Source organism: Nocardiopsis rhodophaea (assembly GCF_039530945.1).
Taxonomy (GTDB): Bacteria; Actinomycetota; Actinomycetes; order Streptosporangiales; family Streptosporangiaceae; genus Nocardiopsis_C; species Nocardiopsis_C rhodophaea.
The window spans coordinates 1-111,108 of the sequence record NZ_BAAAPC010000020.1; the positions used below are offsets into that span (position 1 = coordinate 1).

Below are 111,108 nucleotides of genomic sequence, written 5' to 3' on the forward strand. Positions count from 1 at the left end.
GGGTTTGATCGTTGGCGTCTCGACAGCGCACATGATCGTCCCAAGGCCGCTCTGTTGTCTGGGGAACGAGGAAACCCGTGGCCGGAACGGTGTTCGAGCCACGGGCTGAGGTTAAACAACAAGCTAGTCCACGGGAAGCCGCATGCTCGGCGGCATCGTCGCGCCGATCGTCCAGTTCCCGGTGGTCACGTGCTCTACGAACGGGGTGTCGAACCGGTCCAGGGTCCAGGTGAGCCATTCGGTGAGGGGATCATCGCGGTGCGCGATCGGCTGCCGGTCGCGCAGCGCCAGGAACCGCTGGCGTCCGTTCGCGTGGACATCGAGCGACCACAGCACGCGCGCGTGCGGTACTCCGGCGACGTGCGCCGCCATGCCCCCGGAGTAGAACAGCTGCTCCCAGAGGACCAGGTCGGGCTGCCAGGAACGGGTGAACTCCACCAGGTCGTCGATGGTGGGGTCGTTGTTGATCAGGGCGAGCACCAACGAGGTCGCCACCGTCTCGAACCCGAGCACGTCCTCCCAGTTGAGCGGGCCCTCGAACTCCTGCGGCAGCCGGGGCGACTGCACGTCGGCCTTGCCGGTACGACTCATGATGTGGTCGCGGAGGTCGGCGATGGCGTGGTCCTGGCCGACCGACACCGGAGTCATTCCGGAGTGGATGATGGCCTCAGCGAGCGAGGGCTGGCTCGCCACCCGCACCTCGTGGCCCGCGGCGGTCAACGCCCAGGCCAGCGGGACCAGATTGAAGTAGTGCGATTTCATGGCGAATGACGTCAGAAGAACACGCATCGGATCGTTGCACTTCCTTACTGGTGAAGGCGGGCTGGCGGCTCAGGATGCGGACGCGGGGACTTCGAGCGGGCCGCGGTTCACGGGTCGGCGTCGGGGATAGACGATTGGGGCCGTGCGCCGGAGGTGGGGCATGAGCTCGGTCAGCGTCCGCAGGGCGCCCTCCGCCTGGAGCGTGGCCAGGGCGACGATGGGATCGTGGTGCGGCCCGCCGGGGAAGGCGATCGGGGCCGCGGCGTGCGCGCGAGTGATGTCGAAGCGGTCCGGTTCAGGGTGGCGGGCGGGATCACGGCCGATGGCGGCGGTCAGCACGGCCACGTGGGCGCCCTTGGGGAGCGTCTGCCCGGCCAGCTCGACCTCCTGCCGGGCGACCCGCGCTTCCACGTGCACGGGCGGGTCGTAGCGGAGGGACTCGCGGACCGCCGCGGCGGCGAGGCCGGGGGATTCCCGCAGCCGTTCCCACTGGTCGGGGTGATCGAGCAGAGCGAGGACGGCGTTGCCGATGAGGTGCGCGGTGGTGGTGACGCCCAGGGCCGAGATCAGCAGGCGCACTCTGGCCAGATCGTCGGAGTCGGCCGGGGCGCCGGTGCTCGGCGCGGGCCGACCGGTGAGCAGTTCGTCGAGGTCCGCGAGCGCGGCGTCGAGCATGCGCACCGTCTCCACCCGTTGGGCGGTCAGAAGGCTGTCGGGCAGGGCCGACAGCCGGGCGCAGCGTATGAATAGGCGGGCATCGACCACACCTGACTTTCTCCACCGTCCACAGCGCGAAAACCACAGCCGCGCACTGGCTGCTGCGAAAAGCGTACGAAGCCCTTCCTGCCAGCTCAACCCCTAAATCGCCTGGCGGCACCCCTGACCGGAGCGGATACGCGCGGTATTCAACTTCCGAGCGTGATCGGCGCCACAAAAATCGTACAGAATGTCCAAAATGATCACAATCGCACCATAAACGCGATCAGAACTTTGTTCGGTTTCGTCACGCCGCGCGGTGGCGTGATCGCATTGGCGTACGTTGATGTCAAGATACTCGCCCGTGACCACACCAACCCCTGAATAGGGTCCGCCCCCACCCCTAGATCCCGGTCAGACCCTGGCCTCGGCCCGATACCGCGACTACATTCGGCATCGTTGCGCCTTGTGCCCGGCCCGGTGCGGCTCCGGCCCGAAATCCCCGAGACCGCCCGCACAGGCGCGCAGCACCATCCCCATGTCCAGCTCGTTGTCTGCCGATGTCTGGTGGTCGAATTGTGAAGGGCAACATCCTCGCGGGAGGCTCGGGAACGCGGCTCCACCCCGTCACCCTGGGCGTCTCAAAGCAGCTGATCCCGGTCCACGACAAACCGATGATCTACTATCCGCTGTCCGTCCTGATGCTGGCCGACGTGCGGGACATCCTCGTCATCAGCACGCCCAACGATCTTCCGCAGTTCCGACGGCTCCTCGGCGACGGCGGTCATCTGGGGCTGAACATCGATTACGCCGAGCAGGCCCACCCCAATGGCATCCCCGAGGCCATTCACCATCGGCGACGACCACATCGGCGACGACACCGTGGCGCTGGCGCTCGGAGACAACATCTTCCACGGAAATTCCTTCTCTGATCTTCTCGAAGAAGAAGCACGGCTGACCGAGGGGTGAGTCCTCTTCGGCTTCCAGGTCAAGGACCCCACCCGCTACGGCGTGGGCGAGGCCGACAGCGGGGGCCGGCTCCTATCCATCGAGGAGAAGCCCGCCAACCCCCGCTCCAACCGGGCGATTACTGGGCTGTACTTCTACGACAACGACGTCGTTGACATCTCCAAGAACCTGCGGCCCTCCGCCCGCGGCAAGCTGGAGATCACCGACGTCAACCGCGTGTACATGGAGCGCGGCACCGCGCGGCTGGTGGACCTCGGGCGCGGGTTCGCCTGGCCGGACACCGGCACACACGAGTCCCTCATGGAGGCCGGCCAGTACGTGCGGGTCCTGGAGGAACGCCAGGGCGTCCAGATCGCCTGCGTCGAAGAGGTCGCCCTGCGCAAGGGCTACATCGATGCCGAGTCCTGCTACGACCTCGGAGCCGCCATCGGCAAGTCCGACTACGGCCAGTACGTCATGAACATCGCCGAGGAGTTCCGGCAGCGGCCGGTGGACCGGCGGACCGAGCTGACCCAGGCCTAACGGAACCCAGGCAGGAGCAAACCACACCATGCGCATCCTCGTGACCGGCGGGGCCGGGTTCATCGGCTCCAACTACGTTCGCCACCTGCTCGACGGCGACTACCCCGAGCAGGCCGGGGCCGACGTCACCGTGCTCGACAAGCTCACCTACGCCGGCAACCGGGAGAACCTGGCGCCCGTCGCTGACCGCCCGCGACTCACCTTCGTCCAGGGCGACATCGCCGACCGCGCGCTCGTCACCGACCTGATGGCCGGGACCGACCTGGTGCTGCACTTCGCGGCGGAATCCCACGTCGACCGATCGATCGAGGGGTCCGGCGAGTTCGTCACCACCAACGTGCTGGGGACGCACACGCTGCTGCAGGCCGCCCTCGACAGCGGCGTCGGCACCTTCGTGCACGTGTCCACCGACGAGGTGTACGGCTCGATCAGCGAGGGCTCCTGGCCGGAGACCTGCCCGTTGGAGCCGAACTCCCCCTACTCGGCGTCCAAGGCCTCCTCGGACCTGCTGGCCCGGTCCTTCCACCGCACCCACGGCATCGACGTCCGTATGACCCGGTGCTCCAACAACTACGGGCCCTACCAGCACCCCGAGAAGGTCATCCCTCGGTTCGTCAGCAACCTCATCGACGGCGAGCCCGTGCCGCTGTACGGCGAGGGGACCAACGTCCGCGACTGGCTGCACGTCGACGACCACTGCCGCGGCATCGCACTGGTCGCCGACAAGGGCCGCCCTGGCGAGGTGTACAACATCGGCGGCGGCACCGAGCTCAGCAACAAGGAGCTGACCGCGCGCCTGCTCGACGCCATGGGCACCGACTGGTCGATGGTGCGCCGCGTCCCCGACCGCAGGGGGCACGACCTGCGCTACTCCGTCGACATCTCCAAGATCTCCAGCGAGCTCGGCTACGCCCCCCAGGTCCCCTTCGACGAGGGGCTCGCCGCCACCGTCGCCTGGTACCGCGACCACCCTGAGTGGTGGCGCCCCCTGACCGCCCCGGCCGTCGCCGCCGGAGGCTGACCCGATCGCGCCCGCACCGCGCCCAACGTCAGGCACCGCGATCCGACCGTTCACGGCATAGGAAGAAGCCAACCAGCATGAAGTACAGCGAGCTCGCCGTTGAGGGAGCCTACGAGTTCACCCCCACCGCGTTCCCCGACGAGCGCGGCCTCTTCGTCTCGCCGTTCCAGGAGCCCACGTTCCTGGAGGCCGTCGGGCAGCCGTTCAACGTCGCCCAGACCAACCACAGCAAGTCCAAGCGCGGTGTCATCCGGGGGATCCACTACACGGCTGCGCCCGGCCAGACGAAGTACGTCTACTGCCCACGCGGCCGCGCGCTCGACATCGTCGTGGACATTCGCGTGGGCTCGCCGACGTTCGGCGCCTACGACATCGTCCAGGTCGACCCGGAGTCCTTCCGCGCCGTCTACTTCCCCATCGGGCTGGGGCACGCCTTCGTGGCGCTGGAGGACGACACGGTCATGTCCTACATGGTCTCCAGCAGCTACGACCCCAAGCGCGAACTCGCCGTGTACCCACTCGACACGGCCATCGGCATCCCGTGGCCCACCGACATCGACCCCATCATCTCGGAGCGCGACAGGGCCGCCCCCACCCTCGAACAAGCCAAGGAACAGGGGCTTCTGCCCACCTACGGCGCCTGAGCACGCACCCGCCCTGTCCGTCGTCGTTCGGGATCGGACCACACATATGAAGCAGGAATCCTCCTCCGCCAACGGCCACCACAGCGTCGTCATCGGGGCGACGGGCAACCTCGGCCGCCACATCTGCGCCGCGTTCACGGCCGCCGGCCACGATGTCGTCGGCGTGGCCCGGTCCGCCGTGGACGACATCGCCGCCTCCCGTATCGTTCCCCTCGACGTCGTCGCGAGCGACCCCGCCGAGATCCGCCGGGCGCTCGCCGCACATGACCCCGACGTGGTCGTCAACGTGAGCGGCGGCTGGGGCGCGACCGAACAGGAGATGCGCGACGCCCACATCACGCTCGTCGACAACCTGGTCACAGCGGTGGCCGGTCTCGAAGGACGCCCCCGTCTCGTGCACGTGGGCACGGTCCACGAGTATGGCCCCGTGCCCTCCGGCGTCTCCATCGATGAGAAGCGGCTGCCGGAACCCACCACGCTCTACGCGCGGACTAAGTTGGCCGGGTCACGCATCGTGCTCGATGCGACCGCGGCTGTGCAGATCGACGGGACCGTGCTGCGCGTCGTCAACGTGTGCGGGCCGGGCGCCCAGTCGGCCAGCTTCCTCGGTTCTCTGACCTCCCGGTTGTGCGGCACTGTCCCCGGCACACCCATCGAACTGACCATTGCCGACGCCCAGCGCGACTACGTGGACGTGCGCGACGTCGCCGACGCCGTCGTCCGTGCCGCCAGCGCCGACGCCATCGGCGAGGCGGTCAGCATGCGCACGTTGCTGACCACCCTGGTCGAAGCGGCCGGGTTGGACCCCCGGGGACATCGTCGAGATCCCGGCCGAGGTCACCAGCAAGGGCGGGGACTGGACCCGGGTCGACATCACCCGCGCCCGTGCTCTGCTGGGCTGGGCGCCCTCCACCTCATTGCGCACGTCCCTGGCGGACATGTGCGCGCGGATCCGTACCACGACAGGCACGTGACCGCTCCGGTCGCGTGCACCGCGCCCGGCCATCCGGTCGGCACGTTACCGGTGAGGACATATGACGATTCAGGGCCCGTCCGTGATCGGCACGGAGGCCGCCCCTGCCCATCCGGGCGCGCGCATGACGCGCTCGCTGCTGGACCCGCACGACTCCATCACCCCGCTGCCGCAGTTCCTGCGGTGGCTGGAGGAATACGGGCGGCAGGACGAAACCGAGGTCCGCCAGATGCGCCTGGACGAGCTCGACCAGTGGAACATCGACCCCGGCACCGGCAACGTCGGGCATGACAGCGGTCGGTTCTTCACGATCGAGGGGCTGCGGGCGCACCGACCCGGCGGTCCCGTGGAGCGGTGGACCCAGCCGATCATCCGGCAGCCGGAGATCGGGATCCTCGGCATCCTGGTCAAGGAGTTCGACGGGGTCCCGCACTGCCTGATGCAGGCCAAGGTGGAGCCGGGCAATTTCAACGGCGTCCAGCTCTCCCCGACAGTGCAGGCCACCCGCAGCAACTACACGCGGGTGCACAAGGGGCGTGCGGTGCCCTACCTGGAGTACTTCCGCGATGCCGGTCGCCACCGCGTGCTCGCCGACGTGCTGCAGTCGGAGCAGGGGACGTGGTTCTACCAGAAGCGCAACCGCAACATGGTCGTGGAGGTCACCGAGGACGTCGAGGTCCTCGACGAGTTCTGCTGGGTGTCGGCGGGCCAGCTGCACCTACTGCTGACCCACCCCGACCTGGTCAACATGGACAGCCGCACGGTCATGGGGTGCATGCCGATGCGGGCCGCCGACCCCGCCACGGGGGCACCGGATCCGCGGGCGGACGACGGCGGCCTGCGCGCGTCGGTCGCCCGGTCGACGGCGGAGGCCTCCGACGCGCGGTTCGCGCGGACGCTGCAGTGGATCACCGACGTCCGCACACACACCGACATGTGGGCCGACCTCATCCCGTTGAACCAGGTCACAGGGTGGGAACTGGCCGATGGCCTCGTCCGCCACACCGACGGGCTGTTCTTCGAGATCATCGGCGTCGGCATCACAACCGGCGGGCGGGAGGTCCGCCGGTGGACGCAGCCGCTGCTGTATCCGAAGGGCACCGGGCTGGCCGCGTTCTTCGTGCGGCGGGTCGAGGGCGTGCTGGAGGTGCTGGTGCACGCCCATGTCGAGCCCGGACTCATGGATGTTCTGGAGCTCGGTCCGACGGTGCAGTGCACCGTCGACAACCACGCCCATCTTCCGGAGGAGCGGCGCCCCCGTTTTCTGGACGCCGCGTTGAACGCCGATCCGGCCGCGATCCGCTTCGACACGCTGCTGTCGGAGGAGGGCGGCCGGTTCCACCACGCCCGCACCCGCTACCTGGTCGTGGAGACAACGGAGGACCGCACCGTGGACGCCGGGCCAGAGCACCGGTGGATGACCCTGCGTGAGATGTCGCTGCTGATGCGTCACAGCAACTACGTGAACGTGGAGGCGCGCACCCTCGTGGCGTGCCTGCACAGCCTGCTCAAAGGCAACGGGTAACACCGTCGCCCCCTCCGCTATCGGAACCGGGCGGAGGGGGCGACGGACACCAAGAAGAAGCGAGGCAGTGGGGATTCTCCGTCAGGCCACCTCGATCTTGGGGAGCGGGAACACCAGATTCCCGCCGTTGGCCAAGAAATCGCGCTCCCGCTCGATGAACCCGTTGCGATAGATCCACGGAAGCACCAGGAGCTGGTCAGGGCGACGGGACTTGGCCTCCTCCTCAGAAACGATGGGGATGCCCGTACCCGGGGTGAAACGACCGGACTTCTCCGGACTGACTTCACCGATGCACGGGAGGTCGTCCTCGGTGAGGCCGCAGTACTGCAGAATCACGTTTCCCTTGGTCGACGCACCATAGCCGAGGGTCAGCTTCCCGGCCTTACGCGAATCGTCGAGGAAGCGCAGCAGGCGGTCACGATATTCGGGGACGCGCTTAGCGAAGGCTTCGTAGGGAGCCAAGCTGTCCAGCCCGAGTCGGCTCTCGCGAGCACGCAGCCGGACGATGTTCTCCATGTCCACCCGGTGGCGCTCCGGACGCTTGGCCAGGATCACGCAGAGGCTGCCGCCGTACACGTCGTTGACCTCGGCACTGATGACGTCCAGTCCGACCCGTTCCGCCATCCATTCGATCTGCTGCAGCGCGTAGAACTCCAGGTGCTCGTGGCACACGATGTCATAACCGGTGGTCTCCAGCATCGACGGCATATAGCTCTGCTCAATCATCCACACCCCGTCGTCGTCGAGGATGTCGTGGACGTCCTGCATGAACTCCAACGGGCGCGGAAGGTCGTAGAACATCGCGATCGAGGTGACGATCTTCGCCTTCCGATCTCCGTACACGTCGGCGTAGGCCTTGCGGGAGAAGAAGTCAGTGATCAGATCTGAATTCTCCGGGTAGAGCTCGCGGAATTTTCCTCCGCTCGGGTCGATACCGACCAATGTGAGACCGATATCCGGATAGGCGTGCAGCAGCGTACCGTCATTGCTTCCGATATCCACCACGATATCGCCGCGCTCGAGGTCGACCCGGTCCGTAACCGCCGCGACCTTGCCCGCCAGGTGCTTGATCATGAATTCCCGGATACCGGAGCGATACCCGTACTGCTCCCCGTACATGCTTCCGAAGTCGGCGGTGTGCCGGAGCTGGACGAGGCCGCAGCCGCTCGGAGAACACTTGACGAGTTCGAGGGGGGACATGGGGACGCTCGCTTCCCTGCTGGTGGGAAAAACGCTGGTGACCGCCTGCGATCCGAGGTCCAGGACGGTGATCAGTTCACGATTGTCGCAGACACGGCAGCTGTCGATGATCATTCTTCCTCCAGGTCGTGTTCCACCACCGAGCAGACTCAGGGGCGCAAAACGAACATCACAGGAGCACCTAGAAACCTGATCGAATATCACTGGACGTCGGCGACCTGCGCCCACCCCGCACGCGCTCAGGAATCGAGCAGCGATTCAGTCGGTCTTGAGGACCGCTTGTCACGTTAGGCGCAGAGAAGTCCTGCGGCCCCGAAATTATCGGTGCCGGATTTCACGGACGGTGAGGTGGACTGTCAATGAGTGATTCTGCGCCGCTGAAGGTGGCCTACGGAGACGTCGAACCAACTCGGCGCCAGGGAGGGGAGATCCGCGTGCTTCTGACCCCCGCATCCGTGGGGGCGACCGCCGGATTCATGGGCGTGCTGACGATAGGCCCCGGAGAGTACGTCTCCGAGCATTACCACCCCTATTCCGACGAATTCCTCTTCGTCAGCGAGGGGGCGGTCGACGTCCGGCTCGACGGGGAGCATGTGCGCCTGGAAGCCGACGACGCCCTGATGGTGCGCCGCGGCACCCGGCACCGCCTGTCGTGTGGTGGTACTCAGGCGGCGAAGCTCGTCTTCCACCTCGGCCCGCTCGCACCGCGTCCGAACCTCGGCCACGTGGACACCGAACCACTTCCCCATCCTGAGGCACCGGTGCCGAAGGTCGGCGGTCAGGGCTGAACGTTCACATCACATCGCATCGCGCCACGGAACCGCGGAAGTGAGGTCAGATCATGGCAGCCACAACGAACAACGCCGTCGTCATCGACGCTCCCATGGATCTCGTCTGGGAGATGACGAACGATGTCGAGTCATGGCCCCATCTCTTCAGTGAATACGCCGAGGCCGAGGTCCTGGAGCGTCGCGGCCAGACTCTGCGCATCCGACTCACCCTCCATCCCGACCCTGACGGGACGGTGTGGAGCTGGGTCTCCGAACGGACCCCCGACAAGCGGACGCGAACAGTGCGCGCGCACCGTGTCGAGACCGGACCGTTCGAGTACATGAACATCGTCTGGACCTACCGCGAGGTCGCCGGTGGAGTCGAGATGCGGTGGATGCAGGACTTCGCCGTGAAGTCGACGTCGCGTGTGGACGAGGCCGCCATGACCGCACGACTGAACCGCGTCGGCCGCGAGCAGATGGACATCATCCGCTCGCACATCGAGCGCCGCGCCCGCGCGGCGGCCAACGCGGAGGAACGCTAGGTCGGCCAGGACGGATATGCGAGAAGCAGGAGACGGGCATTCGCCCGGATGAAAGGTGGAGATTGAATGACGAGCAGAATGCTGATGGTCAGCAGGATGGATCCCGGAAGTATGGAGACCGTGGCGCGGCTGTTCGCCGAACACGACAGGTCGAACCTTCCCGTCGATCTCGGCGTCACCAGCCGGACCCTGCTCCACTACCAGGGCATGACCATGCATCTCATCCAATCAGAGCAGGAAGTCTTCGATAACCTCTCCCGGCTGCATCAGGATCCCTCGTTCCAGGAGCTGAACCGAAAGCTCGCCCCCCACATGAAGCCGATCGTCAGCGACTGGCGGGGCATCCAGGACTCGCGCGCCGTCGAGTTCTATCACCGCAACTGGACGTGAGGGGCGAGTCGCGGGTGCGTGTGATGCCGGACGGTTCAGCTGACCGCCCAGATCAGGAAGGCCACCATTGATCGAGGCCCTGATTTCGATATCTTCGCTCGCCAGCGCGATGGCGGCGGGTGCACTCCTCGTCGGCCTGATCGTGATACTCCCGCTCCTGATGAGCCTGTCCTCAGAACGCTATCCGGGGACGAACGCCTTCGTCCTGCATCGCATGGACAAGCTCATGCCCACGTGCACGGGAATCGCGATTCTCAGCGGCGCCGCCCTCGCCCTCCTTCTGGACACCCCCCCCGTACAGGCCATGTACGGACTCGGCGCCGTCTCACTCGGCGGGGTGTTCGCCGTATCTCTCGGTGCGCTCGGCCCCCTGAACACCGCCATAGCCGCGATCGACACCCGTGCCCCGCGTCCCGACTGGGAGAGGATGCGGATGCGCTGGCGGACATGGCATTTCATCCGCGTGGGCTGCGGACAGGTCGGCGCGATCCTCTACGCCGTGGCACTGGGGATCTTCCTCTGACCGGATCCCGGTGAGCGCATGCCGCGGGACACAGCCCTCGCCTCACCCGTGCGGACGTGACCGGTGGGGGCTCGTCACCCACCGCATCGCCCAACCATGGCCATCGCGAACCACGACCGCCGCGGCGGCAGGTTCTTCGCCCTGCCGCCGCGATCGCGCCTAAGGGAGTCGGCTCTCCGCCCCAGCCGCGCAGAAGGCGACCGTGCGGCGGAGAGCCGCGTCCAGCGGTACTTGGGGCCGCCAGCCCGCAGCCGCTCTGAACGCCGCGGAGTCGATGGTGAGGCTCCGGAAGTCACCGCCATCCGCGTAGTCCGGCGGTTGGACATGGACGACGTCGACAGGGGGCTCGCCCGAGTACTCAGCGACCATCTCGGCGATCCGCGTGAACACGTCTTTCAACGCCGTGCTCCGGCCGGTACCGAGCAGCCAGTGGCGGCCGGAGAGCGCCCCTATGTGGTCGATACCGGTGGCGAACGCGCGGGCAGCGTCCTCGACGTAGAGCAGATCCCGGCGCACCGAGCCGTCGTGCCACAGCGGGAGCGCCTCGCCAGATAGCGCACGACGCACCATTGTGGACACCACGCCCTTGTCGCGGGCGGTGGAGTGGGGACCGTAGCCGAATACCGCGGGCAGGCGAAGGGAAGCGCCACGCACTACGCCGTCCGCGTCGGCCGCCAGCAGCAGCCGTTCCGCGGCCAGCTTCTGCCGGTCGTACTCCCCCTCCGGCCGGTCGGGCTCCGCGCCGTCGAGCACCTCCTTGCCCGCCCGACCGACCTGCGTCACCGCACCGGCGAACAGGACGCCAGGCGGCGGCCCCGCACCCGGCCGGGCGGCGACGGCGCGGATGAGGTCGCGCATGAGTCCGACGTTGACCCGTTCGGCGGCCGTGTCTCCATCACCGATCCGCCAGGTCGACGATCCGGCGATGTACGCGACCGTGTGGATGATGACGTCGGCGTCGGCGACGGCCGCCGCCATCGCGCCCGGCTCGGTCAGGTCGGCGGTCCGCACCTCGATCTCGGCCCGGGCGTCGGCCGGGACCGCGCTGGGCCGTCGCGCGACGGCCCGGATCCGGACGGGCCGCCGCGCGCACTCCCGCAGCACGGCGGACCCCAGAAACCCGGTCGCCCCGAGAAGGACCACGAGCGGATGCTTCACACCCATGGCGTCATCGCCGCCCCGTCGACGACCCATGGGTCCTCAGCGCGTCCGACCCCATCACGCGTCCTCCCCGTCCGCGCCGGACCCCGACGAAGAGGCCGGGGCCGGGGTACGCGCCCTCGATGTACTCGACCGAGCAGCCGGCCCGCGTGAAGGCCGCCTCGTAATCTTCCTGGCGGAACAGCGCCATCACGTGCTCGTAGGAGAAGTGCCGGACGCCCTTGCCGGGTTCGCCGATGACGCAGTGGACGTCCATCCGGGTCGTTCTGCCCTCGCGGACCGAGTGGGAGACGCGGGCGACCGTCGTGTCACCGACCGTGGTGAGACTGCTGCCGATGTGGTCCGGGGTGAAGTTCTCCTCGAACCACCAGGGCTCGACGACGATGACCCCGCCCGCCACGAGGTGGCGGGTGAACGAGGCCAGGGTCGCGTCCAGCTCGTCCCGGTCGGCCACGTTCCCCACGACGTTGAAAAGGGAGACGACGGCGTCGAACCGGCGCTCGAGCCGGAAGTCCCGCATGTCCGCCATGTGGACGGGGATCTCCGGTAGGTTCTTCCGGCATTCCGCCAGCATTCCCTCCGTGTAGTCGATCCCCTCCACGTGCGAGAACTCATTGGCCAGGTACCCGAGGTGCCCCCCAGTGCCGCAGCCGACGTCGAGGACGCTGTCCGCCCCGGGATTTCTCTTTCGTATGTGGTGAGCGACCGTCGAGGCTTCGAACCCGTAGTCCTTCCCCCCGCCCTTGTAGATGAGGTCGTAGATGTCCCCGTAGTCGTAGATCGCGCCGCCCGCGCCCACGTCACCGTTCCCTTCTGCTGTTCCGTCCACTATCCGAGAGCGGCATCCTCGAGATCGCCGACCAGCGCGGCGGGGGCGGGCCGGGTCAGCACCTCCACAGCGAGCCTTCCCGCGGCCGCACGATAGGAGGACGTGGTGATCACCGCCTCGACCGCTGCGCGCACCTCCTCGGTCGAATCGGTGAAGATGTCGACCTCCGCCCCGGCCCCGGCCCCAGCGATCCGCTCGGCGTTGTGGAAGGGCGGATCCCCCATCGATGTCGGCGGGCTGATGATCTGCGGGACGCCGTTGGCAACCGCGGTGCCCACCGTCCCCGAGCCGCCGTGGTTGATGATCAGGTCGCAGCTGGGAAGGAACAGCTCCAGCGGAAGGTTCTCCACGATCCGCACGTCGAGACCGACATCGCCGAGGGTTTCCGCCCCGCCCTGCGGAACCGGGGCGATGATCTCCACGTCACGGTTGGCCAGGAGGTCGATGAACCGACGGACCGGATCCAGGCTTCCCATCATCCAGAAGTACGCGCCGCCCACGGTCAGGGCCACCCGCGGTTTCCACGACCTCTGCCACATCCAGTCCTCCACCCGCCCGTTGCCGTTGTACGGCACGAACCGGGTGGGCAGGTAGCGGCGAGCCGACGGGAGCTCGTACTGGAGCGACGGCGGACACGGATCGATCGTGAACCTGCCTTCGGGCTCCACGCCATCGATCCCGTGCTTCCGGTAGATGTCGCCTAGGGTCTCCTTTTCCAGGTCCCGCCATCCGGCGATGCCGGCCGCGTAGTCCGGACCAGCGGACTGGTGACGGACGCTCGGTATACCAAGTACCTCGGCGGCCAGGTGCGCCGCGTAGCACTGCCAGTCGAAGACGATGAGATCGGGTTTCCAGTACCGGGCGAAGTCGATGAGATCCGGTGCCATACGCTCCGTCGCGTCGGCGAAGAGGGAGAACGCGATGCGGTTGTGATGGTTCTGCCCCTCCTGCGCCGGTCGGCGGGACGCGTTCCCGGAGGTCCCGGCTCCTCTGCCGTGTCGTTCCCAGGAGTCCTGCGACTCCTTGGCCTTTCCGCGAAGCTTCGGGTCGATCCGCATGTCGGACCCCACGACGACCGACGCCAGCCCCGACTCCCGCACGTAGCGGGTCAGGGCAGGCTGGTGCGCCACGCGAACCTCATGGCCCGCCCCACGCAGCGCCCATCCGAGGGGCACCAGCGGGAAGTAGTGGGAGGGCTGTAATACGGCACTGAACAATACGCGCATTCTCATCCTCTTGCCTTGTCGGGTTCGACGAAGCGGGCCACTAGTCGCCGTCCATGAACAGGGGGCGGTAGACGGGGTCGAAGTCCTCGAAGAGCTTCCACTTCTTTTCGGTCCGCATCCGGTTGACGAGGATGTTGTCCTCGCTCCAGAAATCGCCGTTGAGCGTGCGGGTGACCCACCTCGGGTGCATCCCCTGGGCGAACATGTCCTGTACGTAGTTCGTGATGAGGTAGTTGTTGTCGTAGAACGCGCGAATGAGGCGGTGGTAGGTCTCGAATCCCGTCTTGTAGAAGTCCTCGTAGTACTTGCGCGCGGAGGCTTCCTCCGCCTCCCCTTTCAAGCACTTCGAAGTCTGTTCCGCGGCACGGACGCCACCGATGAGGGCGAGGAAGACCCCCCCGGAGAAGATCGGGTCGGTGAAACAACCGGCGTCACCGACGATGAAGTAGCCGGGCCCCGTCAACCGGTCCGCGTAGTAGGCGTAGTCGGTCTCCCCTGTGAGTTCTCGGACGACCTCTGTGCCCGTCAGCCGCGCCCGGAGGCGGGGGATCCGGTTCACGTGTTCCGTGAACAGATCTTCGGGGTCGCTGTCCCGCAGCATATCCACCGGCGTGACGGCGCCGACGCTGATCACGTCCTTGCGTATGGGGATTCCCCAGACCCAACCATCCTTGTGGTTGCACAGCTGGATGTCGCCTTCGGCCGCCGGGTTGTGGCGCTCGTCCAGGCCGCCGAAGTGCTTGAACACGGCGGCCATCCGAAGTTCGTCCTTGACCTTGCGCAGCTTGAAGGCCCGGGCGAGAACCCCCGCGCGACCACTGGCGTCCGCGACGAACTCCGCGGAGACCTCGTGGTGCTCGCCGCCCTGCCTGTAGCGCACCCCCACGACGCGCTCACCGGCCATGAGCGGCGCAGAGACGTGGGCGTTCTCGATGACCTCGACGCCCGACTCCCGAGCGGCGTCGAGCAGGATCTTGTCGAAATCCGCTCGTTCGACGTGGTGAGTCCACTCCCGGTGGCCGTCGCCGATGTCGGAGAAGGCGATCCTCCGGAAGCTCCCGTCGTCCCCGGTGAGTTCCACGCCCCTTTTCACCGGGAAGCCCTCGGCCTTCATCCGATCCAACAGACCCAGGTGCTCCAGAGTGTCGGCGGTCGCTGTGAGAAGCGACTCCCCAATGTGGAATCGCGGGAACTTCGTCCGTTCCATGAGAAGGACACGGTGCCCGCGACGGCTGAGGGACATCGCATAGGAACTGCCGGCGGGACCGCCTCCGATCACCACAGCGTCGTATTTCTTCCAAAGGTGGGGGGTAGCGCTCATGGGAACTCCTGTCTCATGCGTCGATTCTTCGATCACCATCAAGAACGGAGGGCCGCGCGTGTCACGACGGCGTCGCGGTCACGACCCGGAACGGCAAGCTCGGCACACCATGGGTGCGCACGTCATCGAAACCCGCCGACGTCAGCATCCGCTCATACGTCGCCTCCGAGTGGACTTCGCCCGCGCTCGTCCACGCCAGCATCAGCACCGAGAAGAGGTGGGGCGCGGGGTCGTCCTTCGGTGACGTGTCGTTCGTGGTGAAGCCGACGAGGCCCAGCCGACCGTCGGGCTTGAGCACGGACCGCGCGCGCTGGAGCAGCTCGGTCGCCCGCTCTTCGGAGAAGTGGTGCAGCACGTTCGTGATCAGGACCAGGTCGTACGGGCCACCCAGGGGCACCTCGAACATGTCGCCCGCGATCACGTTCATCCGATCTGCGACCCCGAGGCGCCGCGCCTGCTCCTGAGCGAACGGCAGGACGTTCTCCCAGTCGAGCGCCCAGATCCCAGCCTGGGGGAACCGCTGGGCCACGGTGCATCCGTACACGCCGTGGCCGCAGGCCATGTCCAGGAGGTCGAGGGCGGGGCGGTCATCGGCCCACGCGGCGAGTGCGTCGGCCAGGACCCCTGCCGTGGGCCGCGCGACGACCGGAGCGTAGGCGGCGAAGTCCTCCCAGTAGGAGTATCCCGGCGTCTCGGCCTGTTCCTCCAGGACGGTTCCTCCCTTGCGTACGGCTTCCGGCAACCGCTTGAGCGCGTCCCACTCCCAGTCGCTGGCGAAGACGTGGATCATGTCTCCCACGTACGCGCCGCTCGACGGGACCAGGAGCTCATCGGCTCCCGGGGCGAGGCGGTACCGCCTGTCACGTGCCTCGACGACTTTGATGGCGGCCAACGCGTTGAGCAGGATGCGCAGGCCGCGAGGATCGGTCCCGGTGGCTGCGGCGACGGACTCGACACCGGTCGGCTCGACGAGGTGAGGGAACACCCCGAGTTCGACGCCGGCGCGGAGCAGGCTGGTGGTCTTGTACGCCCGCATCATGTCGAACAGTGATTCCCGGCTCAGCGCAGGGAGTCGTGTGGCTTCCATACCTCATCCGATCCGGTTCCAGGAGTGGGGTGGCACCGTCCCGACGACTCCTCCTAGACGACCCCGAGGAGCCGGGACTCATTGGTGGTCGGGATAGGGAGGAACGACCACATTCCTCGTTCCTCGTGCAGCGGGACAATCCTCGACCCGGCCACTGAAATGCCGCTCGAATCCGGCTAGTGGCGCGTCGGACGGATACGGATCCCCCGGACGTTCCGCAGGGTGGACCTGCACCTACGGGACACGGTCGTTCACATGGTTCGGGGTGGCCGCGTTTCCGCCCTGACGCGCCAGGCGTGCTCTCTACCGGAACATATGGCCGCGCGCGATCGGGCCGCCGTTGCGGGCCTCGGAGCGTCTGGCCTGGCGCAGGGCCAACGCCATGCGCACGAGGTACGTAGGACGTGGCGGGATCCAACCGAGCTGCTGCGCCATCCCGAGGTCGTCGCGGTTGGCCCAGTGTTCGATCATGGCTCCGTCGGCCATCCGCCACCAGTGGGTCTGTGTGACCGCACACCCCCGTCCCGTGGGTGGAAAGGCCGAGCGGACACGGCCCCGCGCGTCATAGTCGTAGAACGTGCCGACCTGGCGGCCGTGCAGCGTCGTGTGTGCGACGGTCAGGTCGCCGTCGACGACCACCGTGTGGACCTCCCAGTCGAGGTCCGCGAACACGTGGCGCAGCATCAGAGCCGTGGCGTGGAAGGCCGCCGGGCCCTTGCCGCGACAGGCGAGTGGTTCGTCCTTCGCCTCGTGGTTGGTCGCCTCGGGATGCACGTGTTCCTGGAACTCCGCGAGGTCTCCCTTGCGCATGGCCGCGAACTGCAGGCGGCAGATGTCTTTCGCCTCGATACCGGTCATCGTCACCACCCTTCCCCCGGGCCACCGACCACGCCGACCCGCCGGTGCGGCACACCGGATTCCGTGCACGACGTTCCGGCGCCGCACGCGGATTCGCGTCCGCCGCACCGCTGTCGGCCACTAACGTGGCGATGTACCCTTTTACTCACCAAAGTTTACTTCTTCCAATGGTTGTTATCTTCCTATTGGAAGTCAATAGCAAGAGATGCGAGCATGCCGCGAGAAGACGAGCCGATGAACCGGTGGGAACTCTCGGAGACCGAGGCCCGACGCCTCCGCGAGTTCGTTTCGGCCATGATGCTCAACGGCCACGTCACAGCCGAGATAGCAGGGCTGCGTCCCATCGATCTCTATGTCCTCAACTTGCTGGATCTCGACGGTCGCGCGACGCCGAGCGAGCTGGCCCGGCGCACGTCCCTAACCACCGGCGCCATCACCAAGCTGATCGACCGCCTCGCCCGCATCGGGCTCGTGGAGCGCACGCCCGACGAGGAGGATCGGCGCCGCGTGTGGCTGACCGTCTCCGACCAGGCGTCATCCCATGTCGGGAAGAAGGCGGACCTCTTCGCGCCCACGGCGAAGCGCATGGACGGCCTGATCTCCGGCTATCCCGAGGATCAACGGGCCGTCCTGCTGGACTTCCTCTGCCGTGCGACCACGGAACTCCGCAAGGCCACCGAGGAGCTCCAGCAGGCGCGGCCCCGCGGCGCCCGGCAGTGACTCGCCCGCACCGTCGGCATCCCTCCCACGTCCACCGGGCCCCATCCACGGTGGCCCGCGAGGCAGGGGCCGCGCGGGCCACGCCGGCATGCCCCGCCTCATGGCGAACCTCCGCCGAGCGCGAATCGCCGGGGCGGGACATGCCGTTTGTCCGCTCAACGATGTCCGAACCGGCTCCGGAACCGACTGTCGTCAGGCTGGTGCGCGGAAGATGTCGGCATGGTCGGCCACCCACTGTTCGAAGGTTCGTCCCGGCCGACCGGTGATCCGCTCGACCGAGTCATCGACCTCCGCGGGTGCGCCGACCAGCGAAGCGAGGGTGGTCATCAGCCAGTCGCAGATCACCGCGGGCACGCCGTGGCGCGCCAGCATGGTCTTCGCCTCGTCCTCACCGATCTCCTGGAACACGAGGTCTCGGCCGATCACGCGGCCGATCACCTCGACCTGTTCAGCCTGGGTCAGCGCCTCCGGCCCGCTGAGAGTGTACTCGCGGCCGACGTGGTCGTCCTCCAGCAGCGCCACCGCGGCGGCGTCCGCCACATCGGCTTCGTGGATCGAAGCGAGGCGGGACTCCGGGTAGACCCAGCGGACCACACCGAACTCCCGGATGGGGTAGGCCCACCAGTCCCGCGCGTTCATGGCGAACGGCCCCGGCTCCAGGAAGGTCCAGTCGACGCCGGACTCCCGCACCTGCTCCTTTACAGGGTTCCGCGCATCGCTGTCGGGAATCTCCCCACTATCGACGGCCGAGGTCAGGACCGCCATGCGGTCGAGCCCGGCCTCCTTGACCGCGGTCATGACGTTGTGCACCGTCCCGGCGTCGGAGAACAGGTACATGCGGTCCACGCCCTCCAGAGCCGCGCGCAGCGACCCCGGATCGTCGAAGTTTCCCTCGCTGACCTCGGCTTCCGGAGGCAGACGGTGGCTCGCGTTCCGGGCGTCCCGGGTCAGCGCGCGCACCTGCTGCCCCGACTCCAGCAATCGGTCGACTAGGGCCCGGCCAACGGTTCCGGTCGCACCCGTCACCAAGATCTTCATGTCAGTCCCCTTTTCGTTCTGTCACTGTGTCGAGGGGCGCCGAATCGCGCGCCCCCACGACCCGCTGGACCGTCATCTATGTGGAACGGGGAAAGGCGAGGCCTCCTGGGCGCGCCGCTTTCCCTCGGGTTCGAACCGCCCCACCAGGGCGCTAGGGCCGACTCGCGGTGTCAGGCGCCGTCGGCGGAGCCGAATCGCCGTCGCCGACGGCCTCGATCGCGGTGTCATCCGAGCCTTCGCCCGCCGACTCCGTGTCGTCCCCCGGCCCGTGGCCGGAGACCCCGCCCACCGGGACATGGCGGAGCGTGAACAGCACCATGACCGCGGCGGCGGCAAGGATCACCGCCGCGCTGCCCGCGGCCATCCGCATCCCGTCGGTGAACGCCTGGAAGGCGACGTCGAGAAGTGGCGTCGCCAACGCCTCCGGGAGTCGCTCCGCCACGGCCACAGCCCCGGGCAGGGTCTCGTGGGCGGCGTCGACGACCTCGTCGGGCACGTCGGCAGGTGCGCCCGCCATCATGTCGGCCCGGTAGATGGCCATGCCGATGCTGCCCATGATCGCGATTCCGAGCGCGCCGCCCAGTTCCCCGGCGGTCTCCGACAGCGAGGAGGCGGCTCCGGCCCGCTCCGACGGGGCACTCGCCACCACGAGGTCAGTGCACAGCGCGGCGATCGACCCCATTCCGGCGCCGACCATGCCCACCCCGACGAGCAGAAGCGCGATCGGCGTGTCCGGCCCGATCCTGGTCAGCAGCGTCATACCGGCGGCACCGATCAGCAGCGCGCCGCCGACGACGTACGCGGGGCGAATGCGTCCCGCGAGCACGACCGACAGGACCGAGCCCACCGCGGACATGGTCACCATCGGCAGCATCCACACCCCGGCCATGATGGGCCGCAGCCCGAGCACCAGCTGCAGGTACTGCGACACGAAGAGCATGAACCCGACCAGCGCGAAAACCCCAAGCATCACCGTGATCAGGGACGCGCTAAAGGCGGAGCTGCGGAAGAGCCGCACGTCGATCAGCGGGTCGGGAAGCCGGAGCTGCCGCAGCACGACCCAGCCCCCAATCGCCAGGCCGACCACGATGGCCACCACCGGCGACCATCCAAAGCCGTCCTCGGAGAGCTTCTTCACCCCATAGATCACCGGGAGCACCGCGGCCAGCGAGAGTGCCGCGCTGACCAGGTCGAACCGGCCCGCGTTGGGATCCCGGTACTCCGGCAGCAGGATCGGCCCCGCGACGAGAAGCAATAGCATGATGGGCACGTTGACGAGGAACACCGAACCCCACCAGAAGAACTCCAGCAGGATGCCGCCCGCCAACGGGCCGACCGCTGTTCCGGCGATGAACCCCGCCGTCCACAGCCCGATGGCCAGCTGACGCTGCCGTGGCACGACGAACATGTTGCGGATCAGGGCCAGCGTGGCCGGCATCAGTGTGGCACCGCCGATTCCGAGCAGCGCACGGGAGGCGATGAGCATCTCAGGACTGGTGGCGAACGCCGAGGCGAGCGACGCGATGCCGAAGGCGACCGCCCCCAGCATCAGGAGCCGCCGACGACCGATCCGGTCACCGAGCGTCCCCATCGTGACGAGCAGACCGGCCAGCAGGAACGTGTAGATGTCCATGATCCACAACAGCTGGGCACTGCTCGGTTCCAGCTCCGCGCTGAGGCGCGGCAGGGCGAAGTTGAGAATGGTCACGCTCATCGCGATGAGCAGTACCGGGAGCATCAGGACGGCGAGACCGGCCCACTCCCTGCGTCCCGCCAGAGGCGCGTATTGTGTCGACTGGTTCGTGGACTTCATGGCCACCAGGGTCCGGCGCGACCCTGACCACGCCAGCACCGCGACCTGACCGCGCACGCACCGTCGTCTGACCGCTCATCCACCGAGATCCGCGATCGCCGCGCCGAGCTCGGTGAACACCTCCTCACGCGACAGACGGCTCCCCCGAACGTAGGCCGCGCTAAAGACCTCCGCGCCGATCATCGCGCGCGCGGCATTGGCCACCCGCGCCACGTCCCCGCACCCGACATCCCGTCCGCCCCGAACCGCGGCACTCGCCCCCAACAGCAGGGCGGCATGCTCCGCGTCACCGTCCAGCAGCGCGACGTCCGCCAGCGCCTCGGCGGCGAGCGTCACCTGGGGCAGATGCCAGGACGACATGTCCCCGACGAGGGCCCGGCGATAGCACGCGCGGGCCTGGTCGGTGTCTCCCTCAGCCTCAGCCAGGCGCCCCAGTTCGATCAGAGCCGCCTGCATCCGGACGGCCCCGCCCCCGGCCGCTCCGTCGGCGATTCCCGCGACCGACGCCTCACCGCACCGCCGCGCCTCCGCGTGGTCCCCCCTCAGCCGGGCCACCGTCCCCAGACCGCACTGGGCCGAGACCAGGACCTCTCGCGCCGAGTTCTGCCGCGCGATCTCGGTGGCCCGTTCGAAGGAGGCGCGCGCCCCGTCGAGGTCACCCCCGCGCAGCAGTCCTTCGGCGCGCAGGCGCACCAGATCCGCGCCGTCCTCGGCGGCGCCGAGCTGCTCGGTGAGGACGAGGGCTTCGTCCGTGAGCGTGAGCGTGCGTGTCAGGTCGCCCTGCCAGGCCGCGATCGCGCTCAGCCCCGCCAGGGCCTGGACCGATCCCCAGTGGTCGCCCAGCGACTGGAAGGCGGCGAGCCCACTGGTGAACGCGGACCCGGCCCGCCCCGGATCCCCCTGGTAGAACTGCAGGTAGCCGAGCACGAGCTGAGCCACGGCGCGAACCCATGGATCCGCGCTCGCCTGGCAGCGGTCCAGGAACGGCCGGATACCGGCGGATCCGCGTCCGGCCTGTCCGGCGGTCGTGGGCCAGAGCATCGCGAGCAGCGGCCAGCGCAGTGGGGCGTCGAGCCCCGCCACAATCTCCTCGGCCCGGTCCAGATACGGTTCAGGCCGCCCGACGCCGGACACGTCCGACATCGCGTTGACCACGCACAGCACGTACTCCTCCACCAGCTCCTCCGGCGCTTGGAAGCCGATCCGCCGCAGCAGCGCACCGGCAAGGGAAGCCCCCTCGTTGTGCCGTCCGCGCAACCACCAGTACACGGATAGGGCGGCCAGCAGCCGCAGCGCCATGGTGGTGTCGTGCTCCACGGCCCAGCGCAGGGCGGCGTGCAGGTTGTCGTGCTCGGCGGACAGGAGCGGCAGCCATTCCAGCTGCGATGCATTGCGGAGATGCGGATCGGCGGCCTGGGCGAGGTCGAGGAAGTAGGCGGCGTGTGCGCGTTGGACGCCCTCCTGCTCACCGGCCTCGGCGAGGTGCTCGTCGCCGTACGCCCGGATCGTCGCCAGCATCCGGTAGCGCCGCCCGCCGTCCAACGCTTCGACGAGGGACTTCTCCACCAGGCCCGAGAGCGCGTCCGCGACTTCGTCGCTGTCTCCGCACACCGCGCGGACGGCCGCGAGGGTGGCGCCGCCGGTGAAGACGGTGAAGCGTCGGGCAAGCCGCTGCTCGGTCTCGTCCAACAGGCTCCAGCTCCACGCCACAACCGCGCGCAGCGTCTGGTGCTTGGGCTGGGCCATGCGGTTGCCGCGCGCCAGCAGGGCGAAGCGGTCGTCCAGCCGACCGGCGATCTCGGCCAGAGGCAGGGCACGCAGACGAGCGGCGGCGAGCTCGATCGCGAGTGGCAGGCCGTCGAGCGCACGGCAGACGGCGACGATCTCCCCAACGTTGTCGGCGGTCACGGCGAACCCGGGCCGAGCCGCGGCCGCGCGGTCGGCGAACAGACGCACCGCGGAAAAGTTGAGCGCCTCCTGGGGACAGCAGCCGACCGGGGGCAGGGGAAGCGGCGACACCGGCCATAGGGTCTCCCCCGTGATCCCCAGCGTCTCCTGGCTGGTGGCGAGAATCCGCAGGCCGGGGCAGTCGCTGAGCAGCCGCCCCGCGAGCCGTGCGGCATCCTCCAGGACGTGTTCGCAGTTGTCGAGAACGAGCAGAAGCGAGCGCTCCATCAGGGCCGCGGCCAGCCGCGCGGTGGGATCGGCCGGGGGAGGCTGACGGTCTGGTGCCAGCGATCCGACCAGGCCGGAGTCGCGCAGGCCCAACGCCGTCAGCACCGCCTGGGGCACGTCGCTTCCCGCGTCGATCAGGGACAGCTCGACGAAGCAGACCTCGCTGTCGTCGCGCCGGGCCGCCTCGACCGCGAGCCGGGTCTTGCCGACCCCGCCCGGACCGGTGAGCGTGACCAGGCGCGCCTCACCGAGCAGGGCGCTGATCTCCGCCAGCTGTCTCTCCGCCCCGACGAAGCTGGTGAGTTGGGCGGGAATGGTCTGCATGAGGGGCGGCCGCGCACCGGACGCAGCGACGTCGCGCGGCGCCGCCATGCCGAGGGTCGCGGCGCGGGGCAACTCATCGAGCCCGGCGGGGCCCTCGGTTACCTCGGTGGGCTCGCCCCGCAGGATCGCCAGGTGGATCCGGGACAGCTCCGAGGACGGACCGACACCCAACTCCTCCGCTAACAGCGTGCGGACTTCCTCGAACACGACCAGTGCTTCGGCTTGGCGCCCCGCAGCCTGCAGTGCACGCATCAGCTGGCCGCGCAGCCGCTCGCGCAACGGGTAGGCCGCGACGAGCTCCTCGAGCTCACTCACCAGCGCCGCACTGGCTCCGCACGCCAGCCGCGCCTCAATCCTGTTCTCGACTGCGCTCAACCGCAGTTCCGACAGGCGGTGGGCTGGAGCCGCGGCGAAGGGGGCGGTGGCGACATCGGCTAGGGCGGGCCCCCGCCAAAGGGACAGAGCTTCGCCCAACAGAGCAGAGGCACGCGCATGGTCACCCGTCACCAAGGCGTCCTGGCCCGCAGCGGCGAGCCATTCGAACCGGTAGGCGTCGACGTCGAGAGGATCAACCGCGAGTCGGTACCCGCCCGGGTGGGACTCCACAAGGTCGCCGCCGTCGGCGGTGCGCAGTGCGCCGCGCAGTCGGGAGATCTGGGACTGGAGGGCGTTCGCGGCCCCTACTGGGGGCGCCTCCCCGTAGACATCATCGATCAGGCGTTCCGTACTGACCACGCGGCCGGCCTCCAACGCCAGCACGATTAACACCGCCCGCCGCCGAACCCCACCCGTGGCGACCGGGGTTCCGTCGCCACCCCACACCTCGGTCGTGCCCAGGATCCCGAACCGCATGACACCAAGTATCACCGATTCGAAGATCGCCAGACGATGCTCCACGCCGAATTCGTCACCGATACCGGCGCCCCCACCCACCCCCTCATGGCGGAACAGTGCCGACTCCCCGGAACACGTCGGCGGGTCGGGATCCGGCGTTATCGACGGAATTCATTTCTCTTAATAATCGTGGTCGTCGCTCAAGATACGCTCGAACATGACTAGACCGCCAGGCCAGCGGCCTGGTAGACAACAACACGTCTTGTTAGCATAGCAGTTCTTATAGCGTGGAAACCGATAATTTCGTAGGAGCAATGAAATTTGACTGATTCAGCGGGAAGAATCCACGGGCGAGCCTCGTCACAGGGAACTTGGTTGAGCAGAGCGAGCGACGTACGCTGAGTACGTCCGAGAACGGGGACACAGAGTGGACCGCTGAACGGCCTTTACCACAGTGCGACCACATTCCACATCCACCTCCCGCGCCACCGGCCATCGACGATGAACCTCCCACGGCCACGGCGCGGACACCGCACTGTCAGGGCATCCGGCGACTCCGCCATCTACCATCACAGGGGGACCTCATGCGCGGAATCATTCTTGCCGGCGGCACAGGGTCGCGCTTGTGGCCGATAACACGCGCAACCTCCAAGCAGTTGATGCCGGTATTCGACAAGCCGATGATCTACTACCCGCTTTCCACCCTGATGATGGCCGGCATCAGGGAAATCCTCATAATCACGGCCGCGGATGAGCAGGAACGGTTCCGGCAACTGCTGGGCGACGGCGCACACCTGGGCATCTCCCTGGAATACGTCTCCCAGGACCGCCCCGAAGGCATCGCCCACGCGTTCATCCTGGGCGAGAAGTTCATCGGCCGGGATCCGGTCGCCCTCATCCTGGGCGACAACATCTTCTTCGGCTCCGGCCTCGGCCAGCAGCTGCGCACGCACACCGCCTGGAAAGGCGGGCGTATCTTCGCCTATACGGTCGCCAACCCCACGGAATACGGAGTCGTCGAGCTCGACAGCGAGCACCGCGTCCTTTCCGTCGAGGAAAAGCCCGCCCAGCCGAAATCGAACTATGCGGTTCCCGGACTGTACTTTTATGACGCGCGGGTCGTAGAAATCGCCCATGGTCTACGCCCAAGTGAGCGGGGAGAGCTGGAGGTCTCCGACGTCAACGCGGCCTACCTGCGCGAGGGGCTGCTGGAAGTCACCGTCCTGGAACGCGGAAGCGCCTGGCTCGACACCGGAACGTTCTCGTCCCTGGTGCAAGCAGCGGAGTTCGTCCGCGTAGTCGAAGAGCGACAGGGCATGAAGATCGGCTGCGTCGAGGAGGTCGCCTGGCGGCAGGGGTTCATCGACGACGATCGACTTCGGAAGCTGGCCGAACCGCTGCGCAAGAGCGGGTACGGAGACTATCTTCTGCGGCTGCTCGAGAATGAGTCGAGGACGCGGCTGTCGACGATGACCGCGGGGTGACCCCGCCCTTCCTCGGTGAGCGCCTCTCACGGGGATGGCGCATGCCCTCGACCGATGCCCCGCATGCGCCATGGGTTCTCCCCGGCGCACCGGACATCCAATGCCGATCGACCGAGGTCATGCGGCTTTGCCTGTGGAGCCGCCGTACGGGACGCCCCAAGCCTCTTGACATCGACGACGAAGTCGCAAACATTAGGTTCCATGGGTAGGTTATTTCCAATGCGAAGCTAGTTGGGTTCGGGGGTTCCGGGTCACACCCGACCAGGGCAGAGGGGGCTGGAGTGCGACACAGCTAAGGCCACGGGGGTGCGGGAGGACGCGTACCCCACGGAACACCGGAGTGGTGTAACCACCGCAGCGAATTCCCGTCTCGGCGTTCCACGCCGAGACCACGGGGTGCTCGGGCCGTGCGCACACCACCCCGGGAACGCTTGGGATATCGGAACTCCGCCCTGAGCCAGGGTTCGACGATACGGCGCCCGACGCCCACGTCCCGATGTCGAATCCGATAAATTTCGGACATCCGGTTCTCGAGAATCATCGATAGGCGGAACAAGCCCCCCGTAGTGCATGCGCAATTCATGCGACCGCCGGCAGACAGATCAAATATCTCAGCGCGCCCGTGATCACTGATTCATAGGGTGCGATTTTTTATCACATGAGAAGGGGGTTGTCCAACGATCCCCACGTCCAAGTGTGGACATAGAGAACATTGACACCTCGACTGTCTTCACAAATATGATTGAAGTGGTGAACAATCCCCTAGGCCACAGGCTTCCCTGGATGGAAAAGATGAGATATCAGACGCTCGGAACGCTGGAAGTTATCAGCGAGCAGAACAGCTACTCGCCCGGCGGGTCCAAGATGCGTCAGGTGCTGGCGCTATTGCTGGTGAACGCCAACACCGTCGTCGGAACCGAAGCCATAATCGACGAGCTATGGAAGAACGATCCACCGCGCAGTGTCACCACAACACTGCAAACCTATATATATCAGCTCAGAAAGGCGTTCAAACGAGAGTTTCCCGACGAGAACATCGGAGACATACTCATCACTCACGCCCCCGGATATAAGCTAAGAATACCGCTGGATCGAATCGACGCGACTGGCTTCGAAAAGAGCGCGCGAGAAGGCCGTGCCCTCTTCGACGACGGACGATACGCGGATGCACAGGACAGGTTCGCCTCCGCCCTCTCCCTGTGGCAGGGAGAATTCATGGAGAACGTCACCCGTGGACGCCGTCTGCACAGCCATGCGGTTCTTCTGGAAGAGCTCAAAATCGAAACACTGCAGCTCAAGATCGCTGCCGAAATGCGTCTGGGGCGGAACCATGAGGTGATCTCCGAACTCCGCAGCCTAACGGAGCACCACCCACTCAATGAGTGGTTCTACGGTCAGCTCATGTGCGCCCTGGCCCGGGCCGGCCGAAGAGGCGAGGCGCTGCACGTGTACCAGCGCCTTCGGTACAAGCTGAACAGCGATCTCGGACTGGATCCGTCAGCCGAGATCAAACGGCTTCATGTAGAGATCCTCAACGATGAGGAGGGGATCCGCGGGGTGGATTCGAGCAGCATATCCGTATTGGACATAGCGGCCATCGGGCGCTCCTAGAAATCCCCTCGAGGACGGGGAACGACGTCCACGATGCAGGCCGACCGGATTAGGGGACCACAAACGGCCGCATCGGGTTCCGGAGTTGGGCGAACGGTTTCACGGTGCGTGGTGACCCGCTGACCCTACCCCGTGATCAGGCAGAGTTCCGCAGCGGTCGGTGGATTCCAGGATCACTCAATCGTCGTTCGAGCGCGACATGGTTTCTTCCACTCTGGACACCTTCCTTAATTGTGTTGCACTGCCCAGCTGTCACAATGAACGGATTCCCTTATGGCTTTGGACCGAGAACGCAGGGTCGTCATAACCGGAATGGGAGCTGTGGTTCCAGGTGGAATCGGAGTAAAGAACTTCTGGGAGCTCATCAGCGCCGGCCGGACCGCCACACGCACCATCTCCTTCTTCGACCCCACGCCCTACAGATCGCAGGTGGCCGCGGAATGCGACTTCGACCCGGTGGAGCAGGGTCTGAGCCCTCCGGAGATCCGCCGAATGGATCGCGCCGCACAGTTCGCCGTCGTGTGCGCGGACGAGTGCCTCTCGGATAGCGGCCTGGAGATCGACTCCGCACTCCACCACCGGACCGGGACCAGTGTGGGGACTGCCGTCGGCTGCACGATGAGCCTGGAGCGGGAGTACTCCGTGGTCAGCGACGCCGGCCGGCGCTGGCTGGTCGACCCGGCCTACGCCGTTCCCCACCTGTTCGACTACCTCGTCCCGGGCTCGATCGCGAGGGAGGTGGCGTGGCGCGTGGGCGCGGAGGGACCCGCGACCGTCATATCAACCGGGTGCACCTCCGGCTTGGACGCGGTGGGTCATGCCTGCGACGTGATCCGCGAGGGGTCGGCGGACATCATGATCGCGGGCGCCACGGACGCGCCCATTTCCCCGATCACCGTCGCATGCTTCGACGCGATCAAGGCGACTACCCCCCGCAACCACGCCCCGGAGCATGCCTCACGCCCGTTCGACCGAGGAAGGGACGGGTTCGTCCTCGGAGAGGGCGCGGCCATGTTCGTGCTGGAGGAGCGTGAGCACGCGCGGCGCCGCCACGCTCACATCTACGCCGAGGTCGCGGGATTCGCGACACGGAGCAACGCCTTCCACATGACCGGTCTGCGGCCCGACGGGAGAGAGATGTCCGAAGCGATCGGGACCGCCCTCGACGAGGCTCGTCTGGATCCGGCGGATATCGACTACATCAACGCCCACGGGTCCGGGACGAAGCAGAACGACCGGCACGAGACGGCCGCGTTCAAGCGGAGCTTCGGTGAGCATGCCTACCGGACACCGGTGAGTTCGATCAAGTCGATGGTCGGCCACTCACTGGGAGCGATCGGCTCCATCGAGATCGCGGCCTCGGTACTCGCGATTCAGCACAACACCGTCCCGCCAACGGCCAACCTGCATGAGGACGATCCGGAATGCGATCTCGACTACATTCCCCTGGAGAGCCGGGATTGGCGGACTGACGCGGTGGTGAGCGTCGGCAGCGGGTTCGGCGGCTTCCAGAGCGCGATGGTGCTGACCGACGCCGGGCGGATGTCCTGATGGGCGCGACGGTGGTCACCGGCATCGGAATCATCGCCCCGAACGGGGTGGGAGCGGACGACTTCTGGTCGGCGACACTCAACTGCGACGTCGGAATCGGACCCATCAGCCGGTTCGACGCATCGGACTATCCCGTACGGCTCGCGGGCGAGGTCACCAACGTCGACGTGGAGCGGCTCCTGCCGAACCGGCTCATCCCGCAGACGGACCGCGTGACGCGCCTCGCGCTCCTAGCCGCCGAATGGGCCCTCAACGACGCCGATGTGCAATTGGAGTCGCGCCCGGAGTTCGGGAAGGGAACCGTCACCGCCAGCTCCGCCGGAGGCTTCGAGTTCGGTCAGGGCGAGCTGGAAAAACTCTGGAGCAAAGGTCCCGAATACGTCAGCGCCTACCAGTCGTTCGCCTGGTTCTACGCGGTCAACACCGGCCAGATATCCATCCGGCACGGGCTCCAGGGGCCGGGTGGTGTCGTGGTGACCGAACAGGCCGGCGGACTCGACGCGGTGGCCCAGGCCCGTCGCCAGATATGGCACGGAACCGGCCTCCTCGTCACCGGTGGTGTCGACGCTTCCCTGTGCCCGTGGGGCTGGGTCGCGCAGCTGTCCCACGGCCGCCTCAGCACACAGGAGGATCCGCACCGCGCCTACCTGCCGTTCGACGTGAACGCTTGCGGTTACGTGCCGGGGGAGGGCGGGGCAATCCTCATTCTTGAGGACGCCGCGTCCGCACGGGAGCGGGGGTGCCGTGTCTACGGCCGGATCGCCGGATACGGTGCCACCTTCGATCCCAGGCCCGGGTCCGGTCGGGAGCCAGGGCTGCGGCGGGCCATCGAGACAGCGCTCGCCGACGCCGATGTCTCCCCCGTCGACATCGATGTGGTGTTTGCGGACGGTGCGGGACTCCCCACCGGTGATCGCGACGAGGCGACGGCGATAGAGCGCGTCTTCGGCACACGCTCCTCCGGCCCGGTTCCCGTCACTGTTCCCAAGACGATGACCGGCCGCCTGTACTCCGGCGGCTCCGCGCTCGATCTCGCCACCGCGTTCCTCGCCCTCGACAGCAACGTGATCCCCCCGACAGCCAACGTCACCGAACTTTCGCCGGAGTGCAATATCGACCTTGTACTGGGGAGGCCGAGAGAACACGAGCTGACGACCGCACTGATCCTGGCGCGGGGCTACGGAGGTTTCAACTCGGCGATGGTGGTGCGCGCTGACGCGTAGCGGACGGTACCGATCAGAAGAAAACTAAGGAGAGAACCATGCAGAAGCTCACCAGCGACGACTTGGGAAGAATTCTGCGCGAGTGTGCGGGCGAATCCGAGAAGTTTCAGTGGGACGAAACGGTCCTGGACACGACGTTCGATGAACTCGAGTACGACTCGATCGCGATTCTGGAGGCGGCTGCCCGCATTCAGCAGGAGTACGGGATCCGCGTGGAGGATGAGTCCATCCCGGACCTGGTCACGCCACGCGCTTTTCTCGACCATGTGAACCGGCTCCCCACCTCCCCCTCATAACCGACCGGGCGCCCCCGCGTCGTCGCGTGGGGCGCCCTCCATCTCCGGGACGGATCCGCACGATCGGCCCTGCCTGTCGTGGCGTGGCACCCCAGACAGGCGCGAAGCCAAGCACGTGTGGTGATACGGAGCTCGAACCGAATGGATCACCGACCAGGCGCGGCAGCACGGTGAGCTGGAGATTGACGTCGTCGACCTGGCCCGAGACCCAGCTGCCCGTGAGGTACTCAGCTTCGGACCCACGCCGCGTAACAACCGTTTGAACGCGCGCAACGGCAAGACGCGTCCAGGAATCGGGTGTTCCTGGACGCGCCCTTACTTCGGCGCTCCTCCTGGGATCGAGAGCCGGACCGAACTCAGAGGGGTCGGTCACAGGTTCTTCAGGACCTCACGCAGCGACTCGATGACGTAGTCCTGCCGGTCGCGCGGCAGCGACGGGTACATCGGCAGCGAGAAGATCTGCTTGGCGAGCGCCTCGGTGACCGGGAGCGAGCCGGTTTTGTAGCCGAGCTTGGCGAACCCCGTCATGGTGTGCACCGGCCACGGGTAGCTGATGTTGAGGGAGATCCCCTTCTCCTTCAGGCCCTCGGTGATCCGGTCGCGCTCGGGGTGGCGCACCACGTAAACGTAGTAGACGTGATCGTTGCCGTCTTCGACACGGGGGAAGATCAGGTCGGTGTCGGTGAGCGCCTCTTCGTAGCGGCGGCCGACCGCGCGGCGCCCCTCCACGTAGGAGTCCAGGCGGCCCAGCTTGCGGCGCAGGATCTCGGCCTGCACATCGTCGAGACGGCTGTTGTGGCCGGGGGTCTCGACGACGTAGTAGACGTCCTCCATGCCGTAGTAGCGCACCCGGCGTAGCCGGGCGGCGGTCTCGTCGTCGTTGGTGATGGTAGCGCCGCCGTCGCCGTAGGCGCCCAGCACCTTGGTCGGGTAGAAGGAGAACGCCGCGGCCTTGCCGAACGTACCGGCCAGCCGACCGTTGTGGCGCGCGCCGTGGGACTGGGCGCAGTCCTCCAGGATGGGCAGCCCGTGCTTGTCCGCGATGGCCTGGAGCGGCGTCATGTCGACGCACTGGCCGTACAGGTGGACCGGCAGGATGCACTTGGTGCGTTCGGTGATGACCGACTCGACCTGGGAGACGTCCATGAGGAAGTTCTCCTCGTGGACGTCGACGAAAACGGGGGTGGCGCCGATCTGGTCGATCGCGATGACCGTGGGCGCCGCGGTGTTCGAGACGGTGATCACTTCGTCGCCGGGGCCGACGCCCAGGGCCCGCAGGCCGAGCACGATAGCGTTGGTGCCGTTGTCACACCCAACAGCGTGCTCCACGCCGTGGTAGTCAGCGAACGCCGTCTCGAATCCGCGCAGGTTCTCGCCGAGGACCAGCTGCCCGGAACGGAATACGGTTTCCACTGCCTCGTGGATGTCGTCCCGTTCCTTCTCGTACTCCTCCAGATAGCTCCACACACGAATCGTCATGCGTCCCACCTCCAAGCTGGGTCGGTAACGAGATGATGGACCGGGGGCGAGAACGCGACCCGACGTAGACCTGCGGGCGCACGGCGCGTGCGGCCCTCCCCGATGCGACCAAGTATCAATCAATCGCACGAGACCAGGTCGGACAACCCCTATGTGCCTCCGACAACGCCCCTAATCCGACCCCCGGACGCGCCGCTCGGGGCAGGCGACACACGCGCCCGCACCGACGCCCGGACCGGCGTTTCCGCCATCCGCGCCGGTCTGGGGTCGTGTCGGGTGTCAGGGGCGGCCGGTACCGGCCACGCACGGGCGGACCTCTCGTCACCGATGCCCCCAGGTGTGTGGATAACGGCCCTCACCTGGTCAAGCGGAGCCGGTAGTCTCGGTGGCGGTCGCAGAGAGGAGCCAGGTGCCTTCCGACGCACAGAGCGAAGCCCGCCGCAAGATGATCGAGCGGGTCCGTGGCCTCCTCCGTATGGCGGAGGACCCCGCGGTCACCGATGCCGAGAGCCAGGCCTTCACCGCCAAGGCCGCCGAGCTGATGACCCGGCACGCCATCGCCGAGGCCGAGGCGCGTGCCGAGCGCGGCGAGGAACTGGAGCAGGTCACCCGCTTCGACTTCACCGTCTCCGGGGTCGGCGGGCACGGCAAGGCCCGGGTCAAGGCGCTGGCCGGGATCGCCGCGGCCTACGGCTGCCAGTCGGCCGTGCGCGGCAACACGTCGGCCAACACCGATCGCACCCTCATCATCGTGGGCACGGCCACGGCGCTGGACGCGCTGCGGGTGCTGCTGCCGTCGATCACCATGCAGATGGAGGCGTCCGCGCGGTTCACCGCGCGCAACCACATCGCCGACCTGCGCGAGATGCGCAACTATGACCGGTCGACGCTGGCGAAGGAGCGCAGCCGGTTCTACCGGTCGTTCATCCGCGCCTACGGCTACGCGGTGGCCGAGCGCATCCGCGAGTTCCGCGCCCGGTTGCAGGAGGAGCCGCGGGAGGATTCCGCGTCGGAGTCGGGCACGGGCTCGGACTCCGGCGAAGGGGCGTCGGCCATCGGCGCCGAGGTCGTGCTGCGCACCGATGTCGACCGTGTGCAGGAGGACTTCCAGCGCCGCTTCCCGCAGCTGCGCCCCACGCGTCCGGAGCGCACCCACCATCGTGCTGGATACCGCGCGGGCTATCTTCGCGGGCGCAGCGCCCAGCTGGGCATGGAGACCAGCGTGGGGCAGGGCGGCGGAACCGCGCTGACCGACGGCGACTAGCCGGTCGTCTGCCGCCTCCGACCCCTGTTCCGCTCCGGTGTGGGCGTTCCAGAGCCCACACCGGGCGTCATATCTGTGGACAACCCTGTGGACAACCTGGGGATAAGTCGTGGAAAACCTCACGCGGCCCGAATTGGCTGTGGATAAACCTCTCGAAGACGACTTCTTTCGGTGAGTTCCCGCAAGGCGACCGGTTGCGGCCAACGGCCGTGGCCTCGTACGTCCGGGACGCACTCGTGATAACCGAGTGTTGGAAGGTGACGTAGATCACCCAATGGGGAACAGTGAGGGTAACGCACCGTATCCCCCCGACTGGGAGTTGACGAGTATGTCGGCAGCCACCCTCCTCAAGCTGTTCCACGGTTACAAGACGGCCCTGCTCACGACCTACCGCCGCGACGGTATGCACTGCGTGAGCACCCCCGTGAGCATCGTCGTCGACAACGACCGTGTGCTCTTCCGAACGTGGGAGGACTCGGGCAAGGCCAAGCGGCTGCGGGCGCATCCCGTGGCCGACCTGCGGCCGTGCACCTTCCGCGGCCAGCCGACCGGCGCGGCCGTACGCTGCGGCGTTCGGCTCCTCGAGGGCGACGAGGCCCAGCGCGCGGCGCGCATGCTCGGTCGCCGCCACCCCTTCCTGCAGCGCTGGGCGGTGCCGATCTCGCACCGGCTGCTGCGTTACCGCACTCTCCACTACGAGCTGCGCCCGGTGGACGACGAGACCCCGCGCAGCACCGAGGGCTGGCCGGACTAGGTGTACTGATCACTGAGGTTGGTGACATACCGGGACAAGTTGGACATAAAAGGAGGGCCTTCGGTATCGGTGTGGATGTCTGACGTCCGCCCCGAGCACCGTAAGGCCCTCAATGCCCCACGCTACCCACACCAACGCCAAACTCGCACCCGCCGGCCGCCTCGCGCTGGCCCGCTGCGTCGTCGATGCCCACTGGCCCCTGCGCCGGGCCGCCGAGCGCTTCCAGGTCAGCCCCACCACCGCCCAACGCTGGGCCGCCCGCTACCGCCAACACGGACCGGCCGGGATGGCCGACGCCTCCAGCCGCCCGCACCACTCGCCCCGACGCACCCCCACCCGCCGCGAACGCCGCGTCATCAAGCTCCGCACCACCCGCCGGTGGGGCCCGGCCCGCATCGCCGGACACCTGGGCATGCACGCCTCCACCGTCCACCGCATCCTGACCCGCTACCGCATGCCCCGCCTGGCCCACACCGACCGGGCCACCGGGCGGGCGGTGCGCCGCTACGAGCGCGACCGGCCCGGAGAACTCCTCCACGTCGATGTCAAGAAGCTCGGCCGCGTCCCCGACGGTGGCGGCCACCGCACCACCGGGCGCGCCCAAGGCAAGCGCAACGCCCGCGCCACCACCACGACCCGCAGGAACTCCCACCCCATGCTGGGCTACGGCTACCTGCACACCGCCATCGACGACCACTCCCGGCTCGCCTACACCGAGATCCCGGCCGACGAGAAGAAGGAGACCGCGGCGGGATTCTTCCAGCGGGCCCACGCCTACTTCGCCTCGGCGGGCATCACCGTTGAGCGGGTGCTGACCGACAACGGGTCCTGTTACACCTCGCGCCTGTGGCGCGATGCCCTGGCCGGAGCCGGGATCACGCACAAGCGCACCCGCCCGTATCGGCCCCAGACCAACGGCAAGGTCGAGCGGTACCACCGCACCCTGGCCGACGAATGGGCCTACGCCCGGGCCTACACATCCGAGGCCCAACGGCGAGCGGCGCTCCCGGGGTGGGTGCATCACTACAATCACCACCGGTTCCACACCGCGATCGACGGCCCTCCCGCCTCCCGCGTCACCAACCTCTCAGGACAGAACAACTAGCCCCGGGCGGAATCGGGAGGCGGGACCGGGCGGAGGCCAGCGGGGTCCGCGGGGGTCACGAGACCCGGAGCGGCATCACCAGGTAGCGGAACTCGGGGCGACCGCCCTCGTCCGCGGGGACATCGGAGATCACCGCGGGCTTGGTCGGCATGGTGAAGTGCAGGTGCGCCGTCTCGCTCTGCACCCCCGCGAGGCCGTCGAGGAAGTACCCGGGGCTGAAGGCCACCCGCATCGGATCGCCGTGGAACTTGGCCCCCAGCGCTTCCACCGCCTGGGCGTCGTCGCCGGACCCCGCCTCCAGCACGACCTCGTCCTCGGTGAAGGAGAGGCGCAGCGGGGTGTTGCGGTCGGCCACCAGCGCCACCCGCTTCACCGCCTCGGTGAGCGGGGCGGTGGCGACCTCGGCGCGCGCGGAGAAGTCGGTGGGGAAGCGGGACTCGTACCTGACGAACTCGCTGTCGATGAGCCGGGTGGTGGTGCGGCGGCCGCTGTTCTCGAAGCCGATCATGCCCTCGCCGGGCGACAGCGTGACGCCGCCGCCGGCGGCGGCGACCGTGGACAGCGCGATGTCGACGTTGGAGCCCGGCACCAGCGAGCGCGCGATGTCGTTCAGCGTGCGCGCCGACACCAGCGCTGAGGTGGCGAGGTCGGGATGTTTGGAGCGCCACCACAGCTCGCGGACGGCGATGCGGTAGCGGTCGGTGGCGGCGAGGATCAGCGAGTCGCCGGAGAAGGCGAGGTTGACGCCGGTGAGCATGGGCAGTGTGTCGTCGCGGCTCGCCGCCGGTATCACCTGGCGCGCCGCCGTCGCGAACACGTCGGCGGCGACGGAGCCGGTGGAGCTCGGCATCTCCGGGAGGGTGGGGTAGTCCTCCAGCGGGAGGGTGAGCAGGGTGAACCGGGCGCTGCCGCAGGTGACGAGCGCCCGCGTGGCGTCGCACTCCATGTTCACCGGCTGGGCGGGGAGGTTGCGGACGATCTCGGCCAGCAGTCGGCCGGACACCAGGACGGCGCCGCCTTCCTCGGCGTCGACGTCGACCTCGGCCTGCGCGGACACCTCGTAGTCGAAGCACGACAGGCGCAGGGTGGAGGAGCCGCTGGGCAGCTCCAGGCGCATGCCGGCGAGCACCGGCATGGACGGGCGTGCGGGCAGGGCGCGGGCCGTCCACGCCACGGCTTCGGCGAACGCGTCGCGGTCTACTCGGAATTTCACACGGCCTCCCGCTGCATTGCTCTCCACCAGGGGTTTGCCCCGGTCGGGAGTGACCGTACCCACGCGTAGCGACATTTCGACCGAACAGGTGGACGAACAGACGTCGGCCCAGCCGAGGAGACGGCCGGGCCGGGCGGGAGTACCGCGTGGCGAGGAGGGGACTCAGGTCGTAAGGGCGAGGGAGGGAACGCCGCTCCTTGGCTCACGCCGCTACCGCGGCGCGTTGCGCGTACCTGGCACCACTCACGTCACTTCTTCGGCTTCAGCGTCCAGACGACCGTCATCGCACCGGTGACGGTCCCGTCCTCGGTGCGCAGCTCGATGTCGACGGCGAACTCGGGCCGCTGGCCGGCGTCGAGCTCGGCGATGACCTCCTCGCGCGTCCGGGTGATCCGGGCGTCGGCGATGACGTCGCCCATGGCGAGCTTCTGGTAGCCGATCTCGGCCTTGACGGCGAGCGGAACGGCGCGGTTCAGCTGGTCGCCGAAGGCCCCGATCACGATGGCGCCCGAGGCCGATTCGGCCAGCGTGAACATCGCACCGGCGTGCGGGCCGCCGACGTGGTTGTGGTGCTTGTCGTTGTCGGGAAGCCGCATGACGGCGCGGTCGATGTCGAGCTCGATGAACTCGACGCCCAGGGTCCGGGCGAACGGCACCGCCGCGAGGAATCCGGACTTGACCAGCTCCGCCTGTTCGGCGCTCATGGTTGTCATACCGCTCAGGTTACTCGTGAGTAACCATCCGCGCCAAGATCCCCGCGAGGTGAATCCACTAACGGGGAGCAGAACGCAAAAACCCGCCGCCTCACCCGCCGGACGGACCGGTAGGGGCGCGTGGGAGAGGCGGCGGGAGACAGAGGCGGCGTTAGCCAGGGGAGACCGCGGCCTTTTAGGAAGCGAAGTCGTCGGCGGTCAACGCGCTCCACCGATCGACCAGGGCTTTCTCACCATGAGTGGTCAGCGAGCCGTACAGGCGGAGACGGGCGATACCGCCGTCGGGGAAGACGTCCAGACGGACGTGCGTGACGGCGCGCCGCTCGCCGAGGTGGAAACGGTGCACGGTGTCGGGCTGGAGCGGGACGCGCGCGAGGAGCGGGAACCATGCGTGGGCGTCGGCGGGATCGGACACCGCCGCGTCGCACCCGGAGATCGCCACCCACCCCGCGGCATTGCCCTTGTAGTAGGCGGTGTCGATCTCGATGGCGCGGACCTCGCCCTGCTCAGCGAGGCGCAGCCTAACCCAGTCGTTGCCGCGGTCGCGGCGGCGCCGGTTCTCCCAGCCGTCGTCCATCTTGCGCGACCGGTCCGGCAGGATCATGTTCTCCGGGGAGGAGTAGAAGCGGTCCGAGGCGTCCTCGACCGCCCCGCCGTTCTCCAGCGCTGCGAGATCGATAGTGCCCAGCGCGGCGAGCCAGGTCGGGTCGGGGACGACCACACCGTGCACGCGAATCCGGGCGATGCCGCCGTCGGGGAACTGCCTGAGCCGCAGGTGCGTGAAGCGGCGCTCGGCGTCGACCGTGAAGCCGTTCGCGGCGTGGCCGCGCACCTGGCTGCGGGGCACGATCTCGACCCAGGTGACATCGTCGGCGAGCAGCTGCTCGGGGGTGGGGGCGCCCTCGACGTGGGCGGCCTCGATGGCGACCTGCTGGGGGTAGTTGCCGCGGAAGTGGGCGGTGTCGACGATGACGCCGCGGATGATCCCGGGCGCGCCGAGGCGGATGAGCGCCCAGTCGTGGTCGTCGGCACCGGGGTGCGGATCGTCGGCGCCGGTCCCCCGACGGCGCCGCGTCTCCCAGCCGTCCATGACTTTGCCCTTGTGGCCGAAGGCCTCGGGGTCGAAGTGCGCGGGCTCGGGTCGGAGCAGGTTCTCCCGTTGGGCGAAGAACTCGTCGTTGGCCGCGATCACGGAGCCGCCTAGGCGGCGGTCGGCTAGATCGACCAGGCCGGTGAAGGAGAAGTCCCCACCCCGGTAGTCGGCGTAAGGGTCGCCGCCGCTGTACGGCTGTGCGTCGTTCGCGTGCGGATCCCGCGCCTGAGGTTCGCCAACACCCACCAAAAGAAATCAACCCCTCCAAGGAGCCTCATCACCGCAATCCTGGACATCTCTCACTGTCGCACCGGACAAACGAGCATGTACAGCAAAAGTTTTCGCTCACGCTGTTCACCACCGCTGAACAAACGAACACCTGTGTTGGCCTCAGGGTCCCGACCGAGCACGGCCGTCACCGGGCCCGTCGCCGCCAGAACGAGGGACACGCCTCGGCCTCACTCCCGAGCCGCCGCCTGCTCTAGAGCACGCAGAACCCGCGCAACGTGCGGGCGGTCCTCGGCCCCGGCCCGCACCGCGGACACGACATGGCGCCGTGGCCGATCCGCGTGCAGCACCCGGATGGCGGCATCCGGGCCACTCTCAGGAGCGGCGAGCCGAGGGACCAGAGCGACCCCCATCCCGGCGCCGACCATCGCTAGGATCGCCGCCCAGTTCGACGCCACGTGCGCGCGCTCCGGGACGAAACCGGCATCGGCGCAGACCGCCAGCGTGATGTCGCGCCAGGGGCCGGAGTCGCCGTAGATCCAGGCCTCCTCCGCGAGTTCGGCCAGCCGCAGCCCCGGTGAATCGGCCAGCCTATGACCGACGGGAACAGCGACATCCAACGGGTCAGCCAGCAGCGACGAACGCGTGAACCGCGTATCCCCGGTGGCGGGAGCGTCGACGGCCAGGGAAAGGGCGATCTCGATGTCCCCGCTCGCGAGCAGGTCGTACACCTCAGCGGCCTCGGCCTCACGGACGCGCACTGCCAGCCGCGGATGAGTCCGCCGCAGCCGCTTCACCGCCGGGATCACCAATCCGGGGATCGCCGTCGCGAACGCCCCGACACGCACCTCGCCGGCTTCTCCCCGCTGATGCTCCTCCAACTCCGCCTGCGCGCGCTCGACCTGCGCGAACAGGGCATCCGCATGCCGCAGCACAACATGCGCGGCACTCGTCAGCCGCACCCGACGCCCGTGGGCTTCGAGCATTGGCACACCGAGCTCGCGGGAAAGCATGGCCAGCTGCTGCGATACCCCGGACGGCGTCATCCGCAACGCCTCGGCCGTCGCCCGCACCGTCCCGAGCTCGTCGAGCGTCCGCAGCAGCCGCAACTTGCGGAGGTCCCAGTCGTTCATACAAGAAGACTAAACAGCCCCCGCAGAATCATGCACTGCTCACAAACAGAAGCGGTTGCTACCGATAGCACACGTCCCCGAGCTCACGCAGCCGACGCGGAACGCCGCCGCAGCGCGATCGCGCGGCCGGGTACCACACAGAGCGCGGTAGAGATCGCCATCGGGACCGCCCCCGCCACGATGAATCCGAACGGCGGCGCAGGGTCGAACAGCCCTCCGGGCAACGCCGACGACAGAATCGTGAGGGGCAACAACAGCACGTAGAAAAAGATCACCGCGCACACGGAGCACAGACCGGCGCCGGGCACGCTCTGCCACCTCAGTGCAGGCCACACCGCCAGCCCAGCGACAATAGGCGTCAGCGCCATCATCCCGAGACCGAGCCCGATGTTGGCATCCGGAGACGGCGACACCTGCCCGACCGCCCACCCCACACCTTGCGCGACGAAGTAGGCGACGCTGCCAGCAACGGCTCCGGCCCCGGCCCCGACGAGGACGCACCGACGCATTCGCTCCGAGCTGCTGTCCATGACGCCGATCCTTTCCCCTCCCGCCCTTCGACCGCATGAGTACGGGTACTCAATTACCCGAATCAGCCGCCGGCATCACCAGGCACGACTGATCTGACACACGATCGACACCGGAACCACGAGCGGCCGCAAACACGAAATAACCGTTAGCCATCCACCATCAACCACAAAACGGGTACCTTCCGTAGTCAGCGCAGGTGAAGGCGAAGCGCCCCATCACAGAACGTAACTCCCCTCCGCCAAGTCCGCAGGAGCACGACAGGATGTTTCCATTCCGAGGGCCACAGCTGCGGGCACTCCGCACCCCGCCCTGGTCGCGTCAGCGAACGCGCCGCCGGTGAGCTAGCATGGCCGCGGAGAGCAGGTACCCCTGCCCTCAGGAGGGTTCGCATAGTGGCCGAGTGCAGTGCTCTTGAAAAGCACAAGATCCTTAACGGGGTCTCGTGGGTTCGAATCCCACACCCTCCGCTCCAGCCCACACCAGCGCTCCGGGAGAGTACGGCCAGCTACGGCTGCCTCTCCCGACAGAAGACCCGGTCCACAAGGTGCTGCTGCCCATGCGGCCGCGTGCGGCCGCTCTGTCCGGTCGGCTGCCACTCATTCTTGCGCCAGGAGGGCTGAGCGGGCCCCAAGGGCGACCAACCTAATGTGTGCGCAGATCCGCCCGCGGGAAGACGGCACCAACCTCCGAAGACAGCTCCTTCCAGCAGATAGGTGCAGTCATCCCCCCGCTCTTGGCCATGAACGGGGCGCCGACCTACTGGGCTATGGGCCGCGGCTGCTCCTTGACCCCGGGGCGGTGATCCCCTCCGGGGCGGACCGACCCAGGTCAGCCCGGTGACCTGCACGTCGGCGAAGTCGGCGTTCTCGGACCGGAACCTTACCCCCGGCGTGTGCACCGCATCCGCCTCGGAATCCTCGGCGCACTTGACAAGCGTGTTGAAGTCCGGGTAGCTGTCGGCTGCGGTCTGCCCGCTCGGGGCGAACGCCTCGCCTGTCAACCGCACATGCGGGACATACAGTCCGGGTTGGCGTACACCGCGATGCGGGACGGCACTGCTTCGCGACAGGCACGGATGAATCTTTCCGGGTGCACCGGTGTCTGTGCGGCGGGCCAGTCGTGCTCGTGTGGGACAACCACCCCTCGCCCAAGACGAAAATGGCTGCGCGGGCGCCTGGAGGCGCGGGAGTAGCTGACCGTGGTGCTGCTGCCGCGCTATACCCCTGAGCTCACCCCGTTCGAGGCGCTGTGGTCCCAACTCAAACGGCGTATCGCCAATCGCGCCTACCGCAGCCTTGGGAAGTTAAAAGGTGCCATGCGTTCTAATCTGCTCTCAGCCCAGAAACGCAGTGAGGCCCTCGCTGGATTCGTCAGATCCGCCCACCTGACTCCAGATCCGATCCCGTCGCCCACCTAATCAAAGATCAGTAGCTGCATCGAGAAGCGCCTCCAAGGTGTCCGCGGGGACTGCCCGGAAGCTGTTGGCCTCTCGTGATGTTTGCCGACAATCCTCGGCTCAGGTGGTGTAATCGGCGTTGATCTTCACGTATCCCTCGGTCAGATCGCAGCCGATTACGGTGAACGCTCCGCTAGCGATTCCGAGGTCGATGCGAATGACCGCCTCGTCGCCGGTGAGGTACTGGGCAGCCTTCGCCAGCAGCGCGTCGCTCGGCTCCTCGGGGTGCATGACGAGGTCGTCGAACTGGATGCGGACCCGCCGCGGCTCGATGTCGCTCTCGTCGTGAAGCTTGCCGATGGCCATCGCGATCCTGCCCCAGTTCGGGTCGGCGCCGTGGATCGCTGCCTTGACGAGAGGGGAGCTGACGACGCTCTTGCCGACTCGCTTGGCTTGAGCGTCATCGCGGGCTCCGGTGACGTGGACCTCGATGAGCTTGGTCGCGCCCTCGCCATCGGAGGCGATGGCACGCACAAGGTGGAGGGCGCACTCGTACAGTGCCTGCTCAAAGTCCTTCAGATCGACAGGGCCAGCGATACCGTTGGCGAAGATCGCCGCAGTGTCACTCGTTGAGGTGTCGGTGTCGATGCTGAGCGCGTTGAAGGTCTTGTCCATCACGCGCCGGAACAGGGCGTCCAGTGCATCGGAAGGAATGTCCGCATCAGTGAAGAAAAACGTCAGCAGGGTGGCCATGTTCGGCTCGATCATGCCCACCCCCTTGGCGATGCCGGAGAGTGTCGCGTCACCACAGGAGACGGTGACGTGTTTGTGCCGGGTGTCGGTCGTCATGATCGCTTTGGCGGCCGCAGCGTAGTCCGCCTCAGGGAACGGCCAGGTCAGGTTGGATAGCCCGGCCCGGATGCTCTCCATGGGATACGGACGGCCGATCACTCCGGTGGAAGCGATCACGAGTTCCTCGGGGGCGATCCCCACGGCCTCGGCAACTCTCCGGCGTACTTCAGCGGCGTGCTCATACCCGGCACGACCGGTCGCCACATTGGCGTTTCGGGACAGCACAACCGCGCCCCGGCTGCACTGGAGCGGCGCCGCGTCACGGCTGAGCACCACACTCGGGCCCGCGAAGCGCGAGCGTGTGAACACCGCGGCAGATCGGGCAGGCACCTCGGATACAACGACGGCGAAGTCGTGATCGATGTCCTTGAGCCCCATGTTCATGGCCACGCTTCGAAAGCCCTGTGGAGCCGCGGACTGCAAGCCGACCTACCTCCCCGATGAGCCGGGAGCCTGCAAGCGCGCAACCTCCGACGGATTGAATGAAGATTCACAGTACCGTACACATTAACCAACCTGAGTGGCAACGGCGCCGTTTAGTTCGCGCCAATTACGCCCTTTCATGTTTCGATTGTGAAGGCTCCAGACACTTAACATGACCCACTTCATATGTACTCACTGTATAAATATTCAGTTGAGCACGCGTGAGCGGCCGAGGAACGCGCCGGGCGCGCATGCGAGGCGCGAGCGTGCACCTGAGCACGGTCAGTGATCGAGGCCCTGGTGACGAGCCGACTGACCTCGCCCCTCCGCTGGAGTTCTACTGACCTTTGATCTGATTGTTGAATCTTGCACTTCGGCGTCCGCTTCGCCGACCTGTCGGGCATCTGGCGCCTGTTGCGGCGCCTGGGCTACTCCTGGCAGGCCCCGACCAGCGCGGCCGACGACGACCTGGGCCACCTGATCCTGGACGGCAAGATCTTCGACTCTCACCGGTGCCGCGCCAAGACGACCGGTGTGAAGGGCGAAACGATCGACGAATGGTATTCCCAAAGACCCACGGCTTCGGCGCCAACGTCCAAGCGCTGTTCGAGCCCGGCGGCCTGCCGGTCTGGACCTCCGAGGGCGAACCCGGCCACGTCGTGGACATCGAGGCAGCCCGCACCCACGTCTTCCCGGCGGTGTACCCCTATGCCAAAACGATGCCCGTCTTGGCCGACCCCGGATACCAAGGCGCAGGCCACAGAATCATCGTCCCGTTCAAGCAGCCCGCCGGCGGCGGCGTCCTGGCTGTCGACAACCGCGCCTACAACACCCGGCAGCGCTCGCTGCGCTGCCTCGGCGAACGCGGCTTCGCGCTGCTGACCGAACGCTGGACCGCACTGCAGCTCACCACTCTCAGCCCCAGCAAAATCGGCGACCTCGTCCGCGCAGCCCTCGTCCTCACCCGCTTCCAACACCTCAAGATCAACTAAAAGTCAGTGAGAAAACCTGAATGGATCCGATTGTCGATGTTTTCGACGTCGGTGGTTTGCGCAGAAGCCATGATGAGTCGTGCTGTCACGGTCCGCGGGTCGGTGTCCTGCTGCGCGGTTGTCGACCCGACGGGGTTGAAGTCATAGACCAGGTCCCACTGACCGCGGTCGGACTTGAGCATCATGTAGCTGTGGGCGATGCCCTCAGGCTTGGCTGGCCCACCGTAAGACGGTGTAATCGAGGTGCTCTCGAACTTGCTGCGGGACCTTTCCTGCCAGAACGGCCCATAGGAGGTCGAGCTGCCTTCGCTTTTGACGGCTTCCAGGCCAATGCTCGCTGAGGTTTGCGAATCGGTCTCGATACCGACGACGTTGCGCGTCCACACGCCCTCATAGGTTTCGGGCTTGTAGTCGATGCGGGTATTGCGCCAGGCCGCGAAAATGCCCTAGACCGGTCCGTTGGCGTTGGCGCACAGGACCCCTTGGAAGGTGTAGGGCCCGGCGTCGCACGCCGGAGGGGCCGCGGCGGCGGGAGGGGCCGCGGCGGCGGGAGGGGCCGCCAGAACGAATGCTGTAACGGTCACGGCTGCGAGGGCTGTGATACGAGGGACGATATTCACACAAGGATCTCTAACGAGTGAATGACCCCGAGAAGCCTAGTAGTGCGTATCATGTGACAAAAGGTGACGAAACGACCACTTCTGGACGCGCCGAGGCATTGCCTTCTGGCATGTTGTAATGATATCGGATCATCGGATGTTGCCAACATGGCTCTTTTGGGAACTGACCTAAGTCGCATACTCGGCTACTTGGGCGTGTGATGGTGGCCGAGCGCCTGGTGTCCGCTCAGAGGGGTTGCCCAGGGCGTCTGTGGTGAGATTGCGCCCGCTGCTCCGCCTCGATCAGGGCGGGAAACGCCCGGCGCCGGCGGGGTGAGCAGGACAAGGCCGTGCCTGCGTTACCGCCAGATCATGGTGCGGCCCCGGCCCAGTCGCGCGGCGGTGTCGGCCTCGGCCGCCCTCCGTTCGGTCCTGATCGCGAACTCCTCACGTTCCTCGACCGTCAGCCGTTTGCCCGGCACCGTTTACCCCGCCCACCAGCAAGAACAATCGTGTTTGGCGCCGCGATCTCGAACCCGCCCATAGCCCGAATTGGTACATAAATGCAGGTAAGCAATGTTTGTAAATTTTTAGAGATGACTGCTATGGTTTCGTTCCGTTGATCGCGCTTTGTGGCTGAACACGTATCATTACCCGCCGAGGATTCCCCCCATGAAAATCCCTGTCAGACGTGTTGCAACGACCGCCGTTCTCGCCGTCGGCCTGACGATCGGAACTGCAAGTGCCGCTATGGCTGCCTTCGAGAAGGCCGGAGGCGGAGAGTGGACCCACGGCATTTCCAACGACACCGTCTACTCGAACTACTACCACCGTGACGTCTGCCATGGCTCCACTGCTGTGGGCACCAAGACGGTCCGCGCCGAGGCCGATGCTGGGCTCACGTCCCGGGCCAGCGCCCCTGAGGCGTGGACGAACAACCAGACCTATTGGCGCAACACCTGCTGAGCCGAGGAGGATATATGAAGTCAGCTAAACGGATTTCCGTGGCCACGCTTATGGTTGCAGGCATTGTGGTCGGCTCCGCTGGTGCTGCTGCGGCCTATGAAAAGGTCGGCGGCGGTAAATGGATTCACGGAGTCAGCGGCCTCCCGCGGTCGGGGCCGGTCTGGTCGAACTATTACCACCCCTCCACTTGCCACGGATCCACCGCCGTAGGCGTCACCACGGTGCGCGACGACGCCGAGGCTGATCTCTGGTCCGAGGCCACGACCATTCGCGCTTTGGGTAATAACCAGACCTACTGGCGTAAAAGCTGCTGATCTTCATCCGTAAAGCGGGCTCGTCGATGTGATTCCGTTGACGAGCCCCTCTTCGTTTTTCAGGACTCTTTGTGCCGAACCGCATTCTCGTCTTCGCCTACTCCGCCTGCGTGGCCTTCGCCGCGCTCATCGCCTTCCTGCTCGCGGCCACCGCGGAACAGACCGTCTACGTCCTAGACGACGCGGAGCTGGTGTGGATTACCCAGGACGAGGGGATCCACGACAATGACGAGGTCGCGCGCAGCGTGCAGGAGGTCGCCGACGAGTACGGCGCGGCTATCGGCTACACCATCCTGGACGTCCACGAGCCGTCTTCGCGGGCCCACATGTACCTGGCGGTCTCCGAGCCCGAATCCCGGTACGCCAACTGGCTGGAGGAGGGCTACCCGTCCTTCAGCCGGAGCTTCACGGTCGAGACCCACCCCATCGGCGATTTCGGAGAGGTGGGTCCCAAGGGGCACTACCTGGTGTTCGGTCCTCCGGAGGCCGAGAACGCCCTGCGGGAGGCCCTGGCCGATCAGGGACTGCACGAGGCCCCGGGCACCCAGGTCACCCAGCTGTGGCACTTCTTCACCGGCGGGCACCTGTTCAACCTCGCGGCCGTGGCACTGCTGGCCAGCGTGACCGCCGTCGGCGCGGGGGTCCTGCTGGCCTCGCGCGACTACGCGGTCATGCGCCTTCAGGGCCACTCCTATGCGGCGATCCTGCGGCATGACCTGGCCAAGGTCGCCCGCCTGTACACGCTGGTGCTGCCCGCGGCCACCGCGGTCGTTCTGAGTGCTCTCGGGCTATACAACGGGTGGAACCAGCTCGGCTTCTATCTGCCCCTGGCCGGGGCGTTCCTGGGAATGCTGGCCGCGCCCTCCCTGCTGGTGCATGCCAGCGTGCTCGGCTTGGTGCACGCAACCGAAATCCTGCCCGCTCTCAAAGGGCGCATGCCCGTACGCAGCAGCACCGCGTCCATCTATCTGGTGCGCGTACCCGTGCTGGTACTGACCCTGGTGATCGCCACCGGCCTGGTCACCGCGGCGCAGAACGCCCGCGAGCAGGCGATCGGCCTGGATGTCTACGAGCAGTACGGGGACACCTCCCGGCCCGCCTTGAGCGCCAACTACGGCTGGTCGGACGCCGACGCGGTCGACCAGGATCTGGGGCCATGGCTGCGAAAGGTCGACAGCGACGGGGACATGGTCCTGGCTATCGACGTCTCGCCCTTCGAACTGCTGCCCGCCGACCCGACAGAGAAGCGCCCACCCGGGCCGGACGCCCCGATCCTGATCGTCAACGACACCTACCTGGCCGAGCAGGAGGTGCTCGCCCCGTCTGGGGAGCGCTACGGGTCCGGCGAGAACATCCGGGTCATCGTCCCGGAATCAGCCTCGCCCTACAGCGACGAGCTGGTAAACGGGCTCAGAGACAACTGGCTCGGCGTGAACAGCGGATCCGACCGAGCCTTCGACGTGGAGGCCCTGCCGTCCGCTGAGGGCCAGACCCTGTTCACCTACGGCTCGGGCGGCTTCAACGGGCCCCGATTCCTGCCGCTCATGCGTGACCCGGTGATCATCGCCCTGCCCAACGGCGAGGTGCTGTCCGACACCGCCTACGTCAACCACATGACCAGCCAGGCCACAGTGTTCCCCGACCCCGAGGTGGTCGAGAAGTTCCGCGCGGAGAACCCGAACGCCTCCCGCTACATTTCCATGGTCGAGATGCTCACCACCAGCGCGTTGAAAGAGCACGCCACCACGTTGGCCACGCTGCGGACCGAGGCATTCAACCTCCTGGGCGCAGGCGCAGTGCTGGTGCTGACCGCAGTGGCCGCGTGCATCATCCACGTGCGTACCCGCGCCCAGACCATTTTCGCTCGGCACATCAGCGGATGGACCTTCCTGGCCACGCACCGGCGGCTGCTGGCCGTCGAGGCCGTCATAGCGGCGGCCTTCACGGGCTGGGCCACATGGAACACCATCACAAAGCTCGCCGCTGCCAACGACCCGATGGGACTCACACCGCCGGGAGCGATGACGACAAGCGGGGCCGAACCGTTCTATGCAGCCGGGATCGCACTGATTTCGCTGGTGATCACCATCGGCGCGCTCGTCCTCTTCCACCGCCGTATCGTCCGCGAAGGCGCTTCCCAGGCTTAAGGAGTCCACGCATGATCCGCACCGTCCAGCTGACCAAGTCTTTCGGTGAGCGCACCCTGTGGCGGGACGTCGACCTCACAATCCCGGCCGGGCAGATGCTCGCGCTCGTGGGGCCCTCGGGTTCGGGCAAGACCACCCTGCTCAACTGCCTCGGACTGCTGGAGCAGCCGAGCGGCGGCGCCATCCTTTACGGCGGGAAGAGACTCACCCGCCTGGGTGCAGGGGGACGCCGCCGCTTCCGCCGCGCCCATCTGGGCTATCTGTTCCAGAACTACGCGTTGATGGAGAACGCCACCATCAAGCAGAACCTGGACGTGGCCGGGCGCGAGCAGCAACTCCAGGCCCGGGCCCTGGAGCGCGTGGGCTTGGCAGGGCGCGAGAGGGAGAAGGTCCACCGCATGTCCGGCGGCGAGCAGCAGCGCATCGCCCTGGCCCGCCTCATGGTCAAGAGGCCCTCGCTGGTCTTGGCCGACGAGCCGACCGGGGCGCTGGACGAGGACAACGGGCGCGTAGTCATCGACACGCTGCGCCAGATGGCCGACGAGGGGTGTGCGGTCGTGGTCGCCACTCACAACGACGTCGTGCGCGACGCCTGCGATGAGGTGTTCGAGGTGCACACCCAGCGCCTCGCCGACGTCGGGTAGGGCGACCGCGCGCCCAGTCCTGAAGGCGGAGCCGTGGGAGGTCATGTCTCCGGGGCGCCCCTACTCGTGGACCGACATCGATTTCTACGGTGACGTCGATAGGCAGTTGTCATTGGGAAGGAGGTGAACTCGTCCCGATGAACTGCCTAGAACCGTGGCACGTCCCGCTCCACGATTACCCCGTGGGGATCCCATCCTCGGGCTCCCACAGATCCGTACGTGAAAGTCTTCCGTCATACGGCTCTTGCCCCCGCTCCAGTTGTCTACTTGACTCATGTCGGTGAGCAGCTCATCCCGTTCCAGCACCGCTACCATGCTGAAGCCATGGCCGCGCGGTGCGGCATCGACCGGCCGGACTATACCGCTGAGGCCGAAGGGTGGGGCCGGTACAAGACATTCCTTAGGAACGCCACAGAGCTGGTGCGATCCAGCGGAGGGCCGATTGGCTGGCAACCGCCGGGGGACAATCCGCGCGAAGATCCCGGTGTTGTGGCCGTGCGCGCCCGGAACGGTTGTGGTTCGGCTGGATGGCACACGCGCGGGACCGTGGATGGCACGCCCAGCGTGTTTCGGGTGCACCTAACCTTCGGGGCCGCTCCCGCAGGCCGCTACACAACAGCACAAAATTCCTACTGTTATAGTCCTATGCAAACAGTAGGAGGCTTCCCATGCACCCGAATCCCGACACCGGCCGCTCCGGCCGGGGGCGCCGCTGGTTGGTGGCCCTGATCCCCGTTGTCCTAATGGCAACCATCCCCTCAGCGATCGCCCTCTCCTATCAGTCGCGCATCGCCGAACAGATGTTCAAGGGCGCGGTCATGGTCTCGCTGCTGGTGGCGTTTCTCATCGGAGCGACGACGCTGGTAGCCCTGGTGAACTACCAGCGGAGCGCGGCACTGCAGCGCCAGACCGCCACCAGCAGCGCGGCCATATCCGCTCTTTTCGGCACGTACGCAACGCTGCACGTCGTCTCGCTGGTCGACGCCCCGGCGCCCGCTGAGATCAGCTGGTTCGGACTGGCACAAGCACCCGGCTGGTTCTGGCTTCCGGGTATCGCGGTCGCGGCCGCCGTCGCGGCCCTGGCGTGGGCGCTCGGCCGGACCGAGGCGCTCCCGGTAGCGACGGAGGCGCCGCCCCTCGGCGCGCCCGCGCTCCGCCTCGCCCCACGGCAGAAGGCCATGTTCGCCGCCACGACCTGGGTTCGGGCGAACCTCCTGATGGGAGTGCCCATGGCCGCCGTGGGTCTCGCCTTGGCGGTTGTGGGCGTCACAAACAACCAGGCACTCTTCCCGGCGCTGATCTTCGCCGCTGTTGGTGTGTTGAACATCGGGCAGGCGTACGCCCAGCTGCTCATCGACGAGCGAGGCGTCACGCTCGTCATCGCGGGGATCGTACGCTCGACCACCCCCTACCAGCACATAAGCCAGGCCGACGTGTTGCCGACATCACCGCCCACCGTGTCCTTCCCGCCCTCCGGCAGCGACCGCGGTTGGGGCGCGTCTACCGGAAGGGGGCCAGCCCTCGGTCTCCGGTTGACCGACGGTCGGGCCTTCGTGTTCTCCACCGGGGAGGCCGAGATGGCGGCCGGTCTGGTCAACGGCTACCTGCACCGGGAGCGGAACCATGCTGATCACGATTGATCCGACGTCCTCCCAGCCTCTCGCCGACCAGGTCGCGGCATCGGTCCGGGCCGCGCTTTCCCGGGGGACCGCGCATCCCGGCGATAAGCTTCCCTCGGCCCGGACTGTGGCCTCCGCGCTCCAGATCAACCTGCACACGGTGCTCCGCGGCTACCAACAGCTCCGCGACGAGGGCCTCGTCGAACTCCGCCGCGGGCGAGCAGCGGTGATCATTGCCTCCGGCAGCCACCCCGGGCTGACCGACGCTGCCCGGGCGTTCGCCGAAGCGGTCCGGCTTCTCGGAGCCACCGAGGAGGAGGCCACCGAGGCGTTCCGCAAGGCCATGCGTGACTGACGTCGCTCGTTCTACGCGCCTGCGTAACTGGGCGGCCGATACGTGAGGCGTGGGCGCCCTGCGCCGAACCGGTGCACCGCCAGTCTGGTATCCGAACGCATGCAGCGGATGGGGGACTGGTCAGTGCATGGCGGCGATCTCTCGCGGTGCCCCCTCCCGCTCGACCGAGCGTTGACCACCGGCCGTGCCCCCACCGGGGTGGATGAAAAGTCAACCCGTCTGGGCAGTCGGGGCTGGTGGCGTCTGGGATGGTACTGGCCGGAGCGCTGGTACTCGGCTTGACCGCGACGCTCCCGCTCGGGCACTCCTCGGCTCGCTCTTCAACCAGCTCCCGAAGCCGAGGCTTTTTGTCACTGGGGCTGCGTCGCGGGCTCGACCCGGTCGAGGGCGGTCCGTCGCTCCCCTCTGCAGCTCGACGTGCGGTCGGGAGAGCCGTGTCAACCGCAGGGGGTGCTTGAGCGGCAGATGTCCGAGGACGCGGCCGCCGATCTGGTGCGCAGATCGCGCTGGCTCGTTCGGCTGCTCTCCTGGGCAGCGGCCGCGCGTCGACGGTACCGCGGGCCGCGAGGACTGATCGGACGCGTGGCCCGGTCGCTCGGCGCTGTGGTCGCTGGGATCCCGGCGTACCAGGGGTCGTAGACTCCCGCTGTGGATTGGGTTGAGCGCATTTCCGGGATCAAGCGATGGTCGCGTGGCGGGTACCGGGCTCCGCACAAGCCGTTGCTGATCCTGTACGCCCTTGGCCGATTTCAAGCGCGGGGGGATGAGCCCATCCCGTACAGGACGGCCGAGGAGCACCTGAAGCGGCTGCTCGATGAGTTCGGCCCGTCGACGGGGTCGACGCCCGCCTATCCGTTCCACCACCTGACCAACGACGGCCTGTGGATCGTGGACACGGCTCAGGACCGCGGATCACCCGGGCCCTATGTCACTCGGCTGCGGGAGAGCGACGCGCGGGGGCGGCTTGCTCCGGAGCTCGTCGCCGCGCTACGTGACGATCCGCAGTTGCTTGCGCAGATCGCGCGGTCGCTGCTGGACGCCAACTTCGCTCCGTCGCTGCATGCCGACATCTGCATGCTCGCCGGGCTGCGTCTGGAAGCGGTGGAGGTCCCGGCGCAGGGGGCTCAGCAGCACTCAGGGGAGCCGCGGGATCCCGCGTTTCGGGACGGGGTGCTCGTCGCCTATGAGTACCAATGCGCGTTCTGCGGCTACGACGGCTGGCTCGACCGCACGTCCGTCGGCTTGGAGGCCGCCCATGTGCAGTGGTGGGCGTTTGGCGGGCCCGACCGGATGGGCAATGGGCTGTGCCTGTGCTCGCTGCACCACAAGCTGTTCGACAAAGGGGTGCTCGGGCTGACCGACGAGCACGCGATCACTGTCTCGGTGAAGTTCGTAGGGCGCTCCAGCAGCGCGGAGGACTTGGTGCTGGCACTCAACGGGCGTCCCGCCATCGCGCCGCAGGCCGGTTTTCCCACCGTCGAGCTGGAGCGCATCGAGTGGCACCGGCGTCAGGTCTTTCGCGAGCCCGCACGTCACGCGACCGCCGCGTAGGCCCGCTTCCCCCACGGCGGATGCCGTGAACGAGCGGGCCCGAACCACGCCTAACGGGGCCAGGCGAAGGCCTCGCCGACCGTGGCCGCGAGTTGGAGGTAGGCGTCGCGCGTGGCCGGGGTGAGGAGATCCAGGTCGACCTCGGCCCCCTCCTCCAGGTGGGGGTCCCACGGGACACGGACCACAGCGCGGCAGCGGGTGGAAAAGTGCTGTTCCAGGCGGTCGAGGTCGATGGTGCTCTTGCCGTCCGTGCGCACCATCGACAGCACGACGACCGCACCGCGCACGAGGTAGCCGTACTCGTGGGCTTCCAGCCAGTCGAGGGTGGCGCTGGCGCTGCGCGCGCCGTCGACGGACGCCGAGCTGACCAGGACCACCTGGTCGGCCAGGCCCAGGACGCCGCGCATCGCCGAGTGCAGCAGCCCCGTGCCGCAGTCGGTGAGGCAGATCGAGTAGTAGTGCTCCAGTATCCGGGTGACCTGGCGGTAGTCCTCCTCACTGAACGCCTCCGACACGGCGGGGTCCCGGTCCGAGGCCAGGATCTCCAGGCGGCTCGCCGCCTGGGACGTGAACCCGCGGATATCGGCGTAGCGCCGGATCGAGTCCCGCTCGTTCAGCAGGTCGCGGATGGTCGCGGCCGTCTGCAGCCGCACCTTGTCCGAGAGCGTGCCGCGGTCGGGGTTGGCGTCCACGGCCAGGACGCGGTCACCGCGCAGGGAGGACAGCATGGAGCCCAGCGCGACCGTCGTCGTGGTCTTGCCGACCCCGCCCTTGAGGCTGAGCACCGCCACGCGGTGGTGCCCGCCCGCCACATGCGTGGTGGCGCGCGCGGTGAGTTCCCGGCGCCGCACCTCGTTAGCGGATTCGCCGGGGTTCACCAGGCCGAACGTCGCGGACTGCACGACCTTGCGCCACCCCTTGGCCGACGACTTGGAGCGGTTGCGCACGAGCGAGTCGGCGTCGAGCATGTCGGACGTCTCGCTTGAGCCCTGCGTGCCCTCACCCTCCCCCGCGATGTGCGCGCGGTACTGGAAGGGGTGCCCCCCGGTGGAAGGCGGCACGGCGGGGCCGGGACTCACCTGCTGCTGTCCCCAGGCGCTGTTCGGTCCCATCGGCGGCTGGCCGCCCGTCGGGTAGCCCTGCGGCGGGCCGACCGGCGGGGGACCGGGCTGCTGAGGTCCCGGCTGGTGGGGTCCCTGCTGGTGGGGTGCGGGCGGTTGGGGCCCCGGGTACGGCCGGGGGCCGCCGGGGCCGGGCTGCCGCGGGGGCGGACCAGGAGGGTGGGGGCCCTGCTGCTGGGGACCCTGCTGATGGGGACCGGCCTGCTGCGGGCCCGTGGGCTGCGGCGGCCCCGGGTAGGGCGTTTGGGGGCCCGTGTACCGCGGCCCCGGTCCCGGCTGCTGGGGGTTCGGGGGCGCCTGCGGGTACGGGGAAGGGTACGGCGGGTAGGGCTGTGGCTGCTCCGGGTAGGCGGGGGCGTTCTGGTTCGGGGTGGACTGCCCGTTGGGCAGATGCGGGGACACCTGCGGGCCGCTCGCCGGCCCCCGCGGCGATGCCCCGGGAACGGGCGGGCCACCAACGGGGGGCAGCGCGGGCGTATGCCCCGCCTGCTCCACCGGATCGGCTGACGGAAGAGGAGGCGCGGGTGGTACCTCCTCGGCCGCGGGGTCGCCCGGCGACGCGACGGGCGCGTCGCCGGGCGCCTCGGCGCTCCCCTCAGCAGGTGCCTCGGCGGAGGTGTCGAGGGGCGCCGGGCCGACCGCGGGCGGCTGTTTGGCGGCGGGCTGCTCCAGCGGGGGAAGCTGCTCGGGCTCGGGCACGTCGTCGAACGCCGTTTCGTCCGGCGCCCGCATGGGTGGATCCGCAGGCATCCCTGTCGAAGCGTCCACGGGAAGGTCGTCGTCCGCCTCGGCGGGGGCAGGCATCGCCGGAGGGACCGCCTCATCCCGCCAGTCGTACTCCGGAGGAGGAGACGGCGCCCACGCGGCCGGGTCCTCCTGGGGCATCGGGCTCGGGGCGGGCTGCTCAGCCTGGGTGTGGTGGGCCTGCGGGTGGTACACCTCGGGCCCCTCCCCCGCTGTCTGGGACGGTGCGGGTTCCGATGGTGCCTGCGGTGCGGCAGACTCCGGCCATGCCGCAGCCTGGGCGCGGCTCGCCTCTGGCCACACCGGCGGCGCCCCGGGGGCCTGGTCGTGGCCCATGGGCATCGCGGGCGGCGCTTCGATCTGGGCGTCTGGCTGGGGCTGCGGCTCCTGGACGGGCGCGGGCCCCGGCACCTGTCCGTGTGGTGGCTCCGCCGGCTGCTCCCATTGGCCCCAGTACGGCTCAGGCGCGGATTCCGGCGTCGCGTCAGCAGGCGGCTGGGCCATCTCCGGCCCGACCGCCTGCTGTCCCTGGTTCCCGTACTGTTCCTGGGCGTAGTGGCTCGCGTCGCCCGATGGTTCCGGTCCGCCCGGCCAGCCGTGGCCCGGTGGAGGCTGCGGCCCGCTCCACGGAGCCGGTGATGCCTCGTCTCCCCCGCCTACCGCGTACGGCGGCGGAGGCGGCATGTCCCCGATCGCGTACGGCGGCGGGGGAGGAAAGCCACCGTCACCGAACCAGTCATCGGCCGGGGACGCGTACCCCGCACCATCCGCCTGCTCACCGTGCTCCGCGTAGACGTTCTCAGCAGCGGCGTCGTGGTCACGTTCCCCGTCTCGCGGACGCGCACCCGCGAACTTCGAACCGTCGTGTTCTCTGTGTGCCACCGCGGTTCTCCTCAAGACGCTTTCTATGGGGGCGTGAACGATCGCAGCCGGGAGCCCCTTTCGTTCGGGATGGATCGGGGGGACCGATCCCCCAGCCTCGCGATTATCTTCAGCTCAGTCAACAAACATAAAACCATCAGACGGCCGCGCGGACACCACGTCCTGACCGACTTCGGTCCGGCTCGTGGCGGGTCCCGGACACCCGTGCGACTGGCCCCACGCGGCCCCCTGGCCTCCACCGCGCACCCCCGCATCCTGGGTAGCGTTCAGGCATGCATGCCATCGTGATCAACGAGCCGGGCGATGCCGACGTCCTCGCCTGGCGCGAGGTTCCGGACCCGGTTCCGGGCCTGGGCGAGGTACTCGTCGACGTCACCGCGACCGCTGTCAACCGGGCCGATGTCGCCCAGCGCCAGGGCACCTACCCGCCACCGCCCGGGGCCTCGGAGTACCCGGGCCTGGAGTGTTCGGGAAGCATCGCCGCGCTCGGCCCCGGCACGGAGGACTCCGGGTGGTCGGTCGGCGATGAAGTGTGCGCCCTGCTGACCGGAGGCGGCTACGCCGAACGCGTAGCTGTCCCCGTCGGGCAGCTGCTCCCGATCCCGTCGGGCGTCTCCCTGGTCGAGGCCGCGACCCTCCCGGAGGTCGCCTGCACCGTCTGGTCCAACCTCCACATGGTGGCCGGTCTGCGCGCGGGGGAGACGCTGCTGGTACACGGTGGAGGCAGCGGCATCGGCACGTTCGCCGTCCAGTTGGGCAGCGCCCTGGGCGCGCGCGTCATCGTCACCGCCGGGAGCGAGGCCAAGCTCGACCGCTGCCGGGAATTGGGCGCCGCCGTCGGCATCAATTACCGTGAAGAGGACTTCGCCGCACGAATCAGGGACGAGACGGGCGGTTCCGGTGTCGACGTCATCCTGGACATCATGGGCGGCTCCTACCTGGAGTCCAATATTCGATCGTTGGCCATCGGCGGCCGACTGGTCATCATCGGCCTGATGGGCGGACGCAAGACCGAGATCGACCTCGGCCGGATGCTGGTCAAGCGGCTGTCTGTGCACGCCACGACGCTGCGGTCGCGCCCCGTCGAAGAGAAGGCCCGGATCGTCGCCGGAGTCGCCGAGCAGGTGTGGCCGCTGGTGGAGGCCGGCACCGTCCGGCCGGTGCTGGATCAGACGCTTCCGCTGCCACAGGCCGCCGACGCACACCGCATCATGGAAGCAAGCACACACGTCGGCAAGATCGTGCTCACAGCCTGACAACGCCGGGAATCGATACAGCCGCAAGGTGAGGGTTCAATGAACGACGGAGTGAACGAACAGCAGCAGCCGCATGTCCTGGTCGTCGGCCCGGGCGGCGCCTCCTTGGGGGCCGGCCCCGAGGGCGGCTCCGAGAGCGCCGCGGAGGAAGGGGCCGGAGAGCGCTCCCTCGGGGACATGGTGGAGCAGCCCGCGAAGGTCATGCGCATCGGCAGCATGATCCGCCAACTCCTCGACGAGGTGAAGGCGGCCCCGCTCGACGAGGCCAGCCGGGCGCGGCTTCGCGAGATCCACACCAACTCGATAAAGGAACTTGAGGACGGTCTGGCCCCTGAGCTGATCGAGGAGCTGGAGCGGCTCACCCTCCCCCTCACCGACGAGACGACGCCGACCGAGGCCGAGCTGCGGATCGCCCAGGCCCAGCTGGTGGGCTGGTTGGAAGGCCTGTTCCACGGCATACAGACCACCCTCTTCGCCCAGCAGATGGCGGCCCGCGCCCAGCTGGAGAACATGCGCAAGGCCTTGCCCGCCGCGCCGTCCCACGGCCAGGAGCCGGGGCAGGACTCCATGGGCAAGGGCGCGCCGGGATCCGGGCCCTACCTGTAGGCCGCCTCTAGCCGCCTCCACAGCAATAAGGGCGGGGTGTCAATCGCCGGCGATTGACACCCCGCCCTTGTCACAGGTCGGTTCGGCCACCCGCTGGGCGGCCGACGCCGCCGCTACTTCTTCCCCACCGGCTCCAGGACCTCGCGGCCGACGAACGGGCGCAGCGCCTCCGGCACCACCACGGAGCCGTCGGCCTGCTGGTGGTTCTCCAGAATGGCCACGATCCAGCGGGTGGTGGCCAGCGTGCCGTTCAGCGTGGCGGCGAACCGCGGCTTGCCGTCGGCGTCCCGGTACCGGATGTTCAGCCGGCGGGACTGGAAGTCGGTGCAGTTGGAGGTGGAGGTCAGCTCGCGGTAGCGGCCCTGCGTGGGGATCCACGCCTCGCAGTCGAACTTGCGCGCGGCACTCGACCCCAGGTCGCCGCCGGCGATGTCGACGACACGGTAGGGCAGCTCCAGCTTGTCGAGCATGTCCCGCTCCCAGCCCAGCAGCCGCCTGTGCTCCTCGTGCGCCTGGTCGGGGTGGGTGTAGACAAACATCTCGACCTTGTTGAACTGGTGCACCCGGATGATGCCGCGGGTGTCCTTCCCATAGGAGCCCGCCTCGCGGCGGAAGCAGGACGACCAGCCGATGTAGCGGTTCGGTAGCGCGTCGGCGGGCAGGATCTCCCCGGCGTGGTAGCCGGCGAGCGGGACCTCGGATGTGCCCACGAGGTAGAGGTCGTCGGCCGGGAGGTGGTAGACCTCGTCGGCGTGGGCGCCGAGGAACCCGGTGCCCTCCATGGTCTCCGGCTTCACCAGCACCGGCGGGACCATGGGGGTGAACCCGCTGGCCACCGCCTGCTGCATGGCCATGTTGAGCAGGCCCAGCTCCAGCATGGCGCCGACGCCGGTGAGGAAGTAGAAGCGCGCGCCGGAGACCTTGGCCCCGCGTTCGGTGTCGATGGCGCCGAGCATCTCGCCGAGCTCCAGGTGGTCACGCGGGGTGAAGTCGAACGCGCGCGGCGTGCCGATCTCCTCTAGCACGGTGAAGTCGTCGACACCGCCCTCCGGGGCGCCCTCCTCGACGAGGTTGGGCACGTCCTTCAGGGTCGCGTCGAGTTCCTCGCCGAGCCGGTCCGCCTCGGCCTCGGCCTCCTTGACCTCGACGGCCAGGGACTTGGCGCGGGTCAGCAGCTCCTCGCGCTCCTCCGGCGACGCCTTGGAGACCGACTTGCCCACGCTCTTCTGCTCGGCGCGCAGAGTCTCGAAGCGGGTCAGCGCGGCACGGCGGCGCGAGTCGAGGTCGAGCAGCCGGTCGACGACGGCGTCGTCTTCCCCGCGAGCCCGCTGCGAGGCGCGAAGGCGGTCAGGGTCGTCTCGAAGTGCGCGAAGGTCGATCACGTTCAGCAGGTTACCGGTGATGCGCGGCGGAGCCACACCGATTCCCCGGCCAGCGCCCCGCCAAAAGCGTCACTGCCCTCCCCTAGCCTCTCGACACAAGCGGGGCACACCGCGGATCGAGATTCCGCGGAAAAAATCCGCGCATCTCGCGTCATGACCCGGGAGGACGCCCGTTTTACGAGTGGCGGACGGGACTCGTGCGAGGGGCCGCGTCCGGTTCGCCACCGGCCGCACAGCGCGGCCGGCCCGCCCGCCGGGTGTACACCACACGCCTCTTGACCGCGTCCCCCACGCGGACGAAGGAGAGCACCATGACGCAATGGTGGCCGATGAAGCCGGTCGCTTCGATGACGACCGCGGAGCTCGTGGCGGCTCTGCGACGGTTGGCCTACGTGTCCCCTGACGACATCGCACTGGAGAAGGCGCTGCGCGGCCGACTCGCCCTCATCCTTGACGAGGAGCCGACGGCCGAGCCCGAATGGAGCATGGCATGAGCGTTGAGAAGAAAGAGGAGCGCCACGCGACCCCGCACCTCGGCTGCCGCCTGTGCGCCCGCACCGGGCGCACCCGGTTTGGCCGAGCGGACGCTGTTCGCGACCACGCGCCCCGCACCGGAACCGATTCGGGAAAGGGAACCCCGGCGCGGTAATGCGGCCGCGAGGAGGGCGACGGCGGAGGCACGGGCGGCTCGCGGGGCCGCCCCGCCGACCGAGCGATCAGCCGGACACCGCGGGGCGCGCTTGCGGGGACCGCGCCTCGGCGAGCGAGCCGCCGTCCGGCCCCTCCACCCAGCCGAACGAGCGCGGTCGTGCCCAGGCCGCGTCTCGCAGACGCTTCTGGGTCGGCGAGCAGCCGACGGGGGCGGCGTCGCACGACGGGTCACGACGTCGATCCAGCTCGGCTCAGCGCGTGGAGCTACACAGCGAACCTCGGGCGGGCCACCGCTGCGCGACCATCGCGAAGCGTGCGCGGCTGGAGCGCGACCGCGGTCCCGGAACAGTGGGAGAAACGCAGCCTCCCCAGGACAGAACGCCTCTCGACACTTATAAGCCCCATAGACACCTGTATAGGCCTCTCAGACGCCTATAGACCCCGACCAACGCTTACAGCCCCCTGAAGACACAGCGCCGCCCGCCTCTCAGGACAGAACACCTAGTCCGCGCAGCCTGTGCGGATGCGCTCCAGCCAGCGTTCGGCGTCGTGGAAGTCGGCGTTGCTGGTGCCCTTCGCCGGCACGATCTGGGCGGGCCCCGATCCCTCGTCGGCGCGCGGATAGCTGCCGAGGAAGCGGATGTCCCGGCAGACCCGGCGCAGGCCCATCAGGGCCTCACCGACGGCGGCGTCGGCGACGTGCCCGTCGGCGTCGATGCAGAAGCAGTACCGGCCCAGGCCGTCACCGGTGGGCCGGGATTCCAGCCTGGTCAGGTTGACGCCGCGCAGGGCGAACTGGTTGAGCAGCTCGACGAGGGCGCCGGGGTGGTCGTCGGCGATGAACGCCACGAGCGACGTGCGGTCGGCGCCCGTCGGGGCGGGCAGCGCACCGGGACGACTCACCTGGACGAACCGGGTGGCGGCCTCCGAACAGTCGCCAATGTCATCGGCGAGTGGGCGCAGCCCGTAGCGCTCCGCCGCGATGGCGGCGCACACGGCCGCGTCATAGGGCGCGGCCGGTTCGGCCACGGCCTGGGCCGCCGCCGCGGTGGACGACACGGCGAACGTCTCGGCCTCGGGCAGGTGGGCCGAGATCCAGCCGCGGACCTGGGCGAGGGCGTGCGGATGGGTGGCGATCCGCTTCACATCGGCGATGGCGGAGCCCTCCCGGGCGGCCAGCGTGAACCGCACCGGGATCGCGGCCTCAGCGGAGATGAGCAGCGGAGCACCGTTGACGAGTTCGGTGATGGTGGTGGTGACCCCGCCCTCGACGGAGTTCTCCAACGGCACCACGCCCGCGTCCACGTCGCCGTTCCGGACCGCCGCGAACACGGCGTCGACACCGGTGCACGCGACGGAGGTGCCCTCGGGCATGCCGGGGTGCAACTCGTGCAGCGCGGCCTCGGTGAAGGTGCCCGCTGGTCCGAGATAGGCGTAACGGTTCGGCATAGCGTTAAGGCTATACCCGTTACTCAAAGTGACGTAAGTTAACGCGGGTGCTGGCGCACGCTTGAAGGTGACACCGCCCTCAGGTCACGGCATCGGGTGCTTCGCGCAGCCGCACCGCCGGCCCCGTGTCCGGGACCGCCTCGCGGGCCTTGGGCGCGTCCTTCCGGGGTTTTTCCTCGGCGGCGCCACGCGCCGGTTCCAGCGGCGGGATCCGCGAGACGGGCTGGGCGTCCATGACGGTGACCTGCCCGAGCCCCTGCCCCAGTCGGGCGGCGCGGATGGCGCGGTACTCCTCCGGGGAGAGCGTCTCGCCCGCGCGCCCGGACTGAATGGACTTGGCGTAGGTGCGGGACTCGGTGCGCCCGTTGATCGAGGAGATGACCACGCCGTCGCCCGCCGCGTTCAGCAATGCGAGCGAGAACGACCGCGCGCCGGACATCTCCTCCAGCGCGTCATAGCGCACTACCGCGACATCGCGGATGGCCCGCGCGTCCGTGCCCCCCGTATCGGGGACCTGCCGTTGGAGCAGTGCGTGGTAATCACCGACCGCGGTGCGGGACCGCATGAGCGCGTATCCACCGACGCCCAGCCCGCCCACACCTGTCAGCATGCCGAGAACAGCCAGGGTCATTGTGAGAGTGAGCACAGTTCGAGCGTAACCGCAAGAAGGCTGTGAGCGCGGGATCCTCCTAGCGTTTCCCGCCCTTACTACCCGGAAATTTTCGGGTGACCGACGCCGCCGCCACCCGTGCCGTCTCCCGGGCGCGTCGCATCCGCCGGATCATCGCCGGACGTAGCTCGCGTGCGGCGAGCGCGCGCCCCACATCGGCGAACTGCCGCGCGCGGTGCAGCTGGGCGCGGAGGTCGGTCCCGGTCGCCCGGTGTTCCAGCGGCACCTCGACCTCGACAACCCGGTATCCCAGGTGCAGCACGTCGATGGTGAGGCCGGTCTCGACACCGAATCCGGCCGCCAGCGGCAGGGCCGTCTCGAAGGCGGCTCGCGTGACGCACCGCTGGCCGTTGAGCGGCTGTTCCGGTTCCCACCCGGTGGCCCGGCGGATGCCGTCGCGGGCCAGGCGCACCACGAACCCGTGCCCGCCCAGCCGCATACGGGTGGCGGGGAACAGGGCGATCGTCATGTCGGCCTTGCCGGAAACCACCGGGTCGATCAGCGGCTCCGCCCCGGCGGCGCTGGCCCCGAGGTCGGCGTCCAGGAACAGCAGATGGCGCGGGGGTGCGACGACGCCCTCGGCGGCCTCGTGCTCCTCGATGAGCCGGACCCCCTCGGCCCCGGTCTCCATGGCCGCGCCCTTGCCGCGGTTGCGGCTGTGCCGCAGAACCCGGGCACCGGCCGCGGCCGCGGCCTCGGCGGTGGCGTCCGTCGAACCGTCGTCGACCACCACGACGAGGTCGACGTCGCGCAGCTCCCGTGCGGCGCGCACGGTCCGCGCGATGCGCTCTTCCTCGTCCTTGGCCGCGATGACGACCGCGACACCCGCGTGGCCGCTGGCCGGACCGTCGCTCATGGTGCGTCTCCCGCTCGGTTCCAGGGCGCGGGTTGGGTGTGCGAACGCTCGCGCCCGACCGGACTATTTGGCCGCGTTGGTTCCGGCGGTGATCGGAAGGGAATCGGTCGATTCCTTGAGGGTGAAGACAGCGTTCAGGCCGGTGACCTCAAGGATTTTCATGACCGCCGGCTTGGGCGCGACGAGTTCGAGGTCGCCCTCCTTCTCCCGCGCGCGCTTCATCGCCGACAGCAGGACGTTCATCCCGGTGGAATCGCAGAACTCCACCCGCGACATGTCGATGATGAGGCGGCGTGCCCCATCTTCGAGCGCGTCGACCAGCTCGCTGTGCAGCTGCGGTGCCGTGTAAAGATCAATCTCGCCGGACACGGCGACCACCGCGTAATCCGCGCGCGACTGACTTGAGATCTTCAACTCCACAGTCGTGACTGTAGCGGCCACGGAGGTTGCTGGCCACCTCGTTGGCGGCGTTTCGTGGCTTCGATCACGATCCGACGGTTAGAACCCCCTGATCCGGGGAATGTCATGCCCTTGCGGTCTCGGGTTCGTCGACCACCGGCCCATCGGTCGCCTCCTCCACCGCGACCTCCAGCACCGCCCACACCGTGGTCACCCCGCCGTCGACCTCGGTGCCCCATTTGGCCGCGATGTGCGCGACGATGTCCAGGCCTCGTCCGCCCAGCGCCGACGCCGACGGCCGCGCGATGCGCGGCAGGGTCGCGGCCCCGCCGTCGGTCACCGCGATCTCCAGCCAGCCGTCGCCGTCATCTGTACCGACGCTCCACGCCGCCTCGATGCAGTCGGGAGGGAAGGGGTCGGGCAGCGGTGACGCGTGGCGCAGGGCGTTGCTCAGCAGTTCGCTCAGAACGAGCGCGGCGTCATTCACCCGCGCGGATTGGAGTCCCGCGTCGCGCAGGTCGGAGCACAGGCGTCGGCGCGCGGTGCTCACGCTCGACGGCGCATGTGGCAGCAGTACGGCCCTCGACACGTCCCTCTCTCCTGTTCCCCGGCGCCCCTGATGCGCGCTCGGTCTGCTTCGAGCACCGGCCGGAACGTGACCAGGCGTTTGCCGACGACCGGCTCCGGGCCCGCTCGGTATTCCGTTGGCCGGTTTTCGGCAAAGCCACGACCGTGAACCTCGCCAGGGCCGAAATGCCCCGTTAGGTCCCCGTGGAAACACCTCATTACCGCTGAAGTCCCGTATCGGCCTGATCCGGCCGTCGCCGCGGCTCTGCTTAGCGTTGCGGATCCGCTGTCTCGGCAGGGGAGTCGGCCATCGAAGCGTCAGCCGACTGTAATGTAAATCTCATCCGCGTGCCACGTTCACGGGCGTGCGCTGTGACATCCCCGCCCTGAGCACGGGCCAGTCGCCGCACGATGTAGAGGCCGAGCCCGATACCGCCGAACCTGCGGCGGTCTCCAGCCTCCCCTTGGGCGAAGCGGCCGAAGATGCGCTCCTCGTCACCGGGGGTGATGCCGATGCCGTCGTCCTCGACGGTGATGACGACCTGCCCGTCCTGTGCCCCCGCGCGCAGCACGACGTGGCCGCCGTCGGGAGAGTACTTGAAAGCGTTCTCCAGCAGGTGGTCGACAATCACTTCGGTGGCCATCGGGTCCCCGTCCGCCTCCGGAAGACCGTCGGGCACCTCCAGGCGGAGGGTGTGGCGGTCGGAGAAGCCCTCGAACGCGAGGGCGTTGGCGCGCAGCAGCCGCGCCGGGTCGAACGGGCCACGGTTCACCTTGAGATCCCCGTTGCCCGCGTGCGACCCCAGCAGCAGGTTCTCTACCAGTTCGGCGAGCGTCCGGGCCCGCTCGGCGATGGTGTCGACGGCGTTGCGCCGTGCTCCCTCGTCCAGCCGCCCCCACCGCTGGATCAGCGTCCCGGCGAGCCCCTGGATGACGGTGATGGGGGTGCGCAGCTCGTGCCCGGCCGTCGCCAAGAACAGGTCTTTCTGCTCCTCCAGCTCCTTGGCCTCGGTGATGTCGCGAAAGTCCACCACCCGTTCGGCGGTCGCCGGGATGTCGGTGACAAGGATCTCCAGCCACCGCCCGTTGTCAAGGCGGTGCTTGATGTGCCCCTCGACGGAGACGGGCAGCGGAAACGGCGGCAGGCGCCCGGCGACATCCGTCGCGGAGCACCCCGTCAGCTCCGCGGCCGACCGGTTCCACTTGCGCACCCGTCCGGCGCGGTCGAGCACGGCGATGCCGTCGGCGCTGGACTCGACCACGGCGTGCTCGTAGGCACGCTGGCGCACCATCTCCTGGTAGGCCATGGCGTTAGCGAGCGCGCTTCCGGCGTGCGCGGCCAGCAGCTCCAGCAGTTCCAGTTCGAGGTGGCCGACCTTGCGACGGCTGTAGAGCGCGTACAGAGCTCCGTAGGGGCGCCCCTGCACGTTGGACACGCCCAGAGCGATGGTGTGCAGCCCCTCCAGGTCGGCCCAGATCAGGTCGTCCAGGCTGCGCGTCTCATCGGTGGCCAGCAGCACCGTCTTCCCGCTGCGCAGCAGCTCGCCGAACAGGCTGGACTCCAGCGGCGCGGTGTAGCCGCGCAGGTGGTCGGAAAGCTGGGTGAGGCTGACCAGGTGCAGCCGGTCGTCCTCGATGAGGACGAAGCCGCCGGCGTCCGCGCCGGTCAGCTCGGTAAGGCTGTGCGCGATGCGGTCGAGCACCGCGCACAGGTCGAGGTCGGCGTTGATGTCGGCGACGACGTCGGTGAGCCGGCGCACGAGTCGAGCCCGCTCGGTCATGTGGGCCTGGACCGGACCGCCGGCGCCGGCGGTGTCCTCGTAGGTGTGCAGGATGCTCACCCAGCCGGTGGCCTGGCCCGCGTCGTCGAACAGGCAGCTGGTGTCGATACGGAGATCGATGAGCGTGCCGTCGCGCCGCTGCCGCCGGCTGACGATCGAGAGCGGGCCCCCGATCCGCACCCGCTCCAGCACCGCGTGGTGCTCGGCGAGCAGTTCGTCGGGGATGATCGGCGGTGGTCGGCCGACGAGGTCCTCCGCCGACCATCCGAACATCCGCTCAGCGGCCGGATTCCACAACACGACCCGAAACTCGGTGTCCACGGCGACGATGGCGTTGGCCGAGAACGCCAGCACCGATTCAGCGCTGAGGGGAGCTCGTTCGTGGGACACGCCGTCATAGTGCCACCGACCACCGACCCCGCGGCTGACGTTTTCCCAAAGCGAGATGCGACGGTTCAGCCAGAACCGACCGGTTTCCGCGACCGAAACTCCCCCGTTTCCGGCGGGACTCTCCGCCGGGGCTTAGATGACCTGCGGTTCCGCTCCGCCCTCGCTCACCATGGCGCGGCGTGCCAGCGCCCACGCCTGCATACCCCCGGCGACGTTCGCCGCCTGCCACCCGGCCTCGTTCAGCGCCCGAACCGCCTGCGCCGAACGGCCACCGACACGGCACACGACATAGACCTGGCGGTCCTGCGGCACCTCGCCCGCTCTCTGGGCCAGCTCACCCAGCGGGATGTGGACGGCCTGCGGGGCATGCCCCGCGCTCCACTCGTCGGGTTCCCGAACGTCGAGAACATAGCTGTCGTCCGGGACCGAACTGACCTCGACGACCGGCACATTAGTTTCGAACACGCTGAAAACCCCTCTTCATGACATTTACCCGCGGAGGACGTGACCCAGGGAACCCCGCCGCGGCACTCCGCGTCGAACAGAGTATGCGCATGCACACACGCACCGTGCTGGCACGCCTCGCGCCGCTCGCGGCCGTCGGCGTTTTGGTCGCGGGCTGCGGCGGCGATGCCACCCCGGTCACACCCGCGCCGGATACCGAGACCGAGAACGGCGCCGAGGGCGCCGCCACGGAACTCACCATCAAGATCAACTACGACGAGGGGTCCGAGCTGGCCCCCGAGGACGCCGAGCCCAAAGAGTGGACACTGACCTGTTCACCCGCGGGCGGCGACCACCCCGCCCCCGAGCAGGCCTGCGCCGACCTGGAGAAGGCCGGCGGCCCCAAGGCCTTCGACGAGGTTCCCGAGGACCAGATGTGCACGCACATCTACGGCGGCCCGGAGATCGCCGCGGTCACCGGGCACGTCGACGACACCGAGATCGACACCGAGTTCAACAAGTCCGGCGGCTGCGAGATCACCCGCTACGAGAACATGGGCTCCGTCCTGGAGCCGTGACGGATCAGGGCACGGCCTCAGACGTCCCAGAAGGCGAGCTCGTGGCGCATGCCCTCCTCGAAGAGCCGCCGCGCGCGCCGCGGCTCCGGCTCGGCTTCGTCGAGCATCTCCGCACACAGGCCGGTGAGCTCGGCGAAGCCGGGGTCGGCGTAGGTGTCGATCCAGCGCCGGTAGCGGGGGTCGGCAGGTGCGGCGTCGGCCAGCAGCGTGCCCAGCGTCGAATAGCCCCACATACACGGGTACAGCGCTGCCAGCCCGTCGGCGTAGTCGGCCGCCGCCTCCAGCAGCCATGAGGTGTAGGCGGCACAGGCCGGCCCCTTGGCGGCGCTCTCCAGGTCGGCGCCGAAATCGGCGGCCAGCGACCGGTGGAGGTCAAGCTCGTCATGGAGGGTGGAGTGGGCCAGGTCGACCAGGTCGCCGACCCGCCGCGCGGGCGCCTGCCAGGCCAGCCGGGCGAACACCCGGACGTAGTCGAGCAGGTAGAGGTAGTCCTGTTCCAGCCAGGAAGCGAACACCCGTTCATCCAGGTCACCCCGGGCGATCCCCGCCACCGTGGGATGCCGCAGCTGCTCCGCCACCATCGGGCGGCCGATCTCGTGAAGTTCCTCGCTCAGCAGCACGCGGCCCAGTGTCGCATGCCCCAAGACACCGCATGTGGGGAGAGGCCGCATGGCAGGAGCGGGTGGCACGTCGGGGGAGCCGCGGGGAGAGACGACAACGCGAAAGGCCCCGGTCGGGGAGAACCATTCTCCGCGAAACCGGGGCCTTGCATCGTGTGGGCGAGGAGGGATTTGAACCCTCACATCCTTTCGGACACACGGACCTGAACCGTGCGCGTCTACCGTTCCGCCACCCGCCCGAGTGACATATATATGGAGCATATATATAGAGTGTTCGCATTCGGTCGGAAGGGTCCGGTTCTCCGGGCCCGTCCGCCTGGCGACAGAGATAAGGCTAGCACGGTCGCACGACCGGTCGTGCACACATAATCCGATGCCTCCCGTCCCCGGCCCCCTCGCGGAGCCCACTCCCGCGGGCGGTGGTGATGAGGTGTGCGTGAGACCAAGGGAACGATTACCCGGCTACGATCGACCAGTAAAGCCGGAGTAGAGCAAGGGAGGTACCTCGTGGGAGTGCTCCAACGCTTCGAGCGCAGGCTTGGCGGCATGATCGAAGGCACCTTCGCGCGAGCCTTCAAGTCCAAGCTCGAGCCAGTGGAGATCGCCAGCGCCGTCCAGCGGGAGATGGACGAGCGCGCGGCCATCGTGGCCCAAGGCCGGACGCTGGTTCCCAACGACTTCGTCGTGGAGCTGTCGGCCGAGGACAAGGAGAGCATGGAGGCCCTCGCCGACACCATCGGCCAGGAGCTGGCCAAGCTCGCCCGCGACTACGCCACGGAGCAGGGGTACTCCTTCGTCGGCCCGGTACGGGTGCACTTCAAGTCCGACGACAGCCTGCAGATCGGCCGGTTCCGGATCCGTTCCGGGGTCATCCGCGGGTCCACGGTCGAGAGCGGTGAGATCCGCCAGCCCGTGAGCGACCACCCGCGCGGCGGGGAGCAGGTGCAGGGGCAGCCGCGGCTGCTCATCTCCCCCGGCGGCGCGCAGGAGGGCAGCGCGGCCAGTCAGGGCATGCAGCAGTCCTACGAACTCAACACGCAGGTGACGCTGCTCGGCCGCGGAACCGACTGCGACCTACGGCTCGTGGACAACGGCGTCTCCCGGCACCACGCGGAGATCCGTGTCGAGGACGACGACGCGGTCCTGGTGGACCTCGGGTCGACCAACGGCACGTTCGTCAACGGGCAGCAGGTCAAGCGGGCACGACTGGTCGACGGCACCCGGATCAGCCTGGGCCGGACGACCATGACCTTTCGCCGGGACTGACATTCCTCGAAACCCGAGGAAACGAGTCGAAACCAATAGCGCCCCCTCGGCGTCTGAAGGGGCGTACGTTGAGCGCGACAGACCAGTACGGGATCGTGATCACCGGGCGCGGGACATGACGCGGCGCGGCCGGGCAGAATGGCGGCAGGCAGTGGGATCGCCAGGGCAAACGACACGGTCCCACGGGTTGGACGCCGAGAAGACGCGGTGGCGGCCGCAGATGACCGCCATCCCCAGCCGGAGCACGACAGGGGCCGAAGAGCAGTTCAATGTCCGAATTGACCCTCATGCTGATCAAGATCCTGTTCCTCGGGGTGCTGTGGCTGTTCGTGATCATGGCTGTCGGCGTGATCCGCACCGACCTGTTCGGCCCCTCGAAGTCCAAGGAGAAGCGTCCCAAGAAGAGCCCGCAGCGCAAACCCTCGCTGCCGCGCGGGCGGCGCAACGAGCCGCGCGCTCTCGTTGTCACCAAGGGCCCCCTCACCGGAACCACCCTCAACCTCACCTCCCAACCGATCACGATCGGCCGCGCGGGTGACTCCACCCTGGTCATCAACGATGACTACACGTCCGGTCGCCACGCGCGTATCTTCACCGAGAACGGCCGCTGGTTCGTCGAGGACCTCAACTCGACGAACGGCACCTTCGTCGGCCAGGAGCGCCTGACCCGTCCCCAGCCCATTACGGTGGGACAGCCCATCCGCATCGGCAAGACCGTCCTGGAACTGCGCAAATGACAATCGCTCTCCGCTACGCCGCGTACTCCGACGTGGGATGCCTTCGCGAAGGCAACGAGGACTCCGCCTACGCCGGCCCCTACATCCTCGCGGTCGCCGACGGGATGGGCGGGCACGCGGGCGGTGAGATCGCGAGCTCGATCGCCATCTCGACGCTCATGGCGCTCGACGAAGACGTCCCTCCCACCGATGAAATGGCCTCCTCCCTCCAGCAGGCGGTCGACCTGGCCAACACCTCCCTGGCCCAGCGGGTCCGCGAGGAGCCCCGACTGGAGAACATGGGGACGACCCTCACCGCGATGCTGTGGTCCGGTGCGCGCGTCGCCATGATCCACGTCGGCGACTCCCGCGCCTACCTGCTGCGCGAGGGCGAGTTCGGGCAGATCACGCACGACCACACCCTGGTGCAGACACTCGTCGACGAGGGGAAGATCACCGAGGAGGAGGTCGCCACCCACCCCCAGCGGTCCCTCCTGCTGCGCGCGCTCGACGGCCGCAGCCAGGTCGACCCGGACATCTCCGTCAGCGAGGCCCGGGTGGGCGACCGCTACCTCCTGTGCTCCGACGGCCTGTCCGGCATCGTCAGCAAGGAGACGATCCACGAGACCCTGGCGGCGGAGACCAACCCCGACGCCGCTGCGCGGCGGCTGATCGACCTCGCCAACCGCGGCGGTGGTCCCGACAACATCACGTGCGTCGTGGCCGATGTCATCGACACCGCCACCGACCCCCGCGGCCCCACACAGGAGCCGATGATCGTCGGCGCCGCCGACCAGCGGCGCGAGCCCATCATGACGCCCGACACACCCGCCGGGCGCGCCCAGGGCCTCAACAACAGCCGCGGCAGCGACACCGCCGAGATGACGCGGCCACCGGAGTTCGACGCGACCGACGACGACCCCGGCCCCGAGCCGCGCACCCGCCGGTGGTGGCCGATGGTCGTCCCGTTCGTGGTGATCGCCGCCCTGGTGGCGGGGGGCGGGTACTACTTCGGCACCAACTACATCAACTCCCAGTACTTCATCGGCCCCTCCGCTGACGACAAGAGCGTCGCCATATTCCAGGGCATCAACACCGACATCGCCGGTTACAGCCTGGCCGAGGAAATCGAGGACACCAAGGTCCCCCTCGACCAGCTCCCGGAGAACGAGCGCAACGCGGTCAACAACACCATCCCCATGGACGACCGCAAAGCCGCCGACGCGCGGGTCGAGGAGCTGCGCGGCAAGGCGGAGAACTGCGAGCGCGACCCGGAGTCCTGCGGAATGCCGACCAAGAAGGACGCGTCCGCGGGCGGCACGTCCAAGGGCGACAAGGCCACGGACTCTGCCGACGACGCAGAGGACGGGGCCGACGACACACCGCGCCTCCCCGAAACCACCCCCGGGGAGAGCGGTGCGCCCACCCGCGGGGGGACGGAATGAGTGAACCGCAGACCGCGCTGCCGCCGGTGAAACGGCGCAACGCGGAACTGGTGATGACGCTGTTCGCCATCGCCATCACCCTCTTCGCGATGATCGAGGCGGGCCTCACCCGCAACGGCGAGATGCCGCCCGACCTCTTCCTCTACGCGGGGCTCTTCGGCGGGCTGGCGCTGCTGGCCCACGTGTTCATCCGCTTCTTCGCCCCCTGGTCCGACCCGCTGCTGCTGCCGCTGGCCGTCCTGCTCAACGGCCTGGGCATCGCCATGCTCTGGCGGCTGTTCGAGGCCACCGGCGACACCGACAAGGGCAGCGCCATGAGCCAGCTGGTGCTCACGGCGCTCAGCATGGCCGTGTTCGCGGGCATCATCTTCTTCCTGAAGGAGCCGCGCACGCTGCAGCGCTACCCCTACATCATGGGGCTGAGCGCGATCATCCTCCTGCTGCTCCCGCTGGTCCCGGGCCTGGGCCAGACCATCAACGGCGCCCGGCAGTGGATCTACCTCGGCTTCACCTCGCTGCAGCCCTCGGAGTTCGCCAAGCTCGCCCTGGTCGTCTTCCTGTCCGGCTACATGGTGAGCAAGCGCGACGTGCTCTCCCTGGCCAGCAAGGAGATCAAGATCGGCCCGCTGAAGGTGCTCGACCTCCCGCGGATGCGCGACCTGGCGCCCCTCGCGGCCATGTGGGGGTTCTGCATCATCGTGATGGTCGGGGTGATGAACGACCTGGGCACGTCGCTGCTGCTGTTCGGCACCTTCCTCGCGATGATCTACGTGGCGACCCACCGCTCGTCGTGGATCCTGCTCGGCCTTGTGCCGTTCGTCGCCGCCTGCTTCGCGCTGTACCCGCTGGTGCACCACTTCAGCGTCCGTGTGGACACCTGGCTGCACCCGTTCGCGGACGGCATCATCGACGGCCCCCTCGGCGCCAACAGCCAGCAGCTGGTCCGCGGCCTGTTCGCCATGGCCGAGGGCGGGCTGTTCGGATCCGGCCTGGGCGGCGGCAAGCCCGGGTTCGTCCCCGAGGTGCAAAACGACTTCATCTTCTCCGCCTTCGGCGAGGAGCTGGGCCTGGCCGGCATCATGGTGATGCTGATGGCGCTCGCGCTGCTGGTGGAGCGCGGCATGCGGATCGCGCTGGCGTCCAAGGAGATCTTCATCAAGATGCTCGCCTCGGGCATCGCCTTCCTGATGGCGTTCCAGACCTTCGTCGTCATCGGCGGTGTCACGCGGGTCATCCCGATGACCGGTGCCACCATCCCGTTCGTCGCCAAAGGCGGTTCCGCGCTGCTGTCGAGCTGGATCATGCTCGCCCTGCTGATGCGGATGAGCAACAACGCCCGCAAACCGGCGCCCCAGGCCATCCAGGACGAAGGCATGACACAGGTGATCTCGCGATGAACACACCGATCCGCCGCCTCGCCGTCTTCGCGCTGGCTCTGTTCGGCGTGCTGCTGCTCAACGTCACGTGGATCCAGGTGTTCCAGGCCGAGGCGCTGCGCACCAACCCCCACAACAACCGGCAGTACGCCGACCGGTTGACGGAGCCGCGCGGATCGATCGTCATCGGCAACGAGGAGGTCGCCAAGTCCGACCCGGTGGGCGGCGACAGCGACAAACTCCAGCGCGCCTACCCCGAGGGGCCGCTGTACGCCCACGTGGTCGGCACGTTCTCCACCAGCGGCGCCACCGGCATCGAGGAGACGCAGAACGCCCTGCTCACCGGTGACGACGACCGGCTCGCCGTACGGAACTTCATCGACACCCTCACCGGCGAGGAGAAGCAGGGCGCCAGTGTCGAGCTGACCATCAACCCCAAGGTGCAGCAGGCCGCGCTGGACGGGCTGAGCGCGCTCGGCAAGAACGGCGCCGCGGTCGCGCTCGACCCGAAGACCGGCGCCATCCTCGCCTCGGTCAGCGTCCCCACGTTCGACCCCAACGAGGTGACCAGCGTCACCGACGCCGAGGGCTCGCTGGAGAAGTGGCAGAAGCTGCAGGACGACGAGAACAAGCCGCTGCTCAACCGGGCGTTCAACGAGCGCTACCCGCCGGGCTCCACCTTCAAGGTGATCACGGCGGCCGCCGCGCTGGAGGACGGGGCGACGCCGGAGTCCACCATGGACGCCCCCGCATCGCTGGACCTCGGCGCGCCGCTGCCCAACGCGTGGAACGGGCCGTGCAACGGCGGTTCCCCCGACTCGCTGGCGCACTCCATCGAGCGGTCCTGCAACACCTCGATGGCCAACTGGGCGATCAAGGTGGGCGGGCAGAAGCTGTCCGACCAGGCGACGGCGTTCGGCTTCAACAGCGGTGAGATCAAGACGCCCCTCAGCGTCACCCCGAGCCTCGCGCCGGCCGAGACCGACCGCAACACCCTCGGCCGTGCCGGGATCGGCCAGGCCAACAACGAGGCGACCCCGCTGCAGATGGCCATGGTCGCCTCGGGTATCGCCAACGACGGCGACGTCATGAAGCCCTACCTGGTGAAGTCGGTCAAGGACGCCGACCTGTCCGTCGTCGAGTCGGCGCAACAGGAGAGACTCTCCACCGCCGTCAGCGCCCAGACCGCGGAGAACCTGACCCAGATGATGGTCCTCGTCACCGAGGGACCGGACGCCTCGGGTCGCGGCGGTGCCATTCCGGGCGTCAAGGTGGCCGGCAAGACCGGTACCGCCGAAATCGGCGACGGGTCCACACACAACTGGTTCATCTCCTTCGCGCCCGCTGACGATCCGCAGATAGCGGTGGCGGTCGTGGTGGAGCGCGGCAACGTCAGCGGCGGCAAGCTCGCCGCTCCCATCGCGAAGAAGATGATGGAGGCGGTGATCAACGAGTGAGCGACAACGGAGCGGACTCCCCGGGACCCTCCGGATCCAGCGATCTCCAGGACCTCATCCTCAACGGGCGCTACCGGCTCGACGAGCAGATCGGGTCGGGCGGCATGGGCGCCGTGTGGCGGGCGACCGACAGCCTGCTCAACCGCTCGGTCGCGGTAAAACTGCTGCACCCGGCGCAAATGGCGGAGCCCACCGCCCGGGAGCGGTTCCGCACCGAGGGCCGGATCACGGCGGGACTGTCCCACCCGGGCATCGCCCAGGTGTACGACTACGGTGAGCAGGACGACCGGGCCTTCATCGTCATGGAGCTGGTCCCCGGCGAGCCGCTGTCCTCCATCCTCAAGCGCAACGAGGGCCTGGAGCCCGGCGACACCCTGGACATCATCAGCCAGTCCGCCGCGGCGCTGGCCGCCGCGCACGTGCGCGGGGTGATCCACCGCGACATCAAGCCGGGCAACCTGCTGGTGACCGAGGACGGAACGGTCAAGCTGACCGACTTCGGCATCGCCCGAGGCAACGAGTCGGTGACCCTCACCCAGACCGGCATGGTCATGGGGACCGCCCAGTACATCTCCCCTGAGCAGGCGTCCGGGCGTCCCGCGACGTGCGCGTCCGACATCTACGCGCTCGGCGTGGTGGCCTACGAGTGCCTGGCCGGGCGGCCCCCGTTCACCTCGGACACCCCGCTGGCGCTGGCGCTGGCGCACACCCGCGAACCTCCGCCGCCGCTCCCGGACGACGTACCGGAGCAGCTGCGCGCGTTCGTCTTCGAGCTGCTGGAGAAAGACCCGGCGAACCGGCCGGGATCGGCGGGCGAGGTCGCCCAAAGCGCCCAGATGCTGCGCGGTGGGATCGGCTCGGACCAGGGCGGCGCGACAACCGCGATGAACATCGCCGATGCCGGGCAGACCGCTGTGTTCGACGCGAACGGCGCGGTGTCACCGCGGGCTTCGGGTGCCGTTCCCGCGGTGTCCCGTACCGGCAGTTACCCGGCCGCGGGAGGCGCGTCCGCCGGTGGCGGCGACGACAGCGTGGGTCCGCTCCCGCCCTCGGGCGGTCGGCGAATCGGGCGGCGCGGGCGCCCCAGCACACCGGTCGTCATCGCCGCGGTGGTCGCCGCGGTGATCGTGGTCGTGGGCGTGGCCATCGCTGGAAGCCTGTGGAACAACCAGGCGGTCGAGGGCCAACCCGTGGGTGAGCAGGGCCTGAGCCCGTCCACGGAGTCCAGCCCATCCCCGTCCCAGGAGAAGTCGCCTCCCCCGGTGGTCGAGCACCAGCCGGAGCAGGACAGCAACCCCGGCGGTTACCAGGAGCCCGAGCGCGACTCCGGTGGCCACTCCCAGACGCCCGGCTCCGAGGAGAGCATGAGCCCGGGCACCGGAAGCTCGCCCGACCCGGGCCATCCGGATGACGGCGGGGGGTCGGACAGCGACGACGGGAACACCGAACCCGGCGATGGCGGCGGCACCGGAGACGGCGGAGGCAACAGCGACCCCGGAACCGGGGGCGACAGCGGCACCGGAGACGGCGGAGGCGACAGCGGAGGCGGATCCGACAGCGGAAGCGGCGGCAGTTCCGGGGTCGGCGACGCCGGTGGGGCGCTCTGAGGACTCGCGGTACACGCCCCCTGCGGTGATCATGGCAGGCGTCCCAGCGCAGCGCACAGAACCAAGGACGTCCGCCATGGTCGCCGCGGACGTCCTCGATTCTCTCCGTCTTCATGCCATGGCCGCCGCGGGGGAGCGCGGGGAAGTGTCGCGATCAGGACACGATTCACCGCACCCGCCTCAGGGGACGCCCCCGTTGTCGGGGGCGGCAGGTCCACAGGCTTAGAACGCGCCGGGTGAGGATACATAGACCCCTGTAAGCGGATCTCGGCATGGCCGAACGGCCACGAGTCGGCCGGAGCGGGCATCCCGGTCGGCGCAAGCCCTCGCGGAGGCCGTTGTGGCTGAAGCTCCCACCGCACTCCCACCGGTCAAACGACGCAACGCCGAACTGGTGATGACGCTGTTCGCCATCGCCATCACCCTCTTCGCGATGATCGAGGCGGGCCTCACCCGCAACGGCGAGATGCCGCCCGACCTCTTCTTCCTCTACGCGGGGCTCTTCGGCGGGCTGGCGCTGCTGGCCCACGTGTTCATCCGCTTCTTCGCCCCCTGGTCCGACCCGCTGCTGCTGCCGCTGGCCGTCCTGCTCAACGGCCTGGGCATCGCCATGCTCTGGCGGCTGTTCGAGGCCACCGGCGACACAGAGCGGGGCAGCGCGTCGAACCAGCTGGTGCTCACCGCGCTCAGCATGGCGGTCTTCGCCGGGGTCGTGTTCTTTCTGAAGGACCCCCGGAAGCTGCAGCGCTACCCCTACATCATGGCGGTGGGGGCGATCCTGCTGCTCCTGCTCCCGCTGCTTCCCGATCCCATCGGCAGGACCGTCAACGGCGCCCGGCAGTGGCTGAACGTCGGCTTCACCGCCCTGCAGCCCTCAGAATTCGCCAAGATCGCGCTGATTATCTTCCTGTCCGGGTACATGGTGGCGAAGCGGGATGCGCTGTCCCTGGTCAACCGGCAGGTCAAGGTGGGGCCGGTGAAGATCCTCGGTCTGCCCCGCCTGCGGGACACCGCTCCTATGGCGTTCATGTGGGGCTTCTGCATCATCGTGCTGGTCGGCCTCATGAACGACCTGGGCACGGCGCTGCTGCTGTTCGGCACGTTCCTGGCGATGGTGTACGTGGCGACACAGCGGGCATCGTGGCTCGTCCTCGGCCTGGTGCCCTTCTTCGCCGCCTGCTACCTGCTCTACTTCGTCGTCTCGCACTTCGCCGTCCGGGTCGACACGTGGCTGCATCCGTTCGCGCCCGGCATCATCGACGGCCCCATCGGCGCCAACAGCGAGCAGCTGGTCCGCGGCCTGTTCGCGATGGCCCAGGGAGGTGTGCTGGGCACAGGGCTGGGCGGCGGGCAGCCGGGGTTCGTTCCCGAGGTGCAGAACGACTTCATCTTCTCCGCCTTCGGTGAGGAGCTCGGCCTCACGGGGGTCATGACGATGCTGCTGGTCCTGGCGCTGCTGGTGGAGCGGGGGCTGCGGACCGCTCTGGCGTCCCAGGAACTGTTCGTCAAGATGTGCGCCTCGGGCCTGTCCTTCCTCCTCGGGTTCCAGACGTTCGTCGTCATCGGCGGTGTCACCCGGGTCATCCCACTGACCGGCGCGACCATCCCGTTCGTGGCCAAAGGCGGATCGGCGCTGCTGTCGAGCTGGATCATCCTCGCCCTGCTGGTGCGAATGAGCAACAACGCCCGCAAACCGGCCCCGCGGGCCATTCAGGACGAGGGTGCGACCCAGGTGATCTCGCGATGAACCAGTCCATCCGCCGACTGTCGGCATTCGTCATGGCGCTGTTCGTCGTGCTTCTGCTCAACGTCACCTGGATCCAGGGGTTCCAGGCCGAGGAGCTTCGGGAGAACCCGCACAACACGCGGCGCTACCTCGACCGGCTGCGGGAGCCGCGCGGGCCGATCGTCATCGGGGAGACGAGGGTCGCCTTCTCCACCCCCTTCGAGGCCGGCAACACCGTGCAGTACCAGCGCGAATACCCCGAGGGGACGCTGTACGCGCACGTCGTGGGCACCTTCCGGACGACCGGAGAGTCCGGGATCGAGGCGAGCGAGAACGAGCTGCTCAACGGCACCGACGACCGCCTCGCCGTGCGGAACTTCATCGACATCCTCACGGGCGAGCAGCGCACCGGCGCGACCGTCGAGATGACCATCGACCCCCGCGCGCAGCGGGCCGCCCGGGACGGTCTGGCACAGGTGGGGCGCAACGGGGCGGCCGTCGCGCTGGACCCGTCGACCGGCGCCGTGCTGGCCGCGTACTCCGCGCCGACCTTCGACCCCGCCGAGGTGACCAGCGTGACCGAGGCGGAGGCAGCGGCGGCGCGCTGGGAGGAGCTGTCGGAGGCGGAGAGCCAACCGCTGCTCAACCGGGCGTTCAACGAAACCTACCCGCCCGGTTCGGTCTTCAAGGTCGTCACCGCCGCCGCGGCACTGGAAAACGGGGCCACCCCCGAGTCCACACAACCGGCCCCGGCCGTTCTCGACCTCCCCCAGGGCGGGACCCTGCCCAACGCGTTCAGCGGCCCGTGCAACGGAGGTTCCCCGGACACGTTGGCGCACTCCATCGAGATCTCGTGCAACACCTCGATGGCCAACTGGGCGCTGACGCTCGGTGAGGACAAGATGCGCGAGCAGGCCGAGCGGTTCGGCTTCGGCCGGGAGGGGCTGGAGATCCCGTCTCCAGTCGCGGAGAGCGTCTACCCCGAGGGGATGGGCGGCAGCAGCCTCGCCCAGACCGGCATCGGCCAGTTCGACGTGCGGGCCACCCCCCTGCAGATGGCGATGGTCGCCGCGGGCGTCGCCAACGGCGGCGACGTCATGAAGCCCTACCTCGTGGACCGGGTCACCGACGCCGACCTGGAGACCATCGTCCGGACGGCCCCGCGCAAGTACAGCGACGCGGTGAGTTCGCGGACCGCCGAGCAGCTGACGCGGATGATGGTCGCCGTCACCGAGGGAGCCGAAGGGTCCGGGCGCAGCGGCGCCATCCCGGGAATCGAAGTCGCGGGCAAGACCGGGACCGCCGAGAACGCCGGCCCGACGCACAACTGGTTCATCTCCTTCGCCCCGGCCGACGATCCCGAGATCGCGGTGGCGGTCCTGGTCGAGAACGGCGGCGGCAGCGGGGGAACGCTGGCCGCGCCCATCGCCAAGTCGATCATGGAGGCAGTGCTGGCCGGTTAGCGCTTGCTCATCGGTTAGTCCCTGCCGATGGGCTGATGCTTGCAGACCGGCTAGCACGGATCAGGGGAGAACGGCCAGGCGGCTCGAACGGACACCCGGGTGGACGCGGGGGCAATCCGCCTGGACGGCTACGTTAAGCCAGGTGATCCCCGAGGCGTTAGGTGCACTCCGATAGGCTGACCGTCGGAGAACTACACTCCGGTACCGATCGGCGGGATTCGGGTGCCATCGGACGCGGCGAACATCCAGGATGGTACAGCGCATGACTCGCGCCGCCATGAGGTCCGCGGACGCGGGTCCGGCTGTGCAAGACGAGTGGTAAGGCACCAGGCACGAGAACTCACCAGGTGACGGCGGACCACCACCGCCACCGCGGAGATACGAGGAACACTTCACGACATGTCCCAGCCACGGCTACTCGGCGGCCGCTACGAACTCGACGGCGTCATCGGGCGTGGTGGCATGGCCGAGGTCTATCGCGCCCGCGATCTGCGTCTGGACCGCATGGTGGCCGTCAAGACACTCCGCCATGACATGGCCCGCGACCACACATTCCAGGCGAGGTTCCGGCGCGAGGCGCAGTCCGCCGCGTCGTTGAACCACCCCTCGATCATCGCCGTGTACGACACCGGCGAGGACATGGTCGACGGCGTCTCCATCCCCTTCATCGTCATGGAGTACGTCGACGGGCGCACGCTCAAGGAGCTGCTCGATGACGACCGGCGTCTGCTACCCGAGCGCTGCGCCGAGATCGCCGACGGCATCCTGCGCGCGCTGGAGTACAGCCACCGCAACGGCATCGTGCACCGCGACATCAAGCCGGCCAACGTCATGCTGACCAGGCAGGCCGAGGTCAAGGTGATGGACTTCGGCATCGCGCGGTCGATGGACGACAACCAGGCCACGATGACCCAGACGTCGCAGGTCATCGGAACGGCCCAGTACCTCTCCCCCGAGCAGGCCCGCGGTGAGCGCGTGGACGCCCGCAGCGACCTCTACTCGACCGGGTGTGTGCTCTACGAGCTGCTCACCGGCCATCCCCCGTTCACCGGCGACTCCCCCGTCTCCATCGCCTACCAGCACGTTCGCGAGGAGCCCGTACCCCCGACGGAGCTCGACCCCGAAATCCCCGGATGGCTTGAGGACATCACGCTGCGCGCCATGGCCAAGGACCGCGACGAGCGGTACCAGAGCGCCGAGGAGATGCGCCAGGACATCCAGCGGGGGATGCAGGGCATGCCGACCACCGCCGCGGCCATGGCGGCGGCCGGAGCGACGACCGCGATGGACCCGGTCGACGACCGCCGTGACGACCGCTACGACGATGACGACGACTACGGCTACGACGACGAGCGCCGGGGCAACGGCAAGAAGGCGGCGCTGTGGGTGACGCTCGCGCTCGCCGTCATCGCCGCGATCGGCGTGCTGCTCTGGATGCTCGCCCAGGATCCGGCGGAGACCTCCGAGATCCCGGACGTCGCAAACTTGTCGCAGTCCGAGGCGGAGCAGAAACTCAACCAGGCGGGCTTCTCGGACATCACGACCGAGGAGGAGAACGACGACGAGATCGAGAAGGGGAACGCGATCCGCACCGATCCGGCGGCCGGCAGGCAGGCCACCCCGGACACCAAGATCACGCTGTACATCTCCAAGGGACCCGGGTCGGTGAAGGTCCCCGATGTGACGGGGCTGCCGCTGACCGAGGCCACCGCGAAGCTCCAGAACGAGGGCTTCAAGATCGGTCAGCAGCAGAACGAACCCTCGTCCTCGGTCTCCAAGGGGAACGTGACCCGGACCTCGCCCCAAGGCGGGGCCTCGGCCGACCCCGGCAGCAAGATCGACCTGTGGATCTCCAGCGGTCCGGAGAAGGTGAAGGTCCCCGACCTGAGCGGGATGACCAAGGACCAGGCGGAGTCGGCTCTGAAGGAGCGCAACCTCAGCGGGTCGTTCACCGAGGAGGAGAGCGATGAGCCCGAGGGCAAGGTGATCCGCCAGGATCCGGCGAGCGGCACCGAGGTCGATCCCAACAGCACGGTCAACGTCGTGATCGCCAAGAAGAAGCCCGACGAGCCGAGCGATTCCCCCTCCCCGCCCAACGGTGACGGGGACGGCGGCGATGGCAATGGCGACGAGGAGCCTGGCTTCCCGCCCTTCGGCGACGGCGACCAAAGCGGCGACGGCGACCAAAGCGGCGAGGACCAGGGCGCTCCCTGGTGGCAGTACCCCTTCCGCAGCCGTGAGTAGCCCCGGCTGAGGGCCCCATCCGACCAGTTTCGGCACGGCCGCGACGGGCGGCGGTCGGCGGACCTGCGGGACGTCGACCGCTGCTGAGGGCGTAGACTGGGGTACTCTTCAGGCATAAGTTCCGGCCGATTCGTTTTGGAGCAGCGACCGTGCCCAAGTCCCGCAACGATCGCAAGAAGAAGGCCGTCTACACGCCACCGCCGTCGGCGACGAAGCCAAAGGTCAGCCCGCGGTGGCTGGTGCCGACCATGCTCGGGTTCGGCATTGTCGGCATCTTGTGGATCGCGGTGTACTACATCGCCGGAACGATGGTGCCCGTCATGCAGGACCTGGGGAACTGGAACCTGGCCATCGGGTTCGGCGGAATCATCATTTGCGTCATCTTGTCCACACGCTGGCACTGACGGCTGCTTTCCTAGGTTTTCCCTGGTCAGACGGGTTAATTAGGACATTCACAACAACCGGTGAGCGCTGTATCCACAGAGTTATCCACAGCCTGTGGGGAGTTGCGTGCTGCGCACCAAAAGTTGACCCCGCGTGTCTTCGCGGGAGCACGACGTGAGGGCCCGGGAGAACGATGATCGTCCTCCCGGGCCCTCACGTTTCGTGTGACATGCGGGTCGACGCTCGGTCAGCCCATCAGGAACACTCAGCCCACCCAGAAAACAGTGCCGCCGTAGGCGAGCGCCGCCAGCACCAGGGCGCACGCGCCGGTCGCCACGGCGTGTACCGCCGTCCGGTGCTTCCCCAGCCCCTGTTCCCCCGACCCCCGCGGCAGGTAGGCGTAGACCGCCGCCAGGGCGAGTCCGGTCACCAGTCCGCCGATGTGTCCGGTCCAGGAGATGTTCGGGACCAGGAACGTGATCAGCAGGTTGACCGCGAGCAGGACGACGATGGCGCGCGTGTCCAGCCCGAGCCGCCGACCGATCACGAACACCGCGCCGAACAGGCCGAAGATCGCGCCCGACGCACCGACCGCGAGCTGGGTCGGCTCGACCAGCAGAGTGAGCACCGACCCGCCAATGGCGCTGAGCAACCACAGGGACAGATAGCGGACGTGGCCGAGCCACGACTCCAACTGCTGGCCGATGAGATACAGGGCGAAACCGTTGAACAGCAGGTGCATCGTCCCGCCGTGCAGGAAGGCGGCGGTGATAAGGCGGTACCACTCACCCCGCGCCATGACGGCCCCGCCGTGCATCCCGAAGTCGACCGTCAGTTGCGGGTTGGCCGTCTGCGCCACGAACGCGACGACGATGAGGGCCAGCAGCGCCCACGTCACATACGGGCCCTGCACGACCTTCCCGCCGAACGCGGTGCGCGCCTGGCGCACCGACTTCTGTCCCTCGGCGACGCACTGCACGCAGTGGAAGCCGACGGCGGCGTCGCGCATGCAGTCCGGGCAGATGGGCCGCTCACACCGGGTGCAGCGGACGTAGGTCTCCCGGTCCGGATGCCGAAAGCAGGTGGGGACGGTGTTCTCCCCTGGTCCAGATCCGGACCGGGGAGTCGGGGGGAGGCTCATACGGCCGGTCCTAGCCCCGCTCGATCTCGACCGACGTGATCACGACGTCCTCCAGCGGACGGTCCTGCGGGTTGGTCGCCACCTTGGAGATAGCCTCCACGACGTCGCCGCCCTCGACGACCTCGCCGAAGATCGTGTGCTTGTTGTTGAGCCAGTCGGGCGTGCCGACGGTGATGAAGAACTGCGAGCCGTTGGTGTTGGGCCCGGCGTTCGCCATCGCCAGCAGGTGCGGGCGGTCGAACTTCAGACCGGAGCCGAACTCGTCTTTGAACGTGTAGCCGGGGCCGCCGCGGCCGTTCCCCAGCGGGTCGCCGCCCTGGATCATGAACTTGTCGATGACCCGGTGGAAGATCGTGCCGTCGTACAGCTTGGCGGTGGAGGGCTTGCCCGTGGTGGGGTCCATCCACTGCTTCGTGCCCTCGGCGAGACCGACGAAGTTCTCGACCGTCTCGGGCGACTCCTCGGCGAAGAGCCGGACGACGATCGTTCCCTTGGTGGTGTTCAGCCGTGCGTGGAGTCGGCCATTGACTTCGGACACCTGGGTGCCTTTCCGTTGCGATTACGTGCGGTCCCACGTTACCCGGCGTCGTCACGCGCGGGCCGCCTCCCCGGCGCGATCGGTCGCGCCGGGCGGTTCCGCCCGCTGTGGCGTGGGAGCGGATCGGGGTGAGCGCGGCGTCGCGTGTCGAATCGTCGTTTCGCGGACGGAGTGGACGTATGTTGAGATACCAGGGGAGATAACACAGGGATAACGGCCGCACCCGAGCCATCCGCGCAGGTCCACAAGAGGCATAGGACCCGGCACGAACGGGCAGGGGGCTACCCACATCCGTAAACGCATGGGAGGTCATTGTGCGCAACAAGCTCAAGCGTCGCGGGGGAAACGCCGAGGCCGAAGCGGCCTTGCTCCGTCTCCAGGAAGTCGCCCGCGAGCAGGCCGAACGGCTCGGGCCCTACGCCGACGAGGCCAGGGAGAGGGCCGGTCGGCGCCTGGTGAAGGCCCGCGGCTGGACGGCACCGCGCCTGGAGACCGCGGCCCACCGCGTTGAGGACACCGTCGCTCCCCGCGTCGCCGACCTGCTCACCACAGCGGCCGCACGCGTGGAGCCGAACAGGGCGCGACGCGGCCTCATCACCGCTCGGAAGAACACCCGACGAGTCCCGCGCTTCGTCATCTTCGCCGGTGTCGCCACGCTGGGCGCGGCGGCGGTGTACGGCGTGCTCAAGCTGCGCCAGGCGTCGCAGGACGCCGAGTGGCAGGAGAACCTCGACCAGGCCCGCGAGCAGGTGCGCGAGACCCGCGACCAGCTCGTCGGCAAGGCGCAGGGAGCCAAGGAGAAGGTCACCAAGGCCGCCTCGGAGATGAAGGAGGAGGCCGAAGGGAAGGCGCAGGAAGCGAAGGATGAGGCGGCCCAGGAACTGAACGGCCGCGTCAAGAAGTGACGGCGGCCACCGGTCCGGTGATCAGCGCCCTCGCGCCGACCCCGCGGCCGGTGGCCCTACGGGGACGCGGCCACGGGGTCCGGTGGCCGCGTGGGAATCCGGGTGCGGGGCCGTGTCACTCCCGGACCGGCCGCCAGGTGAACGGGTACTTCCAGCGCCCGCCTGCCAGCCCGACGAAGCCGGCGATGACCGGCATGAAGATCCACCCGAGGAGCATCGGGATCCAGACAAGGACCGGGATGATCAACCAGCTCAGGCCGAGCAGCACGATCGACCCGATCAGGAAGGTCAGCTGGTAGTTCAGCGCTTCGACGGCGTGCCGCCGCACGAAGGGTGAGGTGTTGCCGTTAGCGAGCAACACGAGGAGCGGCCCCAGAGGGAAAAGGAAGTACCCGGACACGTGCCCACCCAGCGCCCACAGCCGCTCGGACCCGTTCCGCGGCCCCTCGGGCGCGTCAGGGCGAGGTGGCGCGGTCGCCGCCCCTGTCCGTCGCGGCACGATGTCGCTGAGCAGCGGCTCCAGTTCGGCGGGGAACTTCGCCTTGATCGCGAGTCCGAGGCGCTCCTCGAACTCGTCCTCGTCCAGCTGCCCCTCGGCGTAGGCCTCCTTCAGCGTCTCGGCCGCGGCATCGCGGTCGGCATGCGTGAGGCGAATGGCGGGATCTTCCGGAGCCCGAAACCGATCGGGCATACCGCCACGCCCATCCTGGCCCGGTGCGGACATCGGATCATGCACTGCCACGCTCACTCCTCGCCGTTCGCCATGCATCAGAGCCCGGCTGGACAACGCCCCCGCCCTTACCCCTCCATGATGCGCCCGCGGAGCCAGACAAACCATGGGGGATCGCCCTGAGTGGACCCTGGTCCGCCAGAGGATACGCACCGACCAAGGTCGTACCGTGGCCGCTGCAGTGCGGAGCGATCGTGCCCGGGCTCCTGAACCCTCACAACAAACGGACCCGTGCCCTGTGTCGCTGCCGAAAGTCCGCCTATCGGTCTTCCGACGAGCGCTCCGCAACGAAAGTGCCGCGCTGTGGAACAACGAACAAGACACCCTCCTCCACCAACACTTTGATGGCACGCCGGACGGTTGTCCGCGCTGGTCCGTACTCCTGGACCAGACGCGCTTCCGAAGGAATCGCCCGGTTCGGCGCCCAATCGCCACGAGCGATCCGCGCACGCAGGATCTCCGCAAGCTGGCGGTACGGCGTCACCGGACCGTCGTAATCGATCTGGTCATCTGGGCCGAACTCCATGGTCACGACGCTAGAAGTGTCTCCACTAAGAGAATCTAAGAGATACGTCGCTGTACGTATCGCTACCAGATCGGCTATCGTAAAAGGACCAACAAAAGACAGACCCCGGCGAGTGGGCCAACACTCCCGGGGCGCGGCCGATCTACCAAGGAGATCGACATGCAGCAGCCTAGCTGTGTCCGAACCCGGTCCGCGAGCCGTGTCCGCCCCTACATCGCGGTCTTGGAACACCACCGCGCCATCGAGGCCCGCCGCTTCCGCGACTTCGCCGGAAGTATCGCCTCCCACTCCCCGGAGGCGTGGCGATGACCACCCCCATCACCCGGGTCATTCACGGCGACATCACCGTCACCCACGACCCTCGCCTCCCGCTCCTCCAACGGTTCACCGTTCGCGGTCGCGGCGGTCGCATCATCCGCCTGCGCGCCCCACGCGACGAAGCCCACCGCGCCCTGGTCCGCGAATGCGGCCTCACCCGCAACCAGTCCGCCCACCTCCTCAAAACGGCAGAAGAAGGTGCGGACCAATGACCGCCGCCAGCGACCCGCTGCTGCGGCTCCTACGCCAGCACTACGGGCACAGGTGGGCAATTCGACGGACCGACCGCCTGTGGATCGCCACCGCAAACGATCCTGACGCCAATCACGCCCCGACGGTCATCAGCGACGCGATCGAGGGCTTCGTCCGCGAACTGGAAGACCCACCCCCTCGTGTGGGATGCCGGTCCGGGCCACGTCCGTCATCCGCATAACACAGAAGCCCGCGCCCCCTCTGTCTCCCAGACAGGAGGTGGTGCGCGGGTCCTCACCTGCCACCATCGGGCAACTGGAATCAGGCAGCGATTGACGAGCCCTCGTCTTTCACGGCGGCGATGCCGACGACCTCCACCTTGACATTGGCGGCCTCCAGCATCCGCGCCGTCTGCACCAACGTGACTTGGGAAAACGGAAACAGCGTGTCGGCTGTGAGCTCGCTGCCGTTCTTCAACAAGATCGCGAAAACGACCTTCGAAAAGTGGAAGCCCTCGGGCAGGGCCTCTCCCTTCCGCGCCTCGGCCACTTTCGCGGCGAAGAGCTCCCTGGCCTCCGGCGAGAAATGCAGAGTCTGCACGGCAACGAGCCCCTGGTTGAAGAGGTGGCTCAGCGCGTCCGACCCTTTGGCACGCTTCACCATGACCAGCACGTTGTCCGGACTCAGCAGATCACAGATCTCCACGCCCTGGTGTCGGTGCAGGGCGGTCTTCACCTTGTCTCGGTCAAAGCAGATGTAGCCGGGTCGATGGTCGGGCACGGCCTCGTTGTACTGACGCTCGTTCATTCCGAGCGCCCACGGGGCCAGGTCGACAGACGGAGAGCTGGTGATCAGCCGTTCGACGCGCGAACGGAGCATGTTGAGGTATTCCTGGTCGATCTCGTACCACTGTCCATCCATCAGGAAGAACCGGCGGGAGCCGAGCGGTACTTCCGCCTCGATCCACCGGAGCACGTTGGACGACCAGATCACGTCGCCCTTCGCTGCGCGGCTGTGGCGGAAGAGCGTCACAGATCCGTTGCGGAGGGCAGTGACGCGGCGACCAATGCGCTGGACACGGGCTCGGTCGAGAACATAGGGAAGGCTGAAGTCGTCGGTGGGGGACCCGGCCACATCACTGTTGATGCGTACCCGAAAGGCGCGGGCCGCGGTGTAGTCGTCCCAGTGGTCGACGGGAACCGCCACCCTGATCCGGCCGTCGGGGGGCTGGCCAAGCATCTCGTCCAACACGGTCTCCAGCTGGGATCGCATGTCGGCGTCCTTGACGGGCACGACATGTTCGACGAACTCCAGCTCGGGGCTCGGGTTTTCCTCCCGCAGGACCCGGCCGATCTCGCGGATATCGGCAACCAGGTCCTCCGGCTCAATTCCGAGTCGCACGCACAGACCAACACCGCCCTCAGCACTGGAGACCTTCGCGGAGTTGTCTCGGGAGATCGTGAGAGCGATACCGTCCAGCTGGCCGCCAAGGCGCCGGACGACCTGGGCGTGTTCGGCGATGTCGAGACTCCACACCGACGCCCCGCCCGGCACGAGCATGATGTCAGTGCGCCCGCCGCCAGGCGTGTTGGACACCAAGTCCCGAATCTTGTCGGGATTGACGCGACGAGCCGCAAATCTCAGCCCGAACCGCTGATCCTTCAGGCGGTCGGGCACGAGGCGGAAGCCCTGGTCGAAACCGATGGCGTACACCTCGCCGTCCACCGCAAGCATCAGCAGCCCGGCCGAGCGGTTGACGGGGCGTGACACCTCGCAACCCGTCGTACGGAAGATCTCCTCGCACCAGGAGGCCACGGGCTGCTCGAAGCTGCCGTTGATAAAGATCGCCGGTACGTCGAGCCGGTCGGGAACGTCAAGTTGCGCGTCGATCTCCTCCAGCTGGTTCGGGTCGAGGGCGTCGAACATCGCCTCGACCGTCGGAGCGACGCCCATGAGCCGGTACAAGGTCCGCTTGGACGTGTTGGTTGCCATTGGTGTCACTTCCTCGATGAGTGCATCTGGGCGCGAAAGGCCCTGGGAAGGGGAAGACCCGCGAGGTGGCCGATGAAAGCACTTCCAGTAGAACGAGAACTGAAAACGTTGTCAAATAGCACTGTGGCATCGAATGGTGGTGTATGGTGTTAACATCCGGAGCGCACACCAACCGAACCCGGGCAGGAGTCGATGAGTCAGCAGGCCAGCACCCTTGTGACTGCAGCCGATATCGGACGCCTAGCAGGAGTCACGCGGGCCACCGTGAGCAACTGGCGCCGTCGGCACGCGGACTTCCCGGCCCCCGCGGGCGGCACGGACAGCCGTCCCATGTACGACCTCGGAGCCGTACGAGAGTGGCTCGCCGAGCGTGGTCAGCTCCCTGAGGAGTCCCCCAGGGACAGGCTGGGGATCGTGTTGCACTCAATGGGCAGCGGAAAGAGCCTCACCACCGCGTTCCTCTCCCTCCTCGCCGCCGGAAAGCTCGACCGGAAGCGGCTCATCACCCTCACCGAACGACCCGACGCTGAACTGCTGAGGTGGTCCGAGTCGGCAACGGAAGACGTGGCCGATGATCTGCCCGGTGTCAGCACAGGCGCGGTCCACTCGGAGTACCAGGCGGAGCCCCTTCGCGCCCTGTTGCAGGTGGTGGCCTCGGAAGGACCGGAAGCCGCAACCGAGGTCCTGGCCGAACGCCTGCTTGAACAGACCGGTGCCACCAGCGCGTATTCCACCCCGATTCCACTCGCCGTCCTCATGGCCGACCTGATGCGAGATGGATCCGACACCTACCCGGCGACCGTCCTCGACCCCGCCTCTGGCAATGGGAGCCTGCTCATCGCGGCATCCCGCGCCGGAGCGACGAAGCTATTCGGCCAAGACCTTCACAAGGTCCAGGCCGCGCAAAGCGTCGTCCGACTTCGGCTCACGTCATCGGACGCGGAAATCACCGTCCGGCAAGGGGACAGCCTGCGCGCCGACGCGTTCCCCGAGCTCACGGCTGACGCCGTGCTGTGCAATCCCCCGTACGGTGTCCGCGACTGGGGACACGACGAGTTGGCATACGACGAACGTTGGGCCTACGGGGTACCACCGAAGGGAGAACCCGAGCTCGCCTGGCTTCAGCACTGCCTTTCCCACCTCGTGCCCGGCGGTCAGGCCGTGCTTCTAATGCCGCCCGCAGTCGCGGAGCGGGCCGGGGCGCGACGGATTCGCTCTCAGCTCGTACGCGATGGCGCCCTCCGCGCAGTCATCGCGCTTCCCCAGGGCTCGGCGGTCCCCCTGCATGTGGGATTGCATCTCTGGGTTCTGCAACGTCCGGGGGGACACGGCCCCAGCTCCGAGACGGTGCTCTTCGTCGACGCGACAACCAAGACCGCGACGACCTCTGGGGAGGGAGTCGACTTGGAGAACCTGAGAGACACCGTGCTGTCTGCTTGGCAGCAGTACAGCACGGATCCCGACGGCTTCGAAGGTACGCCGGGTACCGCTCAGGCCCTTCCGCTCATCGATCTGATGGACGGCGTCGTGGACCTGACTCCGGCACGTCATGTCCGCGCAGTCACATCCGTCACTTCTCCCGCGCAATGTGCCCAAGACGTACACGACTCTCGAGCTCGGCTCCGCCAACGGGCGGATGAACTCTTCCGACTCATCAAGGTCGACGGCTGGTATCCGGCCGGGGAGCATCCCCGGGAGTGGCGTACTGCCACGGTCGCTGATCTACTGCGGGGCGGCGCCCTGGAAATGCCGACGTCTACCTCCACCCACAGCCGCCGCACACGTGCTGGGCACTCGGACCACCGGCCCCAACGGAAACGCCAGGGGCTGCCAGTACTGACCGTCGACGATGTCACGCACGACCGATCGCCGTCGGGTAGCGAGTCCAGTTTCGGCGATGGAGTCGCTTTGCCGCAGCTAGAGAAAGGCGACGTGCTGCTTCCGGAAATCGTCCGCAGTGGTACCCGTCAGGTTGCCCGCGTTGTCCGGTCTGATGAGGTGCGCGCTCTCCTCGGCCCTCAAATGCTGCTCTTCCGCCCGGATCAGACCCGCCTCGACCCGTGGTTCCTGGCCGGGTTCCTGTCAACGGAGCAGAACGTCAATGCCGCGACCACCGGCACCTCTATCGTCCGGATTGACCCGCGTCGGCTGCGCGTACCTCTTCTCCCCCTGGCTGAGCAGCAACGATACGGCGCAGCATTCCGTTATCTGCACGCCGTACGTTCCGCCACCCGCCGCGCAGCGGAAGCCGCTGAGGAGACCACGCTGATGATCAGCACCGGACTCACCACTGGTGCTGTGCTACCGCCTGATCGCGAAATGCCCAAAAACCTACCGTGATGTCGCCACGACAGACCACACTTGAGTCACCCCCAAGCCACCGTTGGCAGTCGCCCGAACGAACCAGGAGAAGGACTCCCTTGAACACAAGCAAACACACGGAGTTGGCGAATCGTGCCTGGAGCGTTGCCGATCTCCTGCGCGGCGACTACAAGCAGTCCGACTACGGCAAGGTCATCCTGCCGTTCACCGTACTGAGGCGATTGGAGTGCGTGCTCGAACCGACTCGGGAGAAGGTCTGCAAGCGACTGCTCGACTTCGCGGGCCAGGAGATCGACACCGATCGCTTCCTGCGGAAAGCCTCCGGACACGACTTTTACAACACCAGCGAATACACGCTGAAGAAGATTCTCCAAGATCCACCGCACCTCGCGAGGAACCTCACGGAGTACGTGGCCTCTTTCTCCTCAAACGCCCGTGAGGTGCTGGAGAAGTACGAGTTCGCGCAGCAGATCCGACGCCTGGACGGAGCCGGGCTGCTCTACAAAGTCATCGGGAAGTTCGCTGACCTGGACTTGCGCCCCTACCTACTGGACGAACACAACAACGTGGTCCGGGGCGATGACGGCAGGCCCGTGACCGTTGTCTCCAACCACCAAATGGGCTACATCTTCGAGGAGCTGATCCGCCGCTTCGCCGAACAGTCGAACGAGACGGCCGGTGAACACTTCACCCCGCGCGAGGTCATCGAACTGATGGTCAACCTGCTGGTGGCACCTGACGCGGATGGTCTGAGCACGCCAGGGGCCGCCCGTAAGGTCTTTGACCCGGCCTGTGGCACAGGGGGCATGCTCAGCGCGGCCGAAGAGCACATCACCGCGCTGAACCCGGATGCCACGGTCAAGGTGTACGGCCAAGAGCTCAACCCTGAGTCGTGGGCGATCTGCCGGTCCGACCTGATGATCAAAGGACAGAACCCGGATCGCATCGCCTTCGGAAATTCCTTCTCCGACGACGGACACCCGCAGGAAACGTTCGACTATCTACTGGCCAACCCGCCGTTCGGCGTCGAATGGAAAAAGGTCAAGGAAGCGGTCGAGTACGAGCACAAGGTGCTGGGTGAGTCCGGTCGCTTCGGCGCTGGCCTGCCGAGGGTTAATGACGGCTCGCTGCTGTTCCTGCAGCACATGATCTCGAAGATGAAGCCGGTGGAAGCATCTGGCGAAGGCGGAAGCCGCGTGGCGATCGTGTTCAATGGATCTCCACTTTTCACGGGTGGGGCGGAGTCTGGAGAGTCCAAGATTCGTCAGTGGATCCTGGAGAATGACTGGTTGGAGGCCGTCGTTGCCCTGCCGGACCAGCTCTTCTACAACACCGGGATTTCGACGTACTTCTGGATCGTGACCAACCGGAAGTCCCCTAACCACAAGGGCAAGGTCGTGCTGCTAGACGCCCGCGACTACTGGCAGAAGATGCGAAATTCGCTCGGCAGCAAGCGGAAGTTCATCACGCCGGATAAGATCGCTGAGATCACGCGCTTGTACGAGGACGCTCTGACGGAAACTGATGACGCGGAGTGCCTTTGGCGCGGCAAGGTGAAGGTCTTCCGCAACGAGGACTTCGGCTACCGGAGGATCACCGTCGAGCGCCCGCTCAAGCTCCGCTTCGATGTAACAGAGGAAACGCTGGCGGCGCTGGAGGAATCGAAGCCAGTACAAAAAATCCCGAACGCTTCCGCCTTCCTCGATGCGCTGCGCGCGATGGAGGGACGGTCCTGGGCGACGAAGCAGGAAGCGTGGCTCGCCCTGAAGGATGCAGTAATCGCCGCTGGCTTGACCTGGCCGACAGGCGCACCATTCAACAAGGCGCTACGAGACGCGATCGGTGTTCGGGATCCGGAAGGAGAGGTCCAGAAGGTCAAGGGCGCCCCAGAGCCAGACCCTGAGCTGCGGGACTTCGAGAATGTTCCGCTGGACGAGGACGTGGAGGAGTACCTCAAGCGTGAGGTACTGCCACATGTTCCGGACGCATGGATCGATCCCAGCAAGACGAAGATCGGGTATGAGATCCCGTTTACACGTCACTTCTATGTGTACGAGCCGCCGAGGCCCTTGGCTGACATCGACGCGGAGTTGAAGGAATTGGAAACGGAGATTCAGGAACTTCTGGGCGAGGTGACGGAATGAGCTCAGCACTCGGAATCCCTTTGCCAAACTCGTGGTCATCCGCACCCCTGAAGCATGTTACCTCGTTTCTCAACCGAGGTTCCGCCCCAACCTACGTTGATGAAGGGACCGTGCGAGCAGTCAGCCAGGCTGCGAACCAACCTGGTGGCCTGGATTGGACGCGTACCAGATTTCACGAATTTAGTGGCGACCCAAGGAAACTCAAGGGGTTCCTCCGCCCCAATGATGTGCTTATCAACTCGACAGGAACGGGCACGCTCGGGCGAGTCGGATACTTCGCGTATCCGCCGGATGGACGTCCATGCATGGCAGACAGCCACGTGACTATTGCACGAGCGAAGTCAGCCGAACTAGAGGCTCGATTCTTGTACTACTGGCTAAACTCTCGCCCCTTCCAAGAGTACGTTTATGCCGCACTCGTGGTCGGGGCGACGAACCAGATCGAGCTCAACAGAGATCGCCTAGGCGACGCGCCTGTTCCGCTTCCCCCTCTGGAGGAACAGCGCCGCATCGCAGACTTCCTCGATGCTGAGACCACCCGCATCGACCATCTTTCGAAACTTTCTAAATTGCTGCTCGAAAGGATTGACGAACGCGACCAGTCATTACGGAGTAGCCTTGTCGACCAATTGGCGACCAATGAGGGCGAGATCCCACTTCGCAGACTAACGGCACGAGTAGAACAAGGCTCTAGCCCTCAATGCGAATCTGCACCGCGCCAGGATCCCTTCGAATGGGGCGTCCTCAAGCTGAGCTCTGTGAAGCGGGGTGCCTTCGATGCCTCTGAGAATAAGAGGCTACCCGACGGGACCCAGCCCGTTCGCGACCACGCTGTAAGAGCGGGCGATCTTCTAGTGACTCGCGCAAACACCCCTGCTCTTGTAGGGGATACTGCCGTCGTGCATGACGACTGCGAAAAACTGTTGCTTCCAGACCTCATCTACCGTGTCGTCCTGTTACCTGGAGTCCGTCCCGACTATGTCATGCAGGTGGTTCTGAGCGGAAGAACTCGCTCGCTCATTGAGTCTGTCGCACGGGGATCATCGCAATCGATGGTCAAGCTTCGAGGCGAGGATATTAAAGCGTGGCCCATCCCTATCGCCACCCCATCTCAGCAGGATTCTCTCGTTCAGAGAATTTCGCGCGAAACTGAGATATCGAATAAATTGCGCACCAAGATATGGCACCAGCAAACCCTGCTCACTGAACGCCGCCAAGCCCTCATTACCGCCGCTGTCACCGGACAGATCGACGTCTCTACCGCCAGCGGACGCAACGTCACGGAGGGAATCCCGTCATGAACCCCGTCCATCACGAGTCCGCGTTCGGCGATGCAATCGTCGCCTCGATGCTGGAACGCGGCTGGCAGGAAGGAAATCCCCGCGACTATCGTCCCGACCTTGGTCTGGACACCAACCAGCTCTTCACTTTCATCGGCGCGACCCAGCCCACCGAGTGGAACGATCTCCTCGCCCTCTATGGCAACGATCCCGACGCCGCCCAAGCCGGATTCGCCAGACGGCTGGACCAGGCCATCGCCACGGACGGCCTTCTCACTGTCCTCCGCAAAGGTGTGAAGGACCGCGGCGTGCTGATCCGCGTCGCCTTCTTCAAGCCCAACCTCGTCCTCTCCGACTCCGTTCTCGACGCTTACCGCGCCAACCGGCTCACCGTCGTCCGGGAGCTCGAATACGCGACCAAGCAAGCTGACCAGGGCAACCGGCTCGACCTCACGCTCTTCCTCAACGGAATCCCGGTCGCCACCGCCGAGCTCAAGAACCCGCTCACCGGCCAGGGCGTCGAGCAGGCCAAGGAGCAGTACCGGTCGGACCGCGATCCCACCGAGCTGATCTTCACGCGCCGCGTGATCGCGAACTTCGCCATCGACCCCGACCTGGTCTTCATCACCACCCAGCTCCGCGGCGCCAAGACTCGGTTCCTCCCCTTCAATACCGGCTCGAACGGGCCTGGCCGCCCCGGCGGCGCTGGCAACCCCGCCCCGACGACCCCCGGCACCTACGCCACCTCCTATCTCTGGGAACAGATCTGGCAGCGGGACAACTGGCTCGACCTCCTCGAACGGTTCGTCCACATCCATAAGTCCAAGACCCCTGGCGGCGCGACCACCAAGACGGTGATCTTCCCCCGCTACCACCAGTGGGACGTCGTCAAGAAACTCACCGCCCACGCCGCCCGCCATGGTGCCGGGCACAACTACCTGGTCATGGCCTCGGCCGGCTCGGGTAAGTCGAACACCATCGCCTGGCTGGCCCACCGGCTCAGCGACCTGCACTCCGCTTCCGACGCCGTCGAGGGCGTGGAGCCCGGCGTCCCGGTCTTCGACAAGATCATTGTCATCACCGACCGCCGCAACCTCGACGCACAGCTACGCGAGACCGTCGGCAGCTTTGAGCAGACCGCAGGCCTGGTCGTCCCGATCGATGAGAAGCACGGCGCCAAGTCCGAGCAGCTCGCCCAGGCGCTCTCGCAGGGCTCCGGGAAGATCATCACCGTCACGCTGCACACCTTCCCCGCCCTCCTCGCCTACCTCAAGCGCGATCCGAAGGAGATCCAGGGAAGCCGGTTCGCGGTCATCATCGACGAGGCGCACTCCTCCCAGTCCGGCGACGCGGCGAGCTCCGTCCGCGCCGCCCTACGCGATCTCGGTCTGGACGCCGACTCCGAGGACGCCGGGGCCACCACCGTCGACGCGAAGTTGAAGAAGAAGGCCCTGGAACGCAGCCAGGCCAAGAACCTCTCCTACTTCTCGTTCACCGCCACACCCAAGGCCAAGACCCTCGAACTCTTCGGCACCCTCGACACCATCGACGGTGTGACGGCGTACTGGCCCTTCCACACCTACTCCATGCGGCAGGCGATCGAGGAGGGGTTCATCCTCGACCCGCTGCGCAACTACGTCACCTACAACACCTACTGGAAGCTGGTCAACGAGAACCCTGACGAACGCGAGGTCGACCCGACCAAGGCGAACCCTCTCCTCGCGCGCTACGCCTTGACCCATGCCTCGACCGTCTCGCAGCACGCCAAGGTCATCGTCGAGCACTTCCGAGCGCACACGAAGGGGCGCCTCGGCGGACGGGCCAAAGCGATGGTGGTGACCGCCTCGCGGCAGAGCGCGGTCCAGATGGCCCGCGCCATCAAGCAGTACATCGGCGATAACCGCTACCCGGGGATCGGCGTGCTCGTCGCCTTTTCCGGCACCCTCAACTACGAGGGGGAGGAGACCACCGAGTCGAAAGAGAACGGTGGCCTGCCGGAGGGTGCTCTACCGAAAGCGTTCGCCTACACCCGCGCCGACGACAAAGCGACCCGATCCGGCGGCCCCGGACAGCCCGAGTACCGGATCCTGGTCGTCGCGGAGAAGTACCAGACCGGGTTCGACCAGCCCCTGCTGACGACGATGTACGTCAACAAGAAGCTGACCGGTATCTCGGCCGTCCAGACCCTGTCCCGCCTCAACCGCACCGCCGAGCGCAAGGACCAGAGCGACCTGGCCGTGCTCGACTTCGCGAACGAGGCCGAAGACATCCAGGCCGCTTTCCGCCCATACTACGAGGAGGCGGACACACTCCCCTCCGACCCGAACCTCCTCTACACCGCGCAGAGCCGGGTCATGTCCCCACCGATCCTCGTCGAGCAGGAAATGCACGACTTCGCCGAGGCGTACCTCGCGGCCGAGGAGAAAGCCGAGGGGTCGCAGGCGAAGTGGAAGAAGCTCCATGCCGATCTGTATCGGCTGCTCGCCCCGGCGGAAGCACGGTTCACCGACCTGGTCGACAGCGAGGATGGGGACGACCGCGAGACCGCCGAGCAGTTCCGGGCGGACCTGAAGGACTACGTCCGCAAGTACGGTTTCCTCTCGCAGATCGTCCCCTACCAGGACTCTGAACTCGAGCGGCTCCACCTCTACGGCCGCCACCTGCTCAACCGGCTGCCGCGCCGCTCCGACGGTGGCGTCGACGTCGGCGACATCGACCTCAGCCACATGCGGGTGGAGAAGACCGGTGAGCACAACCTCAGTCTGTCTCCCGAGGGAGCCGAAGCGCTGCCAGGGTTCGGCGACGGATCCGGCGGGGCGAAGGAAGCGGAGAAGTCCCTGCTGTCCGAGCTGATCGAGCGGTTCAACGAGAAGTACGGCACGGACTTCACCGACCAGGACGTCCTCCAGCCGTTCAACGAAACCGTGTCCGAGCCCAGGGTCCGACTGGCCGCTGTCGCCAACAACGACCAGGAGAACTTCGGGGTCGTCTTCGACGAGGTCTTCGAGGACAAGATGGCCGACCATATCGACACCATCGCCGGTTTGGGGCGCCAGTACTTCGGGCCGGACAAGAGTTTCCGCAGTTCGCTCAACCGCAGCGCCCGCAGCGCGGCGTGGCGCCTGATCAGGGAGCAGGAGGGCGTCGTCGACGACGAGGTGGCCTGACCCGTCCCGTCCAGCGCCCCTCATGAGTCAGTCGGTGCGTGGCGCTGGACGGACGATCTTCGCTATACGTAACACTTGTCGCACTATCTGTCGTATGCGAGCGAGAGCGGGGAAACGGTGCCGGAAGAGCCGATCGCTGGACGCTATGAGCTGATCGAGGAGATCGGCTCCGGTGGCATGGGCGCGGTATGGCGCGGCTACGATGCCGTGCTGGACCGTGAGGTGGCGGTCAAGCGGATCCGTCACGACGAGGTCATGTCGCCTGAAGCGGCCGAACACTTCGCGCAGCGCTTCACACGCGAAGCCCGCGTCACGGCTCGTATTCGGCACCACGGTGTTCCGCAGGTCTACGACGCTGTGCTGGAGAGCTCATACGACCAGGTCTACCTGGTGATGGAGCTGGTCCGTGGCGTGTCGCTGCGGGCCTTCATCGATCCAAACCACCCCTTGCCCATCGCCTGGGCCGCGGCCATGGCCGCGCAGGTCGGCACCGTCCTCTCCCACGCCCACTCCGTTCCCGTCGTGCATCGCGACCTCAAGCCGGACAACGTCCTGGTCGCCGACGACGGCACCGTGAAGGTGCTCGACTTCGGGATCGCCGCCATTCTGCGCAAGGGCGTCACGAAGCTCACCGTGGCCGGCACCTACGTGGGAACAGCCGAGTACATGGCCCCCGAACAGGTGCGCTGCGCGAAGGTGACGCCGCGGACCGACCTGTACGCACTGGGCTGTCTCCTGCACGAACTGCTGTGCGGCCGGCCCCTGTTCGACGGCCCCAGCGACTTCGATTTCCGGCAACAGCATGTGTCTGCGCCGCCCCGGCCGCTGCGTGAACTGCGGCCGGACGTGCCCCCCGAGCTGGAGAAGCTGGTTCTGGAGCTCCTGCGGAAGAACCCCGAGCGGCGGCCGACCGACGCCTACGCCGTCTACGAGCGGCTGCTGCCCTTCCTTCCGCCGCCCGGATCGTCCCCGCCTGCGGCGGACGGGCGGCTGCGCACTGTTCCGGACCCCACCCTCATGTACCGACGGCCGAACGCTCCGCGCCCGCAGGGCGAAGAGGCGCCGACGGTGCCCGACCCCACCGCCGTCGGACCGTCCGGGCCGCCGAGCACCGCGCCCGACACCGGGCTACGCGACGCGATCAAGGGCGCGGTCGAGCATGCCAACACCTTGCTGGAAGGCGATCGCTTCAGCCAGGCGGCGCAGGTGCTCCAGGATGTGATCACTCCGGCGGCGAACCTCCTCGGTTTGGAGAGCCCACGTGTCCTGTGGCTACGCATGCGCCGTGCACTCATCCTGCAGGTCGGTGAAGACACGCGCCGTGCGCTGGCCGAATTCGACGCCCTGGCGGCCGCCTACGTGCGCGCCGCAGGCAAGGCGAGCCCGGAAGCCCTGGAATGCCGGCGCATGGCCGCTTACTGCCGCGCCGAACTCGGCCAGGCGACGGCGGCCCTGCGACAATTTCGCGAGGTGCTCGACCGCTTGCGGTCCGAGGAGGGCGACGTGTCGCCCACCGCTCGGGACGTGCGGAAGAACATCGCTCTTGTGCTCCTGTCGGAGGGCGACATCGACGCAGCGATCGACGTCCTCGAACCACTCCACCAGGACCTGTGCCTGGTGAACGGACTGGACGACGAGGAAACCAAGGAGATCGAAGACATCCTCTTCCGGGCACGCGGCGCACGGGACTGACGCGCGTGCCACGCAGGGCCCACGGACCGGGCGACGCGTCGTCCAGACGGGAAGTCCCGCCCATCGGTGCTCCGGCGGTCACGACGCCGCGCTGCTGCCTCGTGAGGTAATCTCACGCAGGAGCGATACGCGAAGCCGCGTCAGGGTGCGGTTCTCGTCCAGCGCTTTCAGCGCTCGGTCGTGCAGCGGCTGCGCCACTCGGTGGAACCGCTGACGTACCTCCGCTTCGGGCCACAGGACCTGAAGCCGTGAAAAGGCCAGCCGGCTGATCTCGCGCGCCTGTTGGCCCTGGGCGGCCTTTGGGAGTTCGTCACTGCGGGAGCGAAGCTCGTGCAGGAGCCACCATTGGTCCAAGCCGTCAGACGGGCGAACCGCGAGGACACCGCGGTTCGGCGTCATGGAGGTCGACGTGACGGCGGCGCGCGCTCCCTCGGGTCGGGGGCAGACCAGGACTGTTCCCGGTGGGCACACTGACCGCGGATCCGCGTAGCCGTGGTCGGCCGCCTCGTCGATGTAGGGCGGGTTGGCCGCCAGGACCTCGGCCGGGCTCACGCGTGCCGTTGTCACTGCGTCCGCCTTGGGCGACTTCGGCGGGGGGCTGCCGGTCACCGCATCGGCGACTTCGCCGAAGGAGCGGGACGTCCACTCCGCTCCGTGCCGCCTCCAGGCGTCGAAGTACGCGTCGGCCAAGGCGATGGCGTCGGCAGCGATCGCATCGTTGAGCTCGGTTTTCTCGTCGATCAGGTCGAACAGCCGGAGGATTCTGTCCATGTGCCCCGGTGGCGGGAGGGCCGCCGGCATTTTCTTCAGCGCGTCGATACTCAGCGTCGCCTCGACGTGGGCCGATGTCTCCCGCCTGATCCACGCCTGCGCGATCGGGGTCTGGAGCCAGATCCTCAGCCACCGTGTCTCTCTGCGATGCGCGCACCTAAGGATGCCGACCGAGCGTGTGGCGATCCAGTCATTATGCTGCGGCGTGACGAGGGCGGCCTCCCCTGCCCGGTCGCCCACCAGAACAAGGGCCAGGTCGCCCGTACGCAGGATCGGTCGACCGGTTGTCAGCCGTCGTCGGCCGACGACAGTGGGTTCATCATGGGGTTCGTCGCATGTGATGCGCCCGCCACGGATATCTCCCGAGCGAACCACGGCATGGCCACGAGGCAGACCTCTCCCCTTCTCGTTGGCCCCGTAGGTGGCCTTCTCTGTGGCCATCGCGCCGACGGTCGTGCGACCCCAACCTTCGAACAGCTCCGACGCCTCCGGGAGGGGAGGCGTGTCCGGGGTGATTCTGAGGTCGCGCGTCACAGCTCGTCCAAGGCACGTCGCAGTTTGGCTTCCAGGTCGCGCGCCTCCTCGAATCTCTTGTAGAGCTCCCCGGTGAGTTCGACTATGCGCTGCTGCGAGCTTCCGTTCGCGTCTCCCGGTGCGTCGGTGTGGTTGGGGGGCAACAGGTTATAGCCGCCGTCGGCGAGCTCCTGAAGGGTGCGGGAACGGCACCATCCGGGCTCGTCCCCGTATGCGTCGACCTCCTGAAGGGGTGCGGACCGAGGAACTCCTCTCCAGATTGCCAGCGTGTGCAGAATTCGCTCGATGCCGTCGGGATCAAGGCGCCACCGCCGACTGTTGCCGATCTGTTCGGAGGCACCCCGGGCATTGATGAACAGGACCTCACGATTGCGGTCGACGCCGCCCACACCCTGTGGACTCTTGTCGCGATTCAGTAACCAGAGGCAGCAGGGGATCCGCACGTGCGGGAAGAGCCCTGGCGGCAGGGCCACCACGCACTCGACGAGATCGTCGGTGACCAGTCCTTCCCGGATCACGCGATCGGCCTTCCGGATGTTGTCGGCGGCTCCGTCGGCCATGAGCACGGCGGCTCGTCCACCGGGGGCGAGTGCGTGCGCGATGTGCAGAATCCAGGCGAAGTTGGCGTCGCCGCGTCGCGGCCTCGTGTACCGCGACCACCGCGGGTCATCGTCGTCCAGGGTGCCGTCGGGCGCCCAGGAGGCCGCGTTGAACGGCGGGTTGGCGAGCACGACGTCGAACCCCTCGGACGTCGGCTCGGCGAGGCTGTCCATCGGCGGCGCTAGATCGGCCTTGACCCCATGGGCGTCGAGGTTCATGCGCGCGATCTGCAGGGTGCCCGCGTGCAGGTCCTGACCGGTCAGCGATGGACGGACATCGAGGGTCGTGTGGCGACGCATGTGGAGGACCGCTTCAATGAGCAGGCCTGCCGACCCGCAGGCGGGGTCGAGTATCCGGTGTGTGTCACGCGGCTCGACCGCTTCCACCATCAGTCGGGCGATGTCGCGGGGGGTGAAGTAGTGTCCGCCTGTGGCCTGGGAGTCCGACAGGTTCCGCAGGCAGTGCTGGAGGAGGTCACCCAGCCCCTCAGCGCGATCGATCACCCTGATCAGCTGCCGGAGATCACTGTCGACGGTGGCAGGAAGGCTCGGCACGTTGCCCTTGCCTCGTTCGGACTCGTCCGCCGCGGTCTGCTGATGCAGCCATTCGCTGAGGAACCCTCGCACGTACGGACCCACCCGCGGGTCCTTGTCCGTCCGGTCGGTGAGCCACCGCCAGGATGGCCGACTGGATTCACGGGCGCGGTCCTCCCGCGCCGCCCAGCGCGCGTAGACCAGGGAGACGACGATGCGCCAGGCGTCCTGCTCGTTGAGTCGGCTGCCGATTCTCGCCGCCAGCTGGTGGACGTGGGGCGCCACGTCATTCGGACTTCTCACACTCACTCCCCACCGTCGTTGCTTGTCGTCCGTCATGGCGCCCCTCGCGCTCGTTCATACGAGCCCGAGAGTGGACATGACCAGAAGGACGAGCGGTAGCGTAGCGGCGAACGCCGTCGCCCCCGTCTGGATCGCCGCCGGCAAGCTCGATCCGCCAAGGGTCATGAGAATCCCGGCCAGAAGGGCCACGATCACGGCCACCAGTGCCGCCACGGTGACGAGCAACAGCTTCCGCTCCATGCGCAACTCCTCACGATCTTGGTGCACCGTGCGGCGCCACCACAGCGCCACACGGGGATGCCTGGCGCCCGGTTCCGCTATCAACCGGGCACTAGGAACCGTAGGACGGCGCGGACGGAGGCGGTATGTAGCACTCTGTTTGGGATTTTCCCTTGGCGTGAACCCCACCTTTTCCGCAGTCGCTTCGTAGCACCCCGTTTGGGATGGGGTGCTACATGATCCCCCACCGACGCGATCGATGGATTCGGAGCCCCGAGATCTCCATGCCTGACAAAGCGTCCGCGCCGACAGGTCGTGGAGCGGACCACGGGGGGGTACGGTGTAGGGCTTCACGGCGCTCAGAGGCCATAGAGGGTGGAAAGGTCGACAAGGAAGACGTCATCACGGCGGTCGGCCAGTTCGATCAGGTCCCCGTAGAAGCCGTGCAGCGAGTCCAGAGCCAGCGTGGCCTCCTCGGTGCCATACCCCTGATCGGCCAGCAGGGTGCGGATGCGTTCCAGTCGTTCCAGATCCCCGGTTCCGCGGGGGCCACGGTCGCCTTGGCCTCGCCGAGGAGTGCGATCTTCGCGCGGGGCGCCTGCGGGCGCTCGCCCGCGGCCAAGGCGATGACGTCGACCTCGTGCTTAGTGCGGGCAGCCGGGTCGGCGACCTCCGTGGTTCCGACGGGGCCGGGAAGCCCGCCCGGCAGCAGAGCGTGAGCGTAGCGGCGGGTGAAGTCACGGGCCAGATCCTCGAAGTGCGGGCCGAGGATCTTGGAGTTGAACGTCGGGGCGGCTGTCTGCCACACCCGGTCAGCGAACCCCTGTTCCACGGCGGTGGCGTGCGGCAGAGTGATCAGCTGGTTGAACCGGATCACCGGGTCGGCGAGAGTGATGACCGGGTGCCGGGATCGCAGGATGTCCTGCTCCCGTCGGACGTACCCCGCCGACTCCAGGATGCCCAGCGGATGGGCGACGGCGTTGCGGGGCCGCTCCAGAGCCGCGCCGATTTTGGTCGGCGTACTGGCGCCCCGGGCGATGGCGGTGAGGATGTCGTAGTAGAGGGTGTGCTGCGTGATCCGCGGGTCCTCACGCAGCAGGTACTCGGTCTCCGTGCGCGAGTACACTGCCCGGCCGGGGTCGAGGAGGGTACGGGTGAGCCAGGTGTCAAAGCCCTCGCCGGGGTGTGGGCGCGGCCACCGGCCGGTAGCCGGGGGCTCCGCCCAATACAGCGTGCACCTTCAGCGCGATCAGCGGGTCGTCGATCTGCCAGAAGGCCCGGCTGTCCCGGTAATCGAAAGCTCCCAGGCGCAGGTCGACCACAGCCCGGCCGCGCAGCGGCTTCGTGCCCGACAGCAGTTCGTGCATCACGCTCGTCGCGGAACCACACAGGATCAACCGCGGCCCCGCCCCGGCACTGGGCCGCGCTGGCGCTCATCGTAGAGCTGCTGCAACAGGCCCGGTATCTCAGGCGAGTGCTGCAGCAGGTAGGGCAGCTCGTCGATCACCAGGAGCGGATGCGGAGACCGGGACACCGCGTCAAGGGCGTTGGACAAGACATCGCGCCAGTCGGTCAGGTGCAGGCTGCCGGGCCGCAAACTTGCGTGGGCGGCGACGGCGTCACTGAACCTCTGGATCGCCGGAAGTCGTCCCTCCTCCCTGACCGCGGTCACATACAAACCGCCGACCTGCTCGGACAGGGCCTGCAGAAGGTACGACTTGCCGTGTCGCCGACGTCCCGAGACGATAGCGAGCCGCATCGCGGGATCCGTGTCAGCGAGAAACTCGGCGAGCAGGTTCCACTCGCGGTCCCGCTCAACCACGTCATCACGGCTTCGCCGGCAGGCTCTCGACCACAGGCCCTCCCACATACCGACTGCGACGGATTCTGTCTAAGTCTAATTCGACATCTTCCGTCTCACTCGGCTTCCCCACAGGGGGCACCATGACCTGAAGAGGTGGCGATCCTGCACCACCCAAATGATCGATCGTGAGCGACCCACGAGGCCATGTTGACGGGGGTTCACGAGCACGATGTCGCAGGTCGCAGATATAGGCGCTGCCAGGCCGTCCCTGCGCCGGCGGACGCGAATCGGCCTCGGGAAGGTGGGCATCAAGGTCGATCGGCGCGATCTGACCCGTGCCCCTATGAACGTCCGGGCCTGTCAGCGGCGGCCAGAGCGGGGAACCGCAGCCCGAGCTTAGGGGCTGTGCCACTGCTCACAATCGGTCAAGCTGGCATTTCTCCGGGCAAAATAGAGCGCCGTGGCTATCAGGATGGAAGTCCCACCCCCAACAACGAAAGTGAAGGTAGCCTCCGTGCGTCTTCTTCAGCCTGCCGCCTTGCTGGCGATCGTCCTGCTCACCGCCTCGGGATGCGGCATGATGCAGTCAGCCGACGGTGGTGAATCCGAGGGATCCGCCTCCCCTCCTCCCGCCCAGACGGATGACCTCCGCAACGACGAGCACGACAACGAGAGCGCGGACGACAGCTCGAACGACGAGGAAAAGGCCGACAACGAGAACAGGGGCGAGGACTCAGAGGCCGAGGCGCCCGAGAAGGGGGTGCTGGGGTCATGGATGCCCGACGGGAGCGGCACCAACACCGCCAGCATCACCTACCTCCAGTTCGAGGAGGACGGTGGGGTGGGCCTGCTCGGTGACCCGACCACCGACGACCCGAGCGCCCAGGGCATGATCCAGATCTGCAAAGGTCCCTTCGACCCCGAGACCGAACCGCCGTTCGACTTCACCGTGAGGTGCGCCGATCTGGCCAACCCCGAAGCAGAAGGCGCTACCTACAGCGGCTCAGCCAGCCTCACCGCAAAGAGCACGCTTCAGGTCAAGTGGAGCACCGGCAAGACGAGCACCCTCTCCTACGCGGGCATGATCGACCCCGACGATTAATAGGACGAACTTTGTCCCGGCCGCACTGACCAGAGAGCTTGGCGACAGCCCGGCGAGCTGCCAATGAGGAAGGGCCCCGACACAGGTGTGGATCCTTGAGGTCAACACCTGAAGGAAGTCCGGAGGCCCTTGTGGTGCACTCAACGGCGAAACAGCGGGGCTCGCGCCACCCCGACCCACGTGAGTCGACCACTGCGTGTGCGGAGGTGCGGCGCCCCGCCGAACGAGGTGCGATGAAAGTGCAACGGCCACTCTCCGCGTACGCGGAGAGTGGCCGTTCTCGCTGTGTTGACATGCGTCAACGTGAGTGGAGCCAAGGGGAGTCGAACCCCTGACCTCCGGTATGCAAAACCGGCGCTCTGCCAGCTGAGCTATGGCCCCAGGCGCGGCTGATCAGAGCATACCGCCCTGCCGGAGTAACCCGGTGCCGGTTTTGGTGGCTGACCCGAGAGGCGCGGGCGCCGCAAGGGGACAAACGTCCGCCCACGGCCCCTGGGACAACAGTCGACAGCCACTGACACGTCGGACGTGCCGTGGCTGACGACCAGTGGTGCTTCTAGTTTTCGCTGGCCGCCGTGGCTTCCGTCCACAGGTCGAGCTCGGCGCGGTCGGCCTGGATCTTGCGATAGACGGCGAACGCCCCGAGGGCCACCAGCACCAGGACAATGATCTTCTTCACGGTGTTGGACCCTTTCTTGAATCACGGATATACGGGTCGGTTGACGTCACGCGACTCTTCAGACCGGGTGGGATCCGACGCTGCCCAATCCATGGACGTGCGGCCGGGCGCCTTCCCCGTCTACCGAGCGGTAGGCGTCACTAGAGAACTTTATGGGGTTGTCTCCCTGCAGACTAGCAACATAGGCGCCCGCTCCCCCGTCGCCCGGTGTGTTTCGGCACTCCTTGGCCAACCGCGACCGGGGGTACCACCGTGTTCTCCCCTTTCCGACCCGCACCGATTCGCTCCGGTCCGACCAGATTCGGCCAGAGACCGGCGTGTCGTCCCCGCGCTCAGGTCAACGCTCAGGTCAACAGGGACAGGCGTTTCAGGGTCGTGATGGTGTCCTCGGGGGAGATCGCGGTGGCGACCACCTGGCGCCAGACCTGCTGGCAGTCCTTGACCGCCTCCTCGGACTCGACGATGCCGCCGCCGTGGGTGGCGTCGACGAAGGCCAGGGAGGCCTCGCCCTCGTCGAACTCCAGCACGGTGAACGGCCCGGCGGACCCGGCGTGCAGACCCGCCGCCGTGGGCAGCAGCTGGATGGTGACGCGGTCGTGCTCCCGCGCCAGTTCGATGAGGCGGCGCAGTTGGGTGTGGAGCAGGTCGGGATCGGAGCCCACCCGCCGCAGCGCGTCCTCCTCCAGGACAGCGTGGTAGCGCTGGAGGTTGTCCCGGTCGAGCACCTCCTGGCGTTTGAGGTAGGCCGCGACCATCCGCTCGGCGGCCCGCTCGCCGCGCCCCTGCGAGCGGGCCACGGCGGCGGTGTACTCCGGGACCTGAAGCAGGTCGGGAACCAGCATCCCGGCGTAGGTGTCGATCGCGATCGCGCCGGCCTCGTTACCGACGTAGGCGGAGGAGAGGACGTCCTCGTACTCGGTCCACCACGGGCGCAGGCGGGATTCGCGGACCATCGTGAGGATGGCCTCGCGTTGGCCGCCCGTCACCCCGTAGAGCTTGAGCAGTGCGGAGACCTCCATGACCGACGGCCACTTGCGGATCCCCGTCTCGATATGCCCGAGTTTGGCGGGCGACCATTCGAGCACATCGGCAACGTCACTGAGTGTCATTCCGGCTTGGACACGCCGCCGACGCAGTTCTGCGGAGAGGCGGCGGCGTCGAACAGTGGGGCTCGTCATGGCGTCTTATCCGTACACGCTGAGTACCGGTCCTGTAGCAACTAGAGAAGCACTTGACCTAGCCTCTAGCAATGCGTTTCTAGAAATCGGCGCACGATCGGCGGCTTTTCTTTGTTCATCGAAGTCATCACCCCGTTCGACCACCTGGTTCGCGGGAGGGAGGATGACCAGCGTGACCCCAGTGGCGACCGGTAATCGCCCGTTGTGCCCGCTCGAATTCCGGTCCGACAGGCATGGCCACTCCGGCCGACCGCATCCGACGACGTTGCGTCGACGCGCCCGCAGGGCCGCTCGACCGCGCGTCGACCCCCGGCGCCAGCCCGGAAGGCAGCGGAGGAACGAGAGCCAGGGAGGGAGTGGGAGGCAGTGCAGGAGTGGGAGACCGTGCAGGAGCGAGAGTCAGTGCAGGAGCTTGAGGCCGATGATGCCGCTGATGATCAGCGCCAGGCAGATGATCCGCGCCACGCTGACGCCCTCACCCAGCCACGTCATCCCGACGATGGCCGTGCCGACCGCGCCGATACCCACCCACAACGCGTATCCCGTGCCGACCGGAATGGAGCGCAGCGCCAGTGCCAACCCAGACATGCTCAGCACGAGCGCAACAACGAAGACGACCGACGGCCAGAGACGGCTGAACCCCTGCGAAGCCGAGAGGGCGGTCGCCCACACGGTTTCCAGCAGACCAGACAGAACCAGCAGTACCCACGCCATTGCGCGCCCCGTCCTTCCAGGTCCGCGCCGTCTTGTCGTGCCGGGTACGGCGCACCTCGTCCGGGGCGGGCTTGCTGGGCACCGCCAATGACACCGATAACACCACACAGAGGGCGGCCGCGCACCCTCCTGACCCGGTGATCCACGCCACCACCGTCCCCGTCGCTGGAAAGCGCGTACGATGCAGGGTGGATTGCCGGGGGTATAAACCCCCTGTACACGCTAGGAACCCAATGAGCTATCCGATTGACGACACCGAGCAGCTGATCGCGAACGCCGAGGAGGAGCTGCCGCCCTCCACCCGCGCGCGGTTGATCGCCAAGCTGCGCAAGGGCATGCACATCGACGATGCCGCCCGCGAGCTGGGGGTGAGCCCGCAGCGCGTCTTCTCCGCCGCGCGCATCCTCGGCCACTTCGGCGAGCAACTCGACGCGACCCTCACCGCCGAACGCGATCCCGATCTGCCGCACGGGACGGTCACGGGTTATAACAAGCGGTGCCGCTGCCCCCAGTGCCGAGCAGCGGTAAATCGTAGGATCTAACGCTCTTCGGCCCAATTCACACCTCGGCAATCCCGCTGTTCACAGAGAATTATCCGTTGTGATACGGCGCCTCAGGCTTATCGATCTTGAACCTGGGGAAATCGCTCACCATGAACGAGCGTGTGGACTGGGCCGCGATGAGCGATGAAGAGTTCATGGCGCTGCTGCGCCAGCTGATGGAATCCCCCGGCAGCGTGGATTCCGAAGAAGACTAGCCACCACCGCACTTCCCCCGCGGAGGGTACCGCCCTCCGCGTATCGAGTCGTGTCCGAGCGCCGAGCGCGTACCTCCCTCACGACTCGTGCGACGCGTCGTGGCCCGGCCCCTCAGGAACCGCCCAGGACATGATCGCCTCCAGCACCGGCTCGGGAAGCAGCAGCAACAGGGGCTCGGCACGCTCATGCCCGGGGGTCTTGGCCCGGCGCGCGTAGGCCACGTGGTCGCGGTCGATGGGACGTTCCGGGTGCAACCCGCTGCCACCGTCCCCCGCAATCTCCAACCAGTAGATCCACTCGCCGTTGTCGTCCGCGAAGTAGAAGACGCACTCGACCGCCATGCGCTCGGCGTCCAGGCTGGCCAGGCACTCCTCCCGGCGCTGCTCCAGCATCCGCATCCAAGCGTCGAACTCGGCCCGCCGCCCAGGGCGGATGCGGTGCCGGGTCAGCTCGACCTTGAGGCCGGGTGGGACCGTGGCGGGACGTTGTTCCGGCAGTTGCTCCGGCATCTCCTCCGGCATCTCCTCCGGCATGGATGTCCTTCCGTAGGGCCCCGGGGCGACCGGTCGGCGTTCGGACATCGTGCCCCACAACGACACGTCCCACAACGAAGAATCCCGGGACGACGGCGGCTCCGACCCTGCCACGCGGACACGCGCGCTGTCACACCGATATCTCACCCGCGAGAACACGCCGCCGTGCCCGCGATCCGCACACGGGACCGCATCGCCCATAGCCGGGTCCGGGTACTGAATGCAAACGCGCCCACAGCTCCATCCCGTCCCCGACCAGCGGAAGCTCCACTACCGTGTCGTGCCTGGCAAAGGTCACGTCCTTGACCACGGCCACAGCGCCCTCGCCCGGCCCCAGGAGCAGCCGATCAGGCCGCAACACCACCTCCCACCGCCCCTCGGCCGGGAGGCGCCCCCTGCGGGGGCCAGCCGCCCCAGGGCGCACCACACTCTCCCCGCGCGGAACTCACCCGGCAGGACGTGGTCCGTTCTGTGAATGAACCAACGGAGTCCCGAAGGCCGGGGCATGCTCCAGGAAGTTTGGTGTGACGCCTGCCAGCTCGTCGGCAAGAGGTGGGGAACTCAGCCGGCCAAGCTCTACAAACGCTCGAGAGGCCGAGTTGTTGTCGGCCCAAGCGCATAGGCGTTTCCGCAGTTCATGGTGGTTTCGTGTCATCCGCCCGCGACGATCTGAGCGGACGATCCCGGCGTCGGACCGGTTCCTGTCCTCCGCCGACGAGCCGTTGGCCCCTGGACGGCAGACATGGTTGACCGAGCGATGTGTGGACATCGCGCCCAATCGACCCGGTGCCCACTGCGGTGCCGCATTGCTCACCGCACCGCGCGACCGAGTCGGTCGGCCATGTCACGGATGCGCTCCACGAGTTCCGCGGGTTCCAGCACCTCGAAATCGCAACCCATCATGGCCAGGTGGATCGCGAGCATGTCGAGCGTCCCTGCCCCGGTGCGGAGCTCACACGACGTCGCATCGACGGGTTTCAGCGCTCCCGACAGCGCCGACACCCGCTCCTCGGCTTCGACGAGCGGGACGCGCAGGATCACCCGCGCCTGGTACTCGTAGGCATCGCTCGACACGCCCCGCCACACGAGGTCGACCGCGTCCTCGGGCGGGGTTCGCGGGGGGACGCGCGGCCCCGTCGACATTGGCGGCTGGATCCGGTCCACGCGGAAGGTCCGCCAGTCGTCCCGGTCGATGTCCCAGGCCAGCAGATACCACCGACCGGAGGCGTTGACCAGCCGATGCGGCTCCACGGTGCGCCGGGACTCCTCGCCCGCATGATTCCGGTAACCGAACCGCACCCGCTCGGAGTCCCGGCACGCCCCCGCGATCGCGGTGAGGACGTCGGCATCCACTGTCGCTGCCGCCCGCAGCAGCGGCACGGTGAAGGTGTGCAGGGCGTTCGCCCGGCGCCGCAGTCGCGCCGGCAGCACCTGCTCCAGCTTGGCCATCGCCCGCACCGAGACCTCCTCGATGCCGGTGACCGACCCGCCAGCCGCCGTGCGCAGGCCGACCGCGACGGCGACAGCCTCATCGTCGTCGAGCAGAAGCGGCGGCAGCACGGCTCCGGCCCCCAGCCGGTAACCCCCGGCCACCCCGGGCGTACCGTGCACCGGGTAGCCCAGGTCGCGCAGCCGCTGCACGTCGCGCCGGACCGTTCGCGGCGTCACCCCGAGCCGCTCGGCGAGGTCCGCGCACGGCCAGTCGCGGCGGGACTGCAGGAGGGACAGGAGCCGCAGGAGGCGCGTCGATGCGTCGGACATACGCCCACCCTCCCGCAGATCACGGACAGGAAATGACCGCGAACCTCGTCCTCCGGGCCGGTCCTGTCATGCCAGACCTGTGTCGCCGTCCCGACGGGTCCCGATGGGACCTGTCATCGCCCGGCCCGACGCCCGTAGTGCACGGTCGTCGCCGCCAGCAGGAACACGTCCTGCCGTCGGTCGACAGCCGCGGCGTCGAGCGGGTCGAGCAGGCGGTCGAGCGTCGTCAGGTCCTCGGCGTCGAGGAGTTCACCAACCGCCTGGCGATACCGCTCCAGAACCAGCCGCACCAACCGCCGAGGCCCGTCGTCCAGCGGTGCCGGGTGGTCGACGAGAAAAGTCCGGCTCCGCACCTCGGTGAGCCCCGCGGCGCGCAGCATGCCGGGCCAGTCCTCGGCCACCGCGACCGATCCGGGCAGCTCGTCCCGCATCTGGCTGAACCGGTCGGCCATCGCCGCGTCCAGGCGCTCCTGTAAGCCGGGCCTGCCGAAGCCGAGGTCGCGCGGGAGGTAGCGGGATGGGAGCCCGCCCTCGGCGATGGCCAGAACACCACCGGGGGTGAGCAGTCCGGCCAGCTGGTGAAGAGCGGCCTGCTGGTCGCCGACGTGGTGCACGACCTGCGCCGACCACACGACGTCGGCAGATCCCACATCGGCGACCCCGTCCGGAAACTCGGCCGTCCGTGTCCCCAGCCGGACGCCGAGACGCTTGGCGCGTTCCTCGGCGCGGATCAGGAGTTCCGGCGCGTTGTCAACCGCGATCACTTCGGCCCCCGGAAACGTCGACGCCAGCTGGCAGGCCGCGACGCCCGGGCCGCTGCCGATGTCTAGGATCCGTCGCGGCGACCGGTAGTCCAACTCAGCGAGGGCCTGGCGCACGTACGAGCTGTTGGTCTCGCCCTGCACCTCCAGCAGGTCGGCCATGGCCACCCAGTCGGAGTCGGCGTCGCGGTGGCCGTGGTGGTCCCCGAGCTCGTGGGGGTCGTGCTGGTGGCAACCGTCCTGGTCATATCCGTTCGCGCTCATCACACCCGCTCCCTCTCCCCCAGGTCGTCTTCGACAAGGTCCATGTTGACCGCAAGCGCCGCCTTCGCCCCGGCCGCCGCCGAGGTCACCACCAGGGCACCGGGCTCCACCAGATTGCCGACCGCCCACACACCGGACACACTGGTGCGTCCGCTCGCGTCGACGCGGATCCGGCCGTTGTCCTCGCGCTCGCAGCCCAGGCCGGAGAGCGAGGCGTCGTTAGGCACGAACCTGGGCGGCACGAAGAGCGCGGACCTCGCCACCATGGTCCCGTCCGCCAGCCGCACGCCGCGAAGCTCGTCATCGTGGATGACCAGCCCGGTGACCTCGCCGTCCAGGATCCGTACACCGCGCGCGAGCAGTTTGGCTCGGTCCTCATCGTCGATAGCCTCGGCGAAGAACACCACGTCGTCCGACAGCTGGCGGACCAGCAGTGCCTGGTGCACGGCCATCGGCTGCCAGCCGAGAACACCCAGCGGCTGGTCGCGGACCTCCCACCCGTGGCAGTAGGGGCAGTGCAGGACGTCCCGCGCCCAGCGTTCCCGAAGTTCGGGAATGTCGGGCAGGGCGTCGCGCAGCCCGGTCGCCGCGATCACGCGCCGCGTCCGCACGGTGCGGTCGGACAGCTCGACCTCGAAACCATTTCCAGGGTTCGTCTCGCCGCACCCGAAATCGATGCGCCGCACCGCGCGCACCTCGTCCGGGACGATCCGCCCACCGTAGCGCTCGACCTCTGCCCGGCCGACCGCCAGCAGCTCGCCCGGCGGCGTTCCGTCCCGGGAGACGAACCCGTGCACCTGCCCTGCGGGCGCGTTGCGCGGGTTGCCCCGGTCGACCACCAGCACCCGGCGGCGGGCTCTGGCCAGGATGAGCGCGGCGTTGAGTCCGCCAGCGCCGCCACCGATAACGACGACGTCTTCTTCCATTCCGATGGTTTCCAAGGATGACCACCTCCTGGCGTCGACCATGCGCCAAGCGGGGGTAGATTGACAAACCTTGTTGCTGTTTCTGCAATAGGGGAATGGATGATGTGCTCGCCGCTGTTGGACCGCGGCTCAAACGCATCCGGCAGCAGCGCAACTGCACCCTCGCGGCGCTGTCGGAGATCACCGGCATCTCGGTCAGCACGCTGTCCCGGCTGGAGTCAGGGCAGCGCAAACCGAGCCTGGAGTTGCTCCTTCCGATCGCCCACGCCCACCAGGTTCCACTGGACGAGCTGGTGGGCGCACCGCCGGTCGGTGACCCGCGGGTGCGGCTGAAGCCGATCAAACGCGGGGACTCGACAGTGGTGCCGCTGACCCAGCAGCCGGGCGGAGTGCAGACCTACAAGATGGTCATCGGCACTACGCGCAGCACACCTGAGCCGTGTACGCATGAGGGCTATGAGTGGCTGTACGTGCTCAGCGGCAAACTGCGGTTGGTCCTGGCTGAGCACGACCTCGTGCTCACAGCGGGGGAGGTGGCCGAGTTCGACACGCGTCTGCCGCACTGGTTCGGCAGCACCGGAGAAGCGCCGGTGGAGATCCTGAGTCTCTTCGGGCCGCAAGGAGAACGAATGCATGTCCGCGCGCGGCCCCAGCACCGTACCGAGGGGATTCGTCGCGAAGGGCGAGACTAGTAGCCGATCGGGGTCGAACATAGGGGGTTTCACGGGCGGGTGCTCACCCATCGTTCCGCTGAACATCGCGCGCACCGATCGATCAACACCAATCCGGATCGCCAGACCCATCACCCGACCCGCCCCCTGCAGCCGGAGGGCACGCCCCGGCCCGGCCGCTTGCGCTGCTCGGACCCGGGCCGCCCTGGCGCCCGCCCAGGCGCCTGCGGGGGCTGGGGTGGTGGGCTTCCCGGGGCCCCAGCCCCAGCAGCGGCCCTTCCGCGGCATGCACAAACCCCGCACCCCCGGGGGGTTTCACACAATCACAAACCCAGGCAACAAAAAAGTGGGGACCGCCCCACAGGACGATCCCCACCAACAAAACGCGCGGCAGCGACCTACTCTCCCACCCCCACCATGAAGGCAGTACCATCGGCGCAGGGAGACTTAACGACCGGGTTCGGAATGAGACCGGGTGTACCCCTCCCGCCATAACCACCGCAACCCT

The 111,108-nt window shown here is 67.7% G+C and carries 102 protein-coding genes, 3 tRNA genes, 1 rRNA gene, 2 pseudogenes and 1 riboswitch; of the genes and pseudogenes, 54 read left to right on the plus strand and 54 right to left on the minus strand.

The genetic code is table 11. The features are described from left to right. Positions 1–123 precede the first annotated feature (123 nt). Both ABD259_RS20325 and ABD259_RS20330 read right to left on the minus strand, forming a co-directional pair. The gene (locus ABD259_RS20325; RefSeq protein WP_344108549.1) at positions 124–789 is read right to left on the minus strand and encodes a glycosyltransferase family protein; all 666 of its coding nucleotides are present in this window, start codon (positions 787–789) and stop codon (positions 124–126) included. Between the two features lie 42 nt (positions 790–831). Beyond that, positions 832–1,527 (minus strand): cytochrome P450, encoded by a 696-nt coding sequence (locus ABD259_RS20330; RefSeq protein WP_344108547.1) that lies wholly within the window; start codon positions 1,525–1,527, stop codon positions 832–834. Between the two features lie 153 nt (positions 1,528–1,680). Between ABD259_RS20330 and ABD259_RS20335 the strand changes: the two genes are divergently transcribed. From ABD259_RS20335 to ABD259_RS20360, 6 genes and pseudogenes are all read left to right on the plus strand, one after another. Further along, a complete protein-coding gene (locus ABD259_RS20335; RefSeq protein ID WP_344164578.1) occupies positions 1,681–1,842 on the plus strand; it encodes a hypothetical protein in 162 nt (53 codons plus the stop codon). A 194-nt stretch (positions 1,843–2,036) separates the two neighbouring features. Beyond that, positions 2,037–2,949: pseudogene (gene rfbA / locus ABD259_RS20340) on the plus strand (glucose-1-phosphate thymidylyltransferase RfbA). Between the two features lie 28 nt (positions 2,950–2,977). Further along, complete coding sequence (gene rfbB, locus ABD259_RS20345) at positions 2,978–3,970, plus strand: dTDP-glucose 4,6-dehydratase (protein ID WP_344108545.1); 993 nt, start codon at positions 2,978–2,980, stop codon at positions 3,968–3,970. Positions 3,971–4,047: 77 nt separating this feature from the next. Continuing rightward, a complete protein-coding gene (locus ABD259_RS20350; protein ID WP_344108543.1) occupies positions 4,048–4,614 on the plus strand; it encodes a dTDP-4-dehydrorhamnose 3,5-epimerase family protein in 567 nt (188 codons plus the stop codon). 46 nt (positions 4,615–4,660) lie between these two features. Beyond that, positions 4,661–5,878 (plus strand): NAD-dependent epimerase/dehydratase family protein, encoded by a 1,218-nt coding sequence (locus ABD259_RS20355; RefSeq protein WP_344108541.1) that lies wholly within the window; start codon positions 4,661–4,663, stop codon positions 5,876–5,878. Continuing rightward, positions 5,817–7,112, plus strand: a complete 1,296-nt coding sequence (locus ABD259_RS20360) for an NDP-hexose 2,3-dehydratase family protein (RefSeq protein ID WP_344108556.1) — start codon at positions 5,817–5,819, stop codon at positions 7,110–7,112. Before ABD259_RS20355 ends, ABD259_RS20360 begins: the two co-directional genes overlap by 62 nt. Before the next feature lie 81 nt (positions 7,113–7,193). Here the strand turns inward: ABD259_RS20360 and ABD259_RS20365 are convergent, their stop codons facing one another. Beyond that, a complete protein-coding gene (locus tag ABD259_RS20365) occupies positions 7,194–8,426 on the minus strand; it encodes a class I SAM-dependent methyltransferase (RefSeq protein ID WP_344108539.1) in 1,233 nt (410 codons plus the stop codon). A gap of 245 nt (positions 8,427–8,671) precedes the next feature. Between ABD259_RS20365 and ABD259_RS20370 the strand changes: the two genes are divergently transcribed. The 4 genes from ABD259_RS20370 to ABD259_RS20385 all read left to right on the plus strand — a co-directional run bounded on the left by ABD259_RS20370 (position 8,672) and on the right by ABD259_RS20385 (position 10,540). Next, positions 8,672–9,100, plus strand: coding sequence for a cupin domain-containing protein (locus ABD259_RS20370; protein WP_344108537.1), 429 nt, complete (start codon positions 8,672–8,674; stop codon positions 9,098–9,100). Positions 9,101–9,153: 53 nt separating this feature from the next. Beyond that, positions 9,154–9,627 carry an SRPBCC family protein gene (locus ABD259_RS20375; protein ID WP_344108535.1) on the plus strand — a complete coding sequence of 158 codons (474 nt, stop codon included), beginning with the start codon at positions 9,154–9,156 and terminating at the stop codon, positions 9,625–9,627. Positions 9,628–9,693: 66 nt separating this feature from the next. Beyond that, positions 9,694–10,017, plus strand: coding sequence for a TcmI family type II polyketide cyclase (locus ABD259_RS20380; protein ID WP_344108533.1), 324 nt, complete (start codon positions 9,694–9,696; stop codon positions 10,015–10,017). Positions 10,018–10,084: 67 nt separating this feature from the next. After that, complete coding sequence (locus ABD259_RS20385; protein WP_344164581.1) at positions 10,085–10,540, plus strand: anthrone oxygenase family protein; 456 nt, start codon at positions 10,085–10,087, stop codon at positions 10,538–10,540. Between the two features lie 159 nt (positions 10,541–10,699). Here the strand turns inward: ABD259_RS20385 and ABD259_RS20390 are convergent, their stop codons facing one another. The 6 genes from ABD259_RS20390 to ABD259_RS20415 all read right to left on the minus strand — a co-directional run bounded on the left by ABD259_RS20390 (position 10,700) and on the right by ABD259_RS20415 (position 17,022). Next, positions 10,700–11,704, minus strand: coding sequence for an NAD-dependent epimerase/dehydratase family protein (locus tag ABD259_RS20390; protein ID WP_344164746.1), 1,005 nt, complete (start codon positions 11,702–11,704; stop codon positions 10,700–10,702). Between the two features lie 4 nt (positions 11,705–11,708). After that, positions 11,709–12,530: a class I SAM-dependent methyltransferase gene (locus ABD259_RS20395; RefSeq protein WP_344164584.1), complete on the minus strand. Its 822-nt coding sequence runs from the start codon at positions 12,528–12,530 to the stop codon at positions 11,709–11,711. Further along, entirely contained in the window at positions 12,530–13,762 is a 1,233-nt protein-coding gene (locus tag ABD259_RS20400) for a nucleotide disphospho-sugar-binding domain-containing protein (protein WP_344164587.1), read from the minus strand. Before ABD259_RS20400 ends, ABD259_RS20395 begins: the two co-directional genes overlap by 1 nt. A 34-nt stretch (positions 13,763–13,796) precedes the next feature. Next, the gene (locus ABD259_RS20405; protein WP_344108521.1) at positions 13,797–15,077 is read right to left on the minus strand and encodes an NAD(P)/FAD-dependent oxidoreductase; all 1,281 of its coding nucleotides are present in this window, start codon (positions 15,075–15,077) and stop codon (positions 13,797–13,799) included. Between the two features lie 61 nt (positions 15,078–15,138). Then, complete coding sequence (locus ABD259_RS20410) at positions 15,139–16,164, minus strand: class I SAM-dependent methyltransferase (RefSeq protein ID WP_344108518.1); 1,026 nt, start codon at positions 16,162–16,164, stop codon at positions 15,139–15,141. Between the two features lie 303 nt (positions 16,165–16,467). Beyond that, complete coding sequence (locus tag ABD259_RS20415) at positions 16,468–17,022, minus strand: ester cyclase (protein WP_344108554.1); 555 nt, start codon at positions 17,020–17,022, stop codon at positions 16,468–16,470. Between the two features lie 213 nt (positions 17,023–17,235). On the opposite strand from ABD259_RS20415, the gene ABD259_RS20420 reads away from it, so the two are divergent. Further along, positions 17,236–17,742, plus strand: a complete 507-nt coding sequence (locus ABD259_RS20420) for a MarR family winged helix-turn-helix transcriptional regulator (RefSeq protein ID WP_344108516.1) — start codon at positions 17,236–17,238, stop codon at positions 17,740–17,742. A gap of 192 nt (positions 17,743–17,934) precedes the next feature. Here the strand turns inward: ABD259_RS20420 and ABD259_RS20425 are convergent, their stop codons facing one another. The 3 genes from ABD259_RS20425 to ABD259_RS20435 form a co-directional block, all read right to left on the minus strand. Further along, on the minus strand, positions 17,935–18,780 hold the full coding sequence (locus ABD259_RS20425; RefSeq protein WP_344108514.1) for an NAD(P)H-binding protein: 846 nt from the start codon (positions 18,778–18,780) through the stop codon (positions 17,935–17,937). A gap of 151 nt (positions 18,781–18,931) precedes the next feature. Beyond that, positions 18,932–20,593 carry an MFS transporter gene (locus ABD259_RS20430; RefSeq protein ID WP_344108512.1) on the minus strand — a complete coding sequence of 554 codons (1,662 nt, stop codon included), beginning with the start codon at positions 20,591–20,593 and terminating at the stop codon, positions 18,932–18,934. Between the two features lie 75 nt (positions 20,594–20,668). Continuing rightward, positions 20,669–23,944, minus strand: a complete 3,276-nt coding sequence (locus ABD259_RS20435; RefSeq protein ID WP_344108510.1) for an AfsR/SARP family transcriptional regulator — start codon at positions 23,942–23,944, stop codon at positions 20,669–20,671. A 566-nt stretch (positions 23,945–24,510) separates the two neighbouring features. Between ABD259_RS20435 and rfbA (ABD259_RS20440) the strand changes: the two genes are divergently transcribed. From rfbA (ABD259_RS20440) to ABD259_RS20460, 5 genes are all read left to right on the plus strand, one after another. Continuing rightward, positions 24,511–25,410: a glucose-1-phosphate thymidylyltransferase RfbA gene (gene rfbA / locus ABD259_RS20440; protein ID WP_344108508.1), complete on the plus strand. Its 900-nt coding sequence runs from the start codon at positions 24,511–24,513 to the stop codon at positions 25,408–25,410. Positions 25,411–26,106: 696 nt separating this feature from the next. Beyond that, positions 26,107–27,021, plus strand: a complete 915-nt coding sequence (locus ABD259_RS20445; protein WP_344108506.1) for an AfsR/SARP family transcriptional regulator — start codon at positions 26,107–26,109, stop codon at positions 27,019–27,021. A gap of 273 nt (positions 27,022–27,294) precedes the next feature. Further along, entirely contained in the window at positions 27,295–28,572 is a 1,278-nt protein-coding gene (locus ABD259_RS20450) for a beta-ketoacyl-[acyl-carrier-protein] synthase family protein (protein WP_344108504.1), read from the plus strand. Beyond that, complete coding sequence (locus ABD259_RS20455; protein ID WP_344108502.1) at positions 28,572–29,795, plus strand: ketosynthase chain-length factor; 1,224 nt, start codon at positions 28,572–28,574, stop codon at positions 29,793–29,795. Before ABD259_RS20450 ends, ABD259_RS20455 begins: the two co-directional genes overlap by 1 nt. Positions 29,796–29,833: 38 nt before the next feature. Further along, positions 29,834–30,091, plus strand: a complete 258-nt coding sequence (locus ABD259_RS20460; RefSeq protein ID WP_344108500.1) for an acyl carrier protein — start codon at positions 29,834–29,836, stop codon at positions 30,089–30,091. Positions 30,092–30,460: 369 nt separating this feature from the next. On the opposite strand, the gene ABD259_RS20465 is transcribed toward ABD259_RS20460, so the two are convergent. Next, a complete protein-coding gene (locus ABD259_RS20465; RefSeq protein ID WP_344108498.1) occupies positions 30,461–31,570 on the minus strand; it encodes a DegT/DnrJ/EryC1/StrS family aminotransferase in 1,110 nt (369 codons plus the stop codon). A gap of 445 nt (positions 31,571–32,015) precedes the next feature. Between ABD259_RS20465 and ABD259_RS20470 the strand changes: the two genes are divergently transcribed. From ABD259_RS20470 to ABD259_RS20480, 3 genes are all read left to right on the plus strand, one after another. Beyond that, positions 32,016–32,834: a DUF2786 domain-containing protein gene (locus ABD259_RS20470; protein ID WP_344108552.1), complete on the plus strand. Its 819-nt coding sequence runs from the start codon at positions 32,016–32,018 to the stop codon at positions 32,832–32,834. 328 nt (positions 32,835–33,162) lie between these two features. Beyond that, positions 33,163–33,588, plus strand: a complete 426-nt coding sequence (locus ABD259_RS20475; protein WP_344108496.1) for a PPOX class F420-dependent oxidoreductase — start codon at positions 33,163–33,165, stop codon at positions 33,586–33,588. Positions 33,589–33,700: 112 nt separating this feature from the next. Next, positions 33,701–34,693, plus strand: coding sequence for an IS481 family transposase (locus ABD259_RS20480; RefSeq protein WP_344108494.1), 993 nt, complete (start codon positions 33,701–33,703; stop codon positions 34,691–34,693). A gap of 55 nt (positions 34,694–34,748) precedes the next feature. On the opposite strand, the gene dnaN is transcribed toward ABD259_RS20480, so the two are convergent. The 5 genes from dnaN to ABD259_RS20505 all read right to left on the minus strand — a co-directional run bounded on the left by dnaN (position 34,749) and on the right by ABD259_RS20505 (position 39,603). Further along, positions 34,749–35,906, minus strand: coding sequence for a DNA polymerase III subunit beta (gene dnaN, locus ABD259_RS20485; protein WP_344108492.1), 1,158 nt, complete (start codon positions 35,904–35,906; stop codon positions 34,749–34,751). Between the two features lie 248 nt (positions 35,907–36,154). Next, positions 36,155–36,619, minus strand: a complete 465-nt coding sequence (locus tag ABD259_RS20490) for a DUF4442 domain-containing protein (protein ID WP_344108489.1) — start codon at positions 36,617–36,619, stop codon at positions 36,155–36,157. 175 nt (positions 36,620–36,794) lie between these two features. After that, on the minus strand, positions 36,795–37,958 hold the full coding sequence (gene alc, locus ABD259_RS20495; protein ID WP_344164590.1) for an allantoicase: 1,164 nt from the start codon (positions 37,956–37,958) through the stop codon (positions 36,795–36,797). Positions 37,959–38,170: 212 nt separating this feature from the next. Next, on the minus strand, positions 38,171–39,073 hold the full coding sequence (locus ABD259_RS20500) for a LysR family transcriptional regulator (RefSeq protein WP_344164593.1): 903 nt from the start codon (positions 39,071–39,073) through the stop codon (positions 38,171–38,173). A gap of 83 nt (positions 39,074–39,156) precedes the next feature. Beyond that, positions 39,157–39,603, minus strand: a complete 447-nt coding sequence (locus ABD259_RS20505; RefSeq protein ID WP_344164596.1) for a hypothetical protein — start codon at positions 39,601–39,603, stop codon at positions 39,157–39,159. A 379-nt stretch (positions 39,604–39,982) separates the two neighbouring features. On the opposite strand from ABD259_RS20505, the gene ABD259_RS20510 reads away from it, so the two are divergent. Continuing rightward, positions 39,983–40,071, plus strand: a tRNA-Ser gene (locus ABD259_RS20510). Positions 40,072–40,109: 38 nt separating this feature from the next. On the opposite strand, the gene ABD259_RS25935 is transcribed toward ABD259_RS20510, so the two are convergent. Continuing rightward, complete coding sequence (locus tag ABD259_RS25935; protein WP_425573550.1) at positions 40,110–40,610, minus strand: biotin carboxylase N-terminal domain-containing protein; 501 nt, start codon at positions 40,608–40,610, stop codon at positions 40,110–40,112. Between the two features lie 510 nt (positions 40,611–41,120). Next, positions 41,121–42,275 carry a bifunctional glutamate N-acetyltransferase/amino-acid acetyltransferase ArgJ gene (gene argJ, locus ABD259_RS20515; RefSeq protein WP_344164599.1) on the minus strand — a complete coding sequence of 385 codons (1,155 nt, stop codon included), beginning with the start codon at positions 42,273–42,275 and terminating at the stop codon, positions 41,121–41,123. 557 nt (positions 42,276–42,832) lie between these two features. Here argJ and ABD259_RS20520 point away from each other — a divergent pair. Next, a complete protein-coding gene (locus ABD259_RS20520) occupies positions 42,833–43,267 on the plus strand; it encodes a transposase family protein (protein ID WP_344164602.1) in 435 nt (144 codons plus the stop codon). On the opposite strand, the gene ABD259_RS20525 is transcribed toward ABD259_RS20520, so the two are convergent. From ABD259_RS20525 to ABD259_RS20535, 3 genes are all read right to left on the minus strand, one after another. Further along, positions 43,264–43,653: a hypothetical protein gene (locus ABD259_RS20525; protein ID WP_344164605.1), complete on the minus strand. Its 390-nt coding sequence runs from the start codon at positions 43,651–43,653 to the stop codon at positions 43,264–43,266. The two genes, ABD259_RS20520 and ABD259_RS20525, sit on opposite strands and share 4 nt — an antisense overlap. Before the next feature lie 60 nt (positions 43,654–43,713). Further along, the gene (locus ABD259_RS20530; RefSeq protein ID WP_344164608.1) at positions 43,714–43,851 is read right to left on the minus strand and encodes a hypothetical protein; all 138 of its coding nucleotides are present in this window, start codon (positions 43,849–43,851) and stop codon (positions 43,714–43,716) included. A 374-nt stretch (positions 43,852–44,225) separates the two neighbouring features. Continuing rightward, on the minus strand, positions 44,226–44,348 hold the full coding sequence (locus ABD259_RS20535; protein ID WP_344164611.1) for a hypothetical protein: 123 nt from the start codon (positions 44,346–44,348) through the stop codon (positions 44,226–44,228). Between the two features lie 190 nt (positions 44,349–44,538). On the opposite strand from ABD259_RS20535, the gene ABD259_RS20540 reads away from it, so the two are divergent. The 7 genes from ABD259_RS20540 to ABD259_RS20570 all read left to right on the plus strand — a co-directional run bounded on the left by ABD259_RS20540 (position 44,539) and on the right by ABD259_RS20570 (position 51,462). Then, positions 44,539–44,832 (plus strand): lactococcin 972 family bacteriocin, encoded by a 294-nt coding sequence (locus tag ABD259_RS20540; RefSeq protein WP_344164614.1) that lies wholly within the window; start codon positions 44,539–44,541, stop codon positions 44,830–44,832. Between the two features lie 14 nt (positions 44,833–44,846). Next, the gene (locus tag ABD259_RS20545; RefSeq protein WP_344164617.1) at positions 44,847–45,146 is read left to right on the plus strand and encodes a lactococcin 972 family bacteriocin; all 300 of its coding nucleotides are present in this window, start codon (positions 44,847–44,849) and stop codon (positions 45,144–45,146) included. A 71-nt stretch (positions 45,147–45,217) separates the two neighbouring features. After that, on the plus strand, positions 45,218–47,293 hold the full coding sequence (locus tag ABD259_RS20550) for a bacteriocin-associated integral membrane family protein (protein WP_344164620.1): 2,076 nt from the start codon (positions 45,218–45,220) through the stop codon (positions 47,291–47,293). A gap of 11 nt (positions 47,294–47,304) precedes the next feature. Beyond that, positions 47,305–47,937: an ATP-binding cassette domain-containing protein gene (locus ABD259_RS20555; RefSeq protein ID WP_344164623.1), complete on the plus strand. Its 633-nt coding sequence runs from the start codon at positions 47,305–47,307 to the stop codon at positions 47,935–47,937. 668 nt (positions 47,938–48,605) lie between these two features. Further along, on the plus strand, positions 48,606–49,577 hold the full coding sequence (locus ABD259_RS20560; protein WP_344164626.1) for a hypothetical protein: 972 nt from the start codon (positions 48,606–48,608) through the stop codon (positions 49,575–49,577). After that, positions 49,561–49,911 carry a GntR family transcriptional regulator gene (locus ABD259_RS20565; RefSeq protein WP_344164628.1) on the plus strand — a complete coding sequence of 117 codons (351 nt, stop codon included), beginning with the start codon at positions 49,561–49,563 and terminating at the stop codon, positions 49,909–49,911. The genes ABD259_RS20560 and ABD259_RS20565 overlap by 17 nt, the downstream gene beginning before the upstream one ends. Before the next feature lie 648 nt (positions 49,912–50,559). Continuing rightward, entirely contained in the window at positions 50,560–51,462 is a 903-nt protein-coding gene (locus ABD259_RS20570; protein ID WP_344164631.1) for a phosphorothioated DNA-binding restriction endonuclease, read from the plus strand. A gap of 50 nt (positions 51,463–51,512) precedes the next feature. Here the strand turns inward: ABD259_RS20570 and ABD259_RS20575 are convergent. After that, positions 51,513–52,907 (minus strand): annotated as a pseudogene (locus tag ABD259_RS20575) (MinD/ParA family ATP-binding protein); the annotation flags it as partial. A gap of 1,574 nt (positions 52,908–54,481) precedes the next feature. Between ABD259_RS20575 and ABD259_RS20580 the strand changes: the two are divergent. Continuing rightward, on the plus strand, positions 54,482–55,465 hold the full coding sequence (locus ABD259_RS20580) for an NAD(P)H-quinone oxidoreductase (RefSeq protein WP_344164634.1): 984 nt from the start codon (positions 54,482–54,484) through the stop codon (positions 55,463–55,465). A gap of 39 nt (positions 55,466–55,504) precedes the next feature. Beyond that, positions 55,505–56,071, plus strand: coding sequence for a bacterial proteasome activator family protein (locus ABD259_RS20585; protein ID WP_344164637.1), 567 nt, complete (start codon positions 55,505–55,507; stop codon positions 56,069–56,071). Between the two features lie 113 nt (positions 56,072–56,184). Here the strand turns inward: ABD259_RS20585 and serS are convergent, their stop codons facing one another. Beyond that, a complete protein-coding gene (gene serS, locus ABD259_RS20590) occupies positions 56,185–57,453 on the minus strand; it encodes a serine--tRNA ligase (RefSeq protein WP_344164640.1) in 1,269 nt (422 codons plus the stop codon). 311 nt (positions 57,454–57,764) lie between these two features. On the opposite strand from serS, the gene ABD259_RS20595 reads away from it, so the two are divergent. Then, positions 57,765–57,947, plus strand: a complete 183-nt coding sequence (locus tag ABD259_RS20595; RefSeq protein WP_344164642.1) for a hypothetical protein — start codon at positions 57,765–57,767, stop codon at positions 57,945–57,947. Then, the gene (locus ABD259_RS20600) at positions 57,944–58,102 is read left to right on the plus strand and encodes a hypothetical protein (RefSeq protein ID WP_344164645.1); all 159 of its coding nucleotides are present in this window, start codon (positions 57,944–57,946) and stop codon (positions 58,100–58,102) included. The genes ABD259_RS20595 and ABD259_RS20600 overlap by 4 nt, the downstream gene beginning before the upstream one ends. A 503-nt stretch (positions 58,103–58,605) precedes the next feature. Here the strand turns inward: ABD259_RS20600 and pheA are convergent. The 7 genes from pheA to ABD259_RS20635 form a co-directional block, all read right to left on the minus strand. Then, positions 58,606–59,553 (minus strand): prephenate dehydratase, encoded by a 948-nt coding sequence (pheA, locus tag ABD259_RS20605; RefSeq protein ID WP_344164647.1) that lies wholly within the window; start codon positions 59,551–59,553, stop codon positions 58,606–58,608. A 79-nt stretch (positions 59,554–59,632) separates the two neighbouring features. Continuing rightward, entirely contained in the window at positions 59,633–60,199 is a 567-nt protein-coding gene (locus tag ABD259_RS20610; protein WP_425573551.1) for a DUF4446 family protein, read from the minus strand. A 43-nt stretch (positions 60,200–60,242) separates the two neighbouring features. Further along, positions 60,243–61,079, minus strand: coding sequence for a glycosyltransferase family 2 protein (locus ABD259_RS20615; protein ID WP_344107897.1), 837 nt, complete (start codon positions 61,077–61,079; stop codon positions 60,243–60,245). Positions 61,080–61,142: 63 nt separating this feature from the next. Beyond that, positions 61,143–61,499, minus strand: a complete 357-nt coding sequence (locus ABD259_RS20620; RefSeq protein ID WP_193373720.1) for an STAS domain-containing protein — start codon at positions 61,497–61,499, stop codon at positions 61,143–61,145. A gap of 103 nt (positions 61,500–61,602) precedes the next feature. Continuing rightward, positions 61,603–62,067 carry an ATP-binding protein gene (locus ABD259_RS20625; protein ID WP_344164650.1) on the minus strand — a complete coding sequence of 155 codons (465 nt, stop codon included), beginning with the start codon at positions 62,065–62,067 and terminating at the stop codon, positions 61,603–61,605. A 247-nt stretch (positions 62,068–62,314) separates the two neighbouring features. Further along, the gene (locus tag ABD259_RS20630; RefSeq protein WP_344164653.1) at positions 62,315–64,216 is read right to left on the minus strand and encodes a PAS domain S-box protein; all 1,902 of its coding nucleotides are present in this window, start codon (positions 64,214–64,216) and stop codon (positions 62,315–62,317) included. Between the two features lie 132 nt (positions 64,217–64,348). Next, positions 64,349–64,681: a rhodanese-like domain-containing protein gene (locus ABD259_RS20635; protein WP_344107906.1), complete on the minus strand. Its 333-nt coding sequence runs from the start codon at positions 64,679–64,681 to the stop codon at positions 64,349–64,351. An 83-nt stretch (positions 64,682–64,764) separates the two neighbouring features. Here ABD259_RS20635 and ABD259_RS20640 point away from each other — a divergent pair, with 83 nt between their 5' ends. Then, positions 64,765–65,238 (plus strand): SSI family serine proteinase inhibitor, encoded by a 474-nt coding sequence (locus tag ABD259_RS20640; RefSeq protein WP_344107908.1) that lies wholly within the window; start codon positions 64,765–64,767, stop codon positions 65,236–65,238. A gap of 17 nt (positions 65,239–65,255) precedes the next feature. Here ABD259_RS20640 and ABD259_RS20645 read toward each other — a convergent pair whose 3' ends face one another. Together ABD259_RS20645 and ABD259_RS20650 are read right to left on the minus strand one after the other, a co-directional pair. Next, positions 65,256–65,819, minus strand: coding sequence for a TenA family protein (locus ABD259_RS20645; protein WP_412759467.1), 564 nt, complete (start codon positions 65,817–65,819; stop codon positions 65,256–65,258). Positions 65,820–66,014: 195 nt separating this feature from the next. Next, positions 66,015–66,097, minus strand: a tRNA-Leu gene (locus tag ABD259_RS20650). 268 nt (positions 66,098–66,365) lie between these two features. On the opposite strand from ABD259_RS20650, the gene ABD259_RS20655 reads away from it, so the two are divergent. From ABD259_RS20655 to ABD259_RS20700, 10 genes are all read left to right on the plus strand, one after another. Then, positions 66,366–67,124 carry an FHA domain-containing protein gene (locus ABD259_RS20655; protein WP_425573552.1) on the plus strand — a complete coding sequence of 253 codons (759 nt, stop codon included), beginning with the start codon at positions 66,366–66,368 and terminating at the stop codon, positions 67,122–67,124. 269 nt (positions 67,125–67,393) lie between these two features. Beyond that, positions 67,394–67,861, plus strand: a complete 468-nt coding sequence (locus ABD259_RS20660) for an FHA domain-containing protein FhaB/FipA (RefSeq protein ID WP_344107912.1) — start codon at positions 67,394–67,396, stop codon at positions 67,859–67,861. Beyond that, on the plus strand, positions 67,858–69,285 hold the full coding sequence (locus tag ABD259_RS20665) for a Stp1/IreP family PP2C-type Ser/Thr phosphatase (protein WP_344107914.1): 1,428 nt from the start codon (positions 67,858–67,860) through the stop codon (positions 69,283–69,285). The genes ABD259_RS20660 and ABD259_RS20665 overlap by 4 nt, the downstream gene beginning before the upstream one ends. Then, positions 69,282–70,682 (plus strand): FtsW/RodA/SpoVE family cell cycle protein, encoded by a 1,401-nt coding sequence (locus ABD259_RS20670; protein ID WP_344107916.1) that lies wholly within the window; start codon positions 69,282–69,284, stop codon positions 70,680–70,682. Before ABD259_RS20665 ends, ABD259_RS20670 begins: the two co-directional genes overlap by 4 nt. Next, positions 70,679–72,118: a peptidoglycan D,D-transpeptidase FtsI family protein gene (locus tag ABD259_RS20675; protein ID WP_344107918.1), complete on the plus strand. Its 1,440-nt coding sequence runs from the start codon at positions 70,679–70,681 to the stop codon at positions 72,116–72,118. Before ABD259_RS20670 ends, ABD259_RS20675 begins: the two co-directional genes overlap by 4 nt. Further along, a complete protein-coding gene (locus ABD259_RS20680; RefSeq protein WP_344164656.1) occupies positions 72,115–73,725 on the plus strand; it encodes a serine/threonine-protein kinase in 1,611 nt (536 codons plus the stop codon). Before ABD259_RS20675 ends, ABD259_RS20680 begins: the two co-directional genes overlap by 4 nt. Positions 73,726–74,122: 397 nt before the next feature. Beyond that, positions 74,123–75,472 (plus strand): FtsW/RodA/SpoVE family cell cycle protein, encoded by a 1,350-nt coding sequence (locus ABD259_RS20685; protein ID WP_344164755.1) that lies wholly within the window; start codon positions 74,123–74,125, stop codon positions 75,470–75,472. Further along, positions 75,469–76,914, plus strand: a complete 1,446-nt coding sequence (locus tag ABD259_RS20690; protein WP_344164659.1) for a peptidoglycan D,D-transpeptidase FtsI family protein — start codon at positions 75,469–75,471, stop codon at positions 76,912–76,914. Before ABD259_RS20685 ends, ABD259_RS20690 begins: the two co-directional genes overlap by 4 nt. Positions 76,915–77,313: 399 nt before the next feature. Further along, positions 77,314–79,158 carry a Stk1 family PASTA domain-containing Ser/Thr kinase gene (gene pknB, locus ABD259_RS20695; RefSeq protein WP_344164662.1) on the plus strand — a complete coding sequence of 615 codons (1,845 nt, stop codon included), beginning with the start codon at positions 77,314–77,316 and terminating at the stop codon, positions 79,156–79,158. Positions 79,159–79,307: 149 nt separating this feature from the next. Beyond that, entirely contained in the window at positions 79,308–79,562 is a 255-nt protein-coding gene (locus ABD259_RS20700; RefSeq protein ID WP_344164665.1) for a cell division protein CrgA, read from the plus strand. A gap of 245 nt (positions 79,563–79,807) precedes the next feature. Here ABD259_RS20700 and ABD259_RS20705 read toward each other — a convergent pair whose 3' ends face one another. After that, on the minus strand, positions 79,808–80,683 hold the full coding sequence (locus ABD259_RS20705) for a rhomboid family intramembrane serine protease (protein WP_344164668.1): 876 nt from the start codon (positions 80,681–80,683) through the stop codon (positions 79,808–79,810). Between the two features lie 10 nt (positions 80,684–80,693). Beyond that, positions 80,694–81,221: a peptidylprolyl isomerase gene (locus ABD259_RS20710; RefSeq protein ID WP_344107930.1), complete on the minus strand. Its 528-nt coding sequence runs from the start codon at positions 81,219–81,221 to the stop codon at positions 80,694–80,696. Positions 81,222–81,535: 314 nt separating this feature from the next. Here ABD259_RS20710 and ABD259_RS20715 point away from each other — a divergent pair, with 314 nt between their 5' ends. Then, a complete protein-coding gene (locus ABD259_RS20715; protein ID WP_344164671.1) occupies positions 81,536–82,126 on the plus strand; it encodes a hypothetical protein in 591 nt (196 codons plus the stop codon). A 115-nt stretch (positions 82,127–82,241) separates the two neighbouring features. Here ABD259_RS20715 and ABD259_RS20720 read toward each other — a convergent pair whose 3' ends face one another. After that, positions 82,242–82,817 (minus strand): DUF1707 and DUF4870 domain-containing protein, encoded by a 576-nt coding sequence (locus tag ABD259_RS20720; protein ID WP_344164674.1) that lies wholly within the window; start codon positions 82,815–82,817, stop codon positions 82,242–82,244. Between the two features lie 298 nt (positions 82,818–83,115). Next, positions 83,116–83,382, minus strand: a complete 267-nt coding sequence (locus ABD259_RS20725) for a GntR family transcriptional regulator (protein WP_344164677.1) — start codon at positions 83,380–83,382, stop codon at positions 83,116–83,118. 159 nt (positions 83,383–83,541) lie between these two features. Between ABD259_RS20725 and ABD259_RS20730 the strand changes: the two genes are divergently transcribed. Continuing rightward, positions 83,542–83,691, plus strand: coding sequence for a hypothetical protein (locus ABD259_RS20730; RefSeq protein WP_344164680.1), 150 nt, complete (start codon positions 83,542–83,544; stop codon positions 83,689–83,691). After that, positions 83,688–83,912, plus strand: a complete 225-nt coding sequence (locus ABD259_RS20735) for a hypothetical protein (RefSeq protein ID WP_344164683.1) — start codon at positions 83,688–83,690, stop codon at positions 83,910–83,912. The genes ABD259_RS20730 and ABD259_RS20735 overlap by 4 nt, the downstream gene beginning before the upstream one ends. 301 nt (positions 83,913–84,213) lie before the next feature. On the opposite strand, the gene ABD259_RS20740 is transcribed toward ABD259_RS20735, so the two are convergent. Then, entirely contained in the window at positions 84,214–85,884 is a 1,671-nt protein-coding gene (locus ABD259_RS20740; RefSeq protein WP_344164686.1) for a TIGR04141 family sporadically distributed protein, read from the minus strand. Positions 85,885–86,148: 264 nt separating this feature from the next. On the opposite strand from ABD259_RS20740, the gene ABD259_RS20745 reads away from it, so the two are divergent. The 5 genes from ABD259_RS20745 to ABD259_RS20765 all read left to right on the plus strand — a co-directional run bounded on the left by ABD259_RS20745 (position 86,149) and on the right by ABD259_RS20765 (position 96,489). Next, positions 86,149–88,224, plus strand: a complete 2,076-nt coding sequence (locus ABD259_RS20745) for an N-6 DNA methylase (RefSeq protein ID WP_344164689.1) — start codon at positions 86,149–86,151, stop codon at positions 88,222–88,224. An 80-nt stretch (positions 88,225–88,304) separates the two neighbouring features. Then, the gene (locus ABD259_RS20750) at positions 88,305–90,350 is read left to right on the plus strand and encodes a type I restriction-modification system subunit M (protein ID WP_344164692.1); all 2,046 of its coding nucleotides are present in this window, start codon (positions 88,305–88,307) and stop codon (positions 90,348–90,350) included. Next, on the plus strand, positions 90,347–91,651 hold the full coding sequence (locus ABD259_RS20755; RefSeq protein ID WP_344164695.1) for a restriction endonuclease subunit S: 1,305 nt from the start codon (positions 90,347–90,349) through the stop codon (positions 91,649–91,651). The genes ABD259_RS20750 and ABD259_RS20755 overlap by 4 nt, the downstream gene beginning before the upstream one ends. Then, complete coding sequence (locus ABD259_RS20760) at positions 91,648–94,797, plus strand: type I restriction endonuclease subunit R (protein ID WP_344164698.1); 3,150 nt, start codon at positions 91,648–91,650, stop codon at positions 94,795–94,797. Before ABD259_RS20755 ends, ABD259_RS20760 begins: the two co-directional genes overlap by 4 nt. Before the next feature lie 75 nt (positions 94,798–94,872). Continuing rightward, positions 94,873–96,489, plus strand: coding sequence for a serine/threonine-protein kinase (locus ABD259_RS20765; RefSeq protein WP_344164701.1), 1,617 nt, complete (start codon positions 94,873–94,875; stop codon positions 96,487–96,489). Positions 96,490–96,567: 78 nt separating this feature from the next. Here ABD259_RS20765 and ABD259_RS20770 read toward each other — a convergent pair whose 3' ends face one another. From ABD259_RS20770 to ABD259_RS20795, 6 genes are all read right to left on the minus strand, one after another. Beyond that, positions 96,568–97,260, minus strand: a complete 693-nt coding sequence (locus tag ABD259_RS20770; RefSeq protein ID WP_344164704.1) for a restriction endonuclease subunit S domain-containing protein — start codon at positions 97,258–97,260, stop codon at positions 96,568–96,570. A 530-nt stretch (positions 97,261–97,790) separates the two neighbouring features. Further along, on the minus strand, positions 97,791–99,230 hold the full coding sequence (locus ABD259_RS20775) for an HsdM family class I SAM-dependent methyltransferase (protein ID WP_344164707.1): 1,440 nt from the start codon (positions 99,228–99,230) through the stop codon (positions 97,791–97,793). A gap of 54 nt (positions 99,231–99,284) precedes the next feature. Continuing rightward, positions 99,285–99,470, minus strand: coding sequence for a hypothetical protein (locus tag ABD259_RS20780; protein WP_344164710.1), 186 nt, complete (start codon positions 99,468–99,470; stop codon positions 99,285–99,287). A gap of 403 nt (positions 99,471–99,873) precedes the next feature. After that, positions 99,874–100,575, minus strand: a complete 702-nt coding sequence (locus ABD259_RS20785; protein ID WP_344164713.1) for an ATP-binding protein — start codon at positions 100,573–100,575, stop codon at positions 99,874–99,876. A gap of 40 nt (positions 100,576–100,615) precedes the next feature. Further along, complete coding sequence (locus tag ABD259_RS20790) at positions 100,616–100,819, minus strand: hypothetical protein (protein WP_344164716.1); 204 nt, start codon at positions 100,817–100,819, stop codon at positions 100,616–100,618. Between the two features lie 23 nt (positions 100,820–100,842). Continuing rightward, positions 100,843–101,271 (minus strand): AAA family ATPase, encoded by a 429-nt coding sequence (locus ABD259_RS20795; RefSeq protein WP_344164719.1) that lies wholly within the window; start codon positions 101,269–101,271, stop codon positions 100,843–100,845. 496 nt (positions 101,272–101,767) lie between these two features. Between ABD259_RS20795 and ABD259_RS20800 the strand changes: the two genes are divergently transcribed. Beyond that, a complete protein-coding gene (locus ABD259_RS20800) occupies positions 101,768–102,355 on the plus strand; it encodes a hypothetical protein (protein ID WP_344164722.1) in 588 nt (195 codons plus the stop codon). A 308-nt stretch (positions 102,356–102,663) separates the two neighbouring features. Here ABD259_RS20800 and ABD259_RS20805 read toward each other — a convergent pair. The 4 genes from ABD259_RS20805 to ABD259_RS20820 all read right to left on the minus strand — a co-directional run bounded on the left by ABD259_RS20805 (position 102,664) and on the right by ABD259_RS20820 (position 104,926). Then, positions 102,664–102,736 (minus strand) — tRNA-Ala (locus ABD259_RS20805). A 175-nt stretch (positions 102,737–102,911) separates the two neighbouring features. Next, positions 102,912–103,034 (minus strand): DLW-39 family protein, encoded by a 123-nt coding sequence (locus ABD259_RS20810; protein WP_017595396.1) that lies wholly within the window; start codon positions 103,032–103,034, stop codon positions 102,912–102,914. Between the two features lie 344 nt (positions 103,035–103,378). Continuing rightward, on the minus strand, positions 103,379–104,212 hold the full coding sequence (locus tag ABD259_RS20815; RefSeq protein WP_344107985.1) for a helix-turn-helix domain-containing protein: 834 nt from the start codon (positions 104,210–104,212) through the stop codon (positions 103,379–103,381). Between the two features lie 399 nt (positions 104,213–104,611). Next, complete coding sequence (locus tag ABD259_RS20820) at positions 104,612–104,926, minus strand: DMT family transporter (RefSeq protein WP_344164725.1); 315 nt, start codon at positions 104,924–104,926, stop codon at positions 104,612–104,614. Between the two features lie 21 nt (positions 104,927–104,947). Beyond that, a riboswitch (guanidine-III (ykkC-III) riboswitch) is annotated at positions 104,948–105,014 on the minus strand. 145 nt (positions 105,015–105,159) lie between these two features. Here ABD259_RS20820 and ABD259_RS20825 point away from each other — a divergent pair. Next, positions 105,160–105,468, plus strand: coding sequence for a helix-turn-helix domain-containing protein (locus ABD259_RS20825; protein WP_344164728.1), 309 nt, complete (start codon positions 105,160–105,162; stop codon positions 105,466–105,468). 293 nt (positions 105,469–105,761) lie between these two features. Here the strand turns inward: ABD259_RS20825 and ABD259_RS20830 are convergent, their stop codons facing one another. From ABD259_RS20830 to ABD259_RS20845, 4 genes are all read right to left on the minus strand, one after another. Beyond that, positions 105,762–106,217 carry a DUF6176 family protein gene (locus tag ABD259_RS20830; RefSeq protein WP_344164731.1) on the minus strand — a complete coding sequence of 152 codons (456 nt, stop codon included), beginning with the start codon at positions 106,215–106,217 and terminating at the stop codon, positions 105,762–105,764. Positions 106,218–107,027: 810 nt separating this feature from the next. Then, positions 107,028–107,978, minus strand: a complete 951-nt coding sequence (locus tag ABD259_RS20835) for a helix-turn-helix transcriptional regulator (RefSeq protein ID WP_344164734.1) — start codon at positions 107,976–107,978, stop codon at positions 107,028–107,030. A gap of 113 nt (positions 107,979–108,091) precedes the next feature. Continuing rightward, entirely contained in the window at positions 108,092–109,003 is a 912-nt protein-coding gene (locus tag ABD259_RS20840; protein ID WP_344164737.1) for a class I SAM-dependent methyltransferase, read from the minus strand. After that, positions 109,003–109,944 (minus strand): NAD(P)/FAD-dependent oxidoreductase, encoded by a 942-nt coding sequence (locus ABD259_RS20845; protein ID WP_344164740.1) that lies wholly within the window; start codon positions 109,942–109,944, stop codon positions 109,003–109,005. The genes ABD259_RS20840 and ABD259_RS20845 overlap by 1 nt, the downstream gene beginning before the upstream one ends. Positions 109,945–110,024: 80 nt before the next feature. Between ABD259_RS20845 and ABD259_RS20850 the strand changes: the two genes are divergently transcribed. Beyond that, positions 110,025–110,621, plus strand: coding sequence for a helix-turn-helix domain-containing protein (locus ABD259_RS20850; RefSeq protein WP_344164743.1), 597 nt, complete (start codon positions 110,025–110,027; stop codon positions 110,619–110,621). 364 nt (positions 110,622–110,985) lie between these two features. On the opposite strand, the gene rrf is transcribed toward ABD259_RS20850, so the two are convergent. After that, positions 110,986–111,103, minus strand: a 5S ribosomal RNA gene (gene rrf / locus ABD259_RS20855). Between the last annotated feature and the right edge of the window lie 5 nt (positions 111,104–111,108).

Bases quoted from the DNA above. Each gene is read 5' to 3' on its own strand.
- ABD259_RS20325 (WP_344108549.1), bottom strand. From the start codon at position 789: ATGCGTGTTCTTCTGACGTCATTCGCCATGAAATCGCACTACTTCAAT.
- rfbB (WP_344108545.1), top strand. From the start codon at position 2,978: ATGCGCATCCTCGTGACCGGCGGGGCCGGGTTCATCGGCTCCAACTAC.
- ABD259_RS20350 (WP_344108543.1), top strand. From the start codon at position 4,048: ATGAAGTACAGCGAGCTCGCCGTTGAGGGAGCCTACGAGTTCACCCCC.
- ABD259_RS20355 (WP_344108541.1), top strand. From the start codon at position 4,661: ATGAAGCAGGAATCCTCCTCCGCCAACGGCCACCACAGCGTCGTCATC.
- ABD259_RS20360 (WP_344108556.1), top strand. From the start codon at position 5,817: ATGCGCCTGGACGAGCTCGACCAGTGGAACATCGACCCCGGCACCGGC.
- ABD259_RS20365 (WP_344108539.1), bottom strand. From the start codon at position 8,426: ATGATCATCGACAGCTGCCGTGTCTGCGACAATCGTGAACTGATCACC.
- ABD259_RS20370 (WP_344108537.1), top strand. From the start codon at position 8,672: ATGAGTGATTCTGCGCCGCTGAAGGTGGCCTACGGAGACGTCGAACCA.
- ABD259_RS20375 (WP_344108535.1), top strand. From the start codon at position 9,154: ATGGCAGCCACAACGAACAACGCCGTCGTCATCGACGCTCCCATGGAT.
- ABD259_RS20380 (WP_344108533.1), top strand. From the start codon at position 9,694: ATGACGAGCAGAATGCTGATGGTCAGCAGGATGGATCCCGGAAGTATG.
- ABD259_RS20390 (WP_344164746.1), bottom strand. From the start codon at position 11,704: ATGGGTGTGAAGCATCCGCTCGTGGTCCTTCTCGGGGCGACCGGGTTT.
- ABD259_RS20400 (WP_344164587.1), bottom strand. From the start codon at position 13,762: ATGAGAATGCGCGTATTGTTCAGTGCCGTATTACAGCCCTCCCACTAC.
- ABD259_RS20405 (WP_344108521.1), bottom strand. From the start codon at position 15,077: ATGAGCGCTACCCCCCACCTTTGGAAGAAATACGACGCTGTGGTGATC.
- ABD259_RS20410 (WP_344108518.1), bottom strand. From the start codon at position 16,164: ATGGAAGCCACACGACTCCCTGCGCTGAGCCGGGAATCACTGTTCGAC.
- ABD259_RS20415 (WP_344108554.1), bottom strand. From the start codon at position 17,022: ATGACCGGTATCGAGGCGAAAGACATCTGCCGCCTGCAGTTCGCGGCC.
- ABD259_RS20420 (WP_344108516.1), top strand. From the start codon at position 17,236: ATGCCGCGAGAAGACGAGCCGATGAACCGGTGGGAACTCTCGGAGACC.
- ABD259_RS20425 (WP_344108514.1), bottom strand. From the start codon at position 18,780: ATGAAGATCTTGGTGACGGGTGCGACCGGAACCGTTGGCCGGGCCCTA.
- ABD259_RS20430 (WP_344108512.1), bottom strand. From the start codon at position 20,593: ATGAAGTCCACGAACCAGTCGACACAATACGCGCCTCTGGCGGGACGC.
- ABD259_RS20435 (WP_344108510.1), bottom strand. From the start codon at position 23,944: ATGCGGTTCGGGATCCTGGGCACGACCGAGGTGTGGGGTGGCGACGGA.
- rfbA (WP_344108508.1), top strand. From the start codon at position 24,511: ATGCGCGGAATCATTCTTGCCGGCGGCACAGGGTCGCGCTTGTGGCCG.
- ABD259_RS20450 (WP_344108504.1), top strand. From the start codon at position 27,295: ATGGCTTTGGACCGAGAACGCAGGGTCGTCATAACCGGAATGGGAGCT.
- ABD259_RS20455 (WP_344108502.1), top strand. From the start codon at position 28,572: ATGGGCGCGACGGTGGTCACCGGCATCGGAATCATCGCCCCGAACGGG.
- ABD259_RS20460 (WP_344108500.1), top strand. From the start codon at position 29,834: ATGCAGAAGCTCACCAGCGACGACTTGGGAAGAATTCTGCGCGAGTGT.
- ABD259_RS20465 (WP_344108498.1), bottom strand. From the start codon at position 31,570: ATGACGATTCGTGTGTGGAGCTATCTGGAGGAGTACGAGAAGGAACGG.
- ABD259_RS20470 (WP_344108552.1), top strand. From the start codon at position 32,016: ATGATCGAGCGGGTCCGTGGCCTCCTCCGTATGGCGGAGGACCCCGCG.
- ABD259_RS20475 (WP_344108496.1), top strand. From the start codon at position 33,163: ATGTCGGCAGCCACCCTCCTCAAGCTGTTCCACGGTTACAAGACGGCC.
- ABD259_RS20480 (WP_344108494.1), top strand. From the start codon at position 33,701: ATGCCCCACGCTACCCACACCAACGCCAAACTCGCACCCGCCGGCCGC.
- ABD259_RS20490 (WP_344108489.1), bottom strand. From the start codon at position 36,619: ATGACAACCATGAGCGCCGAACAGGCGGAGCTGGTCAAGTCCGGATTC.
- ABD259_RS20500 (WP_344164593.1), bottom strand. From the start codon at position 39,073: ATGAACGACTGGGACCTCCGCAAGTTGCGGCTGCTGCGGACGCTCGAC.
- ABD259_RS20505 (WP_344164596.1), bottom strand. From the start codon at position 39,603: ATGGACAGCAGCTCGGAGCGAATGCGTCGGTGCGTCCTCGTCGGGGCC.
- ABD259_RS20520 (WP_344164602.1), top strand. From the start codon at position 42,833: ATGGTATTCCCAAAGACCCACGGCTTCGGCGCCAACGTCCAAGCGCTG.
- ABD259_RS20540 (WP_344164614.1), top strand. From the start codon at position 44,539: ATGAAAATCCCTGTCAGACGTGTTGCAACGACCGCCGTTCTCGCCGTC.
- ABD259_RS20545 (WP_344164617.1), top strand. From the start codon at position 44,847: ATGAAGTCAGCTAAACGGATTTCCGTGGCCACGCTTATGGTTGCAGGC.
- ABD259_RS20555 (WP_344164623.1), top strand. From the start codon at position 47,305: ATGATCCGCACCGTCCAGCTGACCAAGTCTTTCGGTGAGCGCACCCTG.
- ABD259_RS20560 (WP_344164626.1), top strand. From the start codon at position 48,606: ATGCACCCGAATCCCGACACCGGCCGCTCCGGCCGGGGGCGCCGCTGG.
- ABD259_RS20565 (WP_344164628.1), top strand. From the start codon at position 49,561: ATGCTGATCACGATTGATCCGACGTCCTCCCAGCCTCTCGCCGACCAG.
- ABD259_RS20580 (WP_344164634.1), top strand. From the start codon at position 54,482: ATGCATGCCATCGTGATCAACGAGCCGGGCGATGCCGACGTCCTCGCC.
- ABD259_RS20585 (WP_344164637.1), top strand. From the start codon at position 55,505: ATGAACGACGGAGTGAACGAACAGCAGCAGCCGCATGTCCTGGTCGTC.
- ABD259_RS20595 (WP_344164642.1), top strand. From the start codon at position 57,765: ATGACGCAATGGTGGCCGATGAAGCCGGTCGCTTCGATGACGACCGCG.
- ABD259_RS20600 (WP_344164645.1), top strand. From the start codon at position 57,944: ATGAGCGTTGAGAAGAAAGAGGAGCGCCACGCGACCCCGCACCTCGGC.
- pheA (WP_344164647.1), bottom strand. From the start codon at position 59,553: ATGCCGAACCGTTACGCCTATCTCGGACCAGCGGGCACCTTCACCGAG.
- ABD259_RS20615 (WP_344107897.1), bottom strand. From the start codon at position 61,079: ATGAGCGACGGTCCGGCCAGCGGCCACGCGGGTGTCGCGGTCGTCATC.
- ABD259_RS20640 (WP_344107908.1), top strand. From the start codon at position 64,765: ATGCGCATGCACACACGCACCGTGCTGGCACGCCTCGCGCCGCTCGCG.
- ABD259_RS20645 (WP_412759467.1), bottom strand. From the start codon at position 65,819: ATGGTGGCGGAGCAGCTGCGGCATCCCACGGTGGCGGGGATCGCCCGG.
- ABD259_RS20660 (WP_344107912.1), top strand. From the start codon at position 67,394: ATGTCCGAATTGACCCTCATGCTGATCAAGATCCTGTTCCTCGGGGTG.
- ABD259_RS20665 (WP_344107914.1), top strand. From the start codon at position 67,858: ATGACAATCGCTCTCCGCTACGCCGCGTACTCCGACGTGGGATGCCTT.
- ABD259_RS20670 (WP_344107916.1), top strand. From the start codon at position 69,282: ATGAGTGAACCGCAGACCGCGCTGCCGCCGGTGAAACGGCGCAACGCG.
- ABD259_RS20675 (WP_344107918.1), top strand. From the start codon at position 70,679: ATGAACACACCGATCCGCCGCCTCGCCGTCTTCGCGCTGGCTCTGTTC.
- ABD259_RS20685 (WP_344164755.1), top strand. From the start codon at position 74,123: ATGACGCTGTTCGCCATCGCCATCACCCTCTTCGCGATGATCGAGGCG.
- ABD259_RS20690 (WP_344164659.1), top strand. From the start codon at position 75,469: ATGAACCAGTCCATCCGCCGACTGTCGGCATTCGTCATGGCGCTGTTC.
- pknB (WP_344164662.1), top strand. From the start codon at position 77,314: ATGTCCCAGCCACGGCTACTCGGCGGCCGCTACGAACTCGACGGCGTC.
- ABD259_RS20705 (WP_344164668.1), bottom strand. From the start codon at position 80,683: ATGAGCCTCCCCCCGACTCCCCGGTCCGGATCTGGACCAGGGGAGAAC.
- ABD259_RS20720 (WP_344164674.1), bottom strand. From the start codon at position 82,817: ATGCCCGATCGGTTTCGGGCTCCGGAAGATCCCGCCATTCGCCTCACG.
- ABD259_RS20725 (WP_344164677.1), bottom strand. From the start codon at position 83,382: ATGGAGTTCGGCCCAGATGACCAGATCGATTACGACGGTCCGGTGACG.
- ABD259_RS20730 (WP_344164680.1), top strand. From the start codon at position 83,542: ATGCAGCAGCCTAGCTGTGTCCGAACCCGGTCCGCGAGCCGTGTCCGC.
- ABD259_RS20735 (WP_344164683.1), top strand. From the start codon at position 83,688: ATGACCACCCCCATCACCCGGGTCATTCACGGCGACATCACCGTCACC.
- ABD259_RS20740 (WP_344164686.1), bottom strand. From the start codon at position 85,884: ATGGCAACCAACACGTCCAAGCGGACCTTGTACCGGCTCATGGGCGTC.
- ABD259_RS20755 (WP_344164695.1), top strand. From the start codon at position 90,347: ATGAGCTCAGCACTCGGAATCCCTTTGCCAAACTCGTGGTCATCCGCA.
- ABD259_RS20760 (WP_344164698.1), top strand. From the start codon at position 91,648: ATGAACCCCGTCCATCACGAGTCCGCGTTCGGCGATGCAATCGTCGCC.
- ABD259_RS20770 (WP_344164704.1), bottom strand. From the start codon at position 97,260: ATGGACAGAATCCTCCGGCTGTTCGACCTGATCGACGAGAAAACCGAG.
- ABD259_RS20780 (WP_344164710.1), bottom strand. From the start codon at position 99,470: ATGGAGCGGAAGCTGTTGCTCGTCACCGTGGCGGCACTGGTGGCCGTG.
- ABD259_RS20815 (WP_344107985.1), bottom strand. From the start codon at position 104,212: ATGACGAGCCCCACTGTTCGACGCCGCCGCCTCTCCGCAGAACTGCGT.
- ABD259_RS20820 (WP_344164725.1), bottom strand. From the start codon at position 104,926: ATGGCGTGGGTACTGCTGGTTCTGTCTGGTCTGCTGGAAACCGTGTGG.
- ABD259_RS20825 (WP_344164728.1), top strand. From the start codon at position 105,160: ATGAGCTATCCGATTGACGACACCGAGCAGCTGATCGCGAACGCCGAG.
- ABD259_RS20830 (WP_344164731.1), bottom strand. From the start codon at position 106,217: ATGCCGGAGGAGATGCCGGAGGAGATGCCGGAGCAACTGCCGGAACAA.
- ABD259_RS20835 (WP_344164734.1), bottom strand. From the start codon at position 107,978: ATGTCCGACGCATCGACGCGCCTCCTGCGGCTCCTGTCCCTCCTGCAG.
- ABD259_RS20840 (WP_344164737.1), bottom strand. From the start codon at position 109,003: ATGAGCGCGAACGGATATGACCAGGACGGTTGCCACCAGCACGACCCC.
- ABD259_RS20850 (WP_344164743.1), top strand. From the start codon at position 110,025: ATGGATGATGTGCTCGCCGCTGTTGGACCGCGGCTCAAACGCATCCGG.